104 protein-coding genes, 4 tRNA genes, 2 pseudogenes and 1 riboswitch (1 of these 111 running past the window's edge) are annotated in these 108,944 nt (G+C 35.6%); of the genes and pseudogenes, 26 read left to right on the forward strand and 84 right to left on the reverse strand.

Going from position 1 to position 108,944, the window contains the following annotated elements:
* The 11 genes and pseudogenes from LPC09_RS25055 to LPC09_RS27705 all read left to right on the forward strand — a co-directional run.
* Nucleotides 1-702: the 3' portion of an ABC transporter ATP-binding protein gene (locus LPC09_RS25055; protein ID WP_098795219.1), read on the forward strand. Its footprint begins 120 nt before the window's first position; 702 of the gene's 822 nt are visible here — the last part of the coding sequence; its start codon lies off the left edge, out of view; the stop codon is at nucleotides 700-702.
* A 102-nt stretch (nucleotides 703-804) separates the two neighbouring features.
* Complete coding sequence (locus LPC09_RS25060; protein ID WP_098795220.1) at nucleotides 805-1,098, forward strand: Dabb family protein; 294 nt, start codon at nucleotides 805-807, stop codon at nucleotides 1,096-1,098.
* A 193-nt stretch (nucleotides 1,099-1,291) separates the two neighbouring features.
* Entirely contained in the window at nucleotides 1,292-2,425 is a 1,134-nt protein-coding gene (locus LPC09_RS25065; RefSeq protein ID WP_231308694.1) for an NADH-dependent flavin oxidoreductase, read from the forward strand.
* A gap of 357 nt (nucleotides 2,426-2,782) precedes the next feature.
* On the forward strand, nucleotides 2,783-3,130 hold the full coding sequence (locus LPC09_RS25070) for a hypothetical protein (protein WP_231308695.1): 348 nt from the start codon (nucleotides 2,783-2,785) through the stop codon (nucleotides 3,128-3,130).
* Between the two features lie 16 nt (nucleotides 3,131-3,146).
* Nucleotides 3,147-3,830, forward strand: coding sequence for a response regulator transcription factor (locus LPC09_RS25075; RefSeq protein WP_098795222.1), 684 nt, complete (start codon nucleotides 3,147-3,149; stop codon nucleotides 3,828-3,830).
* A 2-nt stretch (nucleotides 3,831-3,832) separates the two neighbouring features.
* On the forward strand, nucleotides 3,833-4,837 hold the full coding sequence (locus LPC09_RS25080) for a sensor histidine kinase (RefSeq protein ID WP_098795223.1): 1,005 nt from the start codon (nucleotides 3,833-3,835) through the stop codon (nucleotides 4,835-4,837).
* 128 nt (nucleotides 4,838-4,965) lie between these two features.
* Nucleotides 4,966-5,727 carry an ABC transporter ATP-binding protein gene (locus LPC09_RS25085; RefSeq protein ID WP_098795224.1) on the forward strand — a complete coding sequence of 254 codons (762 nt, stop codon included), beginning with the start codon at nucleotides 4,966-4,968 and terminating at the stop codon, nucleotides 5,725-5,727.
* The gene (locus tag LPC09_RS25090; RefSeq protein WP_231308696.1) at nucleotides 5,717-7,663 is read left to right on the forward strand and encodes an ABC transporter permease; all 1,947 of its coding nucleotides are present in this window, start codon (nucleotides 5,717-5,719) and stop codon (nucleotides 7,661-7,663) included. The genes LPC09_RS25085 and LPC09_RS25090 overlap by 11 nt, the downstream gene beginning before the upstream one ends.
* 629 nt (nucleotides 7,664-8,292) lie before the next feature.
* Nucleotides 8,293-9,273 carry a glycoside hydrolase family 43 protein gene (locus LPC09_RS25095; protein WP_098795226.1) on the forward strand — a complete coding sequence of 327 codons (981 nt, stop codon included), beginning with the start codon at nucleotides 8,293-8,295 and terminating at the stop codon, nucleotides 9,271-9,273.
* A gap of 566 nt (nucleotides 9,274-9,839) precedes the next feature.
* Complete coding sequence (locus LPC09_RS25100) at nucleotides 9,840-10,997, forward strand: endo-1,4-beta-xylanase (RefSeq protein WP_098795227.1); 1,158 nt, start codon at nucleotides 9,840-9,842, stop codon at nucleotides 10,995-10,997.
* 358 nt (nucleotides 10,998-11,355) lie between these two features.
* A pseudogene (locus LPC09_RS27705) lies at nucleotides 11,356-14,867 on the forward strand (bifunctional 2',3'-cyclic-nucleotide 2'-phosphodiesterase/3'-nucleotidase).
* A 46-nt stretch (nucleotides 14,868-14,913) separates the two neighbouring features.
* Here LPC09_RS27705 and LPC09_RS25115 read toward each other — a convergent pair.
* Both LPC09_RS25115 and LPC09_RS25120 read right to left on the reverse strand, forming a co-directional pair.
* Entirely contained in the window at nucleotides 14,914-16,485 is a 1,572-nt protein-coding gene (locus tag LPC09_RS25115) for an L-lactate permease (RefSeq protein ID WP_231308699.1), read from the reverse strand.
* A gap of 29 nt (nucleotides 16,486-16,514) precedes the next feature.
* Nucleotides 16,515-17,447 carry an L-lactate dehydrogenase gene (locus tag LPC09_RS25120; protein ID WP_231308700.1) on the reverse strand — a complete coding sequence of 311 codons (933 nt, stop codon included), beginning with the start codon at nucleotides 17,445-17,447 and terminating at the stop codon, nucleotides 16,515-16,517.
* A 243-nt stretch (nucleotides 17,448-17,690) separates the two neighbouring features.
* Between LPC09_RS25120 and LPC09_RS25125 the strand changes: the two genes are divergently transcribed.
* Nucleotides 17,691-18,029, forward strand: coding sequence for a DUF3895 domain-containing protein (locus tag LPC09_RS25125; protein WP_176550951.1), 339 nt, complete (start codon nucleotides 17,691-17,693; stop codon nucleotides 18,027-18,029).
* A 94-nt stretch (nucleotides 18,030-18,123) separates the two neighbouring features.
* Here the strand turns inward: LPC09_RS25125 and LPC09_RS25130 are convergent, their stop codons facing one another.
* Nucleotides 18,124-18,978 carry a TolB family protein gene (locus LPC09_RS25130; RefSeq protein WP_231308701.1) on the reverse strand — a complete coding sequence of 285 codons (855 nt, stop codon included), beginning with the start codon at nucleotides 18,976-18,978 and terminating at the stop codon, nucleotides 18,124-18,126.
* Nucleotides 18,979-19,186: 208 nt separating this feature from the next.
* On the opposite strand from LPC09_RS25130, the gene LPC09_RS25135 reads away from it, so the two are divergent.
* Nucleotides 19,187-20,803: a multicopper oxidase family protein gene (locus LPC09_RS25135; protein WP_231308702.1), complete on the forward strand. Its 1,617-nt coding sequence runs from the start codon at nucleotides 19,187-19,189 to the stop codon at nucleotides 20,801-20,803.
* Nucleotides 20,804-20,854: 51 nt separating this feature from the next.
* On the opposite strand, the gene LPC09_RS25140 is transcribed toward LPC09_RS25135, so the two are convergent.
* Nucleotides 20,855-21,793, reverse strand: a complete 939-nt coding sequence (locus LPC09_RS25140) for a coiled-coil domain-containing protein (protein WP_231308703.1) — start codon at nucleotides 21,791-21,793, stop codon at nucleotides 20,855-20,857.
* A gap of 351 nt (nucleotides 21,794-22,144) precedes the next feature.
* Here LPC09_RS25140 and ahpC point away from each other — a divergent pair, with 351 nt between their 5' ends.
* Together ahpC and ahpF are read left to right on the forward strand one after the other, a co-directional pair.
* Entirely contained in the window at nucleotides 22,145-22,708 is a 564-nt protein-coding gene (gene ahpC / locus LPC09_RS25145; protein WP_098795233.1) for an alkyl hydroperoxide reductase subunit C, read from the forward strand.
* A 12-nt stretch (nucleotides 22,709-22,720) separates the two neighbouring features.
* Nucleotides 22,721-24,250, forward strand: a complete 1,530-nt coding sequence (ahpF, locus tag LPC09_RS25150; protein ID WP_098795234.1) for an alkyl hydroperoxide reductase subunit F — start codon at nucleotides 22,721-22,723, stop codon at nucleotides 24,248-24,250.
* A 96-nt stretch (nucleotides 24,251-24,346) separates the two neighbouring features.
* On the opposite strand, the gene LPC09_RS25155 is transcribed toward ahpF, so the two are convergent.
* The 9 genes from LPC09_RS25155 to LPC09_RS25195 all read right to left on the reverse strand — a co-directional run bounded on the left by LPC09_RS25155 (nucleotide 24,347) and on the right by LPC09_RS25195 (nucleotide 35,906).
* Nucleotides 24,347-24,703, reverse strand: a complete 357-nt coding sequence (locus LPC09_RS25155; RefSeq protein ID WP_231308704.1) for a nucleotide excision repair endonuclease — start codon at nucleotides 24,701-24,703, stop codon at nucleotides 24,347-24,349.
* Between the two features lie 169 nt (nucleotides 24,704-24,872).
* Nucleotides 24,873-26,203, reverse strand: a protein-coding gene (locus tag LPC09_RS25160; RefSeq protein ID WP_231307539.1) for an IS3 family transposase whose coding sequence is annotated in 2 segments (ribosomal slippage) — nucleotides 24,873-25,831 and nucleotides 25,831-26,203 — 1,332 coding nt in all. Because the reading frame shifts where the segments join, the coding sequence is not laid out codon by codon here.
* Between the two features lie 133 nt (nucleotides 26,204-26,336).
* Entirely contained in the window at nucleotides 26,337-28,934 is a 2,598-nt protein-coding gene (locus LPC09_RS25165) for a lipocalin-like domain-containing protein (RefSeq protein WP_442920051.1), read from the reverse strand.
* Nucleotides 28,935-29,807: 873 nt separating this feature from the next.
* Complete coding sequence (locus LPC09_RS25170; RefSeq protein ID WP_231308706.1) at nucleotides 29,808-31,601, reverse strand: ABC transporter ATP-binding protein; 1,794 nt, start codon at nucleotides 31,599-31,601, stop codon at nucleotides 29,808-29,810.
* Nucleotides 31,573-32,352 (reverse strand): MerR family transcriptional regulator, encoded by a 780-nt coding sequence (locus LPC09_RS25175; protein ID WP_231308707.1) that lies wholly within the window; start codon nucleotides 32,350-32,352, stop codon nucleotides 31,573-31,575. The genes LPC09_RS25170 and LPC09_RS25175 overlap by 29 nt, the downstream gene beginning before the upstream one ends.
* 273 nt (nucleotides 32,353-32,625) lie before the next feature.
* Complete coding sequence (mmuM, locus tag LPC09_RS25180) at nucleotides 32,626-33,561, reverse strand: homocysteine S-methyltransferase (RefSeq protein WP_231308708.1); 936 nt, start codon at nucleotides 33,559-33,561, stop codon at nucleotides 32,626-32,628.
* Between the two features lie 48 nt (nucleotides 33,562-33,609).
* A complete protein-coding gene (locus LPC09_RS25185; protein ID WP_231308709.1) occupies nucleotides 33,610-34,347 on the reverse strand; it encodes an amino acid ABC transporter ATP-binding protein in 738 nt (245 codons plus the stop codon).
* Nucleotides 34,344-35,066, reverse strand: coding sequence for an amino acid ABC transporter permease (locus LPC09_RS25190; protein ID WP_231308710.1), 723 nt, complete (start codon nucleotides 35,064-35,066; stop codon nucleotides 34,344-34,346). The genes LPC09_RS25185 and LPC09_RS25190 overlap by 4 nt, the downstream gene beginning before the upstream one ends.
* 21 nt (nucleotides 35,067-35,087) lie before the next feature.
* Nucleotides 35,088-35,906: a transporter substrate-binding domain-containing protein gene (locus LPC09_RS25195; protein WP_231308711.1), complete on the reverse strand. Its 819-nt coding sequence runs from the start codon at nucleotides 35,904-35,906 to the stop codon at nucleotides 35,088-35,090.
* Between the two features lie 212 nt (nucleotides 35,907-36,118).
* Nucleotides 36,119-36,223, reverse strand: a riboswitch (SAM riboswitch).
* Between the two features lie 180 nt (nucleotides 36,224-36,403).
* Between LPC09_RS25195 and solA the strand changes: the two genes are divergently transcribed.
* The 6 genes from solA to LPC09_RS25225 all read left to right on the forward strand — a co-directional run bounded on the left by solA (nucleotide 36,404) and on the right by LPC09_RS25225 (nucleotide 42,665).
* Entirely contained in the window at nucleotides 36,404-37,546 is a 1,143-nt protein-coding gene (gene solA / locus LPC09_RS25200; RefSeq protein WP_231308712.1) for an N-methyl-L-tryptophan oxidase, read from the forward strand.
* Nucleotides 37,547-37,713: 167 nt separating this feature from the next.
* Nucleotides 37,714-38,511, forward strand: a complete 798-nt coding sequence (locus LPC09_RS25205; protein WP_231308713.1) for a LysM peptidoglycan-binding domain-containing protein — start codon at nucleotides 37,714-37,716, stop codon at nucleotides 38,509-38,511.
* A 186-nt stretch (nucleotides 38,512-38,697) separates the two neighbouring features.
* Nucleotides 38,698-39,771: an iron-siderophore ABC transporter substrate-binding protein gene (locus tag LPC09_RS25210; RefSeq protein ID WP_231308714.1), complete on the forward strand. Its 1,074-nt coding sequence runs from the start codon at nucleotides 38,698-38,700 to the stop codon at nucleotides 39,769-39,771.
* A gap of 1 nt (nucleotide 39,772) precedes the next feature.
* Nucleotides 39,773-40,807, forward strand: a complete 1,035-nt coding sequence (locus tag LPC09_RS25215; RefSeq protein ID WP_231308715.1) for a FecCD family ABC transporter permease — start codon at nucleotides 39,773-39,775, stop codon at nucleotides 40,805-40,807.
* The gene (locus LPC09_RS25220) at nucleotides 40,804-41,835 is read left to right on the forward strand and encodes a FecCD family ABC transporter permease (RefSeq protein WP_231308716.1); all 1,032 of its coding nucleotides are present in this window, start codon (nucleotides 40,804-40,806) and stop codon (nucleotides 41,833-41,835) included. The genes LPC09_RS25215 and LPC09_RS25220 overlap by 4 nt, the downstream gene beginning before the upstream one ends.
* The gene (locus tag LPC09_RS25225) at nucleotides 41,835-42,665 is read left to right on the forward strand and encodes an ABC transporter ATP-binding protein (protein WP_231308717.1); all 831 of its coding nucleotides are present in this window, start codon (nucleotides 41,835-41,837) and stop codon (nucleotides 42,663-42,665) included. The genes LPC09_RS25220 and LPC09_RS25225 overlap by 1 nt, the downstream gene beginning before the upstream one ends.
* Before the next feature lie 283 nt (nucleotides 42,666-42,948).
* Here LPC09_RS25225 and LPC09_RS25230 read toward each other — a convergent pair whose 3' ends face one another.
* The 3 genes from LPC09_RS25230 to LPC09_RS25240 form a co-directional block, all read right to left on the reverse strand.
* Nucleotides 42,949-43,410 carry a DNA-binding response regulator gene (locus LPC09_RS25230; RefSeq protein ID WP_231308718.1) on the reverse strand — a complete coding sequence of 154 codons (462 nt, stop codon included), beginning with the start codon at nucleotides 43,408-43,410 and terminating at the stop codon, nucleotides 42,949-42,951.
* 48 nt (nucleotides 43,411-43,458) lie between these two features.
* Nucleotides 43,459-43,611, reverse strand: a complete 153-nt coding sequence (locus LPC09_RS25235; RefSeq protein ID WP_231308719.1) for a hypothetical protein — start codon at nucleotides 43,609-43,611, stop codon at nucleotides 43,459-43,461.
* 69 nt (nucleotides 43,612-43,680) lie between these two features.
* The gene (locus LPC09_RS25240) at nucleotides 43,681-43,842 is read right to left on the reverse strand and encodes a hypothetical protein (RefSeq protein ID WP_231308720.1); all 162 of its coding nucleotides are present in this window, start codon (nucleotides 43,840-43,842) and stop codon (nucleotides 43,681-43,683) included.
* Between the two features lie 649 nt (nucleotides 43,843-44,491).
* On the opposite strand from LPC09_RS25240, the gene LPC09_RS25245 reads away from it, so the two are divergent.
* Nucleotides 44,492-46,045 (forward strand): ABC-F family ATP-binding cassette domain-containing protein, encoded by a 1,554-nt coding sequence (locus LPC09_RS25245; protein ID WP_231308721.1) that lies wholly within the window; start codon nucleotides 44,492-44,494, stop codon nucleotides 46,043-46,045.
* A gap of 455 nt (nucleotides 46,046-46,500) precedes the next feature.
* On the opposite strand, the pseudogene LPC09_RS25250 reads toward LPC09_RS25245, so the two are convergent.
* From LPC09_RS25250 to LPC09_RS25280, 8 genes and pseudogenes are all read right to left on the reverse strand, one after another.
* Nucleotides 46,501-47,598 (reverse strand): annotated as a pseudogene (locus LPC09_RS25250) (L-dopachrome tautomerase-related protein).
* Between the two features lie 181 nt (nucleotides 47,599-47,779).
* On the reverse strand, nucleotides 47,780-49,312 hold the full coding sequence (locus tag LPC09_RS25255; protein WP_231308722.1) for a recombinase family protein: 1,533 nt from the start codon (nucleotides 49,310-49,312) through the stop codon (nucleotides 47,780-47,782).
* Between the two features lie 2 nt (nucleotides 49,313-49,314).
* Nucleotides 49,315-49,446 (reverse strand): hypothetical protein, encoded by a 132-nt coding sequence (locus LPC09_RS27445; protein WP_269217412.1) that lies wholly within the window; start codon nucleotides 49,444-49,446, stop codon nucleotides 49,315-49,317.
* 81 nt (nucleotides 49,447-49,527) lie between these two features.
* Nucleotides 49,528-50,325 carry a replication initiation factor family protein gene (locus tag LPC09_RS25260; protein ID WP_231308723.1) on the reverse strand — a complete coding sequence of 266 codons (798 nt, stop codon included), beginning with the start codon at nucleotides 50,323-50,325 and terminating at the stop codon, nucleotides 49,528-49,530.
* A gap of 335 nt (nucleotides 50,326-50,660) precedes the next feature.
* On the reverse strand, nucleotides 50,661-50,996 hold the full coding sequence (locus tag LPC09_RS25265) for a GIY-YIG nuclease family protein (RefSeq protein WP_231308724.1): 336 nt from the start codon (nucleotides 50,994-50,996) through the stop codon (nucleotides 50,661-50,663).
* Nucleotides 50,997-51,185: a hypothetical protein gene (locus tag LPC09_RS25270; RefSeq protein WP_231308725.1), complete on the reverse strand. Its 189-nt coding sequence runs from the start codon at nucleotides 51,183-51,185 to the stop codon at nucleotides 50,997-50,999.
* 3 nt (nucleotides 51,186-51,188) lie between these two features.
* Entirely contained in the window at nucleotides 51,189-52,007 is an 819-nt protein-coding gene (locus tag LPC09_RS25275; RefSeq protein WP_231308726.1) for a recombinase family protein, read from the reverse strand.
* Nucleotides 52,008-52,184: 177 nt separating this feature from the next.
* Entirely contained in the window at nucleotides 52,185-52,649 is a 465-nt protein-coding gene (locus tag LPC09_RS25280) for a DUF7226 domain-containing protein (RefSeq protein WP_231308727.1), read from the reverse strand.
* 190 nt (nucleotides 52,650-52,839) lie between these two features.
* On the opposite strand from LPC09_RS25280, the gene LPC09_RS25285 reads away from it, so the two are divergent.
* The gene (locus LPC09_RS25285; RefSeq protein ID WP_231308728.1) at nucleotides 52,840-54,651 is read left to right on the forward strand and encodes a DUF6119 family protein; all 1,812 of its coding nucleotides are present in this window, start codon (nucleotides 52,840-52,842) and stop codon (nucleotides 54,649-54,651) included.
* A 58-nt stretch (nucleotides 54,652-54,709) separates the two neighbouring features.
* Here the strand turns inward: LPC09_RS25285 and LPC09_RS25290 are convergent, their stop codons facing one another.
* The 9 genes from LPC09_RS25290 to LPC09_RS25330 form a co-directional block, all read right to left on the reverse strand.
* Nucleotides 54,710-55,222 (reverse strand): HGGxSTG domain-containing protein, encoded by a 513-nt coding sequence (locus tag LPC09_RS25290; RefSeq protein WP_231308729.1) that lies wholly within the window; start codon nucleotides 55,220-55,222, stop codon nucleotides 54,710-54,712.
* Between the two features lie 81 nt (nucleotides 55,223-55,303).
* Complete coding sequence (locus LPC09_RS25295) at nucleotides 55,304-55,492, reverse strand: hypothetical protein (RefSeq protein WP_231308730.1); 189 nt, start codon at nucleotides 55,490-55,492, stop codon at nucleotides 55,304-55,306.
* A 21-nt stretch (nucleotides 55,493-55,513) separates the two neighbouring features.
* Nucleotides 55,514-55,735 (reverse strand): hypothetical protein, encoded by a 222-nt coding sequence (locus LPC09_RS25300; RefSeq protein ID WP_231308731.1) that lies wholly within the window; start codon nucleotides 55,733-55,735, stop codon nucleotides 55,514-55,516.
* A 16-nt stretch (nucleotides 55,736-55,751) separates the two neighbouring features.
* The gene (locus LPC09_RS25305; RefSeq protein WP_231308732.1) at nucleotides 55,752-55,955 is read right to left on the reverse strand and encodes a hypothetical protein; all 204 of its coding nucleotides are present in this window, start codon (nucleotides 55,953-55,955) and stop codon (nucleotides 55,752-55,754) included.
* Between the two features lie 327 nt (nucleotides 55,956-56,282).
* Nucleotides 56,283-56,933 (reverse strand): methyl-accepting chemotaxis protein, encoded by a 651-nt coding sequence (locus LPC09_RS25310; protein WP_231308733.1) that lies wholly within the window; start codon nucleotides 56,931-56,933, stop codon nucleotides 56,283-56,285.
* Nucleotides 56,930-57,607, reverse strand: a complete 678-nt coding sequence (locus LPC09_RS25315; protein ID WP_231308734.1) for a peroxiredoxin family protein — start codon at nucleotides 57,605-57,607, stop codon at nucleotides 56,930-56,932. Before LPC09_RS25315 ends, LPC09_RS25310 begins: the two co-directional genes overlap by 4 nt.
* Nucleotides 57,608-57,988: 381 nt before the next feature.
* Entirely contained in the window at nucleotides 57,989-58,672 is a 684-nt protein-coding gene (locus tag LPC09_RS25320; RefSeq protein ID WP_231308735.1) for a Crp/Fnr family transcriptional regulator, read from the reverse strand.
* A complete protein-coding gene (locus LPC09_RS25325; protein WP_231308736.1) occupies nucleotides 58,665-58,886 on the reverse strand; it encodes a glutaredoxin domain-containing protein in 222 nt (73 codons plus the stop codon). Before LPC09_RS25325 ends, LPC09_RS25320 begins: the two co-directional genes overlap by 8 nt.
* A gap of 224 nt (nucleotides 58,887-59,110) precedes the next feature.
* Entirely contained in the window at nucleotides 59,111-59,305 is a 195-nt protein-coding gene (locus tag LPC09_RS25330; RefSeq protein ID WP_231308737.1) for a redoxin domain-containing protein, read from the reverse strand.
* On the opposite strand from LPC09_RS25330, the gene LPC09_RS25335 reads away from it, so the two are divergent.
* Nucleotides 59,217-59,702 (forward strand): peroxiredoxin-like family protein, encoded by a 486-nt coding sequence (locus LPC09_RS25335; RefSeq protein ID WP_231308738.1) that lies wholly within the window; start codon nucleotides 59,217-59,219, stop codon nucleotides 59,700-59,702. The genes LPC09_RS25330 and LPC09_RS25335 overlap by 89 nt on opposite strands.
* A 47-nt stretch (nucleotides 59,703-59,749) precedes the next feature.
* On the opposite strand, the gene LPC09_RS25340 is transcribed toward LPC09_RS25335, so the two are convergent.
* From LPC09_RS25340 to cyoE, 7 genes are all read right to left on the reverse strand, one after another.
* A complete protein-coding gene (locus tag LPC09_RS25340) occupies nucleotides 59,750-60,391 on the reverse strand; it encodes a peptide-methionine (S)-S-oxide reductase (protein WP_231308739.1) in 642 nt (213 codons plus the stop codon).
* A 68-nt stretch (nucleotides 60,392-60,459) separates the two neighbouring features.
* Nucleotides 60,460-60,777, reverse strand: coding sequence for an iron-sulfur cluster biosynthesis family protein (locus tag LPC09_RS25345; RefSeq protein ID WP_231308740.1), 318 nt, complete (start codon nucleotides 60,775-60,777; stop codon nucleotides 60,460-60,462).
* Between the two features lie 170 nt (nucleotides 60,778-60,947).
* Nucleotides 60,948-61,463: a YkgB family protein gene (locus LPC09_RS25350; protein ID WP_231308741.1), complete on the reverse strand. Its 516-nt coding sequence runs from the start codon at nucleotides 61,461-61,463 to the stop codon at nucleotides 60,948-60,950.
* Between the two features lie 227 nt (nucleotides 61,464-61,690).
* A complete protein-coding gene (trxA, locus tag LPC09_RS25355) occupies nucleotides 61,691-62,005 on the reverse strand; it encodes a thioredoxin (RefSeq protein ID WP_231308742.1) in 315 nt (104 codons plus the stop codon).
* Between the two features lie 28 nt (nucleotides 62,006-62,033).
* Complete coding sequence (locus tag LPC09_RS25360; RefSeq protein WP_231308743.1) at nucleotides 62,034-62,693, reverse strand: peroxiredoxin-like family protein; 660 nt, start codon at nucleotides 62,691-62,693, stop codon at nucleotides 62,034-62,036.
* A gap of 395 nt (nucleotides 62,694-63,088) precedes the next feature.
* Nucleotides 63,089-64,033, reverse strand: a complete 945-nt coding sequence (trxB, locus tag LPC09_RS25365; RefSeq protein ID WP_231308744.1) for a thioredoxin-disulfide reductase — start codon at nucleotides 64,031-64,033, stop codon at nucleotides 63,089-63,091.
* 174 nt (nucleotides 64,034-64,207) lie between these two features.
* Entirely contained in the window at nucleotides 64,208-65,044 is an 837-nt protein-coding gene (gene cyoE, locus LPC09_RS25370; protein WP_231308745.1) for a heme o synthase, read from the reverse strand.
* A gap of 235 nt (nucleotides 65,045-65,279) precedes the next feature.
* On the opposite strand from cyoE, the gene LPC09_RS25375 reads away from it, so the two are divergent.
* A complete protein-coding gene (locus LPC09_RS25375) occupies nucleotides 65,280-65,603 on the forward strand; it encodes a thioredoxin family protein (RefSeq protein WP_231308746.1) in 324 nt (107 codons plus the stop codon).
* 45 nt (nucleotides 65,604-65,648) lie between these two features.
* On the opposite strand, the gene LPC09_RS25380 is transcribed toward LPC09_RS25375, so the two are convergent.
* The 33 genes from LPC09_RS25380 to LPC09_RS25540 form a co-directional block, all read right to left on the reverse strand.
* Complete coding sequence (locus tag LPC09_RS25380; RefSeq protein ID WP_231308747.1) at nucleotides 65,649-65,858, reverse strand: aspartyl-phosphate phosphatase Spo0E family protein; 210 nt, start codon at nucleotides 65,856-65,858, stop codon at nucleotides 65,649-65,651.
* Nucleotides 65,859-66,009: 151 nt separating this feature from the next.
* Nucleotides 66,010-66,939 (reverse strand): sensor domain-containing diguanylate cyclase, encoded by a 930-nt coding sequence (locus LPC09_RS25385; RefSeq protein ID WP_231308748.1) that lies wholly within the window; start codon nucleotides 66,937-66,939, stop codon nucleotides 66,010-66,012.
* A gap of 21 nt (nucleotides 66,940-66,960) precedes the next feature.
* Nucleotides 66,961-67,731, reverse strand: a complete 771-nt coding sequence (locus LPC09_RS25390) for an EAL domain-containing protein (RefSeq protein WP_231308749.1) — start codon at nucleotides 67,729-67,731, stop codon at nucleotides 66,961-66,963.
* Nucleotides 67,732-67,853: 122 nt separating this feature from the next.
* A complete protein-coding gene (locus LPC09_RS25395; RefSeq protein ID WP_231308750.1) occupies nucleotides 67,854-68,489 on the reverse strand; it encodes a peroxiredoxin-like family protein in 636 nt (211 codons plus the stop codon).
* Nucleotides 68,490-68,624: 135 nt separating this feature from the next.
* On the reverse strand, nucleotides 68,625-69,578 hold the full coding sequence (gene msrA / locus LPC09_RS25400; protein ID WP_231308751.1) for a peptide-methionine (S)-S-oxide reductase MsrA: 954 nt from the start codon (nucleotides 69,576-69,578) through the stop codon (nucleotides 68,625-68,627).
* Nucleotides 69,579-69,672: 94 nt separating this feature from the next.
* Complete coding sequence (locus LPC09_RS25405; RefSeq protein WP_231308752.1) at nucleotides 69,673-70,113, reverse strand: OsmC family protein; 441 nt, start codon at nucleotides 70,111-70,113, stop codon at nucleotides 69,673-69,675.
* A gap of 457 nt (nucleotides 70,114-70,570) precedes the next feature.
* Nucleotides 70,571-71,050: a 23S rRNA (pseudouridine(1915)-N(3))-methyltransferase RlmH gene (gene rlmH, locus LPC09_RS25410; protein WP_098799513.1), complete on the reverse strand. Its 480-nt coding sequence runs from the start codon at nucleotides 71,048-71,050 to the stop codon at nucleotides 70,571-70,573.
* Between the two features lie 81 nt (nucleotides 71,051-71,131).
* A complete protein-coding gene (locus LPC09_RS25415; RefSeq protein WP_176551234.1) occupies nucleotides 71,132-71,287 on the reverse strand; it encodes a CxxH/CxxC protein in 156 nt (51 codons plus the stop codon).
* Between the two features lie 106 nt (nucleotides 71,288-71,393).
* Entirely contained in the window at nucleotides 71,394-72,614 is a 1,221-nt protein-coding gene (locus LPC09_RS25420; protein ID WP_231308753.1) for a S1C family serine protease, read from the reverse strand.
* Between the two features lie 160 nt (nucleotides 72,615-72,774).
* Nucleotides 72,775-73,569 carry an MBL fold metallo-hydrolase gene (locus LPC09_RS25425; protein WP_231308754.1) on the reverse strand — a complete coding sequence of 265 codons (795 nt, stop codon included), beginning with the start codon at nucleotides 73,567-73,569 and terminating at the stop codon, nucleotides 72,775-72,777.
* Nucleotides 73,570-73,590: 21 nt separating this feature from the next.
* Complete coding sequence (locus tag LPC09_RS25430) at nucleotides 73,591-74,412, reverse strand: two-component system regulatory protein YycI (protein WP_231308755.1); 822 nt, start codon at nucleotides 74,410-74,412, stop codon at nucleotides 73,591-73,593.
* On the reverse strand, nucleotides 74,399-75,742 hold the full coding sequence (locus LPC09_RS25435) for a YycH family regulatory protein (RefSeq protein ID WP_231308756.1): 1,344 nt from the start codon (nucleotides 75,740-75,742) through the stop codon (nucleotides 74,399-74,401). Before LPC09_RS25435 ends, LPC09_RS25430 begins: the two co-directional genes overlap by 14 nt.
* On the reverse strand, nucleotides 75,739-77,556 hold the full coding sequence (walK, locus tag LPC09_RS25440; protein WP_231308757.1) for a cell wall metabolism sensor histidine kinase WalK: 1,818 nt from the start codon (nucleotides 77,554-77,556) through the stop codon (nucleotides 75,739-75,741). Before walK ends, LPC09_RS25435 begins: the two co-directional genes overlap by 4 nt.
* A 4-nt stretch (nucleotides 77,557-77,560) precedes the next feature.
* On the reverse strand, nucleotides 77,561-78,268 hold the full coding sequence (gene yycF, locus LPC09_RS25445; RefSeq protein WP_231308758.1) for a response regulator YycF: 708 nt from the start codon (nucleotides 78,266-78,268) through the stop codon (nucleotides 77,561-77,563).
* Nucleotides 78,269-78,653: 385 nt separating this feature from the next.
* Nucleotides 78,654-80,108, reverse strand: coding sequence for a peptidoglycan DD-metalloendopeptidase family protein (locus LPC09_RS25450; protein ID WP_231308759.1), 1,455 nt, complete (start codon nucleotides 80,106-80,108; stop codon nucleotides 78,654-78,656).
* A 548-nt stretch (nucleotides 80,109-80,656) separates the two neighbouring features.
* A tRNA-Phe gene (locus LPC09_RS25455) sits at nucleotides 80,657-80,729 on the reverse strand.
* 265 nt (nucleotides 80,730-80,994) lie between these two features.
* A tRNA-Asp gene (locus LPC09_RS25460) sits at nucleotides 80,995-81,071 on the reverse strand.
* Between the two features lie 31 nt (nucleotides 81,072-81,102).
* Nucleotides 81,103-81,174, reverse strand: a tRNA-Glu gene (locus LPC09_RS25465).
* Between the two features lie 16 nt (nucleotides 81,175-81,190).
* Nucleotides 81,191-81,266: transfer RNA gene (locus tag LPC09_RS25470), tRNA-Lys, on the reverse strand.
* 311 nt (nucleotides 81,267-81,577) lie between these two features.
* Nucleotides 81,578-82,864, reverse strand: a complete 1,287-nt coding sequence (locus LPC09_RS25475) for an adenylosuccinate synthase (RefSeq protein WP_098799520.1) — start codon at nucleotides 82,862-82,864, stop codon at nucleotides 81,578-81,580.
* Between the two features lie 276 nt (nucleotides 82,865-83,140).
* Nucleotides 83,141-84,490, reverse strand: a complete 1,350-nt coding sequence (gene dnaB / locus LPC09_RS25480; protein ID WP_098799527.1) for a replicative DNA helicase — start codon at nucleotides 84,488-84,490, stop codon at nucleotides 83,141-83,143.
* Between the two features lie 218 nt (nucleotides 84,491-84,708).
* Nucleotides 84,709-85,155, reverse strand: coding sequence for a 50S ribosomal protein L9 (gene rplI / locus LPC09_RS25485; RefSeq protein WP_098799521.1), 447 nt, complete (start codon nucleotides 85,153-85,155; stop codon nucleotides 84,709-84,711).
* Nucleotides 85,152-87,125 (reverse strand): DHH family phosphoesterase, encoded by a 1,974-nt coding sequence (locus tag LPC09_RS25490; RefSeq protein ID WP_231308760.1) that lies wholly within the window; start codon nucleotides 87,123-87,125, stop codon nucleotides 85,152-85,154. Before LPC09_RS25490 ends, rplI begins: the two co-directional genes overlap by 4 nt.
* A 40-nt stretch (nucleotides 87,126-87,165) precedes the next feature.
* Entirely contained in the window at nucleotides 87,166-88,101 is a 936-nt protein-coding gene (locus tag LPC09_RS25495) for a YybS family protein (protein ID WP_176551236.1), read from the reverse strand.
* Between the two features lie 299 nt (nucleotides 88,102-88,400).
* Nucleotides 88,401-88,640 carry a 30S ribosomal protein S18 gene (rpsR, locus tag LPC09_RS25500; RefSeq protein WP_026561616.1) on the reverse strand — a complete coding sequence of 80 codons (240 nt, stop codon included), beginning with the start codon at nucleotides 88,638-88,640 and terminating at the stop codon, nucleotides 88,401-88,403.
* Nucleotides 88,641-88,675: 35 nt separating this feature from the next.
* On the reverse strand, nucleotides 88,676-89,200 hold the full coding sequence (gene ssb / locus LPC09_RS25505; protein WP_098799524.1) for a single-stranded DNA-binding protein: 525 nt from the start codon (nucleotides 89,198-89,200) through the stop codon (nucleotides 88,676-88,678).
* Nucleotides 89,201-89,235: 35 nt separating this feature from the next.
* Complete coding sequence (rpsF, locus tag LPC09_RS25510; protein ID WP_098799528.1) at nucleotides 89,236-89,523, reverse strand: 30S ribosomal protein S6; 288 nt, start codon at nucleotides 89,521-89,523, stop codon at nucleotides 89,236-89,238.
* Nucleotides 89,524-89,800: 277 nt separating this feature from the next.
* Entirely contained in the window at nucleotides 89,801-91,252 is a 1,452-nt protein-coding gene (locus tag LPC09_RS25515; RefSeq protein ID WP_231308761.1) for an IS1182 family transposase, read from the reverse strand.
* A gap of 176 nt (nucleotides 91,253-91,428) precedes the next feature.
* Nucleotides 91,429-92,529: a redox-regulated ATPase YchF gene (gene ychF / locus LPC09_RS25520; protein ID WP_098797609.1), complete on the reverse strand. Its 1,101-nt coding sequence runs from the start codon at nucleotides 92,527-92,529 to the stop codon at nucleotides 91,429-91,431.
* Nucleotides 92,530-92,688: 159 nt separating this feature from the next.
* Nucleotides 92,689-94,695 carry a molybdopterin-dependent oxidoreductase gene (locus tag LPC09_RS25525; protein ID WP_098797610.1) on the reverse strand — a complete coding sequence of 669 codons (2,007 nt, stop codon included), beginning with the start codon at nucleotides 94,693-94,695 and terminating at the stop codon, nucleotides 92,689-92,691.
* 17 nt (nucleotides 94,696-94,712) lie between these two features.
* On the reverse strand, nucleotides 94,713-94,916 hold the full coding sequence (locus LPC09_RS25530) for a DUF951 domain-containing protein (RefSeq protein WP_098797611.1): 204 nt from the start codon (nucleotides 94,914-94,916) through the stop codon (nucleotides 94,713-94,715).
* A gap of 19 nt (nucleotides 94,917-94,935) precedes the next feature.
* Complete coding sequence (locus LPC09_RS25535; RefSeq protein WP_098797631.1) at nucleotides 94,936-95,787, reverse strand: mechanosensitive ion channel family protein; 852 nt, start codon at nucleotides 95,785-95,787, stop codon at nucleotides 94,936-94,938.
* Nucleotides 95,788-96,026: 239 nt separating this feature from the next.
* Nucleotides 96,027-97,043 carry a YkvI family membrane protein gene (locus LPC09_RS25540; protein ID WP_098797612.1) on the reverse strand — a complete coding sequence of 339 codons (1,017 nt, stop codon included), beginning with the start codon at nucleotides 97,041-97,043 and terminating at the stop codon, nucleotides 96,027-96,029.
* A 98-nt stretch (nucleotides 97,044-97,141) separates the two neighbouring features.
* Between LPC09_RS25540 and yyaC the strand changes: the two genes are divergently transcribed.
* On the forward strand, nucleotides 97,142-97,765 hold the full coding sequence (yyaC, locus tag LPC09_RS25545) for a spore protease YyaC (protein WP_098797613.1): 624 nt from the start codon (nucleotides 97,142-97,144) through the stop codon (nucleotides 97,763-97,765).
* A 62-nt stretch (nucleotides 97,766-97,827) separates the two neighbouring features.
* Here the strand turns inward: yyaC and LPC09_RS25550 are convergent, their stop codons facing one another.
* The 11 genes from LPC09_RS25550 to rpmH form a co-directional block, all read right to left on the reverse strand.
* Nucleotides 97,828-98,529: a DUF554 domain-containing protein gene (locus LPC09_RS25550; RefSeq protein WP_098797614.1), complete on the reverse strand. Its 702-nt coding sequence runs from the start codon at nucleotides 98,527-98,529 to the stop codon at nucleotides 97,828-97,830.
* A 106-nt stretch (nucleotides 98,530-98,635) separates the two neighbouring features.
* Nucleotides 98,636-99,487, reverse strand: coding sequence for a ParB/RepB/Spo0J family partition protein (locus tag LPC09_RS25555; RefSeq protein WP_098797615.1), 852 nt, complete (start codon nucleotides 99,485-99,487; stop codon nucleotides 98,636-98,638).
* Entirely contained in the window at nucleotides 99,480-100,241 is a 762-nt protein-coding gene (locus LPC09_RS25560) for a ParA family protein (RefSeq protein WP_098797616.1), read from the reverse strand. Before LPC09_RS25560 ends, LPC09_RS25555 begins: the two co-directional genes overlap by 8 nt.
* A gap of 457 nt (nucleotides 100,242-100,698) precedes the next feature.
* Nucleotides 100,699-101,574 carry a nucleoid occlusion protein gene (noc, locus tag LPC09_RS25565; protein WP_098797617.1) on the reverse strand — a complete coding sequence of 292 codons (876 nt, stop codon included), beginning with the start codon at nucleotides 101,572-101,574 and terminating at the stop codon, nucleotides 100,699-100,701.
* Between the two features lie 105 nt (nucleotides 101,575-101,679).
* The gene (rsmG, locus tag LPC09_RS25570; RefSeq protein WP_098797618.1) at nucleotides 101,680-102,396 is read right to left on the reverse strand and encodes a 16S rRNA (guanine(527)-N(7))-methyltransferase RsmG; all 717 of its coding nucleotides are present in this window, start codon (nucleotides 102,394-102,396) and stop codon (nucleotides 101,680-101,682) included.
* 41 nt (nucleotides 102,397-102,437) lie between these two features.
* Nucleotides 102,438-104,327, reverse strand: coding sequence for a tRNA uridine-5-carboxymethylaminomethyl(34) synthesis enzyme MnmG (gene mnmG / locus LPC09_RS25575; protein WP_098797619.1), 1,890 nt, complete (start codon nucleotides 104,325-104,327; stop codon nucleotides 102,438-102,440).
* 32 nt (nucleotides 104,328-104,359) lie between these two features.
* A complete protein-coding gene (gene mnmE, locus LPC09_RS25580) occupies nucleotides 104,360-105,745 on the reverse strand; it encodes a tRNA uridine-5-carboxymethylaminomethyl(34) synthesis GTPase MnmE (RefSeq protein ID WP_098797620.1) in 1,386 nt (461 codons plus the stop codon).
* 306 nt (nucleotides 105,746-106,051) lie between these two features.
* A complete protein-coding gene (jag, locus tag LPC09_RS25585) occupies nucleotides 106,052-106,684 on the reverse strand; it encodes an RNA-binding cell elongation regulator Jag/EloR (protein WP_098797621.1) in 633 nt (210 codons plus the stop codon).
* Nucleotides 106,681-107,460, reverse strand: coding sequence for a YidC family membrane integrase SpoIIIJ (spoIIIJ, locus tag LPC09_RS25590; RefSeq protein WP_098797622.1), 780 nt, complete (start codon nucleotides 107,458-107,460; stop codon nucleotides 106,681-106,683). The genes jag and spoIIIJ overlap by 4 nt, the downstream gene beginning before the upstream one ends.
* Nucleotides 107,461-107,609: 149 nt before the next feature.
* Nucleotides 107,610-107,960, reverse strand: a complete 351-nt coding sequence (gene rnpA / locus LPC09_RS25595) for a ribonuclease P protein component (protein ID WP_098797623.1) — start codon at nucleotides 107,958-107,960, stop codon at nucleotides 107,610-107,612.
* A 171-nt stretch (nucleotides 107,961-108,131) separates the two neighbouring features.
* Nucleotides 108,132-108,266, reverse strand: a complete 135-nt coding sequence (rpmH, locus tag LPC09_RS25600; RefSeq protein ID WP_026561635.1) for a 50S ribosomal protein L34 — start codon at nucleotides 108,264-108,266, stop codon at nucleotides 108,132-108,134.
* Nucleotides 108,267-108,944 lie beyond the last annotated feature (678 nt).

Below are 108,944 nucleotides of genomic sequence, written 5' to 3' on the forward strand. Positions count from 1 at the left end.
GGAAAATCCACTTTATTAAAAGCCATTACAAGAATCATTCCGCACCAATCTGGAACTGTCATATTAGATGGAGAAGATATTTCCAAGGGAAACACCAAGCTTCTTGCAAAGAAGATGGCAATTCTCCCCCAAACACCTGAAAGTGCGAGAGGTTTAACAGTTGGTGAACTTGTTTCTTATGGACGCTTTCCTTATCAAAAAGGCTTTGGTCGCTTAACAAAGAAAGATTATGAAGTCATTGATTGGGCACTTGATGTGACAGGAACAATTGACTTTAAGTTCCGACCAGTTGATGCGCTATCAGGTGGGCAACGTCAGCGTGTGTGGATTGCTATGGCCCTTGCTCAGGAAACAGACATCATCTTTTTAGATGAACCAACTACATATTTAGATATGGCTCACCAATTGGAAGTATTAGAGCTTCTTCAAAAGTTAAATAAAGAGCAAGAGCGCACAATTGTTATGGTTTTGCATGACTTAAACCAAGCTGCACGCTTTGCTGACTATATCATCGCATTAAAGGACGGTCAGGTCATTAAAGCGGGTGATTGTGAGGAAGTTATCACACATGATGTGTTAAGGGATGTTTTTAACATTGATGCTGAAATTGGCAAAGATCCACGTACAAATAAACCGATGTGTATAACTTATAATTTATTAAAAAAGAATTCTTCTGCTATTCACTCTACTGCTGTTATTTGATAATTGATATCCAATAACACAAAATGTAAAATGAGATAGAAATTGCCGCTTAGTTAGTTGGCAAATACTATACATAAAAGTCATTGAAATGGAGAGAAACAGATGATTCAACGTACTGTACTTATTAAATTCGAAGAAACAACAACACAAGAACAATATCAAGAAATGATTAGTCGTTTTACAGCATTAAAGAACGTGTTAACTGGCATTGTTGAAATTCATGCAGGTCTTAACCTTGCTGAGAAAAGCAAAGAATATCAAATTGTTTTAATGGTTCGCTTTGAGGATCAAGCAGCCCTTGATGCTTATGCAGCTAACGAAGATCATCAAGCTGTTGCAGCATTCATTCGCGATTCTGGTAGAATTGACAGCATCGGTGTAGATATTGAAATTTAATTAAACAGAGAAAAGACATTGCAAGGAATTGTAGTGTCTTTTTATTTTTAATTTTTCTTCCCTCCTCCCCTCCTTAAAATATACTTTCAACATTTTTTCATAAACCCTAACACATTTGCTAAGCATATTTATGTACAAACAAAGATCATTTTCTTAATATAACAAGTACACTAAAACAAGGAGGAAGATACAATTGAGTAACAGCTTTTTATCTACATATACATTACCTAATGGAATAGAATTAAAAAACCGTCTCATCATGGCTCCAATGACTAACTTCTCTTCTCATCAAGATGGAACTGTAACTGAAGAAGAAGTAAATTACTATGCACGCCGTTCTAATGGAGTAAGCATGGTCATTACTGCTTGTGCCTACGTTACGCCTAATGGCAAAGGATTTCATGGTGAATTTGGTGCAGATAAAGATGAAATGATCCCAAGCTTAGAAAAGCTGGCAACAAGAATTAAAGAGCAAGGTGCTAAAGCTGTTTTGCAAATTTTTCATGGCGGAAGAATGTGTCCTCCTGAATTAGTACCTAACGGTGAAATTGTTAGTGCAAGTGATATTCCAGCTGAAAACGGTGGGGTATCAACTGAAGAACCTGAGAAGAAACCAAGAGCCTTAACGGAAGCAGAGGTTGAGGATATCATTCAAGCCTTTGGCGAAGCAACACGTCGTGCGATTAAAGCAGGCTTCGATGGAGTAGAAATTCATGGTGCTAATGGTTACTTAATTCAACAGTTTTTCTCTCCACACTCTAATAGACGTGAAGATCGATTTGGTGGTAGCCTTGAAAAGCGAATGACTTTTCCTTTAGAAGTGGTTGATACAGTGAAAAAGGTTGTTCAAGAACATGCTAAAGAACCTTTTATTGTTGGCTACCGTTTTTCACCGGAAGAACCCGAAACACCTGGTATCGCAATGGATGAAACTCTAGCTCTTGTAGATGCTTTATCAAATAAAGGCCTTGATTATCTACATGTATCATTATTTGATTTCTTCTCAACACCTAGAAGAGGTGTGGAAGATTTAACAAAAACTAGAATCTCTTATCTTCAGGAAACAATTAATGATCGTGTACCACTAATTGGTGTAGGATCTATCTACTCAGCCGAGGATGCTCGTAAAGCCTTTGAAACAGGAGTACCTCTTCTTGCATTAGGAAGAGAACTTATCATTGATCCTGATTGGGTTCAAAAGGTAACAGACGGCAAAGAGGACGAAATTGTTACAGAAATAAATAAAGATAAACAAAAGGAACTCGTTATTCCTGACCCACTATGGAACGCGATTATCAATACACCAGGTTGGTTTCCTGGCGTTTAATACTTATTATATAAAATCACTCACGAATTCTATGTTCGTGAGTGATTTTATACCTCCTTAGCTCCTGTCATAATATATGTGTACCCCCTCACTTATTACGGTATATTTTTCCAATAGGTTATTTTATAATAGTAATAAAAAGCATCTTTTGAAAGAGGAAAATACGATGAGCACAGAAAAAAAACCTCCTTTATTGGCATGGTTTGTTTTAATAGGTGGAGCATTATTCCTCATCAATGCCCTTCCTGGTTTCATTTTTTTATTTTTAATGAAATTTAATCAATCAGGTTTCTTTCATTTTTTTCACTCTTTTATCTTATCATTGCCCTTGTGATCATTCTTGGTGCAATTTGGGCGATGAAGCGTTCTTTTGATAAGATTAAAAATTTTCATGTTTTGAAAAAGGAAACGAACATGCAAGATTCCCTACTAACTACCAGTACACCTTCAGAAAAAACATCAACAACAATCTGGCCATGGCTTGTTTTAATTCCTGGTGGCTTGCTACTCGTTAGTACAGGTCCTGGTATAATCATGTTGCCAATTATGCCTTTGTTCTTAGCCGCAATGTCAACCGATTCAGGAGCCAATCCTGATTATGTACCTTTGCTCATTATCGTAATCGGATATGGACTGATGATTGGCTATATCACTTTAGTTGTTCTAGCTATTAAAAAATTAAGAAAAAGAGAGAAATTAAACTAGTAGTGTGGTGAAAATTTTGTTTAAACTTTTAGTTATTGAAGATGATATGACCCTATTTAACGAAGTAAAAGACCGATTAGCTGGCTGGTCTTATGAGGTGCATGGGATTACTGATTTTAGCAAGGTCATGGAGGAGTTCATTTCTATTAATCCAGAGCTCGTCATCATTGATATACAGCTTCCTAAATTTGATGGATTTCATTGGTGCCGAATGATTAGATCACAATCAAATGTTCCAATTATTTTTCTCTCTTCAAGAGATCACCCCACTGATATGGTGATGTCTATGCAGCTTGGTGCCGATGACTTTATTCAAAAGCCCTTTCACTTTGATGTTCTCATTGCTAAAATTCAAGCGATTCTTCGCAGAGTTTATGATTATAGCATTGAACAGCTAACAGTGAAAACATGGTGCAATGCCACAGTTGATTTTGAAAGAAATACTGTGGTCAATGATGTTGGTTCTATAGAACTGACAAAAAATGAAATGTTTATCTTAAAAATATTAATTCAACATAAAAACAAGATTGTTAGCCGGGAGAACATTATCAATCAGCTATGGGATGATAAGCGTTTTGTTAGTGATAATACATTAACTGTTAATGTAAATCGCTTGCGGAAACGGTTGGATGAGATTTCATTAGGAAGTTTTATTGAAACCAAAGTCGGACAAGGCTATATGGCCGTAGAAGAGGTATAAACATGATAAAAACATATCTTCTGGAGCGACGAAGCTGGATTGTCTTTTTTATTTTCCAAAACCTGCTTCTCCTTTTTATTGCCTATATTGACCCAAAAATTTCGCTACCATCTATAGTGTATGTAACCTTCTTAATGACCCTTATTTTACTCCTATTCCTTGCTTTTCGTTATCAAAAAGAAACAAAGTTTTATAAAGCTTTACAGGAACGGGAAAAAGATTTTGATTTAACGCGCTTAATGAAGCCTGACAGTCCGTTTGAGCAGATGATAGAAAGTAGTTTTATTGAGCAAATAGACTACTTAAAAACGATAGCCTCAAAAAATCAAGTCATGTTAGAGCAGGAAAAAGATGATTTATTATCATGGATTCATGAAGTGAAAACCCCTCTAACAGCCATGCATTTAATGGTTGAAAAAATAGAAGATGATACATTGAAATCCCAGATAACCTATGAGTGGCTTAGAATTCACTTACTTCTTGATCAGCAGCTTCATCAAAAACGATTGCTTTTTATTGAGAATGATTTGCTAATAGAAAGAACAGACTTAGAAGCTTTGTTGTTTCAGGAACTAAAAACCTTACAATCATGGTGCATTCAAAAAGGAATTGGTTTTGATATCGATCTTCAAAAAACAGAAGTATTAAGCGATACAAAATGGCTTGCTTTCATTGTAAGACAGCTTCTAACAAATGCTGTTAAGTATAGTAAAAACTCTGATATTCATATTAAAAGCTATCAACAAGATGAACATACATACTTACAAATACAAGACTTTGGTCGAGGAATAGATGTGAAAGATCTCCCTCGTATATTCGATAAAGGCTTTACCTCTACAACCAATCATGATGACCAATCAGCCACAGGAATGGGATTGTATCTCGCAAAAAAAGTAGCTAAACCCTTGTTAATTGAGATTACCATTCAATCCGAGGTGGGCGTAGGAACAACCATTATACTTACCTTTCCAAAAAGAAATGACTTTGTGAATGTAATGAGCATGTGACAACATTGTCACATGCTTTTCTATTTTGTTAGATCAATCGAGGGAAAAGCTGATTTCCCTTTTTTATAATGAAGTTAGATGAGATGAAAGCTAAAGATAAATTCGTAATGAAAGGGAGTTATTCCATAATGAATATTTTAGAAGCAACGAAAATCCATAAAAGCTTTGGCAATAAGTTTAATAAACAAGAGGTTTTAAAGGGAATAGATATCACGATTAAACAAGGTGAGTTTGTTAGTATTATGGGGGCATCCGGTTCAGGGAAAACCACGCTACTGAATGTCCTTTCCTCCATTGACCGAGTCAGCAGTGGTTCTATTATGATCCAAGGCAATGAAATGACGAAGCTTAAAGATAAACAACTTGCACAATTTCGAAAAAATCATTTGGGTTTTATTTTTCAAGATTATAATCTGTTAGATACTCTTACTGTGAAAGAAAACATCCTTCTTCCATTATCTATCACAAAAACACCTAAAAAAGAAGCTGATCAAAAGTTTCAAGACTTGGCTACTGCCTTAGGCATTTATGAACTAAAAGATAAATATCCAAATGAAATATCCGGTGGGCAAAAACAGCGAACATCTGCAGCAAGGGCGTTTATTCACCAACCGAGTATTATTTTTGCAGATGAGCCTACAGGAGCTCTTGATTCAAAATCTGCTTCAGATTTATTGCATAAGTTAAGTGAGTTAAATCAAAACCGTCAGTCTACCATTTTGATGGTCACACATGATCCAACTGCGGCAAGCTTCTGTAATCGAGTGATTTTTATAAAAGATGGACAAATTTATACTCAATTAAATAAAGGTGCGCAAGATCGACAACGCTTCTTCCAGGATATTATCAAAACTCAAGGTGTATTAGGTGGTGTAAAATATGACCACTAATCAGCTTATATTTAGAAGCTTAAAGAAAAATCTTAAGAACTATTATCTCTATGCGTTTGCTTTAATTTTTAGTGTTGCTCTTTATTTTGCATTCGTTACCTTGCAATATGATCCCTCTATGGATGAAGCAAAGGGTACAGTCAAAGGAGCAGCAGCTGTTAAAACAGCATCCATTTTACTTGTAGCGATTGTGAGTATTTTCCTTTTATATGCAAACAACATTTTTATCAAAAGACGTAGTAAAGAAATAGGATTATTTCAATTGATTGGGATGACAAAAGCTGAAATCTTTCGGATTCTAAGTACAGAAAATCTTATTCTCTACTTCGGCTCTTTATCTATAGGCATCTTTATCGGCTTTTCTTTTTCAAAGCTAATTACCATGATTTTATATAAAACAACAGCGGTTGATGAGATTGCTACCTTGCATTTTTCTTGGCAAGCTCTTGTCCAAACGATTTTGATATTTGTGGCAATCTATCTGCTAATTATCGGAATGAACTCCTTATTTATTAAGAAGCAAAGCATTCTCTCTCTTTTTCGAGTAACTTCTACAACAGAAGGAAAAGTGAAGAAAATATCAGTTATAGAAACCATAATTGGGGTTTTAGGATTAGCTCTTATTATATTAGGCTATTATGTGTCTTCTAAATTATTTGGTGGGGATTTTACAACGATTAATGTGTTATTTTTTGCGATGACCTTTATTTTAGCTTCCGTAATTATTGGAACCTACCTTTTTTATAAGAGCTCAGTCCGCTTTATTGCAAACATTATTAGAAGGAAAAAAGGTGGATATTTAAATATTAACGAGGTTTTATCTCTTTCTTCTATTATGTTTCGGATGAAATCTAATGCTCTTTTACTTACCATTATTACAACTGTTTCAGCTCTAGCAATTGGCTTGCTGTCTCTCAGTTATATTTCTTATTATTCGGCTGAAAAGCAAGCACAAAATAGTGTTCCTGATGACTTTGCTATAACAAATGTTGAAGATGCAGATACGTTTAAAGATGAATTAGAGGCTTCTAATATAGCATATAATGAAAAGAAAATGGAGGTTCTCCAAGTCAATACGAACCTATCGAATATTTTAGACGCTAAATTAGAAGGGTTAAATTACCATCCAAGTGCTATGCCAATGCCTGTTATTAGTGAGAAGGCACTTAAGGATATTGATGTTGCAGCAGATGAAACTCTTTTTACTGGCTATAATGATTTTCTGCAAAAGTTTATGAAAATGAAAAACTCCGGTCAAATTGAACTGAAGGGAAAAAATGAAGTCATTTCACAAAAGCTTATTGGAATAGAAAAACATTATCCTATTTCATGGTATTTTACCAGTGGTGGAACACCTACCGCAGTTGTTGACGAATCTACATTTGAGCGTTTAAAACAGGATCTTGAACAGGAAATACAAAGAGAATCTTCTATTTATATCGGGTTAAATATTAATGATGAAGGTAATATACAAAAAGCTAATGACCTTTTTCAAAAGCTGGGGTTTGACCAGAATGAAGCACATGATTCACAACTAGCTATGGCAAACGGTCAAAAGAGGACAATGGGGTTAGCGATGTTTATCGTCGGATTTTTAGGATTAACCTTTCTGATTACGTCAGGATGTATTCTTTACTTCAAACAAATGGATGAAGGTGAAGATGAAAAACCAAATTATACGATCTTAAGGAAGCTTGGATATACTCAAGGAGATCTACTTAATGGAATTAGAATGAAACAAATTTATAACTTCGGTATTCCATTGTTTGTTGGTTTACTTCATAGTTATTTTGCTGTTCAATCTGGATGGTTTTTATTTGGAACTGAGGTATGGACACCGATGATTATGGTAATGGTTGTTTATACTGCGTTATATTCAATATTTGGTATTTTGTCTGTTTTACATTATAAAAAAGTGATAAAAGAAGCTTTATAGTACGATGGCCCCTTACTTTTTGTTAATGGGTTCGGTTTTGAAGTGTAAAATTAGAAATACTGTACAGTAATTCGATGATAAATTAACAGATAATATGATTAAATGCTTGGAACATTGTGTCTCCAAGCATTTTTTTTGCACTATATAGTTAATTCTTCTGAAAAATAAACGGAAAAATTCCGTTTAAATTAGGAAAAACCAACATTTCTCATAAAATAAGGGGAATTTTTCCGCCTATTTGAACCAAATCTAAAGATTTGGTTATATTTATTGAAGTTAACCGTAATATATCCGCTTATATCGGCTATTTATGCACCTACTATATACCTTAAGCGGAATTCCTCCTCCTATTTATTCTTCCTATACCTTCACATCAACAATGAATATCATTAGATACTTTTCTTTCTAAACTAATTTCAACTTAAATATCCAAAACCATACCACATTCAGTACATCAATCCCAATTATGCTGTTTTAATAAAAACAAATGGTAATTTTAGTATGTGCCGTTTGCTAATTAAAGTATTTGGGTAATTAAAATAATTTCGTATTGTTTGTTTAATTAATAAACAAAGTTTGCTATAATTAATACAAACGCTTACAAATTACTAATAGATAAGGAGATTAAAATGAGTAAACTACCACAACCTAAACAACCTATCGTAGAACATATTTTTACTGCAGATCCTTCAGCACATGTATTTGAAGGCAAAATTTACATCTACCCTTCACATGACTTGGATCATAATGAACCTTCAAATGACAATGGTGATCAGTATAAAATGGAAGATTACCATGTATTATCAATGGATAACTTCGAATCTCCTTGTATTGATCATGGAGAGGTCCTTCATGTAAAGGACATTCCTTGGGCAAAGAAACAATTATGGGCACCTGATGCAGCATTCAAAAACAACACCTATTACTTATTTTTCCCGGCAAGAGATCATGATGATATTTTTAGAATTGGTGTTGCAACAAGCACAAATCCTGCTGGCCCTTTTACTGCTCAAGAGAGCTATATCCCAGGGAGTTTCAGTATAGATCCTGCAGTATTAGTAGATGATGACAACAAATCTTATATCTATTTCGGTGGTCTATGGGGAGGTCAGCTAGAAAAGTGGCAGACTGGAAAATTTAATCCAAATGGTGAAGGTCCTGCAGCATCAGAGCCAGCATTAGGTCCGATGGTAGCTGAGCTAGAGGATGATATGCTTACATTCAAATCTGAACCTCAAGAAATCTCAATTGTTGATGAAGATGGTCATCCAATCCTAGCTGGAGATGAAGAGAGAAGATTTTTCGAAGGAGCTTGGGTCCACAAATATAATGATGAGTATTATCTTTCCTATTCAACGGGAACAACTCACTGCATCGTTTATGCAACAAGCAAAAACCCACAAGGTCCATTCACGTATAAAGGAAAAATTCTTACTCCAGTAACAGGATGGACCACTCATCATTCAATTGTTCAGTTTGAAGATAAATGGTATCTATTTTATCATGATTGCTCTTTATCAGACGGAGTCGATCATAAACGCAGTGTGAAGTATGCAGAAATACACTACAATGAAGACGGCACTATTCAGACGATTGATCCTTATAAGTAAGATATTTAAGAACACTACAATGTGGTTATTGTAGTGTTCTTTTACTTTTTTATGGGAATATAAAGCTCTTACTGTAAGAGTGTTAGAGTGTTAGAATCATAGAAAATATGGCATTGGTACTAGCTATGCCTTAATTAGACCAGAAGTAAGACTTTTCCTCTCTACTTCTTTGGCTTATCACTGCCAGAATGCTCATATAGTTATTCTCAACCTCCACATTTTCAAAGTCACTCTACTTTCACTTAGAACACCTGCTTCTCTATCTCCTTTTGAAAACTCCAAACATAGGAAAATTTTCACAGATTAACTTCTTTACCTATAAAACAAATCGTTACTATTTTACTGAATTTATTAAATTGTAAAATAACTTTGTTTATTTAGTAGCCAAACAAAGTTGAAGTTGTTATAATCAAATTCAGTTAGGGCTCACCTATACATAATTAACTTCCTGCAGAAATGTAAGCCCTTACTTGTTGGTTGAAATATATACAAAGGAGGTTCGTTAGAGTTATTCAGAAGCTGTTTTAGAAAGCCTTTCAAATCTATTTTAAAAAGGAGATTAAAACATGTTAAACGTATTACGTAAACCAATTATTTCTGGATTAGCCCTAGCCTTATTATTACCTGTAGGAATGAGTACTGCTTCTGCTGCTACTACGGAAAAACCTAGTATTAGTGCCTTAACAGCACCACAGTTAGACCAAAGATATAAAGACTCCTTTACAATCGGAGCTGCTGTAGAGCCAAGTCAATTAGAAGGTAAAGATGCAGTCATGTTGAAGCGCCATTATAACAGCATCGTTGCTGAGAATGTGATGAAGCCAATTAATATTCAGCCAGAAGAAGGAAAGTTTAACTTTAAGGAAGCTGACAAGATTGTTAAATTTGCAAAAGAAAATAATATGGACCTACGCTTCCATGCCCTTATCTGGCATAGCCAAGTTCCAGAGTGGTTCTTCCTTGATAAAGATGGGAAAAAAATGGTTGATGAAAAAGATCCTGTAAAACGTATGAAAAATAAAAAGCTAGTATTAAAACGTGTTGAGAATCATGTTAAAACGATTGTTAAGCGTTATAAAGATGATGTGAAATCTTGGGATGTTGTTAATGAAGTCATTGATGATGGCGGTGGTTTACGTCAATCAGAATGGTTTAAACTCACAGGAACTGACTTTATTAAAGTAGCGTTTGAAACTGCTCATAAATACGGTGGAAAAGATGCTATGCTTTATATTAATGACTATAATACAGAAGTAGAATCAAAAAGAGATGACTTATATAATTTAGTAGTAAAACTTTTAGAGCAGGGCGTGCCAATTGATGGTGTTGGACACCAATCACATATCCAGCTTGGATGGCCTACTTTACAACAAACAGAAGATTCTATCAATCTATTTGCAGATCTTGGTTTAGATAATCAAATTACAGAACTTGATGTAAGTCTTTATGGTTGGCCACCAAAACCGGCTTATAAAACATATGGTGAAATCCCAGCTGAAGTTTTTAAAGCTCAAGCAGAACGCTATGATGCATTATTTAAATTATACGAAAAACTAGATGACAAAATTAGTAACGTTACCTTCTGGGGAATTACTGATAACCATACATGGCTAGATGATCGTGCTGAGGAGTACAATGATGGCGTAGGAAAAGATGCACCATTTGTATTTGATCCGAATTACAAAGTAAAACCAGCTTACTGGGCAATAATTGATCATAAATAAAATATTTTTAGGAAGAGAAGCTGTCTTACAACTATAAAGACAGCTTCTCTCTTCTATAACCCCGTTTATATATTTCATCCCCTTCATCGGAAATAATCCATTCATTGCCCCTATGCGTTTTGTACCATTTAGACTAAACGCGTAAATTTTTTTTTACTTAAGCTGGTGAAATTATATATTTTCGCCTATATCAATTTACTCTATCTTCTGAAAATTAAGTATTTAGATATAAGTTTACTCTATATTTCCTGTAATTTTTTCAGTATTTATTAACCATTCTTTTGAAGTATTCCACTATTATAAAATGTTCCTTGGAGACTAGTAATCTCTCAAAAAAATTAAAGGATGGATGTATCAAATGAAGTTGCAGAAAAAACTCAAAGGTCATACGATTCTCTCTAGCACCCTTGCCATTAGTCTGTTATCAACCCCGTTTATGACAAGCGTTGTAAATGCAGCCAAACCTACCACTTCTAAGGTTCAATCACAAGTAGAGCTTCGAATTATGGAAACAACAGACATTCATACGAACCTGCTCAACTTCGATTACTACAAAAATGCTGAAGCCCCTAAACTAGGACTAGCTAAAACAGCAACTCTTGTTAAGCAAGCAAGAAAAGAAGTAGATAACTCTGTCCTCGTAGACAACGGTGACCTTATCCAAGGAACCCCTCTTGGCACCTACAAAGCAAAGATTGATCCACTAGAGGACGGCGAGGTACATCCAGCAATTGAAGCAATGAATATAATGGATTATGACATGGCTACACTTGGAAACCATGAGTTCAACTATGGTCTAGACTACCTAGATGAAGTGTATGATGATGCTGAATTTCCTTTTGTAAATGCAAATGTTTATATTGATGATCATGATGATAATCCTTCAAATGATATTAATAAATATAGCCCTTATAAAATTGTTAATAAAAAAGTAAAAGATGAAGATGGAAAAACAAAGGTTATCAAAGTTGGATATATTGGTTTTACTCCCCCACAAATCAACGAGTGGGACAAAGCTCATCTAGATGGTAAAGTCATCACAAAAAATATCATCGAAAGTGCTAAAAAATATGTACCTCAAATGAAGAAAAAAGGTGCAGATGTTGTGATCGCTTTAGCTCACTCTGGTTTTAGTTCAAATGAAGAGAATACAGAAGATGCGGTTTATGCTTTAAGTAAAGTAGATGGAATTGATGCTATTACATTCTCACATACTCATAAAACATTTCCTGCTAAGGATGTTGGCAGCTTAGATGCCCTTTTCAAAGGTGCTGATGGACAACCATTACCTGGAGTAGATAATAATAAAGGCACAATTAATGGTGTTGCTGCTGTTCAAGCAGGATATGGCGGTGGTGCACTTGGAATTATCGACCTTACTCTTCAAAAGATTAAAGGAAAATGGGAGGTTTCTAACTCTCAATCTTCTACTAGATCAATAGAAACAGTTCAACCAGATCAAGAAATTGTCAAGGCTGTCAAGGCTGCACATGAAGACACAATTGACTATGTAAATACACCAATCGGAACAACAACTGATGATATTTACAGCTATTTTGCTCTTGTTCAAGATGATCCTTCTGTTCAAGTCGTAACAAATGCGCAAAAATGGTATGTAGAAAACTACATCTCATTGAACAAGCCTGAATTAAAAGATCTTCCAATTTTATCTGTTGGAGCACCTTTCAAAGCAGGACGTAATGGTGTTGAAGAATATACAGAAATCAAACAAGGTGATTTAACAATCCGCAGTGCGGGTGATTTGTATCTTTATGACAACACATTAAAAGCTGTAAAAGTAACAGGTTCCGTCGTGAAGGAATGGATTGAAATGTCAGCTGGTAAGTTCAATACAATTGACACTTCTAAAACCGAAGCACAAGAATTATTAAATCCTTCTTTCCCAGTGTATAACTTTGATGTGATTGACGGAGTTGAGTATCAAATTGATGTTACAAAGCCTGCTAAATATGACACAAAAGGAAATGTTATTAACCCTGAGTCTAGTCGTGTTGTGAACTTAGAATACAACGGAGAGCCAATTGATCCAGAACAAGAATTTGTTGTTGTTACAAACAATTATCGTGCTGGTGGCGGTGGGAATTTCCCTGGTCTCAAAGGTAGCGAGTTAGTGGTTGATTCTGCTGATGAAAATCGCCAAATTTTAATGGATTATATTTCTGAAGTAAAAGAAGTTACACCAACTGCTGATAATAACTGGTCAATTGCACCAATCTCAGGTGATGTGAATGTTACATTTACGACCTCACCGAAGGCAGAGCAGTACATTACGGAAGCAAGTCCATTCTCTTATACAGGGAAAACGGATGCTAATGGATTTGGAATTTTCACTATTAACTTAAACCAAAACCAAGGAGTAAAAGTTCAGCTTTTAGGATTAAATGACTTACATGGACAATTAGATACGCTACAAAAGTAGGGACTTCTTTGGCTGGTCAAATGGAATATACAGCTGCTGCTCTAAAAGCAGAAGAAGCAACAAATCCAAACACTTTACTTCTTCATTCTGGTGACATGATTGGTGGAAGCCCACTCATTTCAGCTCTTTTTCAAGATGAACCAACAATTGAAGTTCTAGAAGAAATCGGATTTGATGCTGGAACTTTAGGAAACCATGAGTTTGATGAGGGTATTGATGAGTTAAAACGGATGATGAATGGCGGCAATCACCCAAATGGCACTCCAGACTATGATGGAATGAACTTTCCACTTGTAGCAGCTAATGCTTATGACACAAGAGATAGAAAGCTAATTACTGATCCTTACACAGTATTAGAAACTGGTGGTCAAAAGATTGGTGTCATTGGGGTTGTCACTCAAGAAACACCTTCAATGATCGTGACAAAAGGAAATGAAACTTTACAAATTACAGATGAAGCAGAAGCAATTAATAAATATACTGCAGAATTAAAAGAAAAAGGTATTGAATCAATTGTTGTTTTAGCTCACAATCCTGCTACACAAACTGGTTATACCGATTCCTTTGATGCTAGCAGAATAGCAGAACAAATTGATGATGAAGTAGATGTTATCTTTGCTGCTCATAACCATGTGAAGGTTAATAGAGTTGTAGATAATAAGTTAATTGTACAAGCTTATTCTTATGGTTCTGCTTTCTCAGATGTTGAACTTACTATCGATCCTTTAACAGGAGATGTTACAAGTAAATCAGCAGAAATTAAAACAGTTTTCCAGGATAAATATACTCCAGATGCTGCAGTAACAGCTATCATGGAAAAGTATGCAGCAAAGGTTGCCCCAATCAAAGCACAGGTTGTAGGTGAATCAGTATCTACCCTTGAAAAAGGCTACCCTACTGTAACAAATGAGTTCGGTGACAATGGACTTGGTAACCTCATTGCTGATAGCATGAAGGATGCAATGGACGCTGATTTTGCCCTTATGAACGGTGGCGGAGTTCGTTCACCACTTGAAGCTGATGAAATCACATATGGTGATTTATTCGCAGTTCAACCATTTGGTAATGTATTAAATAAAGCTACCCTCAGTGGTGCAGATTTAAGAGTTATTTTAGATGAACAAATTACTGACAGAGGTCTTGATTACCATATTTCAGGCTTTAAATACACTTACACATATGATGATGCTGCTAAAACGGGAAAAGTCCAGGATATTCTTTTGCCTGATGGAACTCCGGTTGATCCAGCAACAGAATATACAGTCGTTGTGAACAACTATATGTATGAAAACATTAAAACTAGCTTTGGAAAACTTTCTTCAAGCATGGAAGTCGGCCCAGTAGATCTTGATGCTACAGTTGAGTACGTTAAGAGTTTACCTTCTCCGATTGACTATAAATCTGAAGGAAGAATTACAAGAGTGAACTAAACTGAAAAGGAGGCGACCTAATTTGTGTCAGCCTCCTTTTATTTTTCTAAAAAATCAATGCAAGAACAAACGTCCAAAGGCACACAAACCCTAGTAACCCAAAGCTATATTTCAATGTCATTTTCGTTAGTTCCGCCTCTTTACCTGTTTCACCTACTGCTGCTGTTGCAATGGCAATAGATTGTGGAGAAACAAGCTTTGCCATTACTCCCCCGGCAGTATTTGCAGATACTAGTAAAGATGGATTTGTTCCAATGATGTTACCTGCTGTTGCTTGAATTGGTGCGAATAATGTATTGTTATTCACCACAGATCCTGTCATGAATACACCAATCCAACCTAATATTGGAGCTAACAATGGGAACACATCCCCTGTTGTGGCTACTGCTTGCCCTAACGCAATTGTTAATCCTCCGTATGTCATTAGCTTCGCAATACCAATAATCGCAGAAATCATAATGATTGGAATTCTAAATTCTAAAATCGTCTTTTTCAACAGTTTAAAGCTATCCATAAACTGAATTTGTTTAGTAGAAGCGACTGTTGTTAATCCTGCTAAAAGAATCGCCGTTCCTGTTGCACCTATTAAATCGATACCTACCCCTATTGAAGACCCAGGAATTATGAATTTCACTGCTGTTCCTGCAAGAAAGCCATCTTCTGCAAATAGCCCTTTAAAAACTGGTAAACTCCAAATAAGTACAAAGATGGTTAGCAAATAAAATGGAGACCAAGCTTTGATTACTTCACTCATAGAATGTTTTTCAACTTCACATTTTTTCCCATTAAGTAAGAATATTTCTTTTGGTTGCCATTTTTTAAGAAATAGCGCCAGTGTACCCATTGCTAATAAAGATGGAATAATATCGGCTAACTCTGGTCCAATCGTTACTGTAATAATTGCCTGTGTTACTGTATAAGTAGCAGATGTGACTAAAATGGCTGGTAGTATTTCTTTAATACCTTTAAAACCATCCAGTAACCAAACTAGCAGGAACGGAATTGTAAAGTTGATAATTGGTAATGTTAAGGCAGTCATCGTTGAAACATCCATTGATGTAACTCCCTCTAGATGAAACGTATCAATGATGCCTACTGGTATCCCGATTGCCCCAAAAGCTCCTGATGCACCATTTGCAATCAAGCATAGCATCGCTGCCTGCAATGGTTTAAATCCTAATGAAACTAAAAGTACAGCACAGATTGCAATTGGTACACCAAAGCCTGCCGCTCCTTCGAGAAATGCGTTGAAGCAAAAGCCAATTAATAATAGATGAATCCGTTGGTCTTGAGAAATGCCTACTATACTTCCTCGTAATATATCAAACTTCCCTGATTCTACTGCTATTTTATATAGCCATACTGCCATCACAATGATGTAACCAATCGGCCATAATCCTACTATTGCCCCTTGAATGACACTTCCGATTGCTTCCCCTAAAGGAAGCTTAAAGATTACTAATACAATTAAAAAGGTTACAACTAAGTTTAATAGAGCTGCATGTATTCCCTTCATTTTGAATACTGTCAAACATAATAGAAATAATATGATTGGTATGGCTGCAACTAATGCTGATATGGCGAGATGCTGAAATGGGTCAAACGTTTCAACTAACATGATGATTTCTCCTCTGTGTGGTTTCTAAACTAACCCCAAATAGTAGCTTGAATATCTTTTAGTGTTTGTACTGACTTTGTCAATTTTTCCTGTTCTTGATCATTTAAAGAAAGCTCAACAACTTTCTTTATACCTGTGCGATTGATAACAGATGGTACCCCGATATAAACATCACTGTGTCCATTTTCCCCTTCAAGATAAGCCCCAACTGGTAAAACCACATTCTCGTTCTTTAAAATTGCTCTTGTAATTCTCGCTAATCCCATTGCAATTCCGTAATATGTTGCCCCTTTAGATTCAATGATTTTATAGGCTGCATCACGAACTTGAACGGCAATTTCCTGCTTTCGTTCCTCTGTTAATTTCGGTGCAACCTGTGTACCAGAGATATTTGCAGAGCTCCATACAGGTAACTGAGAATCACCATGTTCACCGATAATATAGCCATGTACACTTGTTGGTGCTGTATCGAATTCTTCTCCTAGTAAATAGCGAAATCTAGCAGAGTCTAACACTGTTCCAGATCCGATTACTCTTTCTTTTGGCAATCCAGAAAATTTCCATGTTGCGTAGGCTAAAATATCAACCGGATTTGTTGCCACTAAGAAAATTCCGTTAAATCCTGATTTCATAATTTGATTTACAATAGATTCAAAGATTTTCACATTTTTACTTACTAGATCTAATCTTGTTTCCCCTGGTTTCTGTGCTGCACCGGCACAAATAACAACAAGTGCTGCATCCTTGCAATCTTCATAAGTACCAAATTTGATGCTCATAGAATTTGGTGCATAAACAATTCCATGATCTAAGTCCATTACGTCACCTTTCGCTTTTTCCTCATTTAAATCTACAAGCACTAAATCATCACTGATTCCTTGATTCATTAACGCATAAGCATAACTTGATCCAACCGCTCCAGTACCAACTAATACAACTTTATTTCCAAGTGTTAAATTCATTTTGTATTCCTCCAATTTATCGTTTTATATTGTGAAGTTTTTCACAAGAGATTATATATTGTTGTGTTGATCATCAACTTGAGATCATTGTAACATCGTAATTTTATAAAGAATGTGAGAAAGATCACATAAGGTATTAAAAAAATTGATCCTAAAATAAACTAGGATACTAATTTGTAGTAGAATGAAATGTAATCCTATTATTTACTTCCCTTAAAAATGCTCAAAAGAGGTGGTCATGATTTGACGATTCAATCAGCTCATTCTTATATAAATCAGTATTTAAAAGAAAACACCATTATATCTGCAAAAGATTTATGCCAACATCTTATTACAAATCATGGTTTTTCAAGTGATGCCTATTCTACAGGTAGACCTAAATTATATGTGGATGTTGTGAAGTATCTTGAAAACTTACAAAAAAATGGGCATCTAGATGCTCTTGAAAAAAACCAAGAGAATTGTAAATACAAGGTCTTAACTGTAGAGATTCCAGATGATTCTCATAAAGAAAGTGATAAGATCGAGGAAAATGACAATAAAAATGATGATTATGAAGATCTGCAAATGACTTTATTTTAAAAAGTGAAGATATGAAATTTAACACTACTTATAATTGATTTATAAAAAAGCAGTAATTTCCCTACAAATGGATAACTACTGCTTTTTTTATGCTTTAATTTAGTTCGTATCTGACAAATGCCACCTGCTTACTGTCTGGAGACCATGAATTTACATTGATCGTACCCTGACCACCAAACAGCTTGATTAACAAACTTGACTCTCCACCTGTACTGGACATGATTCTTAATTCAACATCCTTATTAGGAGGATGGTCCCCAGGTTCCACCTCTCCTTTTTTATAAGCAAGATAAACTACCTTCTCTCCATCAGGAGAAACATGTGGAAACCAATTATTGCTTTCTTCAAATGTTATTCTCGTTTGTTCACTACCATCTGCATTCATACGCCAAATTTGCATCAAACCGGACCGAGTGGAATTAAACCAAATATGCTTTCCATCTGGTGAGTATTCAGGGCCATCATCTAAGCCCGGAAGATCTGTTAGCTGTTTTTCCTCTCCGCCATATGCTGGGATCGTATAAATGTCGTACTGGCCATTTCTTTCTGCACAATAAGCTAATGTCTTTCCATCAGGTGACCAGCCATGAAGATAAGATGGAGCCATTGGCGTTACGAGAGTTGGAATGCCGCCTTTTGCAGGAAGGATGTATATGCGTGATTGATGATCCAGGGCAGTGTGGTGACTGATAGCAATCTGAGATTCATCAGGAGATAAAACATGATCGTTGTTACAGGAGGTTGCAAAGCCTGTTTCTATGAGGCTATTTTCATAGGTATTTAAATCAAAGGAGTAAAGATGACCATCACTGTTATAAATAAGCTTTCCATCACGGGTCCAATTTGGTGCTTCGATTACCTTATGAAAGGACGCTAGTGTCTTCCTTTCACCAGTTTCAATATTGATTATTTCCAGGAAGCTTTTTATTTTTTCTTTTATAGATTTCATGTAAAAATCCCCTTCCATATCTCCTAAGATTTAGATCAAGTTTATCAAAAATCTAGCTATACTCCATTAATAATATGCTAAATTAACATGTATTTTCCTCTTATTTAACAAATAAAGGAACAAAACTCCACTCCTATCAGATTCATAACTTTTTATCTTGAATAGGATAAAAAATATAAAACTATGTTTATAGAAAGGAAGAAGATACTTGGATAAAAAAATAAATCCCGCAGACCCAACTACGATTCCAAAGTTTGTAGATGAATTATCTAAACCACCTGCAGCTAAACCAAAGTACAATACCTGTTATCCTAGAAACTCTTATTTTGAATTAGAAATGAAGGAGGGAAAACAGCGATTTCACCGAGATTTTCCACTCACAACGATATGGGGATATAATGGAATCTCTCCGGGACCAACCCTATATGCAGAAAAGGATAAAACCACATATGTAAAATATATTAATGACCTTCCTTGCAAACACTTTCTACCAATTGATTATACCCTCCATAGTGCGAGTGATTCCCCGGAGGTCCGATCGGTTGTGCATGTTCATGGGGCGCATGTAGATTGGAAGAGTGATGGACATCCCGAAGCATGGTATACAAAAAACTATGAATTTACAGGACCAAAATTCACTCAAAAAGTTCATGAATATACAAACCATCAAGCTGGAGCAACTCTATGGTACCATGACCATAGCATGGCTTTAACAAGATTAAATGTATATGCCGGACTAGCCGGCTTTTACTTGCTTCGTGATTCACTTGAAGAAAGATTACAACTCCCCTGTGGTGAGTACGAGATTCCTCTAATGATTCAAGATAAATCGTTTAATGAAGATGGATCCCTGTTCTATCCTGATTCACCACCATTTCCTGTGCCAGTTCATCCTTCTATTACCCCAGGATTTACCGGCAATACGATTGTGGTTAACGGAAAAGTATGGCCTTATTTAAGAGTTGAGCCAAGGAAATACCGCTTCCGCATCGTAAATGCCTCTAATAGAAGAGGTTATATATTAAGTCTTTCTAATGATCATACAATGGTTCAAATCGGTACAGATGGTGGTCTACTAACTCAACCAATTCATTTAAACTCAATTGAACTACTACCTGCAGAACGAACCGATATCATCATTGACTTTTCAACACTTCAGGGACAGGAAATCACAGTCATGAACTCTGATACAGAGTTTCCTGGCGAACATACAAATATGATTATGCAATTCAGAGTAGACCTACCGCTTAAAGGGGAAGATACTATTCAAATTCCAGATCAACTTGCCCCGCAAATGGACATTCATGAACATCATGCTCATACCGTTAGAGATCTCCCATTAAGTGCTTCAACAGATTCTTATGGACGACCGATGCTGCTCTTAAATAATCGAATGTATCATGATCCTGCTACAGAAAAGCCATCATTAGATAGCATTGAAATATGGAACTTTATAAATGTTACACCTTTTCTGCATCCTATGCATGTGCATTTAATCCAATTTAAAATATTGGACCGTAGACCTTTTAACGTGGAAAAATATCAAAATGAAGGTATCCTTGAATACACAGGAGAACCAATTGAACCCCGTGAATTTGAAAGAGGTTGGAAAGATACCGTAAAAGCTGATCCTGAAATGGTTACTAGAATTATCATGCACTGGAAAGGACATACAGGTCATTACATTTGGCATTGTCATTTCCTTGAACATGAAGATCATGACATGATGAGACCAATTCGTGTAATCGATGATGCTCATCCTGTTCAACAACCACACGCTGATATTCCGCATGATCATAAAGGCTCGGAGGAAAATGAAAACTAGTAACTTAAGCAATGATAAAAAGGAGAACACTCGTTGTTCTCCTTTTCATTTCTATACCTCCTCAACAATTTGCCTTCTTTCCTCTTTAATTGAAGTTAACTCACTTTCAATTTCTTCAACTTGAATGTTCAGCTTTAGTAAAATATCATTTACCTTTTCATACTGCTCCCTTGTTTCATCCAAAGCATCACTAATTCTTCCCTGCACCATAAAATCTACGATGAATCCATCGAAAAAGAAGTCAGCAAACATCAATAAACTTGAAATATCAACTTCGAGCTTTGCTTCCTCCTGTACATCTAATAATTCTTTTTGAAACTTCCGCATATGTGTTTGAGCATCGTGAAGATAGTCTTCTGCATCATTAATATGCTGGTGTTTCACAAATCCTGAAATTGTTCCACCACCCAGCATATCTGCTGTTCCCCAATTACTAGCTTTTTCAAGGGAATTTTCTGCATCCAGTAGAGATTCCTTCACAAGTTCACCAGCAGTAATCGCTTCTTTTAATTCATCAATATAAGCTCTAAGATTTCCTTCCTTTTCACTCAGTTCCAAAACCCTATCAGCATGTGTTGAATCACCGCTCTTTATTAAAGCTTCTTTTTGTAATAAAAGTTTCTGATAATCATCCTCCACATTTGATAGAGGATGTAGCTTATTCCTTAATTCATTGATTGATTCATCAATATCCAATTTAATTTTTAATACTTCATCTAGTCTATGTTTTGTAGCTAGTAGCTCCTTGTTTTCCTTTGAAAGCTTCTCATCCTTTGTACCAGATAATGTTGCGAATAAGTTTGTTAAACTCATTCGTTCTAGCTTATTAACATCCTCTTGGTCAGATTTAAATTGATCGTTTAATTGAGAGATTTTCCTTTCAACTACTTCTAGTTCATTTTGAAAATCCTCAATCTGGACTTTATATTTTTGTTTTTTCCTAAGATCACCTTTGATCTTGATTAATTGTTCATTTATATCTGAGAACATGTTCATTCCCCCATTTTCTCTATCTCTATTTCATACGTAAAAAATGGAAAAAAGTTTCAATAGAATATCGATTAGTATCAATTGTTACATTCAAATGAGAAAAGGTGATTATACTTTGTTCTAATAATGGAGATAATGGTTAATGGCTAGCTACAGCATGTTTTTACAACTAGTTAAAATTTAGGTGAATTAATATACTATTAATTTATAAATACACTTTTAAATAATTTATCATTCTGTTACCCTTGACGTATAATGAATTTTATTTGATAATTTATTTAAAATTAGAGAGATTATAGATAGTATATTTTTATGTTATCTATCATCTCAAATACATAGGAGGAAAATAATATGTCATTAATTGGTACTGAAGTAAAACCTTTCGCAGCAAAAGCATTCAAAGATGGTGAGTTCATCGATGTAACAAACGAAGATTTAAAAGGTCAATGGAGCATCTTCTGCTTCTACCCAGCAGATTTCACATTCGTATGCCCAACTGAGCTTGAAGATTTACAAAACGAATATGATAATTTAAAAGCACTTGGTGTTGAAGTATACTCTGTATCTACTGATACTCACTTCACTCACAAAGGCTGGCATGATAGCTCAGAAAAAATCGGTAAAATCAAATATGCGATGATTGGTGATCCATCTCAAGTAATCACTCGTGGATTCGAAGTATTAGATGAAAAAGAAGGTCTTGCTGATCGCGGCACATTCATCATTGATCCAGATGGTGTCATCCAAACTGTTGAAATCAATGCAGGTGGAATTGGTCGTGACGCAAGCACTTTAATTAACAAAGTAAAAGCAGCACAATATGTTCGTAATAACCCAGGCGAAGTTTGCCCAGCAAAATGGCAAGAAGGTTCCGAAACACTTAAGCCAAGCCTTGATCTTGTTGGAAAGCTGTAAGGAGTGCAATAAATGGTACTTGATGCAGAAATTAAAGCACAGTTAGAACAATATCTTCAACTACTTGAAAGTGATATTGTTCTAAAGTTTAGTGCTGGTGATGACAAGGTTTCAAGTGACATGATGGAGCTAGTGAATGAGCTAGCTTCCATGTCATCTAAAATTACTGTTGAAAAAGCTGACTTACCAAGAACGCCAAGCTTTAGCGTGAATCGTGTTGGTGAAGAAACTGGTGTTACATTTGCTGGTATTCCTCTAGGACATGAATTCACTTCTTTAGTGTTGGCTCTTTTACAGGTTAGTGGAAGAGCGCCTAAGGTTGATCAGAGTGTGATTGACCAAATTAAAAGCATTACTGGTGAACACCACTTTGAAACATACGTTAGTCTAAGCTGTCACAACTGTCCTGATGTTGTACAAGCCCTAAATATCATGAGTGTTTTAAATCCTAATATCACTCACACAATGATTGACGGTGCAGTATACAAGGAAGAAGTTGAGCGTAAAAACGTTATGGCTGTTCCTGCTGTTTACCTAAACGCAGAATTCTTAAGCGGTGGTCGTATGACGATTGAAGAGATTCTTGCGAAGATCGGTACAGGCCCTGATGCTTCCGAGTTTGAGAACAAAGAACCTTACGATGTTTTAGTTGTTGGAGGCGGTCCTGCAGGCTCAAGCGCGGCAATCTATGCAGCTCGTAAAGGGATTCGCACAGGTATCGTTGCTGAACGCTTCGGTGGTCAGGTTCTTGATACAATGAGCATCGAGAACTTTATCAGTGTAAAAAGCACAGAAGGTCCTAAGCTTGCTGCAAGCCTTGAAGAGCATGTTAAAGAGTACGGTGTTGATATTATGAATCTTCAACGTGCTAAAAGCATTGAAAAGAAAGACCTTTTCGAGCTTGAGCTTGAAAATGGCGCTGTTCTAAAAAGTAAAAGTGTTATTGTGTCAACAGGTGCTCGCTGGCGTAATGTAGGTGTTCCTGGTGAACAAGAGTTCAAAAACAAAGGTGTAGCATATTGCCCTCACTGTGATGGTCCATTGTTTGAAGGAAAACATGTGGCTGTTATCGGCGGTGGTAACTCAGGTATTGAGGCAGCAATTGACTTAGCAGGTATTGTTCAGCATGTTACCGTACTAGAGTTTAATCCAGAGCTAAAGGCTGATGAAGTGTTACAAAATCGCCTATATAGCCTTCCAAACGTAACAGTACTGAAAAACGTTCAAACAAAAGAAATCACTGGTACAGATAGTGTTAATGGTATTACATATATTGAACGTGATACCAACGAAGAAAAGCACGTTGAATTACAGGGTGTGTTCGTTCAAATCGGTCTTGTTCCAAACACGGACTGGTTAGAAGGAGTCGTTGAGCGCAATCGTATGGGTGAGATTATCGTTAATAAGCACGGAGAAACAACCGTTCCTGGATTGTTTGCTGCTGGGGACTGCACAGATAGTGCGTATAATCAAATTATTATCTCAATGGGATCTGGAGCTACTGCAGCTTTAGGCGCATTTGATTATTTGATTAGAAATTAATTCAAATCGACTTGCATCATATGAATGATGCAAGTCGATTTTTTAGTTTCCATAAAAAACCCTCTCTAACTACAATGGAAGAGAGGGTTTTTGTTATTAACGATAAAAAACTTTATCTACGTTGTACTTTGCCTTAAGTTCATTAATAATATAGGTTTCGTATATTTCTCTATGGACTGGGTCTTCCACCAAACAAACACTAATCTTAGTTACTTCATCTCTATGTAATTTAATAGGAGAGACATTATCTTCGAAATGTTTTTTTATCCTTTGTCTTAGCTTCCTAGCCTTTCCAACAAACAATAATTCTTTTTTATCATTGTAAAACATAAAAATCCCACCTTTACCTCTAGTGATAAGGTGAAAATCAGTAAATCCGTAAATATTACTTAACTCCGGATTCTGCTGTTTGGTAATTGTAACATCGGGTGTTGGAATCGATATTTTGATCACTTACATGACCTCCTTTTCTATATCCTTAAATCCTACCATTAGTTTAACACCATTATTCATTAATTATTAAATCAGATTATTTTACGTTTTCAAAACTAATTAAGTTAATAAAAAAAGACTGCCTTATTTAAAATGTACCCTTTGTAAAGGACAGTTTTAAAAAAAGGCATTAAGCAGCCTGAAGAAGATGATCTCTGTATTTTACAGGGGTCATCTTTTTTAGGTTCCATTGATATCTATGATGGTTATAGTAAGTGATGTATTTGTCTATTTCGCGTTTTAGTTCGTCCAAAGTTTTACATGGCTTAATATTTGCTTCGTCTTTAAGGTGGCCAAAGAATGATTCTATTGGTGCGTTATCCCAACAGTTTCCCCGTCTAGACATAGATTGCCGTAATCCCATTTTCTTCACAAGCTTTTGGAATCCTGGATGGGTGTAGTGAGTTCCTTGATCTGAATGAATGAGAGCGTCTTTAGCTTTCTTATAGTTTCGGTTCTTCTTTAACTTGTGCAAGGTGTTTGTAGCTAACTCCATGGTGATACGATCCGATAGATGATAAGCTAGAATTTCACCTGTTGATCCATCTTTAATTACTGATAAATAAGCTCTTTGGCCATTATGGTAATGCATATAAGTGATGTCAGTAAGAAGTACGTTATATGGAATCCCTTGCTTAAATTGGCGGTTTAATATGTTTGGCACAACGCGATGTTCTTGGGTTGCCTTCATCATTCTTTTATATGGGTTAGCTTTTCTAATAGGACAGAAAATATTGTATTTCTTCATAATTCTGCGAACACGTTTCAAATTAAAGACACACTGAAATTGACCCGCCAATGTCATCTTAATTTGGCGTGCCCCTTTCTTTCGACCTTTAAAGTGGAAGGCTTTTAAAATTAATGCTTTAGCTTCTTCATCCCTCACTTCCTGACGTTTCCTTTGTTCTTCGGACTTAGCTGAGAAATAATTATAGTAACCACTTCGTGACACCCCGGCAACGTCACAAAGGAATTTCACCATGTGTTTTAGGTTGTATTTTTCAATAACCTCACGAATAAGAATGTACCTCTGACTAGAAGGAAGCCTTACTTCTTCAGCCCCCTTTCTAACATACGAATCTTTTTTAGGAGTTCATTTTCTGCCTTTACAAGATTCATCTTAGCTTCTAATCTTGCATACTTCTCCTCAAGGGACAGTTCTTTTACTCGCGGTCTTCCAGAATTATTTTTCCTAGTGTCTTTAAGCCCCAACAAGCCTTCAGTTTTATAAGTGTTTCTCCAACGCTCTGAAGAAGATTTAATTCTTTGCATGCCAATAATTTCAACATCAAATCCAGCTTCTTCAAAGATTTGTCTTGAAAGCTTCCCCTTACTGAATTCAGATACAAAATGTTGTTTAAACTCATCCGAGTAAGTAATTCCCTTTGAACTGACCGATTTCACATATGGGTTTTTAGATAATAGTTTGATTTCTTTTTCTGTAAATAGCTTTTTACTCATGATTCTCCGTCTCCAAGTTATGTCTGTAGTTGTGATGCTTACATTATACAAAAAAGCACCCTATAGAGAGAGCACTTTTTTTAAGTGTCTACTCTATAGGGTACATTTTAATTGACAGTCTCCTTTTACATTATTATTCAGTTACTACCCCGCCTGGATTTTGATAAAGAGCTCGCGCTTCATCTGCTGAAATTGCTAATCCATCATAAACACGAACTTCATCCATAAATCCTTTAAAAGGAGTATCCCAATAGTTAACACCTAAACCGAATACTGCGTCTATTGAATTAAATACATTCGGGAAATTTCCACCTGTAAATTTTTCTTCTCCATTAATATAAAATATAGCATTCCCTTCTTTAACAGTAAAAGCTAGGTGACTCCACTCTCCTACTGGAATAGTTGTATCTGTCACAGCATCAAACCATTGGTCACCGTTATGTGCCCAAACCATCGTATTGCCCCAACCTGTTTTCGGAACAACGCTAATCCAATTATTTGATGTTTCCGCTCCAAAGAAAGAGGTTGTAAATTCAGTAATTTGTTCAGGCTTTAACCACAAGGACACAGAATAAGTGTCACCTGTAATTAATCCATCACCTAAACGCAGCCCTGAATTGCCATCAAATTTTGCAGCTTTACCTGCAACACCCTCTGCAAAAGTAATTTGTCCACCACTATTATCTAATCGATTTCCTGTAACAGATGCATGTCGATTATTAACTGTTTGATCTTCTAGCGTATCATTAAAATTGTAATAACCTGATAAACCACCTTCTTCTTCTGCAAGCACTGTAACAGAGATCGTTAAAGTATCTGTAGCATCACCAGATTCGATAGTCGCAGTTAAATCTACTATTGCATCTTCAGAATCAGAGCTTGGGCGTGTTACCACTCCATCTGCAGAGATCACCTCAGGATTAGACGATTTCCAAGTGATTTTCGCTCCTCTTGTTGCTTCTTTTGCTAGTGCTAAGTTGCTAATGACTGTTGTAGGTAAACTTGTGCTCAACTCTTGTTTGATGGCTTGAACTAATTCTTCATCAGTAGATTCCTCAGAATAACTTCCCCAAATCACGACTCCCTCATCAGACATTGCACTAATCGTCATAACCCAGCTTTGTGATGTAGGATCGTATTGACGTATAAATACGCCATCATACGTACCTTCTCCATCGATCTTTAATTGCGCTCTATACTTACCGTATAGTTTCCATTTTCCAGTTACAGCACCTGAAATAGTTCCATTTTTATTTAATTTAATCCAGCTTGACTCTGTTAATTCATTAGTGATTTCTTTTCCATGATTAATATATTTATAGTCACCAATCACATCTTTTCTAAAAACCTTTTCAATTGTTTCACCGGCATAGCGATATGGTGTTGGCACTGGCCATTTATCTTTATTTTTAAATGTTTGATGTACACGAACCTCATGCATCTCCCCTTGTTGTGGGAAGCGAGTATGAGTAACGATAAATTCTTTTCCTAATTCTTTATCGATTAGATATGAGTTATGTCCTGGAGATAAGTAACCTGTACCGATTCCGGTACCTGCTTCACCAAGATCTCTTTTAAATAAAAAGTTACCAATCATTTTATTTCCAATATCTTTATGATCATCATTTCCCGGGAAGTTTCCTACTCCAAGATCAAATGATTCAGGAAAAACAGCCGAGTTTCCTTTGGCATCAACATAAGGTCCATCTGGATTTTTTGATCTAAATTGTCTCATTTGATAACCGCCATCTGACGCTAAACCACCGTATGTGATATATAAGTAATAATAGCCTGTTTCCTTATCATATACAGCATAAGTTCCTTCAGCAGATCTTCCATAGCCTGATGCTATTTTTGTTCCGAAATATCGATCAATCATTCTTCCATCTTTTGTTTTTCCATCCTTACCAGGATACTTTGGCAAGCCTGTTTTTTTATCTAATTCTAAAATAAATGTCCCACCAGACCAAGATCCGTAGGTCATGTATAAATCACCATTTTTCCCTTCAAGGATATTGGCATCAATTGCATTCGTGTAGAGCTTATTATTGTACGTACCAGTTTCTGTAAACCAATTTGGATTTACTTCGTCAATAACACCATCTTCAATAAGATCTGAAAGATTTGTATTCTCCCAATGCTTATTCACTTCACTGTTTCGATCATAGGCCTCCATATTAGTAAAACCAGAATACATTATCGTATCAACATATTTAAATGGCCCTTCAATATTTTTTGATACGGCTATTCCTATGGCAGATCTAATATAAGTAGAAGATACACTATAATACATCATGTAAGCACCTTTCGAGCCATCTTCATTTACATAATGTTTATTCCAATAAATATCAGGAGCCCAAACTGCAAAGCCACCTCTGCTATCCGCATCATCTTCTCCAGCCCATTGAAATGACTCTGCTAGGTTTGCTGACAAATCGCCATACACCTTATTATTTGGAGTTGTGTATCCATTCGTAAAATTATCCCAATTGATTAAATCTGTTGATTTAGCTGCATCAATATGTGAGCCATACACATAGTAAGTGCCCGTTTTAGGATCTTTAATGATAGACAGATCATGTACTGAAGCATTTCTAAATTCAAGTGATTCACTATTGCTTTCTTTTTCATAGCCGAGGGTACTACTTGGTATGACTAATAACAAAAATAAAAAAACAGATAAAAATCTTTTAAGATTATTTTTCACCTTTTCTCCTCCTTTGTTCTCCATACAAAGCTCAGTATTCATTAGTGAGTATAAAATTATTAAAAGCATATACTGCACCACAAACTATACGTACAAGTTATTTTATTATCTATTACTCAACCTTACAATACCTCCCTTTCATTTATTATTTGTACTTACAACTTAGTATATAAAACGCTTACATCTATAACAATAATACTTATCTACTAATTCTTACCTACTTCTTTCTTGAGAAAATTAGGTGAATATTTACATTTATCTTACAATCCCTACAAATTTTAATTAAATATAATAATGTATTAACTATAAAAAGCTCTTTACTCTACACACAATAGAATTATTGATTTGTTAAATAATTATCGAAAAATAATTTTACTAGTTAACCAGTACAGTAGGTCTAAAGTAACACATAAGACTTCATTGACGATTTGGTTTTTAATAAAAGTTAATCATAAAACCGCACCGTTTATGATGCAAACGGGTTCGGTTTCCGAATACAAAACCGAGAGTATAAATATGCGGAGTTTTTCCGGTTAAACTGAAAAATGAAACTCAGTTTGGGGATATAAGCGGAATTTTTCCGGTTTAGCACAGTAAAATGGTCCATTTGCCTCTTTTTCGATTAAATAGGCGAAATCTTTCCGTCTATTTAATCTATTTTTCATGCTATTTCCTCATTAAGAGGAATTTCTCCGCTTATTTCCTGACGATTCTTGAAGATTGGGAAAAGCTTAATCGGGTGCTTATCTTGGTATAAAAAATGCTTGGAGCATATATATCTCCAAGCATTTTTCTTTGCTGATTTACTTGCCAAATTGCTTTTTAATCTTAGTGTGAACTACTATATGAAAAGTAATGTAGCCGGTTATTATGATGCGGTAACCTTTTTACTTCTATTTAGTTATTAACAATGTGAGATGGAATCGTATGGTTCCCTACTTCTCCATTCTGAAGCTGCTGTTTTGCAAGTTTTCGATATAAATTATGATGTTCAACTAGCTCATGATGTGTGCCAACTCCTGTTATTCTTCCACCGTCTAACACAACGATTTGATCTGCGTCAACTACCGTTGAGATCCGATGTGCAATAACAAGTGTTGTTCTCCCCTTCATTAAATGCTGAAGAGCTTTTTGAACTAGGAGCTCTGAAGCACTGTCCAAGTTAGAAGTTGCTTCGTCTAATAAAAGAATCTTTGGACCACGTATTAAAGCTCGAGCAATCGCAATTCGTTGCCTTTGCCCACCAGATAATTTGATCCCTCGCTCCCCTACCTCGGTATTAAATCCTCCTGGAAGGCGGGAAATAAATTCTGAAGCATTGGCAAGTTCTGCTGCTGTTTTCATTTCTTCCTCAGAAACTTCTCTTTCCATACCGTATATAATATTTTCTCGAATTGTTCCTGACATCAATGGGCTTTCCTGAGATACATAGCTAAATTGACTACGCCATGATTTCAAATTAAAATCTTTTATATTTGTATTTCCAAATAAGATTTCCCCTGAGTTTGGAAGATAAAATCTTTCGAGTAAGGCAAATAATGTTGTTTTTCCACTTCCACTTGGACCAACAAATGCTGTTGTTTTTCCAGTAGGAATCGATAAAGTCATGTTGTTTAGAATAGAGTTGTCTTTTTTATATCCAAAGGTTACTCCTTTGAATTGGATATCTTGAGAAGGATTTGTTACATGAAGGTGTTCAGCATGTGATTCTTTATCAGAGGCCAAAATCTGCTGAACTCGCTCAGCTCCTCCCATCGCCTTTTGAAAGGCAGTAAAGAAGCCTGCCATTTGGCTAAAGGGGACAACAATTTGAAACATATAAATGATGATGGCAACCAGAGATCCGGCTGATAAAGCACCAGATGCGACACGAACACCACCATAGCCAATTAATAAGACGAGAACAAGCATCATCGTAAAAGACATTAAAGGAGTAATGATAGCAAGAATTCGCGCTTCCTTTAAGCCATATTGAAATAAATGATCGATGCGCTTATTTCCATTTGTTTGTTCTGTTGTTTCTGCTAGAAAGGCTTTAACAAGACGAATATCAGATAATACTCTCCCTAAGTTAGCAGAAAACCCTGCCATCTCATCTTGAGTTAGCTTGGAAACTTTATACATTTTTTGTCCAAGCGGCATGATGATCGCTATCGACACTGGAACAGCAATAAGCATAATTAATGTCATCTTCCAATCTATTATAATAAGAATGACAATAGAGCCAATGATCGTAATTAATCCAGTAATAAAGGTTATCAAATGCTGAGTAATTAACGTTTTAATTGTATTGGTATCCTGTGTAATCCGACTCATTGTATCTCCCGATTCATGTTGATCAAAATAAGGAATCGGAGAATGAAGCACATGCTGCCAAAGTCTTTTTCTAATAGAGGCGACAATAGATTCTCCTAAGTACGTCATAAAATAATAGGAAAAGCCAGATGAAACAGTTTGCACAACAAAAGCAAAACCTAACAAAAGGATAACTGATAATTCTAAGGCTGATTGTGAGAGCTGATCCACCAGTGACTTTGTAAATAAAGGAACAACTAGCCCAGCCCCTGTCTCGAGTAAGCTAAGAACAACAGCCACACATAATATTTTGACAGGTGGCTTTGAATCTTTAATTAAAAGCCAAAAAGTACGAACATGATCCGCTTTAGGAAGGTTCTTTTGTTCCGTTTCCATTCCTTACATTCACACCTTTCTTTTTTAAATAAACATCTAAAGCATTGGCCATCCATTCTTCCTCTTCAGTTGAGAATGGTGAATGAAACAGCCATGTATCATCTTCCACTTCTTTCTCTGAAATCTCTTGAACAAAACCAAGATCATCACCTGTTAAATCTTTCACAAGATACATCATTTCGTCAATCAATTCTTGAACTTGATTATCCTCTGGCCCAAGACTAGTTAGCTTTTTTAACTCCGTTGAAATTTCGACCCACTTTTTTTCTAATTTCAACTGTTTGCTCTCAGGCACACTATATATTTCATTTACTAATTCTTCATCTATATAACCTTTTAGCCACTCTTTCTGCTCATTTTCCATTTGAATCGTATTGATGAGTGTTATAAAGATAGATGGGTTAATTTCCTTATGATCTTCTACAATATGAAGAGCACGATCCAATGCCTTAATCACATTTTCAATTTGTTCCTTCTTTTGAATCATCTCTTTTCTTTGAAAAGAAAGAGTATCCTTCAAGTCCCACGTCTCTTTTTGGAAAAATTCTTTGATTTGTTCTAATGAATAACCCAAAAATTTGAGAGTAAGAATTCGTTGTAAAGTAACAAAATCTTTATTTGTATAATAGCGTCTTCCCTTTTCTGTTACATATGAGGGCTTTAAAAGACCAAGTTCATCATAATAGTGTAAAGTGCGGATTGTTGTTGCTGTTTTCTTAGAAAATTCACCAATTGAATATTTATCCTTCATGAAGAATACCTCCAATCAACCTTATAGAACAATCATATAACCTCACGTAACGTGAGAAGCAAGTAAAATGTAATACCTTTTTATATTTTCATAAAGTTTAATCCAGGAAGACTGATAAATACAGTTTCTTACTTACTTCCAAATAATACAAGTTACCATACTTGAAGACGATGATAGAATAATCTTTCAACAAAAAACTTCCCAACTGTAGCAGCTGGGAAGTTCTTTTGTTCATTATTATTCTAAAGCTTTTGAGTTAATATCTTTTCTTAGCTATTTTCTTGCCCATGCAGTTATTGCTTTTATATCCTCAGGCTTCGTTCTACAGCAACCACCTATAATCTTTGCACCTGCATCAAACCAGCGTTGAGTACTACAGGAAAATTGATTTGTAGAAGATGGTTTATCCCATGTTTTACTTGTTGCATCATATTCCTCACCTGAATTAGGATAAACAATAATAGGTTTAGAGGTTTCCCCCTTTATTTCTTTAATTAACGAGTTAATGAAGTTTGGAGATGAACAATTAATACCAATGGCAGCTACCTGCTCTTCCCCATCTAGCTCTTTTGCACAATCAGCAATGTTGTCTCCATTGCTAATATGTAGTTCATCTTTTGCACTAAAGCTGATCCAAGCATAGACCTCCGGAAATTCCTTTAGAACTCTAACGATTGCTTTTGCCTCTAAAAGACAAGGAATGGTTTCACAAGCGAGAATATCAGCACCCGCTTCTACCAAGATTTTCATTCTTTCTCTATGAAAAACCACCAATTCTTCTTCACTTAATGAATAATCCCCTCGATATTCGGAGCCATCTGCAAGAAATGCTCCATACGGCCCAACAGAAGCAGCCACTAGCGGCTTTGGCCGGTTTGAGGGCTGACTACCCTCCGCCCAAAACTCATCACGAGCCTCTGCTGCAAGTTGGACAGACTTTTTAATTAAATCAATTGCCTCTTCTTCGGATAAACCTCTTTCTTTATATCCTTCAACAGTGGCTTGGTAACTTGCTGTTATGGCACAATCTGCACCAGCTTTGAAATAATCTGTATGAACCTGCTTAATTAATTCTGGATTTTCTAATAAGATCTTAGCTGACCATAATCGATCATTCAAATTGCATCCATAATTCTCAAACTCAGTTGCCATAGCTCCATCAAGTATCATCATCGGGAAATCCCTTAAAATTTGTTCAATCGGGTTCATTCCATCCTTTTCCTTCCTACAGTAAAGCTACAAGAAGGAATCAAACCATTACTTCTTTAATACTTTACTTAAAAATTTCCTCGTTCTTTCAACACTAGGATTGCTGAAAATTTGCTCTGCTGTTCCTTCTTCAAGGATTATTCCATCTTCAATAAAAACAACCCGATCAGAAATCTCACGTGCAAAATTAAGTTCGTGTGTCACAATCAGCATTGTATTCCCTTCATTTGCAACAGCTTTTATCACTGATAAAACTTCATCAACTAACTCTGGGTCGAGAGAGGAAGTTGGTTCATCAAACAATAACACTTCCGGGTTTAATGCTAGCGCTCTAGCAATTCCCACCCTTTGCTGTTGTCCTCCTGAAAGCTGTGCTGGATAATGATTTAATCGATCTTTCAAGCCAACCTTTTCAAGGAGATCTTTTCCTACCTTACTAGCCTCAGCTGAATTCATGCGCTTCACACTGGTCAAGCCAATCATGACATTTTGTAGGACAGTTAAATTTTTAAATAAATTATACTGTTGAAAGACCATTCCTGTTGAAGTTCTTAGTGACAAAATATCAGCCTTACCTGCTGATGTAACATCTACTCGTTTATCATTTATCTCAACAACTCCACTTGAAGGAGTTTCAAGGAAATTTATGCAGCGTAATAAGGTTGATTTCCCTGATCCACTTGGTCCTAAAATAGAGACAACTTCTCCTTTCTTAATAGAAAGGTCAATCCCTTTTAACACATGCTGCTGATCAAAGTATTTATGGATATTTTCTAATTTAATCATGAGGCAATCCCTCTTTCATATCTCCGGACGCGTTTCTCTACTAAAACAAGTAATCTCTCAACAACGTTACATAAAATCCAGTAAATAATCGAAACAGCTATATACACTTCAAAAAAGGCCAGCCCGCGTGATCCCATAATTTTGGCTTGTCCCATAATATCAATAACGCCAATAATAAAAACAAGAGAAGTATCCTTTATCGTACTGATGAACATATTTCCCAGATTAGGAATTGCGACTGTTAAGGCCTGTGGAAAAATGATTTTAAGCATCATTTGCGTTGAACTCATCCCTATTGCTTTAGCAGCCTCAAACTGACCTCGATCAACTGATTGAATGGCTGATCTGATCGTTTCAGACAAATAGGCACCCAAATTAATTGAAAAGGCTAATAATGCATAAACCTCTGGAGCAATAATGTTCACGTCAAAATTTTGAAGCAAACCGTATTCATTTTGAACTAAATAAATCACTTTTGGTATCCCATAAAAAACAAGGTAAATCTGCACCAACAATGGTGTACCTCTAATAAAAGAAACGTAAAAAGAAGAAATGGTCTTTAAGACTGGAACTTGATAGATTTTTATAAGTGCTGTGGCAAGTCCAATAAATAAACTAATAATCAATGAGCCTACTGCAATGCCAATTGTAATTGGTAACCTTGCAACAATAGCAGGAAAGCTTTCTATTAAAAAACCAATATCTAATAAATTTTCCATTTTGAATTCCCTTCTTCAACCTTATTCAGGGATATATTCTCCACCAGTCCACTTTTTCGAAAGTTCAGCTAACGTTCCATCTTCTTTCAGTTGTTTAATAACAGGATCGACCAGTGCCTTTAATTCCTCACCCTGCTTCTCATCTTTAAATACAATCCCCATATCATCTTGAACGATAGGCTGTCCAACAATCTCTACATCAAGATTATATTTTTCCAAAACCGTGTTAATCATGATTGGATCATTAACATAGGCATCAATTCGTCCATTTTGTACATCTTGTAAAATCTCTGAAGGAGTACCACTTTCGCTATATTTTAGAATAATGTCATTTTCAGCTTTCTTATTATGTTCTTCTAGCAAGAGTGTATAAGAATCGCCAGCCAATGCTCCTACCTTTTTACCCTCTAAATCTTCTAATGACTTAATATCTGTTTCACCTGACTTCACAACAATTACGGTTTCTGCAGCAAAATAAGATTCATCTGTAAATAAATATTTCTCTTCACGTTCTGGTGTTTTTGCTATTTGATCTGCAACTGCCTGAATTTTATTTGACTCTAATGCAAGAAACATACTATCCCAAGGTGTAGCAACAAACTCAAACGTATAACCATCTAGCTTTTTATCAATTTCCTTCACTACGTCAATATCATATCCAGTAAGTTCATTGTTCTCATCAGCAAATGCAAAAGGTGGATAATCATTTTGTGTTCCAACTAAAATCACTTTATCCCCTGTTTCTTCTTTAGCAGCTTCTTTTGATGAACAACCACTGACTATTCCAGCTAAGCCTAATAGGGCAATCATTGGTACAAGTAAACGAGATTTTCTTTTCATATCATTGACTCCTTTTTTCATTATGATGTAAATATTAATTCTTACTAAATTTATAGGAATAATAGTGCTATTATAACGAATTGAATTGATATTGCAATGATTATTTTTAATTTTATGTAAATTTAGAATTATCTATATGGCAATTTAGTCTTCCCGGTTCTTTTATCAAACAAAAAAGCCTCCTTCAATCGAAAGAGGCTTTTTCTATCTAAACCTTATCTCTCAGAATGAAACACTCTGCAGGAATTAGCACCTTTCATAAAAATGATGGTTGCTGGACGTCGTCGGGCCTGTCCCTCAGTCTCTCGTGATAAGATATTCAGTTTTTAGTATAGTATGATATTATTTAATATTAAGACTATTGTCAAACAATTTTTTGCTAATATCCCATTTTTAGCAGATTACTATAAATTTAACCATCTAAAAGTCCAGGAATCTATTAAATTTTATTATTTTAAACTTAGTAACATTGATGAAAAGAATAGGAGGCAAGTAGCTTGAAAAAGAAACACATTTTTGACGTAGCAATCATTGGTGCAGGGACGATGGGAATGGCAGCTGGTGCCTTTTTAGCACAGCAGCAAGTAAAGACTGTGTTAATTGATGCCTTTGATCCGCCTCATAATCGCGGAAGCCACCATGGAGATACTCGAATGATTCGGCATGCCTATGGTGAAGGCAGACAATATGTAAGTTTAGTAAAACGTGCCCAACAATTATGGGAGGATTTAGAAGCCCAAACTGGCTATAAGATATTTGAAAAAACAGGTGTTATTGGACTCGGACCAAAAGACTCCACATTTCTACAGGAAACAATAGCTGCTGCAAACAAATACGAATTGCCATTAGAGGTACTTACTAGCAATGAGGTGAAAAAAAGATGGCCGGGATTTTCTGTTCCAGAACATTTTATTGGATGCTTTGAAGCAGAATCAGGGTTAATTTATAGTGAAAACGCTATTCAAGCCTACAAAGAAATTGCTATTCATCATGGAGCACAGCTTGAGACAAATACTCCTGTTCAGCAAATTGAAATAGATGGTAAATCTCTTGTCAAAATCATAACTGAAAATAAGGTATTTTGGGCTAAAAAGGTCATTGTTACAGTTGGTGCATGGGCCTCTAAACTGTTACCTGATTTAGCACTTCCTATTCAGCCAACTCGTAAAGCCTTCGGTTGGTTTGACGCACCTGCTAACCTGTATGATGTTGACAACTTCCCATCCTTTTATATAGAGGATAAGGAAAATATGTGTTATGGATTCCCAAGCATAGATGGAAAAGGTCTTAAAATTGGGAAATCAGATGGTGGACAAGATATTGATCCTAACAAGCATACTCAGAATTTTGGACAATTTGATACAGATGAAGACGAACTCCGTTTTTTCCTTAAAAACTACATGCCCGAAGCAAACGGATTACTAAATCACGGTAAAACTTGTTTATATACAATTTCAAGGGACAATCATTTTATCATCGATCACCTTCCTAAGCATGATCACATTATTTTGGCCTGTGGTTTCTCTGGACATGGTTTTAAATTCGCAAGCGTAATGGGAGAAGTATTAAGCGAATTAGCTATGAACGGAGAAAGCAAGTTTGATCTTTCAATATTTTCACTCGAGAGGTTTGGTTTGTAATTTTTTCGATCTAATGTGCCTGTTATGGAATAAATTTTAAGGATGATCTGAAGAGTAACTTCATAATATAACAAATTTATTTTACTATTTTTCTTTACTGATCATCCTTCCTCACGTTAACGAATATCATGAATATGAATAGCAAAACATTCATAGGAGTGATCGTTATGCCTGTCGTTGATGGTACTTCTTTTGTCTATACTGTTAAACAAGGAGACACCGTGTATTCCATAGCCTCGAGAATTGGAGGAACTGTTCCTCTCCTAGTAGAAGCAAATGCGATCTACCCTCCTGTTACAGATCCATATCTCATCTTTCCTGGTGAGGTATTAGTTATCTCAGCACCTGGTAATAGACAGGTAAATCACATTGTTAATGCTGGTGAAACACTAAATAGCATCGCTCAACGATATTCAACAAATGTAGATTTACTTCAAGGGATAAATACACAAATTGTTAACCCTAACGTTATTTATCAAAATCAAATTCTAAGCGTCCCTTCTCTTGTTTATTTAGTTGAAGAAGGAGATACATTAAACAAAATTGCCAAACGCTTTGGAATTTCTTTATCAACACTACTTGATGCGAATCGCCAGCGACCAGGTATCTCACCTGATGTTATTTATCCTGGATATCAACTTATTATCCCGCTTCCAACATCTAAAAATATTGTTATTTTTCAACCTTTACCCGGAACAGTCATTCGTGCTGGTCAGCAACTTTCAGGATTTGCCCGTGCCTTTGAAGGAGTCATTCTCTATCGTATTGTTGATGATAATGGTCAAATTGTAACCCAGGAATCACCGATCCAAACAACAGCAGGTGCCCCTGCATATGGATCCTTCTCCATTCCTATCACATTTAATCAGCAACCAACTGCTGGTTCTGGGGAATTATGGGTTTATACTCGAAGTCCACGGGATGGAAGGATTGAGGATTTGGTTCAGGTGCTTGTGAGGTTTTAGAAATCTTTATTGAAATATTAAATTGAAAAGACAGGTATGTTTCAGTACCTGTTTTTTTAATGATTCGACATTTATCGGGAAGTGCCAGGCACCACACAAGAACTGTTGACAACCTTTTAAATAGGATATATAGTTGTGATAATGATAATTATTATCAAATAAACTTATATTAAGGAAGGGTTTACAATGACGGCTAAACGTAATATTTCATTACTCTCAACATTATTAATTGCAATCCTTATGCTTGTATTAGTTGGTTGTTCAGGTGAGCAAGCAACTGAAAATACTGAATCAGAATCTAATGAGGGAACAAATACAGAAACAACGGAAACTGAAGAAGGAACAACTGAATATCCAATCGTGATTGAACACGCATTTGGTGAAACAACTATTGAAGAAAAACCTGAACGCGTTGCTACGATTGCATGGTCAAACCATGACGTTGCTCTTGCTCTTGATGTTGTGCCTGTAGGTTTCTCAGCTGCAAACTATGGTGTTCAAGATGATAGCGGTATGTTACCTTGGACTTCAGAAAAGTTAAAAGAACTTAATGCCGAAACGCCAACTATCTTTCAAGATACTGATGGTTTAGATTTTGAAGCAATTGCAGATGTTAATCCAGATGTTATTCTTGCAGCATACTCTGGTATTACTCAAGAAGAATATGATACATTAAGTGAAATCGCTCCAGTTGTTGCCTATCAAACGAGCCCTTGGGTAGCTTCATGGCGTGAACAAGTTACATTCAATGCTATGGGTATGGGAATGGAAGAAGAAGGTAAACAACTTATTGCCGACACAGAGAAATTAATTGAAGAAAAAGCTAGTGAGCATGCTGAAATTAAAGGGAAAAAGGCTGCATTTGTAAGTATTAGTGCCGAAGATTTATCTAAGTTCTACATCTACTCACCAGGAGATCCACGTGGTGCATTCCTTACTGAGCTAGGAATGGAATATCCTGAAAGTATTACAAGTCAAATAACTGATCCTAATAGTTTTTATATAGAAGTAAGTGCTGAAAATGCCGACATGCTTAACGATGCTGAAATTTTAGTATCATATGGTGATGAAAATACCCTTGCAGCTTTACAGGCTGATCCAATCCTTGGAAAAGTCCCAGCGATCGAGAGAGGTTCTGTTGTTATTATTGGAGATAACACTCCACTTGCTGCAGCAGGTACTCCAAGCCCACTTTCAATTGAGTACTCAATTGATGAGTATTTAACATTACTCTCAGAAGCTGTAAGCAAAGTGAAATAAAATGGATCATACATCCGTTTCAGAAAATAAGCAGTTACTTATACCGAAAAATTTTATAAAAGTACTTATACTTTCTATTGTTTTACTCGGTATATGTGTATTGGCTTCTCTAGCCTTTGGATCTCGTATAGTTGGATGGAATGAGCTGATTGATGGCTTATTCCATCCTGATGTGGATTCTCATGGAGCAAATGTTGTTCGCCAAAGAATTGCTAGAACAGTATTTAGTTTTATGTGTGGTGCTGCATTGGGAGTTTCTGGTGCTCTTATGCAATCGGTTACTCGTAATCCTATTGCAGACCCTAGCATATTGGGAGTTAACACAGGGGCAGCACTATTCGTTGTTTGTGGAATCTCTTTTTTAAATATTAGCAGTGCTAGTCAATATATTTGGCTTGCATTAGCAGGTGCAATTCTAACTGCCATTTTTGTATTCGGAATTGGTTCAATGGGGAGTGGCGGAGCCACGCCCCTTAAACTCGTTTTAGCAGGTGCTGCTACAAGTGCTGCATTATCCTCTCTTGTAATGGCCATTATGATTCCTCGCTCAAACGTTATGGATCAATTTAGATTTTGGCAGGTTGGTAGTGTCGGCGCAGGAAATTGGAGCTCAATCTCTCTTTTTATTCCTTTTCTTATTGTTGGAATCCTAATAGCCATCTTTACTGCTCCAGCACTAAATGCATTAGCATTAGGTGATGAAGCTGCTACTGGTTTAGGTGTACGTACAGGAACACTTAGGCTTATCGCTGCCTTTGGTGGAGTACTATTGTGCGGTGTGGCAACAGCACTTGCAGGTCCTATCGGCTTTATTGGTTTATTAGCAACACATGTGATTCGACTCATGATTGGTCCTGATTTGCGATATGTTATTCCAATGTCAGCTCTTTCAGGTGCCATTATCCTAACAATATCAGATGTTTTCGGTCGAATTTTAGGAAGTCCTGGTGAGCTTGAAGTTGGTGTTGTTACAGCATTTATTGGGGCTCCTATCTTAATCTTAATAACTATGAAAGCGAAAATGCGTGCACTATGATGAATGAATCAATGAATCTTATTATGATAGGTAGAATAAAAAGACGTCGTCGTTTTGTCCTTGTCACTTCTTTACTCGCAATCATTGCCTTTGCACTTTGCTGCACAATGCTTATGCTAGGAAACACCATTTATCCTGTTTCAGATGTCATAAGTGTCCTACTAGGTGAGAAAGTAAAAGGTGCATCATTTGCAGTAGGAACAATACGTTTTCCAAGAATGGTTGCAGGTGTTTTTGCTGGATTTGCTTTTGGTGTTGCTGGATATGTTTTTCAAACGATGCTTCGTAACCCCCTAGCAAATCCTAATGTCATCGGAATAACAGCTGGTTCAAGTGCTGCTGCTGTTTTTTGTATCATTGTTCTTCATGCAAGTAATACCTTTGTTTCCATTGCTTCTATTATTGGTGGACTTGCTACAGTAATCGTTATTTTTCTCTTATCAAAAGGTACTTCTTTTTCAATTGGTAGATTAATATTAATAGGAATTGGTATTCAAGCCATGCTAAATGCTGTTGTATCTTACTTATTGCTGATTGGTCAGCAGCATGATCTTCCAACTGCAATGAGATGGCTAAGTGGTAGTCTAAATGGTGCTAAAATGGAGGAACTGTACCCTCTTATGATCACAGTTCTTATCTTTGCCCCAATTATTATCGCGTTCGGAAAACGATTAGATATGTTAGAACTTGGGGAGCAAGCTGCAACTTCACTTGGAGTTGATACAAATAAGACACGTTTTGTACTTATTATCAGTTCGGTGCTTATTATTTCGTTAGCTACCGCTACAACGGGACCTATCGCCTTTATTGCGTTCCTTTCTGGACCTATCGCAAAAAGACTAGTTGGTGTTGGATTTTCAGGTGTGATCCCAGCAGGTCTTGTTGGCATCATTTTAGTTTTAGCATCAGATCTTATAGGACAATTCGCATTTGTTGCTAGATACCCTGTTGGTGTGATTACAGGCATACTTGGAGCACCATACTTGATCTACTTGCTAATCCGAATGAATCGGAAGGGAGATTTATAATGAAACCAACACATGCTTTTCAAGCTGAAGGAATCACAGCTGGATACGATAATAAAACGATTTTACATGATGTAAGTATTAGCATTCCAAGCAATAAAATAAGCATTATTATCGGTGCAAACGGTTGTGGTAAGTCTACCCTACTTAAAACAATGGCTAGACTTATTAAACCTACTTCCGGCCAAGTTACCTTAGGTGGAAAATCAATTCATAGCATTCCACCAAAACAGTTAGCCCGTGTATTAGGATTACTTCCACAATCACCTATTGTCCCCGAAGGAATTACCGTTTCAGACTTAGTTGGACGAGGCAGATTTCCACACCAGTCATTTTTAAAGGGCTGGACAAAAAAAGATTATGAAGCAGTTGCTGAAGCAATGGAAATGATGAAAATCACTGAATTTGCAGATCGACATATTGATGAACTTTCAGGTGGTCAAAGGCAGCGTGTATGGATTGCCATGGCTCTAGCACAACAAACAGACATCCTGTTTCTTGATGAACCAACAACCTATTTAGACATCACCTATCAAGTTGAAATTCTCGACCTGCTAACAGACCTTAACCAAAAATACGGAACAACCATTGTCATGGTTCTTCATGATATCAACCTGTCCGCACGATATGCAGACCATATTTTTGCTCTTTATAAAGGAAAGCTAGTTGCAGAGGGTGCACCAAAAGAGGTTATTACAAGTGAATTGATTGAGGATATTTTTGGGTTACATTGTACTGTTGTGGAGGATCCGGTTTCTGGTTCTCCTTCGGTGGTGCCGATTGGGCGGCATCATGTGAAAAATATAGCTAATAAGGAATTGACTTTTAGTTAAAGAGTTGTAGCGATGTTCTTTATAGGTTGCGGATAGTCCTTTATGAGGGGTTGTCCGCAACCTTTTTGTTGTAGTTAGTAATAAAAATAAGTAAAATAAGCGGAAATTCTCCGGTTAAATCAAGCAATGAGCTTGTTTTGAAGAATATAAGGGGAAATTTCCCGTTTATTCAAACTAAAATTCGCTATTTTCATACATTTTGGGTTAATAATCGGAGTATCTCCGTCTATTTAAGCTATTTTTCATATAAATAGCAATTTAAGCGGAATTTTTCCGTCTGTTATTAAATCAGGTGCTTAACTTGATTCCCCAACCTATAAGAACGAACCCTTGTAACTCCAGATGCGGGAATCAGCACCTTTTTATCGACTAGTTGAGAAAGGACTTTTTTTACCGTCTTGTCACTTAGCTTCAAATGATTCTGCAATTCTATTGGGAAAATGGCTTCTCCTTTTCGAATGGCAAACCGTAGTACTTCCTTCTCAACAAAGGACAGAGAGATCTGGTCCAGATCTTCACCTAGCCAACGGCCAACCACTTGCTGAATAACCTGCTGACATCGTCGTGGTTTCTCTTTAACTTGGTCATAAGAAAAGCGGATCACGGTCCATCCGTCAATCACCAACTGATTTTGACGTTCTAGATTGTCAGAAAATTTCCATCTGCTTATATTCCTTAAGTGAGGGCCATACCCGTCGACCTCGAAACAAATCCGGATGGCTGGACGAATATAAGCAAAATCCAAATATCTATTGTCTTCCTTGAAATCATTAACCTCATACTCTGGATGTAGCTATTGAAAATGATAAAATGAGGGCCACCACACTTGTTCCAAAAACAATTTTTCAGCTTGGTTGTGGCCTTCTTGTAATCGTCGTAATCTTTCTCCGGTTCTTGCTTGTAAGTGAGCATTCATAAAGACCTGATAATCTTCTTCAAATCCCAATGCACCTTCCTCCTACCCAATAAATCCTCCATCCTCAACTCTTCTTCAAATTATCTTCAAAGACTAATGCTATTCCTCAATCGGAATCATAAAGTCATAGTCAGAAGCCCCATACTTCGCAAACATCCTTTCACAATATTCTTCAAACGACAAATAGAAATTTTCAGGCGGGAATTCAAATGCAGAACGCCCACAACATAAGCATTTAACAGCATACATATTTGATGCCACGAAACAATCATCTCCTTTATATATTTAAGTATTTTAAAAATTAGCTGGTATAAATGTGAAGTAAAAAAATAAGAAATGTAATTTTGAAGAAAGTATAAGGTAAGTTAAAAATTATAATGATAAACTTTAACAGGAAAGATAGAAGATTTTATTGCAGAAGAATCTGAGGATAGAGTCAATTATAGTTTAAAAGGTTCCCTAAATTTGTCAATTGTTTTATCTTATATTTCTTAATTAAAGTTAATTTACTTATGGTAGATACTTCTGCATTTGTTAAGGCTTTATTTTTAAAAAAGATCGTAAAAAACGGTAAGACACAATTATTCTCCTCAAACTCTATATCCAAAACCAGACCTACTCCCTCATAACGAACGTCCTTGTAAGTTCCCAATTTGGAAAGGAAGCAGTTGTGCCATCCCTTTGCTGTCCAAGGAAATAAATGGGGTGTTGATAAGTCCTGCATGTTTATTTAGAATCTAAGTTTAGAGCTCAAATAACTTTCATTCAATACCCTCATTTAAGAAGGGACTAACTTCAATTAAAGCGAAAATCGAATTACATTTTGCAAATTGTAATAAATTCATGATAGAAAATCTAGTCAGAATTTAGTAAGATATCCACATGTGATATTAGATAAGGGGTTAAAAAAATGAGCGTATTAAATGTACAAAAGTTAAGTCATGGTTTCGGTGATCGTGCAATTTTTAATGATGTGTCTTTTCGACTTTTAAAAGGCGAACACGTTGGACTAGTTGGTGCTAATGGTGAGGGTAAATCTACCTTCATGAACATTGTTACTGGGAAGTTGCAACCCGACGAAGGGAAAGTGGAGTGGTCACGAAAAGTTCGTGTTGGTTATTTAGATCAGCATGCTATACTTCAAAAAGGCACTACAATGCGTGATGCTTTAAGTACTGCTTTTCAATATCTTTTTGATGCTGAATCAGAGATTAATGCACTTTATGCAAAAATGGGTGAAGAAGGTGCGGATATCGATGCATTACTTGCAGAAGTTGGAGAGCTACAAGAAACGTTAGATAGTAATGATTTCTATCAAATCAATTCAAAAGTTGAGGAAGTTGCTCGTGGTCTGGGATTAGATGATGTTGGACTTGATAGAGATGTAAATGATCTTAGCGGTGGGCAACGTACGAAAGTTTTGCTAGCTAAGCTTTTGTTAGAAAAACCTGAAATCCTATTACTAGACGAGCCTACGAACTATTTAGATGAACAGCATATCGAATGGTTAAAGCGATATTTACAGGAATATGAGAATGCATTTATCTTAATTTCACATGATATTCCATTCTTGAACAATGTTGTTAACTTGATCTATCACATGGAAAATCAAGAGTTGAACCGCTATGTTGGTGACTATGATAACTTCTTGAAAATATATGAAATGAAAAAGCAACAGCTAGAGTCTGCTTACAAGCGTCAACAACAAGAAATTGCTGATTTAAAGGATTTCGTTGCTCGTAACAAGGCAAGTGTTGCGACTCGTAATATGGCGATGTCTCGTCAAAAGAAGCTCGACAAAATGGAAGTTATTGAATTGGGGAAAGAGAAACCAAAACCTGAGTTTCATTTCAAAGAAGCTCGCACAGCTAGTCGCTGGATTTTCGAGACTAAAGATCTTGTTATTGGTTACAATGAACCACTTTCTCGTCCTCTAAATCTGAAAATGGAACGCGGGCAAAAAATTGCTTTCGTTGGTGCAAACGGTATCGGGAAGTCTACCCTGTTAAAAAGTATTCTTGGGTTGATAAATCCGATTTCGGGTGAAGTGGAACGCGGTGAGCATCAACATATCGGGTACTTCGAGCAGGAAGTTAAACAATCTAACTACAACACTTGTATTGAAGAAATTTGGAGCACGTTCCCAAGCATGAATCAGGCTGAAGTCCGTGCTGCTCTTGCAAAATGTGGATTAACAACGAAACATATTGAAAGTAAAGTCGAAGTCCTTTCAGGTGGCGAAAAAGCCAAAGTTAGATTGTGTAAAATTCTTAACACAGAAACGAATTTATTAATTCTAGATGAACCTACCAATCACTTAGATGTAGATGCAAAAGAAGAATTGAAGCGTGCTCTAAAGGAATATCGCGGAAGTATCTTAATGGTATCACACGAACCTGATTTCTATCGTGAAATTGCGACTGATATTTGGAATTGTGAGGATTGGACTACAAAAGTATTCTAAAAATACAGATTAAGGGTACCTCAGTAAAATCTGGGGTACCCTTTTCTATCTATACTCGTAATGGGTTAGCCACACATTCAATGTGGCTTGTGTGTGGTTAGTCACTACTTTTAATGGAAGGTATTTTAAGATTTTCTAACTTAACTAATTACATTAAATCAGCGCTATTAGTACATGCCAGAATGTATATGATTTTATTAAAAGGAGATTGTTGAAGCATATATGTACATACTGCTATCAGTGATCACATCAACGATACTGGCAACGGATATTAATGGTAAAAATGCTGTCATATCAACAATTAACAAAAAAGTATCAGATGTTTAAGGCTACTCTGATACGTTTTCATTTCATAGAATGTTATCACGGCTATATATAGGATTAGTCAAAAGCCTTTCAAGAATTGTTTTTCTATCCTTTATCTGATGAGAGATAGCTACCTTCTTTTAACATTATTATGAAAAGGTAGGAGCAGGGAATTCATCAATTCTCATACGAAGTAAACTATATGGTTTTTCCCGCAGGTCTCATCCATAATGAAATCTCGCCTGCCGATGTAATTGATTCACAATGACATATATGTATTGATCGGGGCCAATCGAAAAAGTATCCGGCCATAAAATTCTCGGGTCATGTGCAATGGTTTCCATTGCGCCATTCGGCAATATCTTCCGGATACTGTTGTTTTCATAGTCTCCCGCATAAACGGTTCCTTTTGCGCCGGTAATCATTCCATCAGACGCACCTTTTTCCCCCCAATACTGCACATATTGGGATAAATTCATGTCCTGTATCTGTCTGTCTCTTAGGGCTTCTGTTGAGATTGAGAACAGTTGACGGCTGGTTAGAGGAGCATAAAATAAAACCTTTCCATCAGGAGAAATCGCTAAACTATCGGAAGCCAATCTAAATGGGAAAGTCGAGCCGTCCGGGTTTCGATTCATCAAAATTTCACCTTCTACTTTCGGTAAAAAATAGGGATCAGGTGAAGTTGATATTGCCCCATTTAACCGTCTAAACGCGTTCCCATTTTCTAAATCTACGACGATAATAGCCCCTGGCCCTCTGGTAGAAGAATCCGTTATATATGCATACCCTGCTCTTCCAACCCGAAAATCCAAACGGACATCATTCAGATAAGTTGTTGGCAAGACAACATCTTCTGTAAAGGTATATACTCTCCTTATTGTATTCGTGCTTAAATCAACAGCAACTAATTTTGCTCCCCCTTTAATAGGTACAGAAAAATTTGGTGCCCCTGTATCTAGTACCCAAAGTGTTCCTCTTCCATCAGCAACGATACTTTGGACACTTACGAAAGACATTGTAATATTACCATAATTAATCAAATTTATTTCTAAATTGGGATAAGGCTGCAATTCACCCTCAACAATTTCCGCCACAGTAAATTGAACGTCGTCTCCCCATTTCGGAAAGCAGACAAAAATACGACCGGTTTCGGAAACGCTGACACCTGTAGGCATAGCCCCATAAAAAGCATGCACCAGTTCAAACTGACCAAAATATTTTTCCATAGGTAAAATAGGTTGCATGAATGATATCCTCCTCATCAAATCCGAACGGATATCAACTATATATGATGAAAATTTTTTGTAGTGCCTGGTTCTTGATAAATTTTTCTATCGTAATGGATGCTGTGGGTTTCAACTTCCCATTTTTAAAAATGTTGGTTTTATTAACGCTAGAATGAAATTATTTATGAACCTCATTTACTTATGATACGGTTCTGCCCGCTTTATTAGATGGTAAACTAGGGACAGAAGAAAACCAGAAGGTTATCTCTTTGACATCCTTCCGGTTCTCCTCCATCTGTATTTCTTTTATTAAAGATCTAATGAGTAGTTTTCTTTCTTCATCACTGACAAGTGCAAAGAACTGTTCAAAGTTCTTCAAAGTGTCTAGAATTAAGTCTTTATCAACCTTTTCTTCATTGGACGTAATTTCTTGCTCTAATCGTCTAATACCTCTCTCGATATCTTTTATTTGTTTTTCAATACCTATCATTAGACGATTATATGTTGTACTTTCAATATTACCCATAAAGTAATCCTCATCTAATTTTGACCGTCTTTCGATTAATTCTTTTTGTTTCTTCTTATAAAGATTAATTTCTGCTTGATATGCTTCTTTTGCAACTACATTGTCTTTACCTAACTCTTTTATTAAGGCATTCAATACATCACCATTATTGACTAGAAAACTTATTTCTTTAAAGACCTTTTCTTCTACAATTTCTTTTTTAATTAAGTTAGCTCTACAGACTGACTTACCTTTGCTATGAAATGATTGACACATATAATAGAAATGGTAATCACCATTTTTCTTTTTTGATTTACTCATAACGGTACCTGCACCACATTTTGGACACTTTAGAATACCGGACAAGTAGAAATTCCCATTGAAATTTCTGTTTGTTGTAAATGTTTTCTTTTGCAGCTTATTCACTGTTTGGACTTTTTCCCATAATTCTTTTTCAATTATTGGCTCATGAATTCCATCTACTATTATAGGTTCAGTCCTTCCTTTCCTTCTTTTAGTACTCCAATCTTGATGCTTTTTCCATACCATTTTACCAATATAGATGTGATTATTTAAAATCAGCTTAATCCCAGGTATACTAAAAGCTTTCCCTTTCTTAGTCTTAATTCCTTTGGTATTCAATTCATTTGCTATATATTTGTAACCTTTTCCCTCTGCCCGGTGTTTAAATATCTCCTTTACAATTGATTCTTCTCTTTCATTAACAACTAGTGCTTTATCTATTGTGTCGTAACCTAAAATAGCTCCACCATTCCATAAACCTTTTTCTGCTCGTTTTTGCATTCCTGCATTTACACGTTCAATTATCATTGACCTTTCGAATCTTGCAAATGTACTAAGAAAAGATATATACATGTATCCGTTGCTATCTGACGAGTCAATATCTCCCGATGTAATCACTAATTTTTTATTATTAGGATTCAATTCATCATTAATCAGTAGGATAACATCAGCATTGTTTCTAGAAATTCTATCTACATGCCATGCTAAAATTACATCAAATTTGTCATTTCGCAAGTCTGTTATAAGTCTTTGGAACTCAGGTCTATTTAAATCTTTACCCGAATATCCTTCATCTCGATATACGTCATATATTTCATAGCCTTTACCATCCGCATAATTCTTTATTAAATCTTCTTGAAAATCGAGAGATTGGCCTTTTGTCTGTTCTTCAGTTGATACTCTTGTATAAACTGCAGCCTTCATTTTTAAACACCCCTGTCTTTCTTTTGAATGTTTTTAAATTCAATTGAGTATTTTTTTATCAGCATTGCAAGAGTTTGTATTGCCTCTTGCTTCATGTCTTCTGCTTTACTTTGTACAAATAAAGATTTTCTCATTTTTTCACCCCTAATAACTTTTACTTTTAGTGGTATTTACTTTGGTGGGTAGCGATAAGTATAATTTCTTGAAATTGGGTATTACACTACGAACCTATTAATATTCGATACTTGGTCAATCCATAATTTTCTTATATGTTCGTCAAAGTCTATAATTGTCTGGTCTTTAAACAGATTTTTTATAACTCTTCTATAATGCCTTGAAAACTCATTAATCGTCATATCACCTTTTTGCAAACAAATAATTATAGCTTTATAAATCGGTGGGACCTTAATATCCTTATCAACTATCCACCCGGAGTAATATTTATTAAAAGATGGTGGGTGGTTAGCTAGATCGGCTAGTACTAATTTCGATTTATAGACGATTTCCACTCTTGTTAACTCACCTTTAATTACTTCTCTGTTTAATAGTTCTTGTTTTTTGTCATATATTCGGCAATAACCGTTTTTCCCCCGTTGACCTTTACCCCCAAAGTATCGTGTCCCTTGAAATAAATTCATCTCCCTGCCTGTATTAGAAGTAACAAGCAAATTACTTTGATGTATGGGAAAGTCAAATGCAACATCCATAGAAACAAAATAAACATCTCGACTTATCTCTTTCAGTTTCTTTAGTAATGATGAAAATTCACATAAGTATTCCGGTTGAGTTTCTAATCGGAGTTTCCCAACTGGCTTCCATATTTCGTATTTAGACTGATAATAAAGTTTAATATAAGTATCATTTTTGGTTATCTGCAAACAACGGTGATAGTGAAAACCCTCATTACTTTTTATGTCGCTAATATTCCAGTCATCCTTTATTGCATCAAAGATGTTTAGAGGTATGTTGACATATTCTAATACCAATTTGTCTAGCTTTACACTGGCTAACAATAAGCTCATCTCCTTAATATCTGGTTTAAGGCGATAAGTTTTTTAAGTTTATAAGTGATGATTGGTTGATAGATTAAGTACTTAATTACAAGAACTTAATCGTTACAATAGTTAATTTAGCGAAATGGTTATTTACGCCACGAGAACCTTTATATGAATATTATTTGTGTTTAATAGGGGTTAACATGGTGTCACCTTTTAAAATTGCATAGCAACCAATCTCGTTACATTTAACATATTGGATAAATCATCTCTTTTTTAAATACGATTGAAATTTTTTATAAAAAAAGATCAAGCTACACAGCTTGACCTTTATACCGGACTTTTAAAACATCCTAATATCGATACTTGTTTAGCTTAGGATTTAACAACCTGATATATTCTCTCTCTAAGGAAGTTACATCTCCTTCTAGATTCTTAATACCAATTAGCAGTACTTCTTGGAAATGGCCGGTTAGTTTATCTTGATATAAATGTTCCGGAACTCTCTTACGTAAATTAGTTGAAGAACCAACATAAAGTACTTCAAGTCGATAGTTAAGTACTGCATAAACCCCTCTCTTATAACCTTTTTTTGCACTTTGGCTAAACCATGTTGATATATCAGTCCTATTGAATCCTGGTGTAACTATATAATCATCAAATAAACTAAGACATTTGTTAATCTCCATTTAATTTTCTCCTCTCCAACCCAACTCTTTTTTTATTTTTTCTTCAATTTTTTCAATACGAACCTTTTCTTTTGCTAGTTCTTCAAACCATTGTTTATCGCCTAGTTCAAGTGCCTGGTGCATAAGTTCTAAGTAGTCTTTTGAGGATTTTCTTGGTAGATTTATCAATCTCTCAATATCATATTTCAAAAGCTATGCCCCCTTTCTTTGATTTCTTCTTAATTGGGATTGAACTTTGCCGAAAGAAATTACATTAATAAGTGGTGGATGTTGGCCTTTTACAATTAAATCTAAATGTCTTACTTCTCCCAAGTAGAAGCGATTAGTTAAGATATTTCGTATCGCCATAGTAGAAAAATCTTTTCCATGATGGGTTTTATAACCTAACTCACATAAATTATGTTGAACCTTCCTAATGGATTTTAAGTCTAAATAACTTCTAAATATTTCTTTAACAATTTCCACTTTCCCGTCATCAAGTACCACAATAGGCTTTTGAACCCCTTCATGCTTCCACTTGTAGCCAAGTGGAGGATTCCCACAAGCCTTAGTTCCACCTTTAGCCTTTTGACGTCTTCCATTTGCCAGCTTCATATTGATGCTTAATCGATCGTATTGATCAAGTAATTCCATCATTCCATTAAGTAAAAAGTCATTTGGATCTCTGTCGTAAATGGAATAGGTAGGTTGTTCAATGCTAGTTACTCTTACACTGTCTTTCATAAGTTGTCTTTTTATCATTACCTTCGCATTATCTGCCCTCCATAAGCGGCTAGTATTCATTACAACTACTCTTTTGATAACTCCCTCAGATAAAGCAGCAAATAAATCTGTTATCCCATCACGTGGAAATAAAGTACCACTTACTCCTAAATCCCTAAAAACTGTAACTATTTCTAACTTATTTATTTTGCAATACTCTTTAATAGCTGTTTCTTGAACATCTTTTCCATATCCTTTTTCAGCTTGGGTTTCAGTCGAAACACGAACATAACCAAATACTTTTTCCATACATACACGACCTTCCTAAATTTGTAAAACGAGTATAGGACCTCTCGTTACTTTTGTAAACTCTTATGTATAAGATGTTATAAAAAAGCAGCCAAACAACATGTATAATTACTTTTTACAGCGTTTCTTACTCAAATTGTTCAAAAAAAAGACAAGGACCAAAAGTTGGCCTTGTCTCTAAATTAATGTAGAAAAACTCATGAAGTCTAGATATCTTATTTTTAAACGGCGTTCAATCGTAGTAGTAGATCGCCTATGAGCTACGCTTTCACTGATATTTAGAGATCTTAAATACTGTGAAACATCTATTCTAGTCGAATTAGGATTGTCTTCTATAAATTCGAATACCAAACTTAAGGCTTGATTATCTAAAGCAGCGTTAGCTAAGAACACTTGTCTTGCGTCTTTAGGTAGAGATAGAAACTCCCTACCTTTAGGTGTTAATTCAGAATGATTTTTTCCCGCCAAACTAATCATACCCAGTTGCTCTCCAGCCAATCTATAATAACGTCCTTGCCTCTCAACTTTTCCTATTGCATGTGCAATTTCTTGATAGGTTCTCGCTCCACGCGCAACTGCTTCTATACCTCTAATGACATCTTCAAGTCTATCTGCTTGGGGAATAACTGCCGAATTTAACATCGCTCCACTCCTTATGAGAGAAAAAAGAATATGTTAAATCATACCATATATTGATTTATGTAAGAAGTCTTTATTTCATATTTACATACAATCGACCACTTCTTTTAATCTATTGAATTACCTTTTTAATCCAATAAACACTTAAATATGATAAAATATATTCGAGCCTTTAGTGCTATGGAGGGGAATTATGAGGTCTGCTAAATTTACAGTATATCAATTAAAAAATGATAGCTATAATTTTGATCAGTATTGCGAGGAAATTGTTCACAAATATAACCACAGTCAAAATGAAAATACAGATGAATCAGAATTAGAAACATATAAGCTAAAAAAAATTAATACTCAAATTCCTTTTAAACATATAGAAAGTATCAAAGTTTATGTTGCTATGCATCAGACCACTCCTCAATGGAAGGATACATTGAATGAGTTACTTTACGATGACATTAGGCAAATTAAAAACATTAGCCACTCATTCTTATTTTTTATAAAGATTCAAAATAATTTTTTTGCAATAACTGGTGGTAAGGGGCATTTAGTTATTAGTGAATACAAAGATTATGCTTTTGGATTGGAGATTCTATCAAAAATTATGCTTCCTAGAGATAACATCATCAAAAGTATTGCTGACAGATCTTTACAAGGAAACCGCTTTAGTGGACAACAATATTTTAATAATTTCGTTAACTTAATATCTGAAAACAATATAAGTAATTATTTCAAAGAGATAAATACTTTCCTTACTAAGGAGAAAATATGTAGAGAATTTGGTGTAAATATTAAAGAGAAAAAAGAAGGTTTTAATTTTCTTGCACGCGATTCTATTAAGCTAGGAAAATCTCTAAATTTAAAAGAACTAGATATATTTATGAAAAATCTTGACCGACTTATCAATCATGTAGATTCGGAGCATAATATAAATAAATTCCATGAGGTGGATTATAGAGATTCACTTTTTAAAGAACTGAATTCCGAGTTAGAACGCATGATATTTGAATCATTAAATCGAAATAAAGAAGAAATCAATAATTCTAATATAAAAATTTTAAATTCAAACAACTTATATATAGACTGTGATTATTATGTTTTAAAAAAGCGGAATTCAAATGGAAAAGAACTAGGACGATATGAGAATGAAGTTGAATTTGTTGACATAATTGAAGTTTTTAATAAGTTTTATTTTGAAAAAATAATTGGGACAAATAAGAGTATTATTGAGGATTTTCTTAAAGCAGTTTCCTTAGAAGGTTATATTGACAATGAGCGTATAATTTATGAACGGATTTTAGACCTATTAGACCTAAGCTTAATTTATAATAATACACATTACATTCTAATAAACGGAAAATGGTTTTATCTAGATAGTAACTTTATCGAAGAAATTAACAAAACCTTTATTGATAGGGTAATACCGATTTACGAAAACTCTTCAAAAACAATTACATTAAAAAGTTGGAAATCTGGTGACGATGAGGGGAAATATAATTATTCATATCACGATAGTGATGGATATTATGTATTAGATAAAATGCTTGTAAGAAACGTGGAAATTTGTGACTTGCTTAGAATTGAAGAAGAGGAAATCCTTTTATTTCATGTTAAAGATGGACTTGCAGGAAGTACTCGTATTTTATGTGAACAAATACTTATCGCTATGGAATCTATCCAGGCTGCCATTTTATATAATGACAGAGAGTTTCTCCTTGAATATTACCAATCCATAAAGAATAAAGATATGCCAAAAATATCAGATTCTTCTAGAAATTCAGCTATTAAATTCCTAAACAAATTCAACACCGCTGAAGAATTTATTGAAACCATATTAAGTCCATCTATGAAAATAACTTTTGTTTTTGCGTTTAAGTCTAAGAATCATAATCTATATAATCCTGATACAATAACTTCTACTCCAGCAAAAATTTCAATCTTAAATTTAATTTCTCAAGTTAAAAGATTTGACTTTGATTTAAGAATTGTAGAAATAAAATCAGACAATTAACTTACAGAAAACTAACATGACTATAATTGTTAGTTTTCTAAACTTCCCTGATAAATTATTATTCTTTTACTTTGTTTATTCTTAATTCATGCAATACGCTAACTAGCTGTTCTAAAGGTTCATTTTCATCGAGGTGCTCTTTAATCGATAGTTCGCGCATTTCTCTGATCAGCTCATTTGCTCTTGAATCTATCCTAGTTAGCGCTTCTTCTAGACGGTTTATTAATCTGATATCAGGCTTATTTTTTTTAAGTTCCTCTGCATAACGCTTCATAAGACGCCGAGTACGGATTTCAAGTAGCTTATATCTCCCTTTTACTTGCTTATCTATGTCCTCTGGAATCATTTCATAAAGTACCTTTTCATCATCTAATAACGTATCAAATGAAATGTTTTCATATTCACCAGTAACGATTGCATTTTTATTACCTTTTAGGCTTTCTCGGTGTTTTTCCTTATTTTTAGGTCCTGTACTTTTACCACCGTGTAGTCGACAGCGACCATTCTTTAAAGGTGTCTTTTTACAAGGTGTTCCTTGCCTAGTTTTTGCGCCACATATTATCTTTTCCATGTTTTCACCACCAGACCTCTATTCATGGGGTATCGTTTGAAAATGAAGGGGGAAGCAATTTGCCCCTCCCTCCTTTAATTGCTATATAAACCTATTAATTTTTGTCAATGCTGTAGCTTCCTTCACTCGTTGTTCAAATTCTTCTTCAAGTCCTTTTTCTTTAATAAATGCTCTATAGAATAGTATTTCTGCTGACCTATCAAAAATGATTAGTTCTAACTTCTCCATATCTTTATATAGATCCAATAATAAATCCTTGTCTTCTTCCACTACATTCATCGCCCCTATTACTCATAATTGCTGCTCATCTTTTTCAAACCCTAAACTAACCAAGTTTATACTCATATAGTTGTTTTCTCTCATTGTAAATCTGTTGAATAAATCTGTTACTTCTTTGGGGTTTTGCTTAATATAGGTATAAATTGTCTCAATACTTTTTAATAATTCTTGCTCAGTTAAATCTTCATCATATCTAAATTCACACCATAACTTTTCACTTTCAATTAAAAACATTATCTTCACCCCTAGTTTATTTATTTCGGATTGTTAACTGATAACCTCCTTTAGAATATACATCTGGATAGTTATCCAAAAAGTGTTTAATATCATCAGTGTTTTTCTTTAAAGCAGTACATAATTCATCTATGCTTTTGTCAAAATCTTTTCGGGAAACTTTTTTTGAACTTGTTCCTCTTAGGTCAATTACAACATGACTACCTAATACTCTGATCATTTGTATCACCTCCGTTCTTTTGCTCACATATTAATCTATAAGATAAATTGTCCATTTTTTAAGTGGTAAAATAAAAAAGACAAGTTCTTTTGAACCTGTCTTCCTAACGCATTAACTTTTTTGCAATTTTCGTAGTTTATTTATAGATATAGTAATCTCCATCTTCCTGTTTACCATCACTTGTGATACGGTTCACCTTTGTATTTATGGTAAAGCATATAGGCAAGACTATTCTTATCATTAACGTATAAACTTTTATGACTATTTTAGCAGGAGAAAACCCCCAGTGCGTTAATCCTTTAGTGTGCCGGGGGTCAGGCACTTTATTTATCTTAACTTACCTTCTATTTCTTGCAACATCTCAACATTCTTATTCATATCTATATTAATCTCATCCATTTCACTTCTAATTGACTCTTCTTTCTCTCGAATTGAATAGATTTTTTGTTGGATTGCTGCTTGTGTTTCTTTTATATTAATGGAATCCTTCATAATAGAGGCTGCATGCTCAGACAACACACTTAATTCATGTGAGACCTTATCAATTCCATCTGCATATCCACTCACCTTAGAATTAACCTCTTCTATAGTAGAGTCAAAGGTTTTAAATGAAGTAAAGCTTTGGGTAATTTTAGATTCAATTTGCTCAAGCGTGCTCCGGATTTCAAGGGAAGCAGAATCTGTCTGAGCCGCTAATTTCCCTACCTCTTGGGCAACTATAGAAAATCCTTTTCCTGCTTCTCCCGTACGTGCAGATTCAATACTTGCATTTAAGGAAAGTATTTTCGTTTGTGACGAGACTTCCATTATGACCTGACTCATTTTAGAAACGTTTTGGGTAAGGTTTCTCAAATCATTCATAATATCTGCTGTATCTTTTACATGATTCGCTAGCTTATTATTCATTTCCGCCACGTCTCTAGTATCAGAAGAATAGTGAGTTAGTTTAACGGTGTGTTCATTTAACTTGTCTGTCATTTCATTAAAAACATCCACAAACGCAGAGAGGGCATTAAAACTAACTGACATTTCTTTTCTACTTTGTTTATGTTCAACAAATTGCTCCCAATGCTTTTCACTGAGTATTCTGTTGAGTTTTTAATATCCCCGAACGTCTCGTTTAGGGCAGATATATAGACGGGCAACTCTGCTTTAAAATCGTAATCCTTAGTAATTTGTAGAGGCAACTGTTCAATCATACTCATAATTTCCTCTGCAGTGGGACGGTCGTTTTGATGATCACCTACATAAGAATAACGAATAACATGCTGGTCATCTAATAAGTAGGAAGCTGGTATCGCAATACGGAATGAATCCCATTTAATAGGAACAAAAACCTCATATTGCTTTATAACTTTCCGTGTTTCATCAGATAATATAGGTATTTTAATTCCGGTAGCTTCCGTATACTGAATTATCCCCTCTATTTTTTGGCCAGCAATTCCAATTAGCTGTATTCCTTTACTTAAAAATTCATCATAATAATCTTTAAGCATTTCTAATTGTTTTCTACAACTCGGACACCAGGTCCCACGTAAAAAAATCAGATACAGTGGTTTTCCTTCAAAATCCTTTAATGAAACGAATCCACCTTGACTTGATTCTAGCTTGAAATCTGGTGCTTTATGACCAACTGTTAAGCCCTTTGCCACAACTAAAACATCCTTTCGCTAAGGTATTCCCTAACATTTTCAGTAAAGCGTTGTACTCTACATACTTAGTAAAAAGCTTTTCTCATTTTTTATAGTCCTCAAATTATGGATATCTTGAAAAATAATGAACAAACTCGGAGGTTTCCGTACACAGACCTCTTACTAACATATTTTTACAATCTTCTTATTTCTGATATAGTAACAGTAAAGAACTGGATGGATATTACGAGGAGTAAATGGCTGAAGAGGAACAATTGAGTGGATGAGGATAGTGAAAAAACAATAAATCCATTGTGTCTCCTTCAGACATAGAAATGACAGTAAACAAGAAACTTTTTTGTTAGCTTTAGTAGAGCACATGACAAGACAAAGAGTATACGGTTATCCCTCTTCCACCCCATATAACTCCTTAGTCAAGGCTGTATTAATTTTTAAAGGCTTCCTCATAATTACTTCTTCCTTCTCAAGCTCCCCTAAAAATAGGCTGACCGTTTCTCTAGATGAGCCAATCATACTCGCGATATCATGTTGGGTAATTTTAACTTCGACCGTTTGCCAACTCCCACTCCTTATGCCAAATCGATTACTTAGCTGCATGAGAAGAAGTACAATTCGATACTTTACATCTTTATAGGCAATACTTTCGGTAATCTGATACATCTCTTTAAGCTTTGAAGTCAAAATGGTAATGAGCTTTATGGCAATATCTGGGTTTTGTCGGATAAAATCTTCAAATCTGTCCTTTGATAGAGTGCATACAAACGAATCAACCATTGTTTCAGCATAAATTTCAGATTCTGTTAACGAAAAACTGGATGTTTCTCCAAACACATTTCCTTCACTTAAAAGATCAACCGTGAATTCTTTTCCGGTCGAAGACACTTTATATAGTCGAACCTGACCTTTTTTCAAGAAAAATAAAGACCTCATTTGTTGAGTCGGACTTAGAATAATGGTTCCCTTCTTAATAGGTGCTGTTAATGTCACTTCATCTATTTTTCTTAATTCTTCTTCCGGAAGCTCATCAAGTAAATTAATCTGTGAAAGTAACATAAGTTTATCCATGATTACACCTCTCTCTATATCGTTTCAAAATCATCTCAAAATCTAACCATTCATCTTCCACCTCTAACATAGGTAGGCCATTATCAAGTGTAAGGGCTCTCCCTGTATCTATATTATCAAAAATACTTATCACTTTCACATCAAGGTCTAGCTTCTTAAATAGCTTGATGACTTCATCACATTTGCAACAGCTTGGCAAAGTATATAAAATCATATCCTCCTCACTCTTCTTTCCTTCATAGGTTGTCTTAGCTACTGGATGTATATTTACTTCTTACTTATCATTTTTTATTTTACATGTTTTCTTTAAAAGTAAATGTAAGGAAGCTTACATAAATTATAAAAATAAGAGGAGATAATAAACATATCCATTAAAGAGGAGATAAAAACATGACGTTAAATGCTGAATTAGATGCTATATCTCGTGAATTACTACACCTAACTCCAGAAAGGACACCATGAACCACGATAAAAGGTTACCACTACCGGCCCTTTTTCTAACTCTTCATATAGATTTATGTCTTCACCAAGATGGTTTTTCAAAGTGAAATCTTTGGCCTTCTCACCTTCTGCGACTCCTGTGACTAATCCTGATTCTTGCGCCTCCTTAATAGAACGCTCAAAAGCCTGCATGGCCTCAAATAATCGACAATTAAAAGCATACCAAGAGATTTTACCCGAAGTTCATGGGCTAGGAGCACAGCTATTAGCTATCAGTCCACAAACTCCTGACAATACCTTATCCACGCAAGAAAAAAACGAACTGGATTTCCAAGTGTTAAGTGATCCGAGAGGGATAGTGTCCGCAAAGTTTAATGTGCTTTTTGACGTTCCTGACTACTTAAAGAACGCTTATGAGAAGATTGGATTAGATTTAGAGTCCTTTAACGGAAAAGCAAAATGGATTTTGCCCGTACCAGCTACATTCATGATAGATGAAACAGGAGAAGTCAGGTTTAAGCATGTCAACCCTAACTTTATGTCTCGATTAGAACCAAATGATATATTACGCGCTTTAAGAAAATTATAATTAGAGCAGCCCTCTTTTGGGCTGCTTTTTTTAGTAGCGTCTGCCTTCTATGTTTGTTCAATATTACGCTCTTCTGCCGAGTGGTTTATCTGGTTCATAGAATCTTCTCTGATTAAAGACCAAAGAGAGTCAAAGGCCGAATCGGGAAACTCTTGCTTCAACTCTTCAAGTGATCCACAGCTCTTATAAAGTCCATTTAGCCTAACGGCAAGGGTTGAGTCAGTTAGTGACTCCTTTCCCTCTTGAAGCTCCTGCCACTTTTTAAAAATAGGTTTCCATCTCTGAAGAAAATACTTCTGATGACGAATTTCCGCCTCGTAAAAGGAATCAAGAAACTCTACATAGGTATAGCAATCATCATGTAACCGCTTCATTTCCTCTACTTTTTGAAGCATATTAGTCTGCTGTTCCTCGTTGTGATAAAACAGGACAGAACGATACTTAATCGAGCGTGGAGGTCTCATCGTATTATGCTGTTGAAAAAATTGGTTCAGTATTTGATCTAAACTCAATACATCTGCATCATATAGTATTTCTAAAGCCTCCGTATAGTCTAAGGTGTTTCTGGATGTGGGCTGACCTTCTGTTCCCCCTGCATACCCGACTCTTGTTTTGATTACACCTGTATGATAACCAAAGCGTGCTTCCGGTCCCCAGAAACAGCCCATTCCTAACGTGACTCTCTCCAATCTAATCACCCCTAAAAAAATACAAACCAAAGCAATCTTACATGCAAGATGCTTGGCTTGTATCCTTCTTATTTTTTATAGTCTAATTTCATATAGGCCGTATAGATTTGGCTATTGCTTTTTAATATAAATGTAGACTTACTTGGATTATAATCCACGACTAAATCTTCATCAAATAAGTGATCTGACTTATGACCTAATAACACAGGCATAAAGTTTGTTGAAAGAAATTGCTCCTTTATCACCGGATCCAGTTCCATCAATCCTACAAATGTCACCCAATCTGCTCCAATAGAGCAGCCTCCTAGACTCGGATTTAGCTCATACGCGATTGCTGGTTCTTGGGACAGTCTCTCAACTGCTCTTTCCGAAAATTGTACATTCATTTGAATGCCCCCTTTATATATTTAGCACCCGCTAAGGTTACAGTCTTCCAAATAGGCTTTAAGATGAATATCTTGTAAATTCTCTATCAAAATTAATATCTTTCCGTTTTCTTCTGTAAAACTTTGATTCAGTTCTAACTTACCCTGTTTTTACATAAAGATCTTTAAGATTATTCCTGCAAATCAGGATAGCGCCTCTCCTGGGTTTCATGACGCGTTCCGCGGCTAGCCTTCAGAGACTCGCCCAAGGCAAACACAGAAGCGCCCAGCAAGACGAGATCCTTCAAAAGAAATTGACCTGGAACTACAGAAAGCGCGGGGAATCCGAGGCTCGACTCAAAGACCCCCGGCGTAGAGATCATGAAACTCAGTGTCGTCAGAAATAGAATGCAGGAAAGAAACGCTCCAACAGCTGACAGCTTCGGAGAGACAAAACGACTGAGAATGAGTAGGCCAACTAATAATTCTAATATTCCCAATAGAGAAGAAAACGTTTGAATTGAAAAATAGTTGTAAAGCCATCCAAGTACTGGACTATTGCTTACAAAGGGGGCAATTCCCTTCGCTTCGTAGACCGTGAATTTCATCGCGCCAATCCAAATATAAACGATGGCCAGTGCAATAAATAAACTCTTTGTTCCGATGATCTCAATTTTTTTACCGAAAGCTTCAAATAACGTGAACATGAACATTTCCTCCTCCGCCATTAGCGATAGTAAGTTTTTATTTACCAAAAAGCTTTTAAAACTGTTTCTCCATTTTTCCTGATGCTAATTCGGGCATTTCTTCTGAATGAATTCCTTTATCCCCGTTTGATGCAGTTAGTAGCTCTATAATTAACTAGCATCATTTACGGATGGTGTCAGGAGGTACTACACTGAAAAAATGGTTACTTCTCAATGATTTTTTAGGTTTAGATATGATTATTTAATGCTTCCTTAATTGCTTCCTTAAATTTCAAACCAACCAAAGTATCTACAACTTTGCCATCTTTCATAACTAGTAGAGTCGGAATACTCATGATACCAAATTTGTTGGCTGTTTCTTGGTTTTGATCGACATCAATCTTCACAATTTTAACTTGATTTCCCATATCCTGATCAAGCTCTTCTAATACCTGTGCTATCATTTTACAAGGTCCACACCATGTAGCAAAAAAGTCAGCTAACACCAATCCACTAGTAGTTTCTTTTGAAAACGTTTGATCCGTCACATTTAATACTGCCATAAATATCAATCTCCTTTGAAATTGTAATTTATTTTAAGTTGTTAAGAACTTCAATCGCTTTCGTTGGCTCTAAACGGGAGGTATAGTCAGGGTTTACAAATGCAAGTTGAATGATTCCTTCCTTGTCAATGATATACGTAGCTGGTACAGGCAGCATGGCCACATCAGCATCATTATATCTAATGAGGTCTAACCCAAGAGCTCCCTTTAACGTCTCAGCTAAGTATTCAGGTACCTCATAAGCTACTTTGTAAGCAGAAGAAACATGACTATTTGTATCGCTTAAGACATAGAAAGGTAGGTCATGCTTTTCTCTTGAGCTCAACGAATTATCTGGCGATTCTGGACTTACCGCAATCAATTGAGCGTCTTGTTCTTTAATGGTATCCATATGCTTTTTATAGGCTTGAAGCTCAAGGTTACAAAATGGGCACCATCCTCCACGATAAAACGTAAGAATGACCGGACCCTTTGCTACCTCCTCAGAAAGAGTTACTTCCTTACCTGTTGCGTCTTTTAGAGTAAAGTTGGGAGCCTTTGAGCCTACCACTAACCCACTCACTTGTTCCTTTTCAATTAAATCCGATACAGACTTTGCTAAATTATCTAATACCTCTTGTGGTGCTTGCAGCTTAAATTGTTCTACAACACCTTGTAATTGTTCGTATAACGGAACCTGTTCATTCATTAGAATTCTCCTCCCATTCATAAAATTAATTTGGTTACTGACAACTTGTTTTTACATTTATGAGTATAAGGTCTTTCTTACTTTAATAATGTTAGATAGCTTACATTTACAGTGCTCACAGTCCTTTTTATTTTGGGACTACCCTGAAAATAAGGTGTGATATACGTTCAGGAATATTCGCTTTCCGCGGGGCTAACTGCGCGCCTTCTCGACACATACTCCGGCGGTGTCTCACCTTAACCGAAACGATCATGCTTGCAAAAAGCAAAGATTCCATAAATTGCAACCTCCACTTCATTCAAGCGTTCAATCCATATGTTCCTTCGACATCACCACTATTTTTTTAAAAATATAAAAGAAACATTTCCTTTAAGAAGAAATGTTTCTTATCTACTTTATCGTTTTAGATTTTCCAAAAGCTCTTCTACATAATGTTGTGCACTTTGTGCAGCGATGCTTCCATCACCTGTAGCTGTTACAATCTGACGTAACGTTTTTTCCCGGACATCTCCAGCTGCAAAAATGCCTTCGACCTTTGTTTCCATTTGATCGTTCGTTTCAATGTAGCCCATCGAATTCGTAATGCCAAGATCTTGAAATGGAGCAGTTAACGGAACCATTCCCACATAGATAAACACGCCATCTGTCTTAAACTCTTTTTCTGAACCATCTTCTGTAGATACGAGCTTAACAGATCCTACTTTTCCTGTTTGTTCATGTATAGATTGAATTGTCGTGTTAAAGATGACCTCTATTTTCTCGTTCTCAAACGCACGTTGCTGAATAATTTTTTGTGCTCTGAATTCGTCACGTCGATGAACAATCGTTACTTTATTAACAAATCTTGTCAAGTATACTCCTTCTTCTACAGCAGAGTCTCCCCCACCGACAACCACAAGGTCCTTTCCTTTAAAGAAAGCCCCATCACAGACTGCGCAATAAGATACCCCGCGTCCTGATAATTCCTTTTCACCAGGAGCACCTAGTTTCTTATATTCTGCACCAGTTGAGATGATCACTGAACGAGCCTTAAATTCCTTTGAACTGGTTCTAACCGTTTTATATTCTTCGCCATTAACAATCTCTTTTATATCTCCATATGCGTACTGTGCGCCAAACTTCTTTGCATGCTCAAACATCTTATTGGAGAGATCTGGACCTAAGATATGACCAAAACCAGGATAGTTTTCAACTTCTTCTGTATTTGCCATTTGTCCTCCAGGTACTCCTCTTTCAATCATTAAGGTAGAGAGATTGGCTCGAGAAGTATAAACTGCGGCTGTCATCCCAGCAGGACCTGCTCCAATGATGATTACATCATAAATATTCTCATTCGTCATATATTCCATCTCCTTCCATCTCCTCATCATCGTACAAACAAATGTTTTTTCATTTCCTTTATTGAGTATAGCTCACTTTTTTAAATAAAAATGTTAGATAGCTAACAGTCTTAGGATTACTTCTATCAACGAATAAACGATTATTCCACTATACAAAAGAGTAATATAAACAAGCTAAAATACAAACATCTTACTCGCCCATTGTTTAAATGGCATTCGTTTCTTCCAACTAACACTGAGTAAGAACCAAGAAATAGAAAGTAAAAGGATCAGGATGAAAATAGCCCTTAACTCTATAAATAAAAAGCTAGCAAAAATTAACCCTAGTAGGTAAACGTGTGTCTGAAAGTAGGTTCGTTCAAAACCCTTTATCACCGGCAGCATAGGTATCCTAGCTAGTTTATATTCCTCATATCGATGAATGGCAATGGCATAAAAATGGGGCATTTGCCATAAAACCATGATTAAAAAAAGACCAATAATAGATAGATGAAGTTCACCTGACGAAATTGCCGACCAGCCAATTAGAGGAGTTATTGCACCAGACAAGCTACCAATTTCCGTATTATAAATGGTCCTCCGTTTAGACCATATCGTATATGGTACTAAATATAAAAACCAGCCTAGCCAACCATATAAAGCAGCAAGCGGCTCCGCTACATATAGCAAACCGACTCCAGCAATAAGCAAGATGCTTCCTGCCATAAAAGCGGTGAGGTCACTAATGGCACCTGTAATCGTTGGTCTGTAGCGTGTCCTTTCCATTAGAAAATCAATATCTCGATCATAAAGATTATTAAATACTCCGGCCGAGCTTATGACAAAAGCAGATCCGATAATGGTTAGCACCATAACTAACCCATTTTCAAGAAGGGTTACCTCTATCGAAATACATGCTAAACACATTCCAGCAATGACAGCTAAAACATTAGATTTGACAATCCCTACCTTTACAAGCTGGAATGCAATTGAACATTTTTCAGCTGTCCCACTTTTATTTTTATTCCCCATTTTTCTCACTCTTCTCTTTATTTCTTACATTCTTTTTAAACCCTTTCATTATAAGTCATTTTTTTCTATTGAAAAGTAAGCTAACTCACAGTTTTTATGTTATAACTTTGTTTGGTTTAAACTTGTAAGAAGCTCTTATTTCAGAAATGTAAGCAAGATTACAGAATATAAAGTGGATAATCGCCTATGATAAGTCATGTAAGTTCACTAAATACTTATGGGAAGGAAGATAGATATGGAAAAAAGGATTACAAATAAAGCGGCATTTAATCAGATTATTAACTCAGAGAAGCCAGTCGTAGTTAAGTTCGACACAAACTGGTGTCCAGACTGCAGACGCATGGATGCATTTATGGGAGAGGTATTAGAGGATTTGAATCCTTTTCCACTTTATGAAATGGATCGAGATGAATTCCAGGATACCTCATCTACGTATGAAGTGATGGGAATTCCAAGCCTACTCGTTTTTAAGAATGGCGAGAAGATTGGTCACCTACACAGTGCTCATGCCAAAACACCTGAAAGTGTAACCGAGTTCTTAGCAACTTATTTTAAGTAAACATAAACAATGGGATCATGCTTTAGCTTGATCCCTTTTTCAATGTCATACCTCATTGGTTACTTGATGATCGTTTTTACTGCTATCCAAATAGAGATTTAGTAATACATCGAGCTCTTGGCTTAAATGGATGATCAAAGGTGATTGTAAATCTTTATTCTCTTTAAATACTTGTAGTATCTCTTGTCTTCGTTCCTCAATCATGTACCTTAAATAATAAATTGGGATAACCGGATTACAGGACTCTTTCTTCATGACAGATTCACCTCATTTTTGTTAAAACCACCTCTTATGGAATACTTTACCTCACCTCTCTTACGATTAATGTAAGCCACTTCACATTAATGCAGATACCTATAGAAATATGGCAAAAAAAAAGAGCAGGATGAACTGCTCCACATTAAATCTATTGGACCTTTGTAATTTTAGCCCCACCCGTTCTTTTCGACTGATAGAGAAGTTTATCGGCCCCTTCTAGCAGCTCATGCATCTTCATTTGATGGGAATGAACCAGTCCAATCGAAAGACTCAAATCTGGCAATATTTCTGCAGCCATCTTCTCAAAAGCATTTAATAAATTGTTTGCACAAACTTCACATTCTTGTTTGTAGGGGCTATTCAGAAGAACTCCGAATTCGTCTCCTCCAAATCTAAAGCCGTAGGCATCTTTTGGTATATACCTCAAAATCATTTCACCTAGCCCTTTCAGCACTTCATCACCAATGTGATGGCCCAACCGGTCATTTACCTGTTTAAAATGGTCAATATCAAACATTAAGAATGTAAAAGGTTCGGTTACAAGGGTAGGATTAGAAACTAAACGGTTCCAGAGCACTCTATTGTATAATCCAGTAAGGGAATCCTTTATATTAGACAGCTCCAGCTCTATAGCATAGGATAAAAAGGACGAAACCTTCTCTAATACGGTAATGGTCTTTTCGCTAAACGCTTTGACATTATGACTTAACGAACAAATAGCACCTAAAATAGATCCATCCTTGTGGTAAATAGGCACTCCGGCATATGATCTTATATCCATTTTGTATGCATGAGAGATATTTAATGTGAGAATTCCAAATTGTGTTTCCGTAAGGCTATCATGAATCAATACCGGTTTTTGATTCAACGAGATTAACTGACAAAAGGTGTCATCTGTTTTATAAAGGCAGCTTTCTGTTAGGACATCTTCTTTTAGGAATAACGTTTGAATAATCTTCGTTTGTTCACCGTCCATGAAGCTCATGTAGAAGCTATAATCTCCTACTAGTTCCTGTGCAATCTCTAGAATATCATTTAGAACGGTCGAAAAGGTTTGGACATGTGATAAATTAATCATGTTTATCATCCTTTACATCATCTATTCTTCCACTTTGACTAGCTTCGGTCTCATAAAATAATAGCCTTGAAAAAAAGGGACACCATGATTTTTAAAGAATAATACCTCTTCTTCTGTTTCGACTCCTTCTGCGATAATGCTTACATCCTGTTGAAGCCAATAGTCAATTAAGGCTTTCATCATGTGCTGACGATAGCTATCATGACCAATATCCTTAACCAAATCACGGTCAATTTTTACAAAATCAGGCTCTACCATGGCAAGGGTATGTAGACCGGAATAACCTTTTCCTATATCATCAACAGCAATTCTCATTCCAAGCTCCCTTAGCTCTTTCATCTTTCGAATCACTTCTTCTTTGGTATAATTGCCAAGTCCTTCTCGCTCAGACAGCTCTAGCACTATTTGAAATTTGCTTGTTTTTATATGTGGGAGCATGTCTTGCCAATCATCTGTAAATAGAGTGGAAAGATGAATATTAACAAATACGAAGCTTGGTTGACTCGACTTTTTCAATAACCTCTCAACTCCAGCTCTTAATACAAAAGTATCCACTTTGTGTATCTGCCCGTGTCCGGCAGCAAAAGAGTAAAATTGATCAGGTGAAGAAAATGTAGATTGGGCAGAAGGTCGATTCAATAGCTCCGTTGCTATTTCCTTTTTGTTTCGAATGTCAAAGATAGGCTGTTCAAACGTGTTAATATCACCTGTCTTTAAAGTCATATCAATTTCTTTCATCAAAGTTGCGCAATGGATTTCAATTACTTTGTTTTCTTTATCCTTAAAAAGCATTTCATCACTCCTCTCATACTGGTTTCTTTTTGTTAAGAAAGGATTACCTTTAAGATCACCCATTCCTCATAAAATGAATCTTCAATTAATGGGGTTTTAGCTCCTGTTAGTACGAGATAAAGTTAGTTCGGTAGATATTCTAACACCTCAGATGGTTCTGCTCTTTTCCGATAATCAGTATCTACATAAGCATAGATGATCTTCGCCTGTTGACTAATAACAAATGTAGCCGCAAGTGGCAGCTCCCAGCTATCCTCTCCATTATAGCTTGGAAGTTCCAGTGCTAATTTTTGGTATAACTCTATTAAGACTTTTTGCATTTTGAAGGTTAGGTTGTATTCGTTTGATACCTGATTCCCTTTATCACTTAACAAATGAAATTGCAGCTCATTTTTCTCCTTCATGGTTAAAGAAGAATCTGGAGTTTGCGGGCTTACTGCCAGTATCTGTGCACCTCTTTGCTTTATTTGAGGAAGCAGCTCCTGGTAAGCCTTGAGTTCAAGGTTACAATATGGACACCAAGCTCCGCGATAAAAAGTTAATATAACAGGGCCCTTCTTAAGTTCATCATATAGAGTGACAGCTTCCCCATTTGCACTTGGCAATGTAAAGTTCGGTGCTGTTTGCCCGGCAATTAGACCTTTAGGCGCATGCTTTTCTAAATCCTCAGCGGCATCCCTAAAAATATCTTGTATTTCCTGAGGACGATTATTCACAAACTGCTTAATTTTAGCTTCAAGTTGCTCTCGTAAATTCATACTATATCCTCCCATACTTTCTTATTGTCATTCATTGTATCTAAAAAGAGGAAAAGATACTGTTACCCAGCTAACGTTTTTTATATATTCAGAAAAAAACGCCCCAGAGGCATTTAAATCCAGGGCGTTTCCTATCTATTCAAATAAGCGAAGATATTCACTATAGCCCTCTTCTTCCAGCTTATCTTTGGGAATGAATTTAAGGGCAGCAGAGTTAATGCAATATCGAAGTCCACCTTTATCACGCGGACCATCATCAAAGACATGTCCTAAATGAGAATCTGCCGAGGTGCTTCTGACTTCAATGCGTCTCATCCCATGTGACGTATCTAGTTTTTCGAGAACTTCTTGATGCTTTATAGGCTTGGTAAAGCTTGGCCACCCACAACCAGAATCAAATTTATCAAGAGAGCTAAATAGTGGCTCTCCAGAAATAATGTCTACATAGATTCCTTCCTCCTTATGATCCCAAAATTCATTTTGGAAGGGAGGCTCCGTACCGCTTTCTTGTGTCACACGATGCTGAATAGGCGTAAGCTTCTTAATGTTTACTGAGTGGTGTTTCTTCCAATTTTCACGGATAAATCCTGCTCGGCCTGAGCCTTCTTTATAACGGTTATAATGTAAGGAATTCTTTTTATAATAACCTTGATGATATTCTTCAGCAGGATAAAACACGGCTGCCTCTTTTATTTCTGTAACAATTGGTTTTGTAAACCTTTTGCTGTCCTCTAGCTTCTTTTTAGATTCTTCAGCGAGACGCTTTTGTTCCTCAGTATGATAAAAAATGGCCGTTTTGTAAGACTCTCCTCGATCCCCAAACTGACCTTGAGCATCAGTTGGATCTATTTGCTGCCAAAATAGCTCTAACAGCTTTTCGTATGGAAACACGTTCGGATCATACGTAATTTGAACAGCCTCGTAATGACCCGTTTTATTCGAACACACTTCATTGTAGGTTGGGTTCTCTTTATGTCCACCTGTATAGCCCGACACAACTTTTATAATACCTGGCAACTCATCAAAGGGCTGAACCATACACCAAAAACATCCACCAGCAAATGTAGCTAACTCATATTGTGTTGACATAGTCCTACCTCCTATAGATGTTAATTTATCCAGATTACCAATACAGTGCAGAAAAAACCCCTCAGTCTAAGGGGTTCTTTTCTATCAGTTTTTTTTATTTTCTTTTCCAAGTAGATTGAATCTGAATAAAGTTCGTATCCTTTAAGATGTTGAATACTGGACATCTTGAATCTGTTTTCTCTTTTAGCTCTTGAATTCTTTCATCAGACTCGTCAGTATCAACAAGTGCTTCAATCTTAAGCGTCTGGAAGTATTGCTTGACAGAAGGGTCACCCATTAATCCTTTTGGATCTAAAGCTCCTTCAATTTTGAAGTCAATTCCGTTGAGGTTAAACTTCATTTCTTTTGCTACAATGTTTGCAATGTAATTTTCACATCCTGCAAGTGATCCAAGAAGTGTGTTTAAAGGGTTTGCACCCTTATCGTTTCCACCTAAATTCTTTGGCTCGTCTACATAAAATGTATGAGCTCCGGCCTTAACCTCTGTAGTTACCTGTTGTGATGTTGATTCAATACCAAATTTAAGTAATGCCATGATTAATTCCTCCTAAAATGTTTTTTCATTTACTTACACTTTGGAGTATAACCAGAATCCTTTTTAAAAAATGTTAGATGCCTTACATATTTCATGCATTTTTTAAAAATGCTTCGCGCCGTGTAAAAGATACAAGCATATTCTCAAAAGAAAGAGCAAAAATAATTACATGGATAAAGCAAGCTTTACAAGATGAAAACCTTATTTTATACGAAGGTTGGGGTTCAAAAAAGAAAAGGTATGACCATAATACAAGAAGATTATGTTTAGTTACATCTGATGGCTATTTTATTTTTATTCCCTTGCGGTGCTATTCCTTGCCCCTATCCATTTTGTAATGATATGTTTTTATTTTTTCAAAAGGTATTGCGATATTAACTATTTTTACCCTTTTCTGTACTCCTCAACTGGTTAAGTTTACTTATTTCAATTCTCAACTCTACTTTATTGTTTACCATCACTTGTGATACGGTTCCCCCCTATTAATCCGAAACGCCCGATAAACCTGCTCTACCAAAATCAACCTCATCAACTGATGCGGAAACGTCATTTTTGAAAATGAAAGGCTATCATTCGCCCTCTTCATCACAGTATTACTCAACCCCAATGAACCTCCAATAACAAATGCGACCTTACTCTTTCCATATGTAGCGAGCTGATCTAAGTCTTTTGCTAGTTGCTCTGAGGATTTCATTTTTCCTTCGATGGCTAGTGCGATCACGTGTGTGTCGTCGCTAATTTTGCTTAGAATTCTTTCTCCCTCTTTTTCTTTTACTTGCTCCATTTCTATTTCGCTTAGATTTTCTGGAGCTTTTTCATCTGCTAGTTCAATGATCTCGATTTTTGCATATGATGATAATCGTTTTAAATATTCATCGATTCCTTGCTTTAGGTATTTTTCTTTTAACTTACCAATTGTAATGATTGAGATGTTCATATCTTTTCCCCATTTCGAAACTTTCATTATCCACAGAAGTTATCCACAAATATGGATTTTTATCCACATTTGTCAACAAAATTACTCTCCAACTATATATACAGCCTGCTTTTCACAAAGTTGGCATGTTGTGGATAACTTTCCACCTTGCTCAATTTTTTCTATTTCTGGTGCTATTTCTTTTTCATCTACATACATATCTATTGCTAATTCAATATGGTCTTCACAGCAATACATTATCTCTTCCTCCTTATCCACATGTGGATATTCTATTTTTATTTTAACCTAAATCACAAATCTTAGTTTTCCACAGGTCTTTTTAGTCAAAAAAAGAGAGCTGAAATCAGCCCCCTAACATGTCTTCTTCTCCTAATTTCATTTTACCAGACATCTTCTCACCATTTCGATAAAATGTTAATTCAATGGTATCGCCAACTTCTTGATTATAAAGAATTTTTCTTAAATCAATGATATCCTTTATATCTTCACCTGCAAATTGTGTGATTACATCAAACTCTTGTAATCCTGCCTGTGCTGCTGGTGAGACTGGAACAACACTCATGACAATAACACCATCGTTGATATCTTGTGGTAGTTTTAATGTTTGTTCCTTATGATAAGAAGAAACTTCATTTAAAGATCTCATGCCAATTCCCATATAAGGACGTCTTACTTCACTATACTTTTCTAAGTCTTCAATAATCGGTATTGCATGGTTAGCAGGAATTGATAATCCAATTCCCTCAACAGCTGCTTGAGCTATTTTCATTGAATTAATTCCAATAACCTTACCGTCTAAATTAATAAGTGCTCCACCACTGTTACCAGGGTTAATTGCAGCATCTGTTTGTAATACTTCAGCATTCCAATCTACTTGTCCATCACCGTTCTCATCAATAGGAATTGCTCTTTCTGTTCCTGAAATAATTCCTTGTGTAACCGAACCAGAAAATTGCAAGCCAAGTGGATTACCAATTGCAATAACAGGTTCACCTGGTTTTACTGCATCTGAATCACCAAATTGAGCTACCTTCGTAATTTTATCAGCATCAACTCTTAAAACAGCAAGATCTGTTAACACATCACTGCCTAGTATTTCAGCAGGAACTCTTGTCCCGTCACTTAAACTAATCTCTACTTGTGATGCACCCTCAATAACATGGTGATTTGTTACTACAAAAGCATCTTTACCTTCTTTTTTATAAATGACTCCTGAACCGGTACCTGCTTCGCCGGTTTCACTCCAAAACCCTGCTTCCTGAAGATTAACAACACCAACTACAGCATCTGATACCTCATCAACAATACCTGTAATTGCTGAGTTTACATCAACTGATACATTTTTAATCGGTCCTGTATCTTCAACTGTTTGCCCTTGTTGATCTGTAGCTTCTTCTCCAAGGTTCATTTCATAAGGCAGGAAATTTGATAGTGCTGGTAAAGCAAAGAAAACTAGTAGCCCTCCTAAAATGGCTCCTACCAGTCCAGCTAAAAACCAGCCTCCACGGTTTCCCTTTTGCCTTTTTGCATCATAATTTTCATAATCTTGATCATAATAGCCCATAATGTTCACCATTCCTTTCACATGCTATGAATAGTGTTTACCTAATCAACATTATTCTCCTATACAATGAAAATTAACCAAGATGATAACGATTTTTCTGTTATTTCATTTTATAAATTAACCTGTAAATCTTCACTGTAGAAAATGCCATTATTAAATCTTATATGGCTACAAGCGAAGTCGGGGTTGATGGATCTGTATCATATAATTCAAAACTTTCACCTGTTATAAACCCTTTGCTGGCAAGTGTTTGCTCAACAGACATTCTGGCTAAATCCTTCATATTATTATCTTTACTGAGATGGGCCAAATAAATTCGTTTTGTTGCATCTCCAATCACATCCATCATCGCAATTGCTGCATCTTCATTTGAAACATGTCCAACATCACTTAAGATACGACGTTTGATACTCCATGGATAGTGTCCCATTTGAAGCATAGAAACATCATGATTGCTTTCAAACACAAAGGCATCGGCATTTTTAATCGTGCCTTTCATTCTATCACTAACATAGCCTGTGTCTGTAATAAGAGCTAGTTTTTTCCCTTGATGATGAAACACAAAAAACATAGGCTCTGCTGCATCATGTGAAACTCCAAATGATTCTATATCTAACGCACCGAAGGATTTTACAGATCCTGTAGGAAAAACAAACTTTTGCTCTGTTGCAATTTCTCCAACTAATCCATTCATAGCCTGCCAGGTTTTTTCGTTCGCATAGATAGGTAGTTTATGCTTTCTTGCTAAAACTCCTAATCCTTTTATATGATCGCTATGTTCATGTGTGACCAAAATTCCTGAGAGCTTTTGAATATCTCGTCCAATTTGGTCAAATAAATTAGCCATCTGTTTACCACTTAAGCCGGCATCAACTAAAAATGCTTGATCTTCCGCCTCCACATAAATGGCATTCCCCGTACTTCCGCTTGCAAGTACACTAAACTGCAAGCTCATATTATGTCACTCCTCTTTTCCCTAATCTGCTAACTGTAAAACATCGCCCTCTAAGGCATTCACATAAAAATCTTGTCTCTCTTTATCTTTTGTTTCTATGATAATATGCCAAGTTGGCGCCAAAATTTGTTGATTCGAAAGTGGAATATGTGTGTAATAGCCATACTGCATAGTAACAATTTGACTATTCTCTGGAAGATAGTTTTTATTATATAGAGCTTCGATTGCTTTTAACGCTGTGATCGTTGATTCTTGCTCCTCTACTTCCTTAATTCCCTCAAGCATTGATTGCTCATAGCCATAAATTTGATTATCCTCATCTAACTGAAGAATCACCATACCAATATGATCTAGCTTTGATTGAAATATATTTCGGTTTTTATATTTCTGAATACATATAATAGAATTAGATTCCTCATCTGTATACCAATAATGATAAAGTTCACCTGAAATAACATTTTCTTTTAAAAATTGATTCACTTTACTTTCTAAATTAACATCAGGCAATGGAAATGGTTTGGTTAGCTTCATTTTTAATGAACGAAAGGATTCTTCTTCAATATTTGTATTTGTTACAACTAATGATTGTTCTTTATCATTAAGTTTACTAACTTCTTCAAGGGTGAAATCCTTACTTTTTGCCGTTATATAGAAGCCCTTGCCGATATCTTCAGGTAAGTCACCATACTTAATATCCTCAGCTGCTAGCTTTTCCTCCAAGGTTGCTTCTTGCATAACTGCATAATCCGATTTATCTCTTAGTTCAAAGAACTCAATTGCTAAATAGATATCTAAGATTAGAAATGCAAGGATAAAAATGGTTTTCGTTTTACTCCAATCCACCTTTATCCCTCCCTTGATTACCATTTAATTTCATTAGTGTGCCATCTTTCATCTCAATGCACCATGAAGGTGTTAGTTTTACATACTTCTGATCTGTAGAGCCACCTAATTCGTATGCAACATAGATGCTTTTAATCATTGAAATATCAATCGATTGATCAGCCTTCAGAATCTCAGCTACTTCTTTTCCTGAAATCAGACTAATAGGATTACTGCTTGATATCTGCGTCATTAACTGATACGAAGGACGTTCATAAATAGCAATTTCATTTTGTCCCCAGCGCTGCGAAATCATAGTTGGACCAAAATATTCCTCTGTTGATGTTAAGACCGGAATTGAACCAATCGACATAACATATCGAATTTGCTGATTGGACTTATCTATATTAAATAAAAGATAATCATCTGTCCATCCACCATGATCATTTAAATAATTAATACTTTGCTCTAAAAGAAGATACTCCTCCAATACACTAGATTCAGTTAGTGTTGGATTCACAAATCTTACCAAGTGCTCATTTGGAAAAATGTTTAGTTCTCTTTTACTATCAGTGTACCGATTACTTGAAAAATTCACATCCTGCTTAACAAGTCGAGGATTGCTGAATAAAGCATCCTTAAATCTTTCATCATCAATTTCATCTGTTAAATATTGATAACTATCGAGCTCTATTGTATTTTCAGGAAGCATCATTTCATTTCCTACATCTGTCTCAAAAGCAAAGTAAGAGGAAAACTCACTTTTTTTATTATAAATAGTTGAAACAAACTGATTTTCATCAGGTAAATTAACAGAGGTTTCAACAATTTTAAGATTTTCTGTTGAGACAAAGTACACTTTTTGAGCTTCTTTTTCATTAGGTACATTTAAATATATGCGATCAAAATGAATGGAGTCATTTGTATCTGTATCCCATTCAAACATCGATTTCATTGTTTCCAACGGTATTCCGTCGAGGAACCTAAGTTCTATTTTAGCCTCTGCTTTACTATGAATCCAATTATTAAAATTTTCCTCTGTATATGTTTGAGCGATGTTCTTGTTGTTTCCTAAACTATAATTCCAGTCCTGCATTTCAGTCCAAAGAGCTTCTAAATACTGATCATCCAATGTACTAAAGTGAGCTTCAGGCGTATGAATATATAATTGTCTTGGCCTAATTACTTGGTAAGGAGTTCTCCTCTCAGGACCAATTGGAACACTTTCAAAGAATGAATTATTTTGAAACTCTTCATATGAGGGCTGAAGATTCCACATATTCCAAGTAAAAAACAGACTAATGATCACCAGTACAGTTAAAGTGGCACTTTTTATAGATTCTTTATTCATTCCCACTCATCCTCTTGTTCCGGGTCATATGGTAAGGTAAAGAATACAGTTGTTCCCGCTCCTTCCCTACTTTGAGCCCAAATATCTCCTCCATGTGCTTGGACCATTTCCTTCGCAATGGCTAGTCCTAAACCTGTTCCACCTAGTTTACGAGTTCGGGCCTTATCCACTCGATAAAAGCGATCAAAGATTTTATTTACACTTTCTTGAGGTATTCCTACCCCTTCATCTTTTATCCGAATTTGCAACTCAGCAGGTAATACATCCACTGTAAAAATAACCTTTCCACCCTCTGGTGAATATTTAAGTGCATTAGAAATAATGTTATCCAGCACTTGTGTGATTTTATCTGTGTCAATATCAACATAAAGGGGATCGTTTGGTATATTTCTAAAAAATGCTACATGCTGCGATTTCGTCATTTCAAACCGATCAATGATCTTTTGAAAAAAGTCAGTAAAATTGATCCAATCTTTGTTTAGCTTATAATCAGTACGATCAAGCTTTGATAATTGTAGCAAATCATTCACTAAACGTATCATTCGTTCTGTCTCTGTTTGTGTGACATTCAGGAATTGTGGTGCAAGATCATCATCTTTCCAAGCGCCGTCCGCTAATGCTTCTAAATAGCTCCGCATCGTTGTTAATGGTGTCCGTAACTCATGTGATACATTAGCAACAAACTCTCTGCGTTCTTGCTCTATTTTTTCCTGCTCTGTAATGTCATAAAGAACAGCAATAAGTCCCTCATTCTTTCCTCGTTCCTTCTGAATCACTGAAAAACTAACACGAAGGATAAAAGGATGTTCATTTGTACCAGATTCAAGAATAAGTGATTCTTGTTCTTCTAATAAACTTTCAAATGTATATTCTTCACTTATTCCTAATAGCTCTGTGATATCTGTGTTATTCACCGTTCCACGTGAAACATTCAGCATATCTATTGCTGGATTGTTAATAAGAATAACTTTTCCTTCACGATTTGTTGCAATAACCCCATCAGTCATATGGGCAATAACAGATGCAAGCTTCTTACGTTCTCCCTCTGTCATAGCCTGTGCGTCTTCAAGTTTTTCCGTTAAATAATTGAAGGTGATAGCCAACTGACCAATTTCATCTTCACCATATACCCTAACCTTTCGTGAGAAGTTACCATTTGCTAGCTCAATGGCTTGCTTCCTCATATCAGTCATTGGTCTAGTGATTGTTCTTGCTAGGAAGATCCCTAAAGCAGCAGTAATTGCCAATGAAAGAATAGTTCCAGTAGCTAAGATCTTATTGATAATTCTCATCTGAGAAAAAACTTCTTCCATCGATGCCATTACATACACAGCACCGATTGTTTGGTTATTTTGATTAACAGGAACGGTCATAACACGCACACGTTCTGTTTCATAAATAAATACACCACTATAATCCAGACCCAATAAAGCACGATGAACAGTTTCTTCAATTGATTTCTTTCCAACTAAGTCCTTATTAATATCAGATGTTGCAATGACTGTTTTACTCATATCTATTACACGTACTTCAATAATTTCCTCTGTAAGAAAGTCATCTAAAATCGTAGTAATCTCACTCGTTAATGTCTTTCCATCAGAGTATTCCTTAGGATCTCGAGACATTTCTTGTTCAATATTATAAACTAGTAAGCTAACGCGATTTGTTAAGGAAGCCTCAAAATTTGCTTTTAAAGAGGATTCCAATTCTTTAACAAAATAAATTCCGATAATTTGCATTGCCATCATAATAAGCAGCACATATACCGTAACAAACTTAAAATGAATGGATTGAAAAAACCTAACCCTTTTCATACCATTATTCCTGTTCTGCTTGTTTTAGATAGTAGCCAACTCCACGTCTTGTTACAATCCATGTAGGGTGACTTGGGTTATCCTCAATTTTTTCACGTAAACGTCGAACTGTTACATCAACTGTTCTGACATCACCAAAATAATCATAGCCCCAAACTGTTTGTAACAAGTGTTCTCTTGTCATCACTTGACCAATATGTTGAGCTAGATAGTGAAGAAGCTCAAATTCACGATGTGTGAGCTCAATTGTTTCTCCACGTTTTGAAACCACATAAGCATCTGGATGAATAACTAGTGATCCAATTGAAATTTCGTTGTTAGATCCTTTTGTTTCAGCTGTATCATTCGCCTGTTGTCGTCGAAGGTTGGCTTTTACACGTGCTAGTAATTCTCGTGTACTAAATGGCTTGGTTACATAATCATCAGCACCCAATTCAAGCCCAAGTACTTTATCTATTTCTGAATCCTTTGCTGTTAGCATAATAATCGGCATTTCATATTTCTTTCTAACTTCACGGCACACTTCCATTCCATCTTTGTTAGGAAGCATAATATCCAGCAAAAGAAGGTCCGGATTAATTTCCTCCACCATTTCTAAGGCCTGGTTGCCATCATAGGCACAGTAGACTGTGTATCCTTCTTTTTTTAAATTAAACTGTAATATATCTGCAATTGGTTTTTCATCATCAACAACTAATATCTTTTTTTCCATATTCTCGCCCCTTTTAATTTTGGCTCTGCTTACTTGTTTTTGTGAATTTATTTTAGTGTTTTCTTTCTTCTCAAACTACACTATGATCACATCAAAAAAACTTTAGCATCGTTCTAGTATGACAAGTTCATGCTTATGTTTAATGTACCACTTTCAAAGAAGAGATTCATCTTTTTCAGGGTCTTTATGAACATTTTCATTAGAAAAACTCGGCTTATCGCCAAGCCCTAATGTCGAAAGCCTTAACTTTTCTTATACGATCATCCTTAAAATTTTATACTTTCTGATAGTATAAATAAAAGTTTAGATTTTCTTTTCAAGTGGTAAAGAGTAATAGAACGAAAAAAAGGACTGACCTCCAAATTTGTGTCAGACCCTTCTTTCATTATTTTAAGTAATCAATAGGGTTTTTCAAGTTACCATTCTCATAAACTTCAAAATGCAGATGAACTCCTGTAGAATTCCCTGTTGTTCCCATTATACCGATTTTTTGTCCCTGAGAGACAACCTGACCAACTGAGACAGAAATTGAATCTAAATGAGCATAAAGTGTTGTTATACCGTTATTATGGTCAATAACAACCTTATTTCCATATCCACCATCAGATCCAGCAGAAATCACCGTACCATTATCTGCAGCCTTTATTGTACGATCACTAGGTCTTGCTATATCAATTCCTTTATGTAGTTTACCCCAGCGCTGACCTAGACCGCTAGAGATATATCCTCCAACTGCCGGCCAAGCCAGATCACCACTACCTCTTGATGGAATTACCTTCGTACCTTTTATGATGATTTCTTTGACAGGTTGCTTTACTACTTCTTCCTTTACCGTTTCACGTTTTACTTCCGTGCCATTTTGTTTATAAGTAACATAGCTTACTAATTTTTCCCCATTCTGACCCTTTTGAGATACTTCATCTTCCCCTTTAGGCAAATTCGCATCTTCGCTTATTTCAATTTCAAATGCAATATTCTCTTTTATGAATGATTCTTCTTTTATATTTACTGTAACATATGGCTTTAATTCGGTTACGTGAAGCAAATCACCAGATTGAATAACAGAGTCTTCCTTAAGACCGGGGTTTAAACTTAATAATTCTTCAAGAGTTAAGTCATGAGCCTCCGCAATATTTCCAAGTACATCATTTTCCTGTACCACATACTGTTTATCTTCAGGAGATCCCTTTTCTAATACGTTTAACCCTTGCTCAGAGCTAATGATTTTATCCGGAGATACTTTTTTCGTTCCGAGCAAAACATCTTCTGAAAAGGTTACATCCACTATTCTAGATTGTCCTTCTTTAAGAGTAGCTGGTATTTGATTAGTAGCAATACTCTTCTCTATTTCATTTAATACATCTTCAGAAACATATTGAAGCTTATATTGCTTTAAAACAGCCTCAGCCTCTGCTTTGCTTTTAAAGTAGACAACTTCTTTTTCATTAATCTTTAGTGCAGTAGATTCCACTACAACATCTAGGTCTTTTTCTAAAGAACGAACTGTTTCATTGTTATCATAAACCGGTCTGAACATTTTTTCTGGTATAATCTCTAATTCTTCAATTGTTAAATTAAGATCTTTATATGTTTCTTTTACATTACTGATTTTTATCGTAGCAACTTGTTCAATCACATTTTGGTTATCTACTGTCCCCATATACTGACCATCAAGGTAAACATGATATACGGTAGATAATGAGTTTTCAGCTTGTGCAATTACACTATGCGTTCCGAAAGTAATCGTTGCAGCTAATGCAATTCCCATTGTCATCTTCTTGCTAAAAGAAACATGGTTATGTAAATGCTTTTCTCCTAAACTATTAAAGCGCTTAAACAATGGAATTTCCTCCTAAATCTTTTCTAAGAAACTCAGGAAGCCTCTTACAAATGAAACTAGCAGACAAAATCATGTCGGCAATTTTCACGTAATAATACACTATATTACTCTAACACAAAAAAGTATGACTTTTGATTCAGTCATGAAATTGTAATACTAATGTATCATTTAGTTATATAGTCGTAATATAGAGTAAAATTTACTATAGAATGCTAGTCACCTTACAATATACGTCTTATATATAGTTTTTTTGACGTCAATTAGGATTGTTTTACAAGCCTGCAATCATTTAAACTTAATCAGTTCACAGAATCGGGATCCGGGCATTGAATACCTCTCAAGAATAAAGGATTTTTGCAACTACTTTAAGTTTATTTGCAAGTTTTTTATTATTTTTGCAGCTTATTCAATTTATCAAACAACTATAGATGTTATTTTGTAACTTCATCAATTATTCTTGCATTCAACATATTTTTAGATTAGTAACTGTCTAACTTTCTTAGAAAAAATAAAAAGCATGAATCAAATATGATTCATGCTTTTTTAAGTGGCTCGGGACGGAATCGAACCGCCGACACATGGATTTTCAGTCCATTGCTCTACCAACTGAGCTACCGAGCCGTATAATTAGGTTGCATCTTTTCGTAAAGATTTTATTTCTAGGTTAACGAACCTATTATCTTCACTTTAGATGAGTTGAATATCAGGTTTGTACTTAGTAATCGTCCTCATCTCAGGATGATTATTCAAGATATAGCTCGAGGAGTACGCTGAAGTTTATTCAGCAAAGTTTACTCGTTCGTGCTCTACCAACTGAGCTACCGAGTCCACTTTTAATATGTATATATAAAAAGAAAGTATTTCTACTTTCATTATTGTATATGTATGGCGGTCCGGACGGGACTCGAACCCGCGACCTCCTGCGTGACAGGCAGGCATTCTAACCAACTGAACTACCGGACCATACAACTATATAATAGATTAAAAGATAAAGTGACCCATACGGGATTCGAACCCGTGTTACCGCCGTGAAAGGGCGGTGTCTTAACCGCTTGACCAATGGGCCATTGTCATAATAACAATGGTGAGCCATGAAGGACTCGAACCTTCGACCCTCTGATTAAAAGTCAGATGCTCTACCAACTGAGCTAATGGCTCATCTTATAGTGATGATTATAAATATGTTTACCTCTTGTAACAGACACCCAAGTCTCAGTAAGGATAATCTAGGAGCAGCTCGAATTGTGCGCTGATGTTTCGCTTCGCAGCTTATTCATTCGTGCTCTACCAACTGAGCTAATTGCTCTCTAAAAACAATTTGTTCTTAACAGGACAGGATCTATCTTACCACATACTTTTATAATATAGCAATATATTTATCAAAAAAATTATTTTTATTTTTCCAAACCCATATAATAGCATTTAAAAAGAGAAGAAATTGTTATAATCTCTTCTCTTCTCATTAGTCATTAGCTATATACACTACGAATCACGTTTGTTTGTGAACGATCTGGTCCTACTGAGAAAATGGATAATGGAATACCTGTAAGCTGTGAAATGCGCTCAATGTAGTGTCTTGCATTTGCTGGCAGTTCACTTAGATTACGTACACCAGTAATATCTTCCGTCCAACCTGGTAGTTCTTCATAAACTGGCTCACACTCTGCAAGTACTTTTAAGCTTGCTGGGTATTCATTAATCGTTTCCCCTTTGTACTTATAAGCAACACAGATTTTTAATGTTTCGATGCCTGTTAATACGTCAATTGAGTTTAAAGAAAGATCTGTTAATCCACTTACTCTTCTTGAATGACGAACAACAACACTATCAAACCAACCTACACGACGTGGACGTCCAGTTGTCGTTCCGTATTCACGACCAACCTCACGAATTTGGTTACCAATTTCGTCATGTAATTCCGTAGGAAACGGGCCATCACCTACACGAGTTGTGTAAGCTTTTGATACACCAACAACGTGGTTAATTTTTGTTGGACCTACACCAGAACCAATTGTAACACCACCAGCAACTGGATTAGAAGATGTTACGAATGGGTATGTACCTTGGTCAATATCAAGCATAACGCCTTGTGCCCCTTCGAAAAGTACACGGCGTCCTTCATCTAAAGCATCATTTAAAACAACAGAAGTATCAACAACATATTGTTTAATTTGTTGTCCGTATTCATAGTACTCATCAAGAATTTCTTCTACTGTGAAGCCTTCTACTTCATAGAATTTTTCTAATAGACGATTTTTTTCTTGTAACGCACGAGATAATTTTTCTTCGAACGTATCACGCTCAAGCAGATCAGAAATACGAATTCCTACACGTGCAGCTTTGTCCATGTAAGCAGGTCCGATTCCTTTTTTCGTTGTACCAATTTTATTTGCACCTTTACGCTCTTCCTCTACCTCATCTAGTTTCAAGTGATATGGAAGAATAACATGTGCACGGTTGCTGATGCGTAAGTTATCTGTTGTGATTCCACGCTCATGTAAGTAAGCAAGTTCTTGTACAAGTGCTTTTGGATCGACAACCATTCCGTTTCCAATCACACAAATTTTATCTTTATAAAAAATCCCCGATGGAATTAGATGTAGCTTATATGTTTCTCCACCAAATTTAATTGTGTGACCAGCATTATTACCACCTTGATAACGAGCGATCACCTCTGCATTTTCAGAAAGGAAATCCGTAATCTTTCCTTTACCTTCATCTCCCCATTGAGTTCCAACAACTACTACTGAAGACATTCCGTGCACCTCCACTAATTTCGCACTATTCAAACATGTTTATTTTAACAGTCGTATTTTACAAAGTCAATGTAAATACGAACATTTATAAAAAATACGTAATATTTGTTCGTCATTTAATCACATTTTATAAAAGAAGAGCAGAATTTTGTTTAGTCATACTTTTATTTTTATTGTTTCCAATTAAATAGGAATAATGTTACTAGAAAAACTTTGCTTATAATCATTTTTTCTTACATAAAAAAAGAAGACCGTATTTTCTACGATCTTCTTCCTCTATGCGGCGCCGTCATCAAAACGCCGTTCAAGATTGACGAACTTATTATATTCTTTTACGAATGCTAACGAAACTGTCCCAACCGGACCGTTACGTTGCTTAGCAATAATAATTTCAATGATGTTTTTGTTTTCAGATTCCTTATCATAGTAATCGTCACGGTATAAGAAGGCAACAATATCGGCATCCTGCTCAATACTTCCTGATTCACGAATATCAGACATCATTGGTCGCTTATCTTGTCTTTGCTCAACACCACGAGATAGCTGAGAAAGTGCAATAACAGGAACTTTCAATTCACGAGCTAGTTCCTTAAGTGTACGAGAGATTTCAGATACCTCTTGTTGACGGTTATCGGTTCGACCATTACCTTGAATCAATTGAAGATAGTCAATAAGAACCATGCCTAGACCACTTTCTTGCTTTAGGCGACGGCACTTAGCACGGATGTCACCGACACGAATACCAGGAGTGTCATCGATATAGATTCCCGAGTCTGATAAACTACCCATTGCCATAGTTAGTTTACCCCAGTCTTCTGGTGTTAAAGAACCCGTTCTTAGCCTTTGTGCATCAATGTTTCCCTCTGCACAGAGCATCCTCATGACCAGCTGATCCGCACCCATCTCAAGACTAAAAATCGCAACATTTTCATCTGTTTTGGTTGCAACGTTTTGCGCAATATTTAAGGCAAATGCCGTTTTACCTACAGATGGACGTGCCGCAACGATGATTAAATCATTTCGTTGAAACCCAGCTGTCATTTTATCTAACTCAATAAATCCTGTTGGAATTCCTGTTACATCACCTTTACGATCATGTAATGTTTCAATATTATCATACGTTTGTACAAGAACATCTTTTATATTTTGGAAAGCACCAGCATTTTTTCGCTGTGCAACTTCCATAATTGTTTTTTCCGCCTCACCTAGGAGAACCTCAACCTCATCTTCTCTACTATATCCATCTTGTGCGATGGTTGTAGCTGTACGAATTAACCTTCTAAGGATTGATTTTTCTTCTACGATTTTAGCGTAATATTCAATGTTTGCAGCAGTTGGAACTGAGTTTGCTAAATCACTAAGATAAGAAACTCCTCCTACTTCTTCTAGTAAATTTACATCTGCTAACGCTGAAGTGATTGTTACAAGATCAACCGGCTCTCCTTTATCAGATAGGTCTAACATAGCATTGTAAATTTTTTGGTGTGATGCTCGATAGAAATCTTCTGGGATTAATAATTCTGATGTTACAGTAATAGATGATGGTTGGAGAAATATAGCTCCTAAAACAGCTTGTTCTGCTTCTATATTTTGTGGTGGTATACGATCACCAAGTACCTCGTTAATGATGATCACCGTCCTTCTACATTTATTATGAAAGTATAAATCTATTTATTATTATACACCTAAGTGCCATACTAAAGAATTGGGAAGTTTTATTTGCTTAGCTTGTTTCTTTTTAGAAAAAGCCTGTTTAACACTTTATTAAGTGTAAAAAAAAAGTGGCTAAGCTTCAAGATAAATTTCTCTCTTTCCACAAAACCACATCATTTTCCATAATTTACTTATTGTCCTTTAACCTGTACTTTAATCGTTGCATTTACTTCCGGATGCAGCTTTGCAGGTACATTTGTAAATCCTAAAGAGCGAATGCCATCAGGTAAATCCAGCTTACGTTTATCAATTTTAATATTATGTGATTTTTTCAGTTCATCTGCAATTTGCTTGCTTGTTACTGAACCAAATAAACGGCCGCCTTCACCAGATTTTGCTTGAATTTCAACTGTTAATTTTTCAAGAACATCCTTTAGCTGCTTCATTTGTTCTAGCTCTTCCACAGCTTCTTGCTCCTGTTTTTTCTTTTGAGCATTTAATGAGCTAATACTTGAATTTGTTGCTTCAACAGCTAATCCTTGTTTGATAAGGAAATTGTGAGCATATCCGTCTGCTACATTCTTAACTTCCCCTTTTTTCCCTTTACCTTTAACGTCTTTTAAAAAGATTACTTTCATGATTTGGTTCCTCCCTCTAAATAGTCTTCTAATGCTAATTTTAACTGTTTTTCGACTTCTTGTAATGTTGTATGCTCCAGCTGTGTTGCTGCATTTGTTAAATGGCCACCACCACCAAGTGCTTCCATAATAATCTGAACATTAATGTCACCAAGTGACCGGGCACTTATGCTTACAAACTCAGGGTTTCGTTTCGCAATAACAAATGATGCTTCAATTCCATTCATTGTTAATAATGTGTCTGCTGCTTGTGCAATTGTCACTTGCTCGTAAAATTCCTGCTCATCTGCCACAGTAATGGCAATGCCATCTTTAAATATAAATGCATGCTGGATAAGTTGAGCCCGCTTTACATAGCTATTGATATCTTCTTTTAGAAACTTTTGTACTAAAACTGTGTCTGCTCCTTTTGCTCTTAAATAAGAAGCTGCATCAAATGTACGTGAGCCTGTTCGAAGTGTAAAACTCTTTGTATCAACAATAATTCCTGCTAAAAGCGCGGTAGCCTCAATTATATTCATTTTAAGATGCTTTGGCTGATATTCAAGTAATTCGGTCACCAATTCTGCTGTAGACGAAGCATAGGGCTCCATATAAACAAGAATGGGATCTTTAATAAATTCTTCTCCACGTCGATGATGATCAATAACAATGACATGCTCACTTCTCATGAGCAATCGGTCATCAATGACTAATGATGGCTTATGTGTATCAACAACGATAAGCAGTGTTTCGTCTGTCATAATTTCGAGTGCTTGTTCTGGTGTGATAAATCTTGACCACAGTTCAGGGTGTAATTTAAGCTCTGCTAAAAGCTGTTCAACTCCAGAATCAGTTGCTTCCGGATCTAATACAATAAAGCCTTCTTTTCCATTAACCTGACAAACTTTAAGGATCCCGACCGCTGAGCCAATTGCATCCATATCCGGATACTTATGTCCCATAATCATAACCTTATCGCTTTCAGACACAATTTCTTTCAATGCATGTGATATGACACGGGCACGAACTCTGGTCCGCTTTTCCATCGGATTTGTTTTTCCTCCGAAGAACTTCACTTTTCCACTAGGCTGTTTGATGGCCACTTGATCTCCACCACGTCCTAATGCTAAATCTAAGCTCGATTGCGCCAGATCGCCAAGTTCCTGAAGTGAAGAAACACCTGATCCTATTCCAATACTTAAAGTTAATGATACGTTTTGAATAGCTGTTTTTTCACGAACTTCATCCAGGATTGAAAACTTAGTTTTTTCAAGTTTGGTTAAAATGTCTTCACTCAATACTCCGATAAATCTTTCAGATGAAGTTCTTTTAAGAAAAACACCATAATCCTTTGCCCATTTATTTAAGAGAGATGTTACCTCACTGTTAATGGCACTTCTTGATTGGTCATCCATCGCCTGGGTAACTTCATCATAATTATCTAAGAAAATAAATGCTAAAACTGTACGTTCATCTTCATATTGCTTTTCAATTTCAATTTGTTCGGTTACATCGAAGAAATACAATAGCCGTTCATCACGTTTAATAATGACCTTAAATTCTCGATCATGTAATGTAATCGTCTCTGATTCTACTTCCTGTTTTATTAATGGAACTAATGAATCAGCTACATCAAATAGGGATCTGCCAACAAGGGTATCCTCATCAAAGCAGGAGGTCATAAAAGGATTTGTCCACTCAATTTGATATTGATCATTGAAAAGCAAAATCCCAATTGGCATTTCCATTAAAGCCTCTTCACCGACTTTTTTCAATCGGTATGAAAGAGTTGTAATATATTCTTTCATTTCTGTTCTAAAGTCTTTTATTGCTTTATTAATAAAATAAAAAGCAATTGCAAGACAAGTAAGAAGGATGGTTCCTATCAACCAATTATAGAAAAATAGAAGAAGTACGGCTATCACTGTTACGCCAATTAATGCATAAATGGGATAACGGATGAATGGCTTTTCATAAAAACTTGGCATTTTGTTCTCATCAACTCCTCGCAACAGTGATTACAATATCTTACTTTTTCTGTATTTTCCTACGGAGAGGAAAGCCTAAATCAATTATACCTAAGATTCTAATAAGATAAAGGAATATTGGGATGATTAATGAAGCAATTAAAATGACGACAGGAATTGCTTTTGCCCAGCCCTTGACATATGAATAGAAAAACACAAAGGAATATCCTTGCATTAGCACAAAAAATTGCAAAATAAAATAAAGATTTAAAACAGCCATAAAAAGAAAACTGTCTTGGTCGAGATTTACCATTAATAATATAGAGCTAATTAAATAGTACCAAATGATACTTGTCGGTAATCTCCATTCACGGAAGGGTTTTAAAGGTGCTAACTCAAATCTAAGTCTTTTTAAAATCGGGACAGAAATGAGATGGGTGATAACAGCAAAAACCATACCTGTTGTAACAAATAAAGTCGGTATTAATGTCGTAATATAGCCCATTCCTTCTTCAAGCTGTTCAAACTGCTGATTCATCTGTCCACTTGCATCAAAAGATTGCAAAATTGCTTTTGATTGCTGAATTGAGTCTTTAAACAGTTCAATAGAGTCTTGAATAAAGTCTATATTTAGAAAAACAATTGACCCAATATAAGATACAATAATACTAAATGTATAAGCTAAGCTACCTCCGACCAATACACCCATTGTTTGTTTCTTTTTATAAAAATAACCCATCACCATACCGCTCAAGCCAAACATAAGTGCTAATAAAATATTAGTAATAGATCCGAATAAAACTGATAGGATACTTCCTGCCAATACGAGCATAAGCGTAGTGGATAAGCTATGCCTTATTGTAAAAATAATAAATGGCAGAGGGAGAACAAAAAGGGCAAGTATCCCAATAATCGGTGCATATTTTGCTACAAGCATTAGCACAATAAAAAGTGCTAATAAAACAGCCCCTTCTGTTATAGCATTTGTTTTCCTCACAACTTCACCTCTTTTAAGAAAAAACATCCTTTAAGCTAGGAATTTAGCTCTGTTTAGTATTTCATATCGTTTGTTAATTTATTGCTCTTTTCACAAACTTACACTTTTCCTGGTAGACAAACCTGTTCAGTTTGTTCAAATATAATGTGTTACAGTATTATGTATAGAAAACGTGTACATACAGTTCTAACCTAAATTTTAGTCTTGATCGCGGTGTATTCACAAGTTCTTTTTAAAGATAAATATGACGAAAAAAGCACAGAAAGGATTAAACAATCCATCTCTGTGCTTTTCTTTTATTATTCACCAGCAACATATGGTAATAAAGCCATTTGACGAGCTCTTTTGATAGCTACAGTCAATTTACGTTGGTATTTAGCGCTTGTACCTGTTACACGACGTGGTAAAATTTTACCACGCTCAGATACGAATTTTTTTAGTAAATCAACATCTTTATAATCGATGTGAGTGATACCATTTGATGTGAAGAAACACACCTTACGACGTTTTGCACGTCCACCTTTACGTCCGCCTGCCATGATCAATTTCCTCCCTTCTATTTACAATTCATCTATTAAAACGGTAAATCATCGTCAGATATATCAATAGGTTTTCCATCATTTGCAAATGGATCGTCATCAAAGCTTGTACGACCTTGATTACGTTGATTTTGATCTGAACCGAATGGATTTTGATTGCCAGAATTCTCTTGGTACCCACCAAAGTTGTTATTGTTGTTGTAGTTATTGTTACCGCCACCGGCACCGCCGCCACTTGCTCCTCTTGGCTCTAGGAATTGGACACTTTCTGCAACAACTTCTGTTACATAAACTCGTTTTCCAGTTTGATCTTCATAGCTACGTGACTGTAAACGACCGTCAACTCCTGCAAGACTACCTTTTTTAAGGAAGTTCGCAACATTTTCGGCTTGTTTACGCCAAATCACACAGTTAAGAAAATCAGCTTCTCTTTCACCCTGTTGGTTTGTAAACGTACGGTTTACTGCAAGAGTAAAGGTAGCAACAGCTACTCCACTTGGTGTGTATCGCAAATCTGGATCTTTTGTTAGTCTTCCAACTAATACAACTCGATTCAACATCAGAACCATCCTTTTTTGACTATCTTATCTATTAATTAGTCTTCTTTTTTAATAACGATGTGGCGAATGATATCTTCGCTGATTTTCGCTAAACGATCGAATTCTTGAACAGCTTCAGCTGCAGAGTTAACTTGAAGAAGCATGTAGTAGCCATCACGGAAATCATTGATTTCGTATGCTAGGCGACGTTTGCCCCACTCTTTCGCTTCTGTTACTTCCGCACCATTCTCAGATAAAACGTTATTGAAACGCTCAACTAAAGCTTTCTTAGCTTCATCTTCAATGTTTGGGCGGATGATGTACATAACTTCGTACTTTCTCATCATCTTACACCTCCTTTTGGTCTAAACGGCCCATAAATGGGCAAGGAGCAATTAAATAAATAAATTACTCACAATTAGGTATTATAACGAATAATTAGTGAAAGTGCAAGTTCAAATAACTCATAATCCTAAAAAAGCCCACGACAGAGAGGAGGCCACTGAAAATCTGACGATTTTAAAGATTATTCATGTGAGTTTAAAAAGAGCCGACTTTTTTTCCTTTTTTAGGAATTAAAGTCGGCTCTTTCTTTGCATTAGCCACATATTTTCTCTAATTTTACCCTAGTAGCTTTAGAATTCTTTTAATGTTTACCGTAAATATAGCCATGGCGCCTTGCAACTCCATGCTAATTAGACCCGAGGATTTTGCCACATTATACCCGTGTCTGTGTTTTAATTCACTATTTTTCGCTTCAATTTTATAACGCTCTTTAGACTTTTCCTTAAAATATACACTTTTCTGGAATTGTGCTTGGGATGAATGTTGATCAGACTTAAGGGAAACAGAATATGTTTTACTTTTGGCTCCCTCTTTGTAGCACCCTTCTCTGAAAGGACATCTCTTGCATTTTTCAACATTAAAATAGTAGGTATCAACTTGGTTTTTGCCTACTCCTTTTTTACCTTGCCTAGCTTTCCGTACAGCCATATGCCCTGCCTTGCAGACATACATGCCCGCATCCTTATTGAATTCAAATTCATCCTCTTTTTTTCGGGTACCCTGAGTTATGGAAGGATTTAATTTTGAGACCAGTTTAATTCCATTTTCCTTACTATATTGAATGTTGTCTTTCTCAGAATACGCAGTATCCCCAATAACCGTTTCAATTTCCATTCCTGCATCTATACTTTTCTCAACAAGTGTCTGTAGCTCTTTTCCATCATTTTTTTCTCCGGTTGTAATCGTTGCGGCTGTAATAATTCGCTCTTCACTCATCGCCAGATGAGTTTTATAGCCAAAGAATGATGAGTCAGCTGCTTTGTGTCCGACTTTGGCATCTAGATCATTCATGGACTGTAGCTGTTCGATATCATCTGCAACGGCTTCTTTCAGGAGATTAAGATGTTCCTTGACTTTTGGATACTCTAAAAGGCTTTCTTCCTTTTCAATCACTTCAATGAGCTCTTGGGAATAAGTAATCTCATCTTCAAGTAGATCATTGTTTGGCTTTACGGGGAATTTCTTCTTCATACTCTCGTTAATTTTATAAATTGCTTTTCTGAGGTTTTTGGAGCGCTCCATTAGTATTTCTTTTGGAGTCATTTGATTATATCTCGCCTTTGTATGGGTGGCATCTACAATAATGGACTTGCTTTTAATAATCTCTTTCTCAATGGCAATCTCCACTGTCTTATTGATAAGCATGTCTAATAAGTTCATGTCTTTTAACCTAAGCTTACGAAACTTTGTCAAAGAACTTGAATCAATAACGGCTTCCTCCGGAGCCATATCCAAAAAATATTTGAAGGACATATCATATTTTGAACGCTCGATAATATCAACATCTGAAACATCATGAATGGTTTTCAAAAACAAATATTTAAACATGCGAATAGGATCTATCGCATTCCGCCCATTATCTAGACAATATTTATCCTTTAATTCTTCGTAAATAAAAGAAAAGTCAATTAGATCCTTAATTCTTCGTAACATATTATCCTGAGGAACGACGATATCATATAGAGCCACATATGGACTAAACATCATTGTTTGTTGTTTTTGTATCATTGGAAACCACCCACTTATATTTATAATTTTAATTATAAAGTAAAAAAGGTAGAAAAGTTCACCTAAGTGAATCTTTCTACCTTTTACTTGGACTTTTTCAGTGGCCTCACAGAGAGTAGGATCTTTCTCAACCTTACCCATCCATAGTGAGCTTTATAAAAATGATCTAATTAGCATTACACATTAAAACGGAAGTGAATAACGTCTCCGTCTTTTACAATATAGTCTTTTCCTTCTAAGCGAACTTTTCCTGCTTCACGTGCAGCACCCATTGTTTTTGCAGCTAATAAGTCATCATAAGAAACGGTTTCAGCACGGATGAAGCCTCGTTCGAAGTCTGTGTGGATGATTCCAGCACATTGAGGAGCCTTCATGCCTTTTTTAAATGTCCATGCGCGAACTTCTTGTTCACCAGCAGTGAAGTAAGTAGCAAGGCCAAGAAGATTGTATGAAGCTTTGATTAATTGATCAAGACCTGACTCTTCAATGCCAAGCTCTTCTAGGAACATTTCTTTTTCTTCCCCTTCAAGCTCAGCAATTTCAGATTCGATTTTTGCACAAACTACGATAACCTCAGCATTTTCGCCTGCAGCAAATTCACGAACTTGTTGAACATACGGGTTGTTAGAAGGATCAGCAACTTCCTCTTCACTAACATTAGCAACATATAAAATTGGTTTGATTGTTAACAAATGTAGTTGTTTTGCATATTTAAGCTGCTCTTCATTGAATTCTACTGCACGAGCAGGCTTTTCACTTTCAAAGGCTTCTTTTAACATTGATAAAATTTCATGTTCAAAAACAGCTGTTTTTTCTTTTTGTTTAGCAAGCTTTGCTACACGGTCGATACGTTTATCAACTGTCTCTAAGTCTGCTAATATCAATTCAAGGTTGATTGTTTCAATATCTGAAATAGGATCAACTTTTCCTGATACGTGTGTAATATTTTCGTCAGCAAAGCAACGTACAACATGACAAATTGCATCCACTTGGCGAATATGTGAAAGGAATTTGTTTCCTAAACCTTCACCCTTACTAGCACCTTTTACAATTCCTGCGATATCAGTGAATTCAAATGCTGTTGGAATAGTTTTCTTTGGGTTAACTAATTCAGTCAGTTTTTGTAAACGTTCATCCGGTACTTCTACAATTCCTACGTTAGGATCTATTGTACAGAATGGATAGTTTGCTGATTCAGCACCAGCTTGTGTAATTGCGTTAAATAAAGTAGATTTCCCTACGTTAGGAAGGCCTACAATTCCAGCAGTTAATGCCATTTTTCCCACTCCTCTATTTATAAACAAAAGATTGTCCGTTTTCATTCAATCTTCAACAATTATAGTTAGTAACTAAATAAAATACAAGCAAGTCTAGTAATATTGTTAACACATTCCAAATAATGAAAGAAAAAAAGAGCTCATCTCAGCTCTTGAAAATTAGTCTACTTTTTTTATATTAACTAAGCAATCATATAAAGTACTTCCCTGTCCATTATCTGAAACATCATCTGGTGTTAGCAGATTAACTGAACCACCAAATTTATGCCACTGGCCTTCATCAACATTAATTGTATTGGCATGTGCTTTCTTCAGTATTTTCACATCACCAGTCAGCTTTCCACGATCATTAAAAATGGTTACTTTATCTCCATCTACTAATTGTTTTTCTTTTGCAATATCTTCTGAAACTTCTATTTTAACAGTTTGCATTCCTTCTATAAGAACATAATGCTGAGAATGATTGGATCGTAATGGATGAATCGATAAAAGCTGGTACGGATATTTTTCAGCTAATCTAGGGTTTGAAATCGTTGATTCCTTTGGATAAATATATTGTGGTTTTCCTTCTAATCCTTTGTTAAACCCTAGCTCAGATGTAAATTCAAATTTACCACTTGGAGTTGAAAACTTCTTTGTTTCCCAAGGAACATGGTTCACAGGCAATGGAACACGTTTTTCTTCTTTTAATCGATCAAGCGTTATTCCTTTATCACATAAATGGGCTGTTGCCATTTCTAAATATTCTCCTCGTGTATAAGAAAATTCTTCTCCAAACCCAAGTCTTTCCGCTAATTCTGTCCATATCCATAAATCTGACTTTGCTTCACCTGGAGGTTCAACTAGCTTTTCTCCATAGTTTACATAGTGGTGATACATGGATGCATAATAAATATCTTCTTCCTCAAAGACTGTTGTTGTTGGTAACACATAGTCGGCTAATTCAGCTGTATCTGTTAAAAAATGATCAATGACAACAACTGTATCAACGGATTGAAAAGCTCTTATTATTTTGTTGGAGTCAGGGACTTGTACTAACGGATTTCCGCAGGTTACAATGATCATTTTTATCTCAGGATCCATTGCTTCTAATACGCCATCTGCCTGTTTCATCATTGAAAATGTTCTAGTTGATGTAGCCTTTTCAGGTAATGTTAAAGCCTGCATATTAAAGTTTTTACCAACCTGGATATTTCCAAAATTGGCTCCACCACCTGGTATACCGACATTCCCACTGATTGCAACTAGTGCGTCAATTAACCTAATTGTATTTCCACCATTAGAATACCTTTGCATTCCTAGACCTAAATAAGTTGTAGTAGGTCCATTCACATATAATTCAGCAATATATTTTATATCATCAAAGGAGATTTCAGCTTGTTCCAAAATTCCCTCTAAAGTAAAATGATTTAATAGTAAAATTAGATCTTCATAACCAACTGTATAATTCTTAATAAACTCTGCATCTTGTTTATTTTCACTAATTAAATATTTCATAACTCCAATTGCAACTAATCCATCCATTCCTGGCTTAATAGAAATATAGTGGTCAGAAATTTTTGCTGTTGCGTTATAAATTGGATCAATTACAGTAATTGTACTGCCACGCTTTTTCGCATCTTGCAACTGTTGAAACAAATGCATATTTGTTCTAGCAACATTTCTACCCCAAATAACGATATGTTTACTATGAAAAATATCATCTGGTGCATGGCTGTCGGAACTTCCGAAATCCCAAATTTGTGCTTCAATTCCAGATCCCCAGCAAATACTTCCTACTAAAGAAGTCGCTCCGCCAAAACTGTTAAAAAAACGTTTATCAAGATTTTTTAACAATCCATTATTCGCATAATCATGACTGTGTAAAACAGAAGCAGGACCGAAATTTTGTTTTAGTTCCTTCATCTTTTCAGCAATTTCATCAAGTGCTTGTTTCCATGAAATCTCTTGAAATACACCGTTCACTTTTTTTAGAGGAACTGTTAAGCGTTCTTTAGAATTAGTTTTCGTCTCAAGCATTCTTCCTCTTCCACATATCTTGCCTTTGGTAATTGGATGATCTTTGTCTCCTTCAACCTTAATGACCTTGCCATCCTCTACTGTAACCTCAAACCCGCAGCTATCCCAGCAGTTCAAAGGACAAGATGATTTAAATACTTGCTTCATATTCATTTCCCCTCGATCTACTCAGCAGACTCCTCATGTTTTATGAGAATTTTCTTTAGTTTTCTTGAAAACTCTCGACGTGGGATCATAACACTATGGTCACAACCTAAGCATTTAATTCTAATGTCCATTCCCATTCTAATGATTTTCCACTCATTTGTACCACAAGGGTGCTGTTTTTTCATTTCAACAACATCATTTAAAGCAAAATCTTTTTCCATAAGGTTCTACCTCCATTTCTTAACTCACTTCATCTTTTCTGTTATACATCACAACACGTGGATAAGGAATTTCGATACCTTTTTCATCTAACCTCATTTTAATGTCTTTTCTTAACATTCTTCCAATATGGAAGTGACGCATTGGTTCAACTTCACATGTTACACGAAGAACAACCTCTGAAGCACCAAGCATTTGAACACCTAATAATTCAGGTGGAGCAACTATATCTTCATATTTATCAGGAACTTCTAATAAGAGCTCTTGAATGACTCGCTCCGCTTCTGGGATATCACTTTCATAAGCAATACTAATATCTACAACGGCAATACTATTATTTATAGAGAAGTTTGTTACCTCTATAATGCTTCCATTTGGTAATATATGAATTTCGCCTGTCCAACTCTTTATTTTTGTTGTACGAAGTCCAATTTCTTCAACTGTTCCTTCAAAAGTTGAAATACGGATAAAATCACCAACAGAGAATTGATCTTCAAAAATAATAAAAAAGCCTGTAATAATATCTTTTACTAAGCTTTGAGCACCAAACCCCACTGCCAATCCAACAATACCGGCCCCTGCAAGCAACGCACCTACATTAAGACCAAATGTTTCAAGCACCATAATGATCGCAATAAAGTAAATAACGTAAGTGAGGATATTTTCTAGTAACTTTGAAAGAGTATTTTCTCTTCTCTCAGAAATTCTAATTGGTGATTTCCCACGGAATAAAAACACCTTTGTAATGGCTAATTTACCAATTCGTATAAAGATGGTTGAGACAATCAAGATTAATAAAATTTGTAAAAATCCTTTTCCAATTGTAATCCATAAATCAGCATTCGTTAAATAATTTACTGCATCGTTCCACATATCTTGTAAAATTTTCAATACGTTCACCCTTTACTAAGTAACAATTTATTATAAAAGAGCAACTACTATTTTCATAGCCATTATACTCTATTCCAAAAGAAATATCTTTTGGAAAACTTCATTATATATTACGTTTATTCTTTTGAAATTCGGGATACATCCCGAACTTTATACCTCTCCTACACATACGAAAGGCTGACTCTACTCAAATTTTTATCTTTAAGGAGTCAGCCATAATATCATTTTGTTCTATAACGATTTAAGATTGGATAAAGCAGAATGGTAACGAGTAAATAAAGATTAATTAGTCCATATAAAGGATATAGGATGCCCACTAGATTTGCAAAACCAAAACGAGTGAAAGGCAGCATGGCTAAAACGAGAATTAATGCTATTAGCCAAAATGGAACCTTTAATATTTGCTTAAATCGCGAGGCAAGTCCAAAAATTCCCGATACAGCTGTTGTATAAATTGCCAGCCATAACATCACAGACATAAAAAGGAAAAATCCAAATGGTGATCCTTTTAATACAGCAAAGAGCGGAATTTCATATTCTGTTAAATAATCAGCCATTTGAATGAGTGTTTCATTATAAACAAATGAGATTGTTCCTAATATAACTCCACTTCCAATACTGGCTACTTTCGCTTCCTTAAGACTTTTAATTTCTTTTCCAACTGCAGATAAAACTGCAATCAATGGCAAAATATTTAAAGCTGTAAATGTAAATGCTGCTGGCCAATTATACTGTTCATTTAAATCTAATACCCATGAATGATGATGGGAAATATTAAATGATAATAATGCATAAAACAGTCCAAAGACAAGCATGGGAATAATGATTGAGTTCAGCTTAATGATTCCATTTGAACTGCCTACAAACAACAATACTAGTAATACTGAAAAAAGCGTAATACCTGCCCAATATGGAATGGAAAAGGCTTCAAGCGTTGCTCCTCCTCCAGCAATCATAACGATTGTTGTTGTAAATAAATACAACACAATCAAAAAATCATACACATAAGAAAGTTTTTTACCAACTAATCTTTCTAAGATTGGGAAAAAGTGATCAGACTGAGCTTCGTAACTGATTTTCATAATCACATAGACAGCTATGATAAAGATAACCGTAAAGATGACGATAGCTAGTCCGCTCTCAAAGCCGAAAAACTGCCAGAGTTCTCTTCCTGATGCATATCCTGCTCCAATAATTGTTCCTAAAATCAAAAACATCCATTTAAAACCTGAATTCATTTTTCTCACCTCTTAAGGCTGTCCTATTTACAACGAGCATGTATAGAATTGAACATTTCTCCGTATACTGTTACTACTATGACGTGGGAGTGAATTCTATGAATCTTAAATCAGGTCTTTTTCATTCAGATAAAAATCAAGAACGTATTCATTATGAGGATCAGGACGCTACACAGCTAGTTTCAACCACCCTTTTAGATCATTTGCCAAAACTTTATTTCAAGCCAATTGTTTTTGTTTGTATTGGAACAGACCGATCAACAGGTGATAGCTTAGGTCCACTAATTGGTACGTCCTTAAATAAAGAATTGTCCCATTTCCATGTCTATGGAACTCTTAAAGATCCAGTACACGCTGTAAATCTAAAAGAATCGCTTGAAACCATCAATAAAAACCACCGAAATCCATTTATTATTGCGATTGATGCTTGTTTAGGAAGAATGAAAAGTGTTGGATTCATGGAAATTGCAAAAGGATCAATAAAACCTGGAGCAGGTGTAAACAAAGAATTACCAGCAGTAGGTGATATGCATATCACCGGTATTGTTAACATAAGTGGATATATGGAGTTCCTCGTGCTACAAAATACACGCCTTCACTTAGTAATGAGTATGGCGGACATTATTTCTAATGGAATCATTGAAGCAGAAAAGAATTATCTAGAAAAGAGAATTTATGTTAGAAGAAAATGGTTGGCAAGTGAGGATTCTGCAATTAATTAAAACTTTCTTCTTACAAACAGAAATACACTGCATATCTCATGCAGTGTATTAAGTATTTCCTTTTAAAAATGATGCTGGACTAGAACAATAGCAGTAATAACTAAAATACCTGGTAGTAGGTTTGCTACTCTTATTTGTTTTAAGCCTAGAATATTAATTCCTATAGCTATGATCATAACCCCACCTATAGAAGTCAGTTCAGCTATTAATCTTTCTAATAACTCATCTGATAAAAACTGATGAATAACATTTGCAAAAAGAGCAATTCCTCCTTGATAAAGAAATACTGGTATAGAGGAAAACAATACGCCTATTCCAAGAGTACTGGCCAAAATCATACTTGTGAATCCATCGATCATTGACTTTGTTAATAAAACAGCATGGTCTTGACGTAAACCACTGTCTAATGCACCAATGATTGCCATTGCACCTACAAGAAAGATTAATGTAGCAGTAACAAAACCTTGTGCTATATTACCCGTTTCTGATTTCCCTAACTTTCTTTCCAACATATTTCCTACTGACTGGAGGTGATTTTCAATCCTTAACCACTCTCCTATAACAGTTCCAAGCACAAGGCTAACAATAACAATGAAGAAATCCTCGCTTTTTAAGGCCATGCTAATTCCCAGTACAACTACAGAAAGACCTATGGCCATCATTACTGTTTCTTTCATTTGTTCAGGAATTCTTCTTAGTAAAAGACCAATAAGGGTTCCTACAATAATAGCTAGTGCATTCACAATGCTTCCAAATAAAACCATACCTGCTAAATCCCCTCTTTATAAACATAGATACATATTAATTAATTCAAAGAAAAAAGTGCAAAGAAAAAGACTGACTACTAAGCCAGCTCTAAAGGAAACCTGTTTATTGTTGCTGTTGTTCTAACAATTCTAAAATACGATCTAAATCATCTTGGGAAAAGAATTCTATTTCAATCTTTCCTTTTTTCTTCTGCTTTTTAATTGTAACAGACGTTCCGAAATACTCCTGTAAAAATGATTCTCTTTCTTTTATAAATACATCTTTTTCAGGCTTTTTCTTTTTCGTTTCACGTGAAACATTACTATTTAACTGTTGGATAAGCTGCTCTAGTTGACGAACATTTAAATGTTCTCGAATAATTTTTTCAACTAGTGCATTTAATTTTTCTTTGTTTTTTAATCCAAGTAAAGTTCGACCATGCCCCATAGATAATTTACCTTCAGCTATTAATTGCTGAATTTGATCTGGCAATGTTAGAAGTCTAACATGGTTAGCAATATGTGGTCTGCTTTTTCCTAACCTTTTTGCTAATGCTTCTTGAGTTAGGTCTAAATGCTCCATTAGCTTTTGATATGCTAGGGCTTCTTCAATTGGACTTAAATCTTCACGTTGTAAATTTTCTAAAAGCGCGAGCTCCATCATTTGTTGCTCTGATAACTCTCTTACAACAGCAGGAATAACTGTTAGCTCTGCCGCTTTTGCTGCACGAAATCTTCTTTCCCCAACAACAATTTCAAAGCCTTTAATACTTTTCCTCACTATAATTGGTTGCAGGACACCATGCTGTAAAATGGATTCTTTTAATTCATTAATCGCATCTTCTTCAAATACTTTACGTGGTTGATAAGGATTTGGGCGTATCTCATTTATGTTGATTTCTTGAATAGATTCTTCCTTTTCGACCTCCATGTTAGTGAAGAGAGCATTAATACCTTTTCCTAAACCTCTAGCCATTTACAACCACTTCCTTTGCCAAATCTAAATAAACTTCTGCTCCTCTAGATCTTGGATCATAAATGATAATTGGTTGTCCGTGACTTGGTGCCTCGCTTAAGCGAATATTTCTTGGAATGATTGTTTTATAAACCTTGTCCTGAAAATATTTTTTCACTTCATCAATTACTTGAATACCTAGATTTGTTCTTGCATCTAGCATTGTTAATAAAACACCTTCTATTGTAAGATCAGTGTTTAAATGCTTTTGTACAAGTCGGACAGTATTTAATAATTGGCTTAATCCCTCAAGAGCGTAATATTCACATTGTACCGGTATTAACACGGCATCTGATGCTGTTAGGGCATTAATGGTGAGCAATCCTAATGATGGTGGACAGTCAATCACCATATAATCATACTGATCTTTTACAGCTTCAAGTGCCCTTTTGAGTCTAACTTCTCTGGAAATTGTTGGTACAAGTTCTATTTCAGCCCCAGCTAACTGTATCGTGGCTGGAATAATATCAAGATTTTCTACGGCTGTAGATTTTATAACGTCCTTTGCATCTACATCATCTACTAAAATATCATAAATACAATGGGCAACATCAGCTTTTTCAATGCCAATCCCGCTCGTTGCATTACCTTGTGGGTCAACATCGACGAGAAGAACTCGTTTCCCAATGTATGCTAAGCAAGCTCCTAAATTTACGGATGTGGTTGTTTTTCCAACACCACCTTTTTGGTTTGCAATCGCAATAATTTTCCCCACGATGTCACCTACTTTCATCTTCTAATTGTTAAAATTTTACAGTAAAGAAAAAAGCATAAAAGTGAACCCATCTAGCTGTTCCTGAAGGTAGCTACTAGATGAATAGATTTCTTTCTTTTATTTTACAACATTCTACAAATAGTTACTTTCAATCATTTTTTTATTTTATCATGAAAATTGGATGAAGGGTTTGAATTTTTTTGTATTTATGCAAAATAGTAAATTCTACTAATTAAAATTCATTTTTATCATTATAAAGAGATATCTTCCTAGGAGAATTGGATAAGTGAGGATGTTATTACCATAATATTGTGTTCATTGCTAGATAATCATTCCACAATGGTTAACACTTCTTTTGTCGAATCTAGTACAAAGAAAAAAGGCCTGACAAAAAGCCAGTACCTAACAGCCATATGTGGAATAGATAATAGTTTATTAAAATAGTTATTATTCAATATTATTTTGGAATTTTAATTGTGAATTGGATATACTCATCAAATTCTTCTTCTTCCGTATTTAATTTTACGCCACTGTCAGCTACCATTGTTAGGGATTGACGAATTGTATTCATAGCAATTCTTGTATCTCTACTAAATGCTTTACGCTTTGGTTTTGGTTTTGCATTATTTTTTTCAAGTAGCTTGACTACCCTATCTTCTGTTTGCTTAACATTCAATTGTTTTTCAACAATTTCCTCTAACAGTGTAATTTGTAGCTGTTGATCTTTTAATGGAATTAGTGCACGTGCATGACGTTCAGTGATTGCTTTTTGAAGTAATGCCTCCTGGACTTCTTCAGGAAGCTTTAACAAACGCAGCTTATTTGCTATAGTTGATTGACCTTTACCAAGTCTTTGGGCTAATGCTTCTTGAGTTAAGTCATGTAATTCTAGTAACTTAGCATAAGCAACTGCTTCCTCTATTGAAGATAACTCTTCCCTTTGAAGGTTTTCTATTAAAGCAACACTAGCTGTTTCAGTATCGTTGAAATCCTTTACAATTGCAGGTATCTCTTCCCAACCTAAAGTCTGTACAGCACGCCAGCGTCTTTCACCTGCAATCAACTCAAATTTACCACCTATTTCTCGAACAACAATAGGCTGAATAATTCCATGAGTACGAATTGTTAGGGCTAATTCTTCAATCTTTTCATTTGAAAAAACGGTACGTGGCTGGAAGCGGTTAGGAGTAATATCCTTAATTGGAATCTTTTTAACCTCTTCCCTTATTTCTTCTGCTGTGTCTTCTTGTTCAACTTCCTCTACTACGATTTGATTAGCTTGTGCTTGTTCTTTTTCTCCCAAACCGAAAAAGCGAGAAAATGGATGCTTCATGAGCCTACACCACCTTTTAAAACTACCAATTTAAATATTCTATTTCTCTTACATTATTTCCTGCAAAATACTCAAAAGTTCGAGTAAATGTTTCACATGAAACATCTACTCGATTGGAAGTTTATTTGGCGTTCCAGGCTTTCGAGGATATTTTTTAGGAGTGCTTTTTTCTTTTTCAATAATTAAGATTGTTCTCTCACTTTCCTCTAAAGGCAGTTCAAATGAGTGAATTTCTTGCACTTTACCACCTAATACGGTAACGGCCTTTTTACCGGCCTCAAGTTCTTCCTGTGCTGCTGCCCCTTTCATAGCAATGAAGTATCCATCCTTTTTTGCTAAAGGAATACATAATTCGCTTAGAACAGATAGCCTTGCAACAGCCCTGGCTGTGACAACATCATAAGTTTCCCGAACCTGTTTATTTTGACCAAACGTTTCAGCTCGATCATGAAATAATTGCACTGAATTTAATCCTAATTCTTTTGATAAATGCGATAAAAAAGTAATTCTTTTTTGTAAAGAGTCAACAATTGATACCTTTAAATGAGGAAAACAAATGTTTAAAGGAATACTTGGAAATCCAGCTCCTGCACCTACATCACATATACTTAGTGGCTTAGAGAAATCAAAATAAAATGCTGCAGATATAGAATCATAAAAATGTTTTAAATATACGTCATTTTTGTCTGTAATTGACGTTAAATTCATTTTTTCATTCCACTCTACTAAGAGCTTAAAATATAACTCAAATTGGTCCATCTGCTGCTGAGAAAGAGAAATCCCCTTCTCAGCCAAGCTTGATTGAAATAATGCTGTATCCATATTCATAACCTTTCTGTTAAAGATTGGTTTTATAACAGTAATTATTGATTTGAAACTCTGGCAATTCTACCTTGTTCTAGGTATACCAATAATATTGAAATATCAGCTGGGTTTACTCCAGAAATACGTGAAGCTTGTGCAACTGATAATGGTCTAACTTCCTTAAGCTTTTGACGTGCTTCTGAAGCTAAGCCATTAATATCATCATAATCAATATTTTCGGGGATTTTTTTGTTTTCCATTTTCTTAAGCTTTTCAACTTGTTGTAAGGATTTTTCAATATACCCCTCATATTTGATTTGTATTTCTACCTGTTCTGCAACATCTGAATCCACTTCTGTTTCTGATGGTACAAGCTGAGCGATATGCTCATAGTTCATTTCTGGTCGTTTTAATAAATCAGCTGCTTTTATGCCATCTTTAAGCTCACTACCGCCGACAGAAAGAATAAGTTTTTGTGTTTCTTGATTCGGCTTAATGATGACAGATGATAAGCGTTGTTTCTCTTCTTCAATTGCTTGCTTCTTAGTTTTGAATTTTTCAAAACGTTCATCAGAAATTAATCCGATTTTCTTTCCTGTTTCGGTTAAGCGCAAATCGGCATTATCATGTCTTAGTAGTAATCGATATTCTGCTCTTGATGTTAGTAAGCGATATGGTTCACTTGTACCTTTTGTTACAAGATCATCAATGAGTACACCTATATAAGCATCCGAGCGACTTAAAATCACTTCTTCTTTTTCAAGAGCCTTTTGTGCAGCATTAATTCCTGCCATTAATCCTTGACCGGCAGCTTCTTCATAACCGGAAGTTCCATTAATTTGTCCTGCTGTATATAGAGAAGTAATCTTTTTCGTTTCTAAAGTTGGCCATAATTGAGTTGGGACAATGGCATCGTATTCAATTGCATATCCCGCTCTCATCATTTGAACCTTTTCAAGTCCAGGAATTGTTTTCAAAATTTGCTGTTGAACATCTTCTGGTAAACTTGTTGATAGCCCCTGCACATATACTTCTTGTGTATTTCTACCTTCTGGCTCTAAGAAGATTTGATGACGCGGCTTATCATTGAAGCGAACAACTTTATCCTCAATAGATGGACAATAACGAGGTCCTGTGCCTTTAATCATTCCCGAATACATAGGAGAACGATGTAAATTATCATCAATAATTTTATGAGTTTCTCCGCTCGTATACGTTAACCAGCAAGGTAGCTGATCTGTAATGTATTTTGTTGTTTCATAAGAAAATGCACGTGGCACTTCATCTCCGGGTTGAATTTCTGTTTTGCTATAGTCAATCGAATGACTATTTACTCGTGGAGGTGTTCCTGTTTTGAAACGAACTAAATCAAAGCCCAATTCTTGTAAATGCTCTGATAGCTTAATTGAAGGCTGCTGATTGTTTGGTCCACTTGAGTATTTTAATTCTCCTAGAATAATTTCTCCTCGCAAAAAAGTACCTGTTGTTATTACAACTGCTTTCGCAGAATATTCAGCTCCAGTTTGAGTAACCACACCTTTACAAACACCGTCTTCAACGATTAACCGATCAACCATTCCTTGTAGCAGTGTAAGGTTACGTTCATTTTCCATCGTTTTTTTCATTTCATGTTGATATGAAAACTTATCTGCTTGTGCACGAAGCGCTCGAACAGCTGGGCCTTTTCCAGTGTTTAGCATTCTCATTTGGATATGGGTTTTGTCGATGTTTTTCCCCATTTCTCCGCCTAAAGCATCAATTTCACGAACAACAATCCCTTTTGCTGGTCCACCAACAGATGGATTACATGGCATAAATGCAACCATATCCAGATTAATGGTAATGACGAGAGTTTTTGCTCCCATTCTTGCTGATGCAAGTGCTGATTCACACCCTGCATGTCCAGCTCCTACAACAATGACATCATAATCTCCTGCATGATACGTCATAGAGGAACCTCCTTTATTTAAAAATATCTAATTTATTTCCCTAAACAGAACTGAGAAAACAGTTGATCAATTAAGCTTTCGTGAACTGCATCTCCAATTATTTCCCCAAGCTGTTCCCAACAACGGGTTAAATCTATTTGTACAATATCAATTGGAACTCCTGCTTCTATACCTATTAATGCATCATTAATAGAAGTTTCGGCAGCTGTTAATAGGGCAATATGTCTTGAGTTTGAAACATATGTTAAGTCTCCGCTTTGGACATTTCCTTCAAAGAATAATGCACTTATCGCTTCTTCCAATGCATCTATTCCCTGTTCTTCTAATAGTGATGTTGTAACAACTGGTCTTCCCGCTGCTTGCTCCTTCACCTTTTGAAGATCAATTTTTTGATCCAAGTCCGTTTTATTAACAATAACGATAATATCCATTCCTTTTACGGCTTCAAAAAGCTGAACATCTTCTTGAGAAAGTTCTTCGTTGTAATTTAGAACTAGTAAAATAAGATCCGCTTCTTTAAGTACTTTTCTCGAACGTTCAACACCAATACGTTCTACAATATCTTCTGTTTCACGTATTCCAGCTGTATCAACTAATCGTAAAGGAACACCTCTTACATTGACGTATTCTTCTATAACATCTCTTGTTGTTCCAGGGATATCTGTAACAATTGCTTTATTTTCATGAACAAGGCTGTTTAATAAAGATGACTTCCCAACGTTTGGTCGTCCAATTATAACAGTAGACAAGCCTTCTCTAAGAATCTTCCCTTGCTGTGATGTTTTCAATAACTTACTGATTTCATTTTTTACAAATGTAGCTTTTTCAACAAGCATTTGATGAGTCATTTCCTCAACATCATCATATTCAGGATAATCAATATTGACTTCAACATGTGCTAGTGTTTCTAGAATCTCCTGTCTTAGCTTCTGAACAAGCTTTGACAGTTTTCCTTCCATTTGCCCTAAAGCCACATTCATTGCCCGATCCGTTTTTGCTCGTATTAAGTCCATTACAGCCTCAGCTTGAGACAAATCAATCCGACCATTCAAAAAGGCTCTCTTTGTAAACTCTCCTGGTTCTGCTAGTCTTGCACCATGTTGAATGACTAACTGAAGTACCCGGTTCACTGTCACAATTCCACCGTGACAGTTTATTTCTACTATATCTTCTCTCGTAAATGTCTTTGGTCCCCTCATTAAAGACAACATTACCTCTTCTACAACTTGACCAGTTTTTGGGTCTACTATATGTCCGTAATGGATCGTATGGGAGTCAACATTTGTTAACCTTTTATTCGAAGGAGCTTTAAACAGTCGATCAGCAATTTCTATTGCTTCCTCACCACTTAACCGGACAATGGCAATAGCTCCCTCTCCTAAAGGTGTCGATATCGCTGCGATTGTATCTAACTCCATCGCTACGACCACCTCTCTCTTCATTTATGTAAAATTTCTTCCTCTTAAAATGCGACCAATTTTTTAAAGATAGCACATTTCGTTTTCTTTAGAAAGCGAAATTACCTCATTTTGTCCACAATTATTTATCCACTCTCTTCATACCTTTCTCTATTTTAACTTATCCACATGTTAATAACAATATTTGATGAATTTGAAATATTTTATGAAGTGCACTGGCACCACCCGATATTTGTAGAAGGCTGTCGATAATATAAACATTTCTTTGTCTTGCTACAGAAAAAAAGCAAAAAAAAAGAGAATGACTCAACGAGCCATTCTCTTAGATTTTGGAGAAATAACCAGATGACGATTTGGTTCTTCTCCAACTGAAAAAGTTTTTATATCTTTAAATTCTGCTAATGCAGCATGTATGATTTTTCTTTCATATGAAGGCATTGGTTCTAATGGAACATTTTTGGATGTACGAATTGCCTGCTGTGCTAGTTTTCCAGCTAATTGCTTAAGCGTTTCTTTTCTTTTTGCACGATAATTTTCAGCATCAATGATAATTTGTAGATAAGAATTAGAATATCGATTTGCAGCTAATTGTGTTAAATACTGAAGGGAGTTTAACGTTTGTCCTCTTTTTCCGATAAGAACAGCCATTTTCTCACCTGATAATTGCATGTTCACAATTTTACCAGTCTGTTTCACTAAAATCTCTGCATCGATCCCCATTTTCTGAACTACATTAGCTAAAAATTCTTTTGCATACTTAACTGGCTCGTGTACAATTTTGACCTTCACTCTAGCAGGTTTTTTTCCAATACCTAAAAATCCCTTTTTTCCTTCTTCGAGAATTGTGATTTCAACTTCTTCTCGTTTTGCCTGTAATTGCTTTAATGCTTCCTCGACTGCTTCATTGACAGTAAGTCCACCAGCAGTTACTTCTCTCACTTCTTCTTTCCTCCACTATTAGAAGCTTCTTTTTGCTCCTTAAGCTCAGGACCTTTTATGAAGTATGTTTGAATGATCATGAATAAGTTACCTACTACCCAATATAAAGAAAGAGCTGCAGGGAAGCTAATTGCAAAAACAATAATCATAATAGGCATAATATAAAGCATCATAGCCATTTGGGGATTTTGATTTGCTGTACCAGCCATCATCATTTTTTGTTGAATAAATGTTGTTAAACCAGCAACCAACGGCAGGATAAAGAATGGATCTCTTTCACCCAAGTCAAACCATAAAAAATTATGCTCAGCGATTTCCGTTGTTCTCATAATCGCATGATAGAAACCAATCAAAATTGGCATCTGAACGATTAACGGGAAACAACCTGCAAGAGGATTAACACCATGTTTCTGGAATAAAGCCATTGTTTCCTGTTGAAGTTTTTGTTGTGTTTGTTGATCTTTTGAGCTGTACTTTTCTCTCAACTTCTGCATTTCCGGTTGAATTGCTTGCATTGCTTTAGAACTTTTCATTTGTTTAATCATTAGCGGTAATATTGCTAATCGAATAATAATTGTAACAATTACAATGGCAATCCCATAATTATCGCCTGTTAATTCAGCAAAATATGTAATAAGTTGTGATAAAGGATATACGATATACGAATTCCAAAATCCTTCACTTTCAGATGTAATTGGAGTATTAACCTCCGTACATCCTGTCAAAAGGGTCAAAACACTAATTAACCCTGCTATTAAAAGTATGCGCCTCTTCAAACCTTTTTTCCTCCTAACCGATAATAGATACTATTCATGTACGTACGTTAAAAGATAGAAAAAGTTCCACATCGTTAATATCTTAACACTTTTATAAATAGAATTGTTTTTCTTAGTAAAGTTTTCGGTAGTATAATTTCAACAATATTCTACATCTTCTTTGGCTGATAGATTTTTGCTTTTCGAAATAAATGTTGCAAACTTCCTTTTACTTCATGATAATTCATTTCAGCTGCAGGCTTTCTAGCAATAATAATAAATTCCTTACCAGAAGCAATTCGATGTTTTTCTTCTGTAAACACTTGTCGAATTAACCGCTTAACTTTATTTCTTGTTACAGCATTTCCTATTTTTTTGCTTACAGATAGTCCAATTCGGAACTCTTTCTCTTCAGGCTTTTGCATGATATACAAAACAAATTGTCTATTGGCAAAAGATTTCCCTCTCTTGAAAACTACTTGAAAATCTTTATTCTTCTTTATTCTATATTTCCTTCTCATCTATTTCACTCCGGTTTGTTCTGTTAATAGGCTAACAGAATAATCACCATCATTATATCTGAAATAAAACGAATTTAAACAAGAAATGATCTAGCACTCTTCTTCCCCATTTCCTGAATAAATCGTTTTATTCATTCATCTGCAAAAAAAGACCACTGATTTTTCAGTGGCCTACGCTGATAATACTTTTCTTCCTCTGCGACGACGGCGAGCAAGAACTTTACGTCCATTAGCAGTGCTCATACGGCTACGGAAACCATGAACTTTACTACGTTTACGTTTGTTTGGTTGATAAGTACGTTTCATATATGACACCTCCCTGAGGAATAACAGTTAAAGACAGTCTTACTAATTATAGTTACCTACCCTATGAATTGTCAACCATCATCCGTTTTTTTATTAAGTTTATTTTCTTTTCATCATCTATTTTACATTTATTTATTATCCTCTATTAATTCTTTTTTGAAATCCACTCTCCGCTTCAAGATCTCATATCCTTTTTAGAACAGCTTACCTCCAACCAAAATCAACAGCTAGACATCAACAATTGTTTAAGGTCCATAGCCTGTGGATAAATTTTCGACAGAATTCTCCACTATCCACATACGTTATCGACAACTTTTTCACAAGTTAGTCCATTGTGGACAATTTCCTTCAACAAATGATTAATTATGTGGATAAGTTTGTAAAAACCGTTGCATATCTAGATTTATTCTGATATTATATTTGTGTTTTCACTCTTAATAATCTATTTTAAAAATCAATATATCCACAGACTGTGGATAACATGTGGAAAGATTATAAACAGCTTGTGTAAATTGTTGTCCACATCACATTAGTTTTGTCGAAAAGATGTTTTTCTACTATATTATATATTTATTCACATTCTTTTGCATCTGTATGTTTATACATGAATATTCGCACCTTGTACAAAGCTTGTACAGTACGGTTAGGGATGCATCGTAAAGGAGGGACAAAACGCAA

The sequence above is a fragment of the Metabacillus sp. B2-18 genome, assembly GCF_021117275.1.
In the GTDB taxonomy this organism is placed as follows: Bacteria; Bacillota; Bacilli; order Bacillales; family Bacillaceae; genus Metabacillus.

What these genes read in the sequence shown, in the direction of transcription:
- LPC09_RS25060 (WP_098795220.1), top strand. Translation starts at nt 805, where the DNA reads ATGATTCAACGTACTGTACTTATTAAATTCGAAGAAACAACAACACAA.
- LPC09_RS25070 (WP_231308695.1), top strand. Translation starts at nt 2,783, where the DNA reads ATGAAGCGTTCTTTTGATAAGATTAAAAATTTTCATGTTTTGAAAAAG.
- LPC09_RS25080 (WP_098795223.1), top strand. Translation starts at nt 3,833, where the DNA reads ATGATAAAAACATATCTTCTGGAGCGACGAAGCTGGATTGTCTTTTTT.
- LPC09_RS25085 (WP_098795224.1), top strand. Translation starts at nt 4,966, where the DNA reads ATGAATATTTTAGAAGCAACGAAAATCCATAAAAGCTTTGGCAATAAG.
- LPC09_RS25090 (WP_231308696.1), top strand. Translation starts at nt 5,717, where the DNA reads ATGACCACTAATCAGCTTATATTTAGAAGCTTAAAGAAAAATCTTAAG.
- LPC09_RS25095 (WP_098795226.1), top strand. Translation starts at nt 8,293, where the DNA reads ATGAGTAAACTACCACAACCTAAACAACCTATCGTAGAACATATTTTT.
- LPC09_RS25100 (WP_098795227.1), top strand. Translation starts at nt 9,840, where the DNA reads ATGTTAAACGTATTACGTAAACCAATTATTTCTGGATTAGCCCTAGCC.
- LPC09_RS25115 (WP_231308699.1), bottom strand. Translation starts at nt 16,485, where the DNA reads ATGTTAGTTGAAACGTTTGACCCATTTCAGCATCTCGCCATATCAGCA.
- LPC09_RS25120 (WP_231308700.1), bottom strand. Translation starts at nt 17,447, where the DNA reads ATGAATTTAACACTTGGAAATAAAGTTGTATTAGTTGGTACTGGAGCG.
- LPC09_RS25130 (WP_231308701.1), bottom strand. Translation starts at nt 18,978, where the DNA reads ATGAAATCTATAAAAGAAAAAATAAAAAGCTTCCTGGAAATAATCAAT.
- LPC09_RS25140 (WP_231308703.1), bottom strand. Translation starts at nt 21,793, where the DNA reads ATGTTCTCAGATATAAATGAACAATTAATCAAGATCAAAGGTGATCTT.
- ahpC (WP_098795233.1), top strand. Translation starts at nt 22,145, where the DNA reads ATGTCATTAATTGGTACTGAAGTAAAACCTTTCGCAGCAAAAGCATTC.
- ahpF (WP_098795234.1), top strand. Translation starts at nt 22,721, where the DNA reads ATGGTACTTGATGCAGAAATTAAAGCACAGTTAGAACAATATCTTCAA.
- LPC09_RS25165 (WP_442920051.1), bottom strand. Translation starts at nt 28,934, where the DNA reads ATGGAGAACAAAGGAGGAGAAAAGGTGAAAAATAATCTTAAAAGATTT.
- LPC09_RS25170 (WP_231308706.1), bottom strand. Translation starts at nt 31,601, where the DNA reads ATGGAAACGGAACAAAAGAACCTTCCTAAAGCGGATCATGTTCGTACT.
- LPC09_RS25175 (WP_231308707.1), bottom strand. Translation starts at nt 32,352, where the DNA reads ATGAAGGATAAATATTCAATTGGTGAATTTTCTAAGAAAACAGCAACA.
- mmuM (WP_231308708.1), bottom strand. Translation starts at nt 33,561, where the DNA reads ATGAACCCGATTGAACAAATTTTAAGGGATTTCCCGATGATGATACTT.
- LPC09_RS25185 (WP_231308709.1), bottom strand. Translation starts at nt 34,347, where the DNA reads ATGATTAAATTAGAAAATATCCATAAATACTTTGATCAGCAGCATGTG.
- LPC09_RS25190 (WP_231308710.1), bottom strand. Translation starts at nt 35,066, where the DNA reads ATGGAAAATTTATTAGATATTGGTTTTTTAATAGAAAGCTTTCCTGCT.
- LPC09_RS25195 (WP_231308711.1), bottom strand. Translation starts at nt 35,906, where the DNA reads ATGAAAAGAAAATCTCGTTTACTTGTACCAATGATTGCCCTATTAGGC.
- LPC09_RS25205 (WP_231308713.1), top strand. Translation starts at nt 37,714, where the DNA reads ATGCCTGTCGTTGATGGTACTTCTTTTGTCTATACTGTTAAACAAGGA.
- LPC09_RS25210 (WP_231308714.1), top strand. Translation starts at nt 38,698, where the DNA reads ATGACGGCTAAACGTAATATTTCATTACTCTCAACATTATTAATTGCA.
- LPC09_RS25215 (WP_231308715.1), top strand. Translation starts at nt 39,773, where the DNA reads ATGGATCATACATCCGTTTCAGAAAATAAGCAGTTACTTATACCGAAA.
- LPC09_RS25220 (WP_231308716.1), top strand. Translation starts at nt 40,804, where the DNA reads ATGATGAATGAATCAATGAATCTTATTATGATAGGTAGAATAAAAAGA.
- LPC09_RS25225 (WP_231308717.1), top strand. Translation starts at nt 41,835, where the DNA reads ATGAAACCAACACATGCTTTTCAAGCTGAAGGAATCACAGCTGGATAC.
- LPC09_RS25245 (WP_231308721.1), top strand. Translation starts at nt 44,492, where the DNA reads ATGAGCGTATTAAATGTACAAAAGTTAAGTCATGGTTTCGGTGATCGT.
- LPC09_RS25255 (WP_231308722.1), bottom strand. Translation starts at nt 49,312, where the DNA reads ATGAAGGCTGCAGTTTATACAAGAGTATCAACTGAAGAACAGACAAAA.
- LPC09_RS27445 (WP_269217412.1), bottom strand. Translation starts at nt 49,446, where the DNA reads ATGAGAAAATCTTTATTTGTACAAAGTAAAGCAGAAGACATGAAGCAA.
- LPC09_RS25265 (WP_231308724.1), bottom strand. Translation starts at nt 50,996, where the DNA reads ATGGAGATTAACAAATGTCTTAGTTTATTTGATGATTATATAGTTACA.
- LPC09_RS25275 (WP_231308726.1), bottom strand. Translation starts at nt 52,007, where the DNA reads ATGGAAAAAGTATTTGGTTATGTTCGTGTTTCGACTGAAACCCAAGCT.
- LPC09_RS25280 (WP_231308727.1), bottom strand. Translation starts at nt 52,649, where the DNA reads ATGTTAAATTCGGCAGTTATTCCCCAAGCAGATAGACTTGAAGATGTC.
- LPC09_RS25285 (WP_231308728.1), top strand. Translation starts at nt 52,840, where the DNA reads ATGAGGTCTGCTAAATTTACAGTATATCAATTAAAAAATGATAGCTAT.
- LPC09_RS25290 (WP_231308729.1), bottom strand. Translation starts at nt 55,222, where the DNA reads ATGGAAAAGATAATATGTGGCGCAAAAACTAGGCAAGGAACACCTTGT.
- LPC09_RS25300 (WP_231308731.1), bottom strand. Translation starts at nt 55,735, where the DNA reads ATGTTTTTAATTGAAAGTGAAAAGTTATGGTGTGAATTTAGATATGAT.
- LPC09_RS25305 (WP_231308732.1), bottom strand. Translation starts at nt 55,955, where the DNA reads ATGATCAGAGTATTAGGTAGTCATGTTGTAATTGACCTAAGAGGAACA.
- LPC09_RS25310 (WP_231308733.1), bottom strand. Translation starts at nt 56,933, where the DNA reads ATGACAGACAAGTTAAATGAACACACCGTTAAACTAACTCACTATTCT.
- LPC09_RS25320 (WP_231308735.1), bottom strand. Translation starts at nt 58,672, where the DNA reads ATGGATAAACTTATGTTACTTTCACAGATTAATTTACTTGATGAGCTT.
- LPC09_RS25325 (WP_231308736.1), bottom strand. Translation starts at nt 58,886, where the DNA reads ATGATTTTATATACTTTGCCAAGCTGTTGCAAATGTGATGAAGTCATC.
- LPC09_RS25330 (WP_231308737.1), bottom strand. Translation starts at nt 59,305, where the DNA reads ATGCAGGCTTTTGAGCGTTCTATTAAGGAGGCGCAAGAATCAGGATTA.
- LPC09_RS25345 (WP_231308740.1), bottom strand. Translation starts at nt 60,777, where the DNA reads ATGAATGTACAATTTTCGGAAAGAGCAGTTGAGAGACTGTCCCAAGAA.
- LPC09_RS25350 (WP_231308741.1), bottom strand. Translation starts at nt 61,463, where the DNA reads ATGTTCACGTTATTTGAAGCTTTCGGTAAAAAAATTGAGATCATCGGA.
- trxA (WP_231308742.1), bottom strand. Translation starts at nt 62,005, where the DNA reads ATGGCAGTATTAAATGTGACGGATCAAACGTTTTCAAAAGAAACTACT.
- LPC09_RS25360 (WP_231308743.1), bottom strand. Translation starts at nt 62,693, where the DNA reads ATGAATGAACAGGTTCCGTTATACGAACAATTACAAGGTGTTGTAGAA.
- trxB (WP_231308744.1), bottom strand. Translation starts at nt 64,033, where the DNA reads ATGACGAATGAGAATATTTATGATGTAATCATCATTGGAGCAGGTCCT.
- cyoE (WP_231308745.1), bottom strand. Translation starts at nt 65,044, where the DNA reads ATGGGGAATAAAAATAAAAGTGGGACAGCTGAAAAATGTTCAATTGCA.
- LPC09_RS25375 (WP_231308746.1), top strand. Translation starts at nt 65,280, where the DNA reads ATGGAAAAAAGGATTACAAATAAAGCGGCATTTAATCAGATTATTAAC.
- LPC09_RS25380 (WP_231308747.1), bottom strand. Translation starts at nt 65,858, where the DNA reads ATGAAGAAAGAGTCCTGTAATCCGGTTATCCCAATTTATTATTTAAGG.
- LPC09_RS25385 (WP_231308748.1), bottom strand. Translation starts at nt 66,939, where the DNA reads ATGATTAATTTATCACATGTCCAAACCTTTTCGACCGTTCTAAATGAT.
- LPC09_RS25390 (WP_231308749.1), bottom strand. Translation starts at nt 67,731, where the DNA reads ATGCTTTTTAAGGATAAAGAAAACAAAGTAATTGAAATCCATTGCGCA.
- LPC09_RS25395 (WP_231308750.1), bottom strand. Translation starts at nt 68,489, where the DNA reads ATGAATTTACGAGAGCAACTTGAAGCTAAAATTAAGCAGTTTGTGAAT.
- msrA (WP_231308751.1), bottom strand. Translation starts at nt 69,578, where the DNA reads ATGTCAACACAATATGAGTTAGCTACATTTGCTGGTGGATGTTTTTGG.
- LPC09_RS25405 (WP_231308752.1), bottom strand. Translation starts at nt 70,113, where the DNA reads ATGGCATTACTTAAATTTGGTATTGAATCAACATCACAACAGGTAACT.
- rlmH (WP_098799513.1), bottom strand. Translation starts at nt 71,050, where the DNA reads ATGAACATCTCAATCATTACAATTGGTAAGTTAAAAGAAAAATACCTA.
- LPC09_RS25415 (WP_176551234.1), bottom strand. Translation starts at nt 71,287, where the DNA reads ATGTATTGCTGTGAAGACCATATTGAATTAGCAATAGATATGTATGTA.
- LPC09_RS25420 (WP_231308753.1), bottom strand. Translation starts at nt 72,614, where the DNA reads ATGGGCTATTATGATCAAGATTATGAAAATTATGATGCAAAAAGGCAA.
- LPC09_RS25425 (WP_231308754.1), bottom strand. Translation starts at nt 73,569, where the DNA reads ATGAGCTTGCAGTTTAGTGTACTTGCAAGCGGAAGTACGGGGAATGCC.
- LPC09_RS25435 (WP_231308756.1), bottom strand. Translation starts at nt 75,742, where the DNA reads ATGAATAAAGAATCTATAAAAAGTGCCACTTTAACTGTACTGGTGATC.
- walK (WP_231308757.1), bottom strand. Translation starts at nt 77,556, where the DNA reads ATGAAAAGGGTTAGGTTTTTTCAATCCATTCATTTTAAGTTTGTTACG.
- yycF (WP_231308758.1), bottom strand. Translation starts at nt 78,268, where the DNA reads ATGGAAAAAAAGATATTAGTTGTTGATGATGAAAAACCAATTGCAGAT.
- LPC09_RS25475 (WP_098799520.1), bottom strand. Translation starts at nt 82,864, where the DNA reads ATGTCTTCAGTAGTAGTTGTTGGAACTCAATGGGGAGATGAAGGTAAA.
- rplI (WP_098799521.1), bottom strand. Translation starts at nt 85,155, where the DNA reads ATGAAAGTAATCTTTTTAAAAGACGTTAAAGGTAAAGGGAAAAAAGGG.
- LPC09_RS25490 (WP_231308760.1), bottom strand. Translation starts at nt 87,125, where the DNA reads ATGCCAAGTTTTTATGAAAAGCCATTCATCCGTTATCCCATTTATGCA.
- rpsR (WP_026561616.1), bottom strand. Translation starts at nt 88,640, where the DNA reads ATGGCAGGCGGACGTAAAGGTGGACGTGCAAAACGTCGTAAGGTGTGT.
- ssb (WP_098799524.1), bottom strand. Translation starts at nt 89,200, where the DNA reads ATGTTGAATCGAGTTGTATTAGTTGGAAGACTAACAAAAGATCCAGAT.
- rpsF (WP_098799528.1), bottom strand. Translation starts at nt 89,523, where the DNA reads ATGAGAAAGTACGAAGTTATGTACATCATCCGCCCAAACATTGAAGAT.
- LPC09_RS25515 (WP_231308761.1), bottom strand. Translation starts at nt 91,252, where the DNA reads ATGATACAAAAACAACAAACAATGATGTTTAGTCCATATGTGGCTCTA.
- ychF (WP_098797609.1), bottom strand. Translation starts at nt 92,529, where the DNA reads ATGGCATTAACTGCTGGAATTGTAGGCCTTCCTAACGTAGGGAAATCT.
- LPC09_RS25525 (WP_098797610.1), bottom strand. Translation starts at nt 94,695, where the DNA reads ATGAAGCAAGTATTTAAATCATCTTGTCCTTTGAACTGCTGGGATAGC.
- LPC09_RS25530 (WP_098797611.1), bottom strand. Translation starts at nt 94,916, where the DNA reads ATGGAAAAAGATTTTGCTTTAAATGATGTTGTTGAAATGAAAAAACAG.
- LPC09_RS25535 (WP_098797631.1), bottom strand. Translation starts at nt 95,787, where the DNA reads ATGTGGAACGATGCAGTAAATTATTTAACGAATGCTGATTTATGGATT.
- LPC09_RS25540 (WP_098797612.1), bottom strand. Translation starts at nt 97,043, where the DNA reads ATGAATTCAGGTTTTAAATGGATGTTTTTGATTTTAGGAACAATTATT.
- yyaC (WP_098797613.1), top strand. Translation starts at nt 97,142, where the DNA reads ATGAATCTTAAATCAGGTCTTTTTCATTCAGATAAAAATCAAGAACGT.
- LPC09_RS25550 (WP_098797614.1), bottom strand. Translation starts at nt 98,529, where the DNA reads ATGGTTTTATTTGGAAGCATTGTGAATGCACTAGCTATTATTGTAGGA.
- LPC09_RS25555 (WP_098797615.1), bottom strand. Translation starts at nt 99,487, where the DNA reads ATGGCTAGAGGTTTAGGAAAAGGTATTAATGCTCTCTTCACTAACATG.
- noc (WP_098797617.1), bottom strand. Translation starts at nt 101,574, where the DNA reads ATGAAGCATCCATTTTCTCGCTTTTTCGGTTTGGGAGAAAAAGAACAA.
- rsmG (WP_098797618.1), bottom strand. Translation starts at nt 102,396, where the DNA reads ATGGATACAGCATTATTTCAATCAAGCTTGGCTGAGAAGGGGATTTCT.
- mnmG (WP_098797619.1), bottom strand. Translation starts at nt 104,327, where the DNA reads ATGACGTATCATGCAGGAGATTATGATGTCATTGTTGTAGGAGCTGGA.
- mnmE (WP_098797620.1), bottom strand. Translation starts at nt 105,745, where the DNA reads ATGGAGTTAGATACAATCGCAGCGATATCGACACCTTTAGGAGAGGGA.
- rnpA (WP_098797623.1), bottom strand. Translation starts at nt 107,960, where the DNA reads ATGAGAAGGAAATATAGAATAAAGAAGAATAAAGATTTTCAAGTAGTT.
- rpmH (WP_026561635.1), bottom strand. Translation starts at nt 108,266, where the DNA reads ATGAAACGTACTTATCAACCAAACAAACGTAAACGTAGTAAAGTTCAT.